Source organism: Pseudoalteromonas sp. T1lg24, from assembly GCF_002964745.1.
In the GTDB taxonomy this organism is placed as follows: domain Bacteria; phylum Pseudomonadota; class Gammaproteobacteria; order Enterobacterales; family Alteromonadaceae; genus Pseudoalteromonas; species Pseudoalteromonas spongiae.
This window is the reverse complement of the sequence record NZ_PQCB01000001.1, coordinates 57672-173014: the sequence shown is the minus strand read 5'-3', so window position 1 is coordinate 173014 and position 115343 is coordinate 57672. Positions and strand designations below refer to the sequence as shown.

Genomic DNA, 115343 nt, shown 5'->3' with positions numbered 1-115343 from the left:
GCATTTCTTTCAACCAATAACCTTGTTGCTATTATTATTTGCGCCTTGATTTTGCTAGCAGAATGCTATTTTTCGCAGCAAAAAAAAGCACAGCGTATGGCGCTATGGCTAAACGTTGTTAGTTTATTGTTATTTCTTGGCCTTTCAGTCGCTTTCTTTACAGATTACTTAAGTGGCGCTTGGCCACCTGTTGCAGTTGTATTTCACTATATTTTTGCCAACCTTGATACTTACTTTAGACGTGAAAAGCGCCTTAGAATTGCCTTGTCTTCGCAATTGCACACCAATGAAGCGCATAACGACAAACAGTTGCTACTTGAGCGCAGCTTATTTCTAAATGGCTATGACAATTGGCAAGTACAGTCGCTTAACCGTGTTTTGGTTTTAATTAAGCTTGAGGGATTGGGTCAAATTAACCGTATGGTGGGCCATGACTTTGGCGATTTATTAATTGCTAAGCTCGGCAAAAAAATTAATGATGAATTAAATGCCGGTGATGTACTGTCGTTATCATTATTTAATGAAGACGTGCAACTTTGTTATTTAGGTGGGGTTGATTTTGCCTTTGCCGTTGATACCAGTAATGAAGCGCACATTCATCAGCGTTTAATTCACCGCATATACGACGTAGTGCACAAACCTACGCAAGTTGACAACATCGATTCAGAGCTCTCTTTACGAGCAGCGATTGTTGAAGACAAAAAACAATTAACGGCACAGAAGTTACTTGCGCAAGCGCATTTAGCTATCGAATTCACGTCAGAAATAGATTGGTTAATTACCTTCCAAAAAGAGATTGCAGAGCGAGCAGATAAACGTAGACAGCTACTATCTGATTTATCAGTACTTGATTTTGATAAAGATTTTCAGCTTTATTTCCACCCGGTTATTGATATTGAAACAAATCAAATTTTGTTTATTGAGTTGCTGTTGCGTTGGCATCATCCAAAGTTTGGTACTTTAGAGGCAAAACACTTTATTGATGAAATTAGTGCCGCGGGATTAACACTACCTATTGCACGTTGGGTGTCAGAGAAAGCGGCGGAATTAGCGTTAGCAATTAAGCTTGAAGAGATTAATGTACCGATAAGCGTTAATTTATTTGGTAAAGAATTGCTGCAAGATGAGTTTATTGATCACCTAGCTGATGTGCTGGTAGAGCACAGGTTAACCGAAGGCGATATTATTATTGAAGCGCCGGTGAATGTGTTTATGGGGTTGCCTGATTTTGGTGAATCGATTTTACGACGCCTTAAAGAAAATAACATTGCAGTGTGCTTAGACGACTTAGGTATTGAGCCATTGCAATTATCTAGGTTGCCTCGTCTTGCGTTAAATTATGTCAAAGTTGATGGTTCAATCGTTAAAGAGCTAACTGAAAATGTAAACACGCGCAGCTTATTAAGCGGCATTATTGATATGAGTAATAGCTTAGGTATTAAGGTAGTATGTGAGGGTATCGAATCTGAAACTCAATATACCTATATCAGTAGTATGAAGTGTCATGCGGCGCAAGGTTATTTATTCTCAAGACCATTACCGAATGTAGGCTTATTAGGATGGTTAAAGCAGTGGCAAAAACGTCTTGCCAACGGTGAGCGCCCTTATTAGGCGCTCATTTTATTTGTAAACCTGTATTGTAAGCTAGTTAAGCTTCGCGACCACTTAAATAGCTGGCAACAAGTGCTGCTAAGATTTGTCCGGCCTCATTCATACCTTGGTTTACACCATTAGCATGCTCGCTTGGTGCAGCCTCACAAAGGTGCAAGTAGCGGGTATATGGGTTTAGTGCTAATTGATAAACAAATTGCTCAGCTTCATACACTGCTAAACCACAATTGGTAAAGGCACTGACAGGCATATAAGAAATGCTATCAACATCGACCTCAATCCCCATAGGTAATTGATAGCCTTGCATTCGTGCAAGTGCGGCCTTATTTGCCTCGTTCAGGCTAAGCTCTTGTCTTACCTTAATCGCTTGGTAAGAATCGTAAGAAAACCCTGCATCATGCATACGGTCAATGATGGCTTGGTTGTTCTTTAACTCGTGCATAGCAATTACGTGATAATCACGTAAGTAGTTTTGCTGATGTGCATAACTAAAGCCGTTGCCACTATGTCTGCCTTCTGTGGCTCTAAAGTCAGCATGAGGGTCTAAGTTTATGGCGCAACAGGCTTGTTGCGTACTTTCACTTAGTGCCTTGATAATAGGGTAGCAATTGTTATGTCCGCCACCTATCACGATTGGCTCTAATCCCGCATCAAAAATCATTTGTAATACTGGACTGGCGATATCATCAATTTCACCGCACAGTGTGCGCAGTGTATCGAGTTCGGCTGGTACTTTGTTACTTAGCCCTTTGCCGCGTTTCATAATATCGGCACAATCGACTTCACCCAGTAACAGTACTTTATTGCTGGCAATAAATTGGTTTGCTTGCAAGTTTAAAAACTTGCTCAGGAAGGCCTGCCAGCCAAGTTCGGCACCACCATTACCTAAATTGGCGCGAGGACCAATATCTTCCGGAATGCCAACAAGAACGTATTTAATACCATAGGCAGATGCATCGGCGAGTGCATTTTCAATTGATTGTTGCTGATTTATAAACGAAATACTTTGCCAAACGCGCTGCTCACCTGCGCGCGCTTGACATAAATCAGCAATGCTTTGCTCGGTATATATCTTTAGCTTATTCATCTTCGTCTAAATCAATCGACAACTCTTCAGCAGAAAGAATGATGCCCGTGCTATCGGCATAGATGTAATCTCCTTCAAAGAAAGACACACCTGCAAAATTAACCGGAGCACCTAACTCGCCATAACCTTCGCTGTCGGCCGCTACTGGAATTGATGCTACCGCTTGAATACCAATATCAAGCTCTTCAAGATCGCTAACATGGCGAACACTGCCGTAAACAACCAATCCTTCCCAGTTGTTATCAAGTGCAAGCTCAGCAAGTTCAATATCAATTAATGCGCGGCGCGTAGAGCCGCCTCCATCGATTAACAGTACTTTGCCTGAACCATCCTGTGACAAAGTCTCTCGGATAAGTTGATTGTTCTCAAAACATTTTATTGTGGTAATTTGACCAGCGAAAGCAGTTGCGCCAGCAAAATTAACAAACAAAGGTTCTAGTACGTCGATGCTATCAGCAAACTGATCACACAGGTCTGATGTATTGATTTCCATATTAGCTCCAAGGGCTTAAATAGTTTTCTCAGTATACCCTGCAGCATGATTAATACAATTGATCTCGTATGGTTTTGTAAATGATTTAGCTATGCTCGTTAGGTTTTATTGTGGGTTGTAACTAATGTTTTAAGTTATTGATGTTTAGGTTTCTGTAAATGGCCCGCCATGAACTAAACTGAAGATAACTTCCGACAAATAACCTCTTTTATTGGCTGTCATAAATGGGTCATCAAATTACCATCTTAATTACGTGAAACTGTCACCTGATTGTTACGTAGCGAATCTAAAGTCAAACTAACTCCTTGCAATCGAGAATTGCTATGCAAACCATTTCACAGTTAGACCGAAAAGCATTTTTTAAATTGTTTAATCACCAAGCGTCTAAACGCAGGTTATACGTCATAAAAGCGGTGTCAAAATTGGGAGATGGCTTTTTGTATTTACTTGTTGGGGCTGCATGCTACTTGATTGATACTGAAACCAGCAAGTTAGCTTTATTTGCTTTAGTTTTAGGGTTTTCAGTAGAGCGACCTGTTTACTTCTTTTTGAAAAATACCTTAAAGCGTGAAAGACCCAGCCAGTCGATTGTCGAAGGTTTTGTGGTGCCAAGTGACCGTTTTAGTTTGCCATCAGGACATAGCTCCGCTGCATGGCTGTTTGCCTGTGTTATTACTTGGTATTTTCCTGAGTTTAGTTACGTATTGTTGTTGGCAGTTGCCATTTCATTGTCTCGCGTAATGCTTGGTGTGCACTATCCATGCGACATTATCGTAGGCGCTATACTGGGTACGGGGTTTGCGTTTGTAGGTATTTTCGGAGCTTCATTATGAAAATTTTATATGGCATTCAAGGTACTGGTAATGGGCATATTACACGTGCTCGGGCAATGGCTAAGTCATTTGCAAAAAGCAGTATTAAAGTGGATTACTTTTTTAGCGGCCGACCTGCAAATAAGTATTTTGATATGTCTGACTTTAATGATTATCAAACACGAGAGGGTTTTACTTTTGCCATCGAAAACGGCTGTGTAAATAAGCTCAAAACCCTTAAAAACATTCGCGTTGGTCAATTTATTCACGACGTTAAAAAATTTGATTTATCGGGCTATGACTTAGTTATTAACGATTTTGAGCCTATCTCAGCGTGGGCAGCAAAACTTGCTAAAGTACCTTGCATTGGCATTAGTCACCAAGCCTCTTTTTTATCAAACAAAGTACCGTCGCAAGGGGCGACATTGTTAACACGTTTGGGTTTAAAGCTGTTTGCACCTGCTGATTGTTATTTGGGCGTTCATTGGTTTCCGTATCATCAAAATATTATTCCGCCATTTATCGAGCCAGTTAAAAGCTGGCAGAAAGATAACTTTATTGAAAATAAGATCTTGGTTTATTTACCTTTTGAGGATCCAAAGAAGATCATTGCGTTATTGCAGCATTTTCCTGAATACGAATTTTATTGCTATCACCCGCAGTTAAGTAATAAAAGCATCAACCACCACATTCATTTACGCTCACCGTGTCGAGTTGGTTTTTTAAATGATTTGGTTTCTGCTTCTGGCACGATAGGTAACGCAGGTTTTGAGTTATCAAGCGAAGCGCTGCGTTATGGTAAAAAGTTACTGCTAAAACCGCTCGATGGCCAATTTGAGCAAGCGTCAAATGCATTTACCTTAGTCAATGCTGGGCTTGCTACTAGTATGTCTTGCTTAAATGCCGATGTAGTGGACGATTGGCTCTCGGTTAATAACAAACAAGCGATTAATTTTCCAAGCGATCCTAGTCCGTTAACCGACTGGATAGCAGCGGGTGCAAGTGATGTAAAAGCCTTATCAGATAACTTATGGCAAAACATTCAGCTTCCTATGTTTGCAAGCTAATCTACTTTTAGCACAATTTTATATAGCATCTATACTTTTATAAGCTTTCTAAAAATTATATGAAACAGAGGTTTATATGGAGCTGCTACAACGCTTAACAATTAAAGCTCGGCTACAGCTAAATGCTTTTTTTGTGGGTGCAGCAATGTTTATATTGCTGCTAGTGATTCTTTATGAAGCGTCAGTGATGCTTAAACTGAATACAGCGATTCAGTTAACAGAAGAACTGGCGATTCATGAAGGTGTTTTACGTAAACATGAAAAGAATTTTTTATTTTATAAAAAGGTCGAATCACTAGAGCTGTTCGATAATGAGTTTAAGTTACTGAAAAATAAATCAAGTAACTTAAATGAATTACTACAAGAGCTTGATATATCAACCAAAACGCTAGCTGAATTAAATGGCATAATCGATCAATACAATGCCGACTTTAACGAGGTAGTAGCTCTGCAACGACGTATTGGTTTGCACCCGAAAGATGCAGCCTACGGTAATTTAAGAGCCGCAGTGCATCAAGTAGAGACCTTACTAAAAAAGCAAAACAGCTACCAGTTGCTCGCCGATATGCTGCAGCTACGTCGCAACGAAAAAGACTTTATGTTGCGCCTCGATAAAAAATACTTAACCCGCTTTAACAACAATATAAACGCTTTTAAAAGTAATATTCAGCAGGCTGATTTCGATTCGAGTTATCGCTCTGAATTACTAACATTACTCGATACTTACCAACGGGAATTCTCAGCGTTAGTATCAGCACAGGAGGCACTAGGCCTAGATTTAGAGTCGGGAGCCTTGGGCAAAATGGCTGCTAGTGTCGCGAAAAGTGATGTCTTGGTTGATCGAATGACCGCTGAAACGAAAGCGGCAATTGAGCAAAGTGCCGATTTCACATCAATGGTTGCGATTGTCATATTTATTTTATCTACAGTGATAGTGATGAGCTTGGTGTATATGACCAGCCGTTCAATTATTTTACCGGTAAACCGAGTATGTGACATTATTCATACAATACGCAGCACTAACGACTTAACGCAGCGTGTGCAAAGTGCGGGTAATGATGAAATTGCACGAATGACCGGTGATTTTGATTCCTTTATTAGTGACTTTAAAAATTTGATTTTTGAGGTTAAACAAGCGCTTGGTATTTTGAATTCAGCAACAGAGAATCTTGCCAATACCACAGCTGAAACCAGTGACGGCATGCGTGAGCAGCTGCATGAAGCGGATATGGTGGCTACAGCCGCAACTGAAATGCAGGCGACCATTCAAGATATTTCACACAATACTGAGGCTGCAGCTAAAAAAGCAGAATCGACCAATGAAAGTGCAATGCAAGGTAAACAAGAGGTTGATTCTACAGTAGCACGTATCTCAGAGCTTACTAACTCACTTACGCACGCATCTGATGTTGTAACTCAACTAGAGCAAGATGCGGTAACTATTGGCTCTGTGCTTGATGTTATTCGTGGTATTGCTGAACAAACTAACTTACTTGCACTTAATGCGGCGATTGAGGCGGCGCGCGCGGGTGAGCAAGGGCGCGGCTTTGCGGTAGTTGCTGATGAAGTACGCTCGCTGGCACAAAGAACGCAAGATTCAACACAAGAAATCGAAAGTATTATCTCGACATTACAACAGCGCACGCAAGAAGTGGTAAGTGTGATGGAGCGCTGCAAAACTCAGGGGAGTTCAAGTTCAGAGCAAGCGGTGCAAGCGGGGACCTTGCTCTATTCAATTAGTGAAGATGTACAAACCATTATGGATATGAGCACGCAAATAGCCACCGCAATTGATGAGCAAAATCAGGTGGCGTCTGAAGTGAATAAAAACGTTATTAAAATTCGTGATATTGCGGAGCAAGCCGCAACACATGCGCAAACTAATGCGCAAACCAGTGAAGAAGTGTCAACTCAGGCTGAAGTACTGCACCGAGCAATTGAAAAATTTAATGTGTAATTTTAATTGGGATCAAGGCGTCGCGAGACGCTTTGTTTTGTTTTAAGTTGGCTAAGTATTTTTGCCATAGCGCATCATGATTTTGAGCTAAGTGAAACAGATAGTCCCAACTGTAAAGCCCGGTATTATGGCCATCATTAAAGATAATACGCACAGCATAATGACCTACTTGCTCTATCGCCTGTATGGCAACGTCTTTTTTGTTGGTTACTAAAATCGGTTTGCCATGGCCTTGCACCTCTGCAGAAGGCGAATGAACGCGCAAAAACTCAGGTGTAAAAGTATGCTGACTTTGCCCGTCAAAATACACATCGAGCAGGTTTGAAACACGATGATAATGTAATTTAGAAACTAACATAAAATACCCAAATAAAAAGGCGCCAATAAGCGCCTTTTCTATTGTTATAAAAGACGAGTCAAATTATAAGATAAAACGACTTAGATCTTCATCTTTAACTAATTCACCCAAGAAACGCTCAACGTAGGCTGCATCTACAATTAGGCTTTCACCTGATTTTTCGCTCGCATCATATGAAATTTCTTCCATTAGTCGTTCCATAACTGTGTGTAATCGACGTGCACCGATGTTTTCGGTTTTTTCGTTTACTTGCCACGCAGCTTCTGCAATCTTAGTGATTGAGTCTTCACGGAACTCAACGTTAACACCTTCAGTGCCCATTAGCGCTTGATATTGCTCTGTAAGTGATGCGTGTGGTTCAGTTAGAATTCGTTCGAAATCAGATGAGGTAAGTGCTTCTAGTTCAACGCGAATAGGTAAACGACCTTGTAGCTCAGGAATTAGATCCGACGGTTTTGCCATTTGGAACGCACCTGATGCAATAAAGAGGATGTGGTCAGTTTTAACCATGCCGTGTTTAGTATTTACTGTTGAACCTTCAACAAGAGGCAGTAAGTCGCGCTGCACACCTTCACGGCTTACGTCTGGACCTGATGATTCACCGCGCTTACAGATTTTGTCTATTTCATCAATAAACACAATACCATTTTGCTCAACGGCATTGATCGCTTGCTCTTTTAGCTCTTCAGGGTTTACTAGCTTTGCAGCTTCTTCTTCAGTAAGTAGCTTAAACGCGTCCTTAATTTTTAGTTTACGCTTAGACTTTTTATCGCCACCCATGTTCTGGAACATGCTTTGAAGCTGATTAGTCATCTCTTCCATGCCTGGAGGTGCCATAATTTCAACGCCAACAGGTGCTTGAGAAACATCAATTTCAATTTCTTTATCGTCTAATTGACCTTCGCGTAATTTCTTGCGAAATGCTTGACGTGTTGTATTATTTTCAGACTCTTGCGCTTGGCCCCATGCATCTTTTGCTGGTGGCAATAAGGCATCTAAAATGCGCTCTTCTGCAGCTTCTTCTGCTCTGAACTTGTACTTTTCGGTTTGTTGTTCACGTGTCATCTTCACTGAAATATCTGCAAGATCGCGAATAATGGTTTCAACTTCTTTACCAACGTAACCTACTTCAGTGAACTTCGTTGCTTCAACTTTAATAAATGGCGCGTTAGCCAGCTTAGCTAAACGACGCGCAATTTCAGTTTTACCTACACCCGTTGGGCCAATCATTAAAATGTTCTTTGGCGTTACTTCACTGCGCAGAGCTTCGTCAAGTTGCATGCGACGCCAGCGGTTACGAAGAGCAATCGCAACGGCTTTTTTAGCTTTGTTTTGACCAATAATGTGCTGGTCTAACTCATGTACAATTTCTCTTGGTGTCATTGCAGACATATTCAATTACCCCAGCTCTTCAATGGTTTGGAAGTTATTAGTGAAAACGCAAATATCGCCTGCAATTTTTAGGCTTTTTTCTACAATTTCGCGTGCACTTAAGTCGGTATTTTCAAGTAATGCAGTTGCTGATGCCTGGGCGAAGTTGCCACCACTGCCAATAGCGATTAGGTCATGCTCAGGCTGCACTACATCGCCATTACCTGTGATAATCAGTGATGCAGTTTCATCTGCGACGGCTAGTAGCGCTTCGAGCTTTCTCAATGCGCGGTCGGTGCGCCAATCTTTGGCCATTTCAACAGCCGCTTTGGTTAAGTGGCCCTGATGCATTTCGAGTTTGGTTTCAAAACGTTCAAACAATGTAAAAGCATCGGCTGTACCGCCCGCAAATCCGGCAAGTACTTTGCCGTTATAAAGACGACGCACTTTTTTTGCATTGCCTTCATTACTGTGTTGCCCAGTGAAACTTGGCCATCACCGCCAATCACTACTTTGCCTTCGCGGCGCACAGAAACTATCGTAGTCATAAATAAACCTTAGGTTTAATCTGTTAATTTCAATTGTTATTGATATGGGGAGTAAACAAAGGATTTCAAGGCTTGGCGGGGGAACTTGGTAGCAAAACAAAGCTACCAAGCTTGAATTTGTGTTAGTTGTGTTACTTAGGCATTAAATAAATGCGACAGCGAGAAATGCGCGCACGTTTAATTTGGTTGTTCGCACTTTCAGCAAGACGCTTGGTGGCAAATGGTTCTATTTTTACGCGATACCATACGCCATTTTTGCCTTCTGTACGGTCTACATCAGCAATGAGGCCGGTCTTAAATGCAATTTGTGCTTTTAGCGCTTCCGCATCATCACGATTACGTAGCGATGCACATTGCATATAGTAGGGGCCTTTTTGCTCTTGTTCTGTAACTTCAACTTCAATGTTGGCATTCTCAATTTCTTCAATGAAATCGGGCTTTTTCGGCTTAGGCTTAGGTGCTTTTGTTTGTTCTTTGGCAACTTTTTGCTGCGATGCTTTTACATCGCTATTAGTGGTAATAAAGTATAAGCCATAAATACCGGCCGACACTAAAACAACCGCGGCTACTAACGCAGCAACAGGAAAAGGGCGTTTGCTTGGGGTCGTTTTTTTAGGGGCACGTTTTTTATTTACGTAATCTCTTTGGGCCATTGTTTACTATTTTCTTATGCCATTGAAACTGGGTCGATATCGATACTCCAGCGGACCTTTGTTGCTAGCTTACTTTGACTTATGTAGCTAACAAGTTGATGTAGGTATAAGTGCAATTTCTTGCGCTCATTACCTTGAATATGGAGCTGGTAGCGGTATTTGCCTGCAATGCGCTCAAGTGCTGCAGGAACAGGTCCGAGCAATTGTATACCAGAAGGCAGTTGTTCTGGAATAAGGTCGTATAAAAAATTATTGATGTCGTTTAGCTTGTGCGATTCGCAACGAATGATTGCAAGACTAGTGTAGGGGGGTAGCAAGGTTTCTTCACGTTCACGCAAAGCATAACGGGAGAAGTCTTGGTAGCCATTATTGATTAAGTCTTGTAATAGCGGATGTTCTGGAAAATGTGTTTGGAGCAATACCGTGCCGGCTTCACCGCTACGCCCTGCGCGACCTGACACTTGGGTAATTAATTGGGCTAGGTGCTCTGTAGCGCGAAAATCGTAAGAATAGAGTCCGCTATCTACGTCCATAATGACGACTAGCGACACCTCACTAAAATGATGTCCTTTAGCAAGCATTTGTGTGCCAATTAAAATGCGCGGTTCGCCTTTGTTTATGTCGTGCAGTGCGCTTTCTAAACTGCCTTTTTTACGGGTTGAATCGCGGTCAACTCGGGTGATTGGGGTGTCGGGAAAGCTCTCAGCTAAAAACTCAGCAACTTGTTCTGTGCCTTGCCCTGCGGGGATAATTTGCGTACTACCGCAACTTGGACATTGTGTAGGCACATGCTCTTGCGCACCGCAATGATGGCAAATTAAATTGCGAATATGTTTGTGATAGGTGGCATTGGCGCTACAGCGTTGGCATTGGCTTAACCAGCCACACTCGTGGCAAATAAGACTAGGCGAAAAACCTCTGCGATTTAAAAACACCATAACTTGCTTACCTTTAGTAAGCTCTTGTTTGATGTAATCAAGCGTTGCAAGTGCAAGACCAGACTGCTGATGCTGCCCTCGCATATCAAGTAGCACATACTGATTATCGCTTTGTGTTTGTGCTCGCTCAGTTAATTTAAGCAGTTGGTACTTATTATTTGTGGCATTATGAATCGTTTCGAGCGACGGCGTTGCACTACCCAAGATTAATGGAATCGCTAGTTTAGCAGCACGAAAGCATGCTAAATCACGGGCGTGGTAGCGCAGTGAGTCTTGCTGTTTAAATGATAAGTCGTGCTCTTCATCAACAATAATCATCGCAAGTTTGGCAAATGGTAAAAACACACTAGAGCGGGTGCCAATTACAATGGCAGCGCTTTGAGTTTGTGCTGCACGCCAAGTTGATAGGCGTTCATTATCCGTCATTGCAGAGTGCCAAAGCATAATAGGCACATTAGGAAAGCGCCTACGAAAGCGGTTAACGGTTTGTGGCGTTAAGCCAATTTCGGGTACCAGTACTAACGCTTGTTTACCTTGTTGCAATGGCTTTTCGAGAGCTTGCAGATAAACTTCTGTTTTTCCGCTGCCAGTTACACCTTCAAGCAAATAGCAGGTATAGCCTGTAGCTTGATTAATTGCTGCAAGTGCAATGGCTTGTTCACGCTTAAGTTTGGGTTTATCGCCGATTGCGAGAGGTTTTGATTGCCAATCACGATTGTATTCAACCGTTTTCTCAATAATCGCTTTTTCCAGCAGTGATTTAACGGTTGCACTACTAAACCCGAGCGCACTCAATTCGGTAACTGGCGTACTGCCCGAATCAACTAAATGCTCGATTAGTTGGCGCTGTTTTTTACCATTCACTGATGCATTTTCATCGATTAGTTTAATGATAGGCACCGCAGACTTATCAAGTGCTTCGCCTTTATTTAACAGAGTCGGTAGTGCAACTTGGTAGCACTCTCCAAGCGGGTTTTGATAATAATGACTCGCAAATTCGATAAGGCTGATCATGTGACGATCAATAATCGCGTTGTTATCAATTAAACGTGAAATAGGTTTTAATTTATCGAGAAATTCACTATTTGATTTTAACGCAACAACAATGCCGACAAGTTGCTGACGACCAAACTGAACTGCAACACGACAACCCACCGCAATATTAGTTTGAAACTGAGGTTCAACGAGGTAATCAAAGTTACGGTAAAGCGGTACATTTAAGGCAATTTCTGCAACAACAGGCGTAGTCATTCTACTTTTATTTTTAGAGCGAATTTGTTGAAATTAAATCATGGCATTGTGTTTGCGGCTAGTGTTAAACAAAATTTATCTGAAGATGGTTAAAGATCTTGCTATTGGCATGTTAGTTGGCTAGAATTCGCGCCCTATATATTTTTGTTTAACAACGTATGGTGCCAGACTTCGGGTTTGGAGAGCGATGCGGCCTAATTAGAGGTTTACTATGAAAGAAGGTATCCACCCTAAGTACGAAGCAATCAATGCTACTTGTTCTTGTGGTAACAAATTCGAAACGCGTTCAACTCTTTGTAAAGACATCCACTTAGATGTTTGTTCAGAGTGTCACCCGTTCTACACTGGTAAGCAAAAAGTGCTTGATACAGGTGGTCGTGTTGATCGCTTCAACAAGCGTTTTGGCGCGCTTTCAAGCAAAAAATAAGAGCTGTTTTAGTTCTTTCAAAAAAGCACCTAAGGGTGCTTTTTTTGTATCTAAAATTTAATATGAATTTTTGTCATGTTATATGGTTTTTCTATGTCTTTTTATTCTAAATAGATGGCTATATACTGGATTATAGATAGCTTCAATATTCATTATTTTTACTATCTGTTGGCAAAATAGTATCTGTCGAGTGTAAAAAAATAGATGGTTGTGAATCTGGTCGGATCTGAATTAACTTCAATCTGGTAATGATTTAGCAGAAAATATCCACAAGCCTATTGTTGTAAATTCAACTATGGTCTTAGGTTAAGATATAACCGCATTTAACTTCTATTTACTCTAAATGCCGTACTATTAAACCAGTATCTCTCACTTTTAACATCGTAGGATAAGGCACGCATGTCTGACATAAGAGAAAAAGCGCTACAATACCATTCTGAACCCGTTCCTGGAAAAATCAGCATCGAATTAACCAAACCAGCAGAGACAGTTAATGATCTTGCATTAGCTTATAGTCCTGGTGTTGCTGAACCGGTTCGTGAGATCGCAGCGGATCCGAACAATGCATATAAATATACTGCAAAGGGTAATATGGTCGCTGTTATCTCAAACGGTACTGCAATTTTAGGTTTAGGTAATTTAGGGCCGCTTGCATCAAAACCTGTTATGGAAGGTAAGGCGTTATTATTTAAGCGTTTTGCTGGTTTAGATTCAATTGATATTGAAGTTAAGCACCGTACTACCGAAGACTTTATTAATACTGTAGAAAATATTGCAGATACTTTTGGTGGTATTAACCTGGAAGATATTAAAGCGCCAGAGTGTTTTGAAATTGAAAAAGCGCTTATTGAACGTTGTAGTGTGCCAGTATTTCATGATGACCAACATGGTACCGCGATTGTAACTGCGGCGGGCATGCTGAATGCGTTAGAGATCCAAGGTAAAAAGTTAAAAGATGCATTAATTGTATGTTTAGGTGCAGGTGCAGCAGCAATTGCATGTATGGAGCTGTTAATTAAATGTGGTGCACAACGTGAGCACATTTATATGCTTGATAGAAAAGGGGTTATTCATACGCGTCGTGATGACCTAAATGAATACAAAATGTTGTTTGCAAACAATACAGATAAGCGCACCTTACAAGATGTTATTGAAGAAGCAGACGTATTTGTAGGTGTTTCAGGTCCTGACTTATTGGCTCCTGAAGATCTAAAATTAATGGCAGATAAGCCTGTGGTATTTGCATGTTCTAACCCTGATCCTGAAATTAAGCCCGAAGTGGCGAATGCTGCGCGCAATGATTTAATTATGGCAACAGGTCGTTCAGATTACCCTAACCAAGTTAACAACGTATTATGCTTCCCATTTATTTTCCGCGGTGCGCTTGATGTGCGCGCAACAGCGATTAATGACGAAATGAAAATTGCGGCGGTAAATGCGATTCGCGAAATTGCTAAAGAGCCAGTACCGCAAGAGGTATTGTCAGCGTCTGGTGAATCAAGCCTTGAATTTGGTAAAGATTACATTATTCCTAAGCCAATGGATCCGCGTTTGCTTCCGCGAGTAGCACGTGCGGTTGCAGAAGCTGCGGTTGAGTCAGGCGTTGCGCAGATTGAAATGCCAGAAAACTACATGCTTTAACTTGGTTAAAAGCAAAAAAAACCTCAGCAATTGCTGAGGTTTTTTTTATTCATCTTCAAGCTCTGGAACCGGTAAGCCGCGTTCAGCAAGAATTTCTTTTACCCTTTGCGGAATATGCTCAGGATTATCTTTTCTCAGATCTTCATCGTCAGGCAATGGCTGACCTGTAAACGCATGCAAAAATGCTTCACACAGTAGTTCGCTATTGGTTGCATGACGTAAGTTATTTACTTGTCTACGAGTGCGCTCGTCTGTCAGTACTTTCAATACGTTAAGTGGGATAGATACGGTAATTTTTTTCACTTGTTCTGATTTTTTACCGTGTTCTGCATATGGGTGAATATATTCACCGTTCCATTCAGTTGCCATAAAGTGTACTAGCCTATATCTGTTACGATTTAATTTTGACGATAGCCTGTATATTAAGAGGCAAAATTTTATCGTTTTAAAATATATAGTCAAATATCATTTATTTGGCTATATAGACGTGTAAAAGTTTTGACTTCCATTGTTTAGTGGTTTAACCTTTTAGACGTCTAAACATCTAAGTGACAGAGTTATGAAGCAGAACAAACAAACAACCCTTGCTGTTCGCAATGGCATTACCGCAGATAAACATCATGGTGCGGTTGTTCCACCATTATATTTATCGACGACTTATTCGTTCGCCGATTTTGATAAAAAGCGTGATTATGATTATGGCCGTAGCGGCAATCCTAATCGCGATATTTTGGCTGATACGCTTGCTAAGCTAGAAGGCGGTGAAAAGGGGATTGTAACTGCAACAGGTATGGCTGCTGTTCACTTATGCACACAAATCTTAACACCAGAAGATACTATTTTAATTCCTCATGATTGCTATGGCGGCAGTTACCGTTTATTCACGAGCCTTGAAAAACGCGGTTTATTAAAAGTAGCGGTTGTCGACTTTACACAAGCGTCTTGCTATGAGCAGATTAAAGCAATTAAACCTAAGCTAGTGTGGATTGAAACGCCAAGTAACCCAGTTTTACGTTTAACTGATATTGCCAAAGTAGTGGAAGTTTCTCACTCGGTAGGGGCGTTAGTGGGAGCTGACAACACGTTTTTATCTCCAGCATTACAAAACCCAATTTCATTTGGTGTAGATATTGTTATCCACTCAACCACAAAATACATTAATGGCCACTCAGATGTTGTTGGTGGCGTGGTTATTACACGCACTGCGGAGTTAGGCGAAGAGCTCGCTTGGTGGGCAAATAATATTGGTATTACAGGTGCGCCATTTGATGCGTATTTAACGCTGCGTGGTATTCGTACTTTAAATGTACGTATTAAACAGCACCAAGAAAACGCATTTGCTATCGCACGCTATTTAGAAATCTGTGAGCATGTAGAGAAAGTTTATTACCCAGGTCTTGAAAGTCATCCACAACATGATTTAGCAAAAGCACAGCAAAAAGGTTTTGGTGGCATGGTGAGCTTTAGTATTAAAGGCACAATTGAAGATACGGCTAAATTTTTAACCAGTGTAGAACAGTTTAGTCTTGCTGAATCACTTGGTGGTGTAGAGAGCTTAATTTGTCACCCAGCTACCATGACACACGCCGGCATGGCGCCTGAAGCACGAATTAAAGCAGGCGTTAACGATACGTTAATTCGTATTTCTGTTGGTATTGAAGATGTTGAAGATTTAATCGCAGATCTTGAACAAGCATTCGCAAAAACAATTAACAAAGATGTCGCTGCTGGTGGAGAAAAAAGCACTCAATGCTGCGCTGCACGACCTGCATTGTGGTGATTATTTAAATGACAAAACAAGTATATAAATTTGGTGGGTCAAGCCTAAGCAGTGCCAAGCGCTACCATGCAGTTGCCAATATTTGTCAGCAACTAGCGTATGGCGATGCCATTGTTGTATCTGCTGCAGGTAAAACGACCGACACGCTTGTGCGCTTGTGGTCGTGTTATCACAATCAAGATCATAAAGGTGTTGGTGAAGTAATTGCGTTACTAAAAGATCACCAATGCGCACTGGTTTCTGAATTATTAGGTGATAAAAGTGAAGTGTATGCTCATTTTATTGACGATATTAATGCAATCTCTCAACGTGCTGGCTGTGCAGAGTTAGAGCAGGCGTGGTTGCTTGCTCACGGTGAGCTGTGGTCTGCCCGATTACTTGCGCATTATTTAAATAAGCAAGGGGTTGCTGCGACTCACTTTGATAGCCGCAAGCTATTTGTTGTTGCACAAAATAATCTTAAGCATCAAGAAAATACTGCACGCTGCCAGGCATTAAAGAGCGACCAACTTAATGTGGTGACGGGATTTATCGCAAGTGACGAAGTGGGTAACACGGTGACGTTAGGCCGAAATGGTAGCGATTACAGTGCGACTTTGCTTGGTAAATATATTAATGCCAGCAGTGTTACAATTTGGACAGATACTCAAGGCGTTTACAGTACCGACCCACGTAAAGTAGAAAAGGCGGTTAAATACAATAAAATTAGCCAGCAGCAAGCGCAACAACTCGCGCGATTAGGTAACCCTGTATTGCACGCTAAAACGCTTACACCATTAAAAGACAGCGATATTAAATTAGTCGTTCGCAGTAGCTACGATAGCCATAGTGATGGTACGCAAGTGGTTGCTAACGAACAAGCGAAAGCAAAACGTTTTTTAACGACACTTGCCAGTGTTGACGTGTTTCAACTTACTCATAACAATAAAGATAGCATTCGAGAGTTAAGCATTATTCTGCAGCATCCGCTTCAGCCGCTTGAGGTAGAGGGAAATACGTTACTGCTTGTACCAAGTCAGTTTGGCGAGCAAGTTGCGTCATATTATTTACAAGATGCGGTGCTTATTGAATCGAATGTTTCTGGTGTGGCAATCGTGAGCGAGGCCGGCAGTGAATCGCAGTTACTTGAAAGTGCAAAAGCATTATTAGAGAAGCAAAGCATGACATTACGTGGTGCGTGGAGTCAAAATGGCTTTGCTATTTTACTTGGTGACCAGTTGCTTGAAAGCGATACGCTGTCATTGTTACATGATGAATTGATCACCGCTAAACAAGAATTAGCTGTGATTGTGGCGGGTATTGGTAATGTTGGTGAAGTCTTTTTATCACAGCTTAATGACCAGTTAGCGCGTTTAAATACCTTGTTACCAGTTAAGTTGGTAGGTTTATTACGCTCAAGTACGAGTTTGTTAAATGGCCAGGGTATAGAGCTGGCAACAGCCAGTGCAAACTTCAAAAATAATGCAAAAGCGTCGTCACCTGAGCAGATCATCGAGTTTATTAAAGAGCTTGATTATGGCCATAAAGTAGTGATTGATATCACGGCAAGTGAATCGTTTAGTAAGTTATACCCTGAATTTGCGTTGCACGATTGTCATATTATTTCAGCAAATAAATATGCGGGCACCGCAGAGTTAAATTGGTATGAAAATTTACGTCGCTTGCAGACTGAGAAAAATTTACTATGGCGTTACAACACAAGTGTAGGAGCCGGTTTACCAATTAATTTTGCTTTAAAAGACCTGCAAAACTCGGGCGATAAAATCACTAAAATTAGTGGTGTGTTCTCGGGCACATTGTCTTGGTTAGGGGCAAATTACTCGCTCGATAAAAAGTTCTCAGATTTAGTTGAGCAAGCACGAGAGTTGGGCTTTACCGAGCCTGATCCGCGTGAAGATCTTTCTGGCCGTGACGTACAAAGAAAGTTACTTATTTTGGCGAGAGAGCTTGGTTTATCACTTGAGCTAGACGACATTGAGTTATCGGCGTGGATGCCAAATGAGCTTGCCGAAGGGTCTTGGCAAGATGCATTAGCAAAACGTGAGTTACTTGATACATTTGTGGAAGAGCTCGCTCTAGATGCACAAAGAGAAGGTAATACGCTTAGGTACGTGGCTGAGCTTGATACCACAACCTCACCTATTACGGCAAAAGTAGGGTTAAAAGCTGTTGCTCCGTCAGCTGCGGTTGCAACACTAACTCCGGGCGATAACATTTTTGTGATCAATAGTGTTTGGTATGCTGACAACGCATTGATTATTCAAGGACCTGGAGCAGGGCGTGAAGTTACCGCTGCGGGAGTGCATTCTGATTTATATTGGCTTTGCCATAAGCTATCAGAGTAATTAACCTTAACTCTGGGTAATTAATATTAAAAAGCCGCTAACAGTGTTAGCGGCTTTTTAAATTTATTTAAACTGATTTATACAAATGAATGGTGCCGTTAAAATAGCTCTTCAGTTGTTTTGCCTGAATCAGTCGTTGTTGTATAAGGGTCAAATAAATTCTGCACTTCTTGCTGAGTATACTGCGTTGGTGCTGTGCCCTTAATAAAATACTCAAATCGTGACGAGTTATCGGTTTTTTTAGTTAGTAACCCTGATTTACGGTCGATTCTTACAGAGACGAGCCCTTCAGGTTGTTCAATAGGTGCGCTAGGCATACCTCTTAGTGCTTCACGCATATAATCAAGCCATGCAGGCTGTGCCGTTCGTGCACCAGATTCACCGCCTGCAAATTGATTGCGACTTAAATTATTGTTGTAACTTACTCTGCCTAAACGCTTGCCGGCATCATCAAAGCCGACCCATACAGTGGTAATTACTTGGCTGTTAAAGCCTGAAAACCAAGTGTCTACAATATCGTTTGTAGTACCGGTTTTACCTGATAAGTCGTTACGTTTTAAATCTTTTGCACGCCAACCAGTGCCAAGCCAGCCTGGTTCTCCATAGATTGCAGTGTTCATCGCGTCGGCAATTAAAAAGGCATTTTGTTCGCTAATTACGCGAGGTGCGTAATGAAAGCTATCACGCACTTCTTCAGCGCTACACTGATTGCAAACTACTAACGGTTGAGATTTATATACGATGTTGCCTTCGGCATCTTCAATACGGTCAATAAAATATGGCTCAATTAAATGTCCGCCATTGGCAAACGTTGCCATACCACGCGCCACTTCTAAAGGCGTTAACGAAGCAGCACCGAGAGAAAGTGCCTCATGTGGTTTAATGTCTTCAGGTGAAAAGCCAAATTTAAGTAAATGGTCAACTGTTTCGCGTGCGCCTATGCCTCGTAACAGGCGAACTGCAACCACGTTTTTAGACTGTGCTAATGCGCGACGCACACGAATTGGGCCATCGTAATTAGCTGGGCTATTTTCTGGGCGCCATGCGATGCGTTGTGCGGAGTTCCAGCTATTTATTGGTGCATCGTTAATTATTGAGCCTAACGAGTAGCCGTGCTCTATTGCAGCTGAATAAAGGAATGGCTTAATGTTTGAACCCACTTGACGCTTTGCTTGGGTTGCGCGGTTGTATTGCGATAACTCGAAGCTATAACCACCAACAAGTGACTCAATTGCACCGGTTTGAGGATTAAGAGACACTATTGCACTACTCACGTCAGGCATTTGAGATAGTTTATATTGACCATCTTGATTTTGCTGTAGCCAAACGAACGCTCCAGGATAGAGTATATCTGAGGTTGTTTCAGGCGGCTTTCCTTGACGTGAATGTGAAATGTATGGACGAGCCCACTTTAATCCGTCCCATGGAATTGTGATTGAATTGCCGTTTTTAAGTACTGCATAAGCATTTTGCTCATCAATTTGCTCTACAACAGCTGCTTTTAAATAACCGATTTCATTTACTGATTCGAGATAAGAGAGGATTTCATTACGTTGCCAAGCCGTATCCGTTTCGGAGTTCCATAAATAAATGTTAACTCCTCTAAAACCATGACGATGGTCATAGTTATGAATATTATCCATTAACGCTTTTTGCGCAGCCGCTTGGTTTTTAGCTGTGATGGTTGCGTAAACTTTATAACCGTTGTTATAAGCACCGTCTAATCCGAAGCGTGCAACCATGTCTGCTCGAATCATTTCTGAAATATAAGGTGAAGAAAACTCGATTTCTGCACCGTGCTTTTTCGCTGTTATTGGCGCTTTACTTGCTTCGTCAAATTGTGCTTGTGAAATGTATCCTTCAACTAACATACGTGAAAGAACGACATTGCGGCGATGTTTTGCACGAGTAGGATTACTAATAGGGTTTAGTGATGAAGGAGCTTTCGGCAAGCCAGCAATCATCGCAAGCTGCGGTAAATTAAGTTGATCTAAATCTTTGCCGTAGTAAACCTGCGCTGCTGCGCCAACACCAAAAGCACGATGACCAAGTTCTATTTTATTGAGATAAAGTGCCAATATTTCATCTTTTGTCATTAGGCTCTCAATGTGCAACGCAATAAAAATTTCTTTTATTTTTCGCATGTATGCTTTTTCGCGCGTTAAAAAGAAGTTACGCGCCGTTTGCATGGTAATAGTACTGGCACCTTGTTTCTTTTCGCCCGTTGTTATTAGTACTATTGCAGAGCGGACAATGCCGATTGGGTCGATGCCGGGGTGATCGTAGAAACGATTATCTTCAGTCGCGAGTATGGCGTTTAAAAAATCTTGCGGAATTTGATCTATCGTAACCGGAATACGTTTTTTTTCGCCAAATTGGTTGATTAATTGGCCATCTTTGGTGAATACTTGCATAGGTGTTTGAAGTTGCACGTCTTTTAAAACGGCAACGCTGGGTAGTTCGGGCTTTACGTAAAAGTAAAGGATAACTACTGCAAAAGTACCAAGAATGGTACATATGATAATAAAACGTAAAAAGTTTTTTATAAAAGCCACAGAAAATTCCCGAGAATGGACTCCCAATTACAAGATAACACTGGTAGTATATCCTGATTAATTTTTGAATAAAATTTTTTCGCTAGATTTTATAAAGTTATTATAATTATAAAAAAAAGGATTAGCGTTAGGTTTATGATAGGTCAACTGTTTAAAAAACCACAGCCTCTGATGGTTGGTATTGATATTGGCTCTCACTCGGTCAAAGCCGTGCTATTAAGCCAGAAAGACACTCATTATCGACTTGAAGCGTTTGCTGTCGAGCCAATGCCTAAAGGGGCAATGGCAGAAAGGACGATCCAAGATATTGAAGCTGTTGGTCGTGTAATCAATAAAATTCGTAAAAAACTCCCCAAAAACATTTCAGAAGCGGCAACTGCAGTATCTGGTCAGGCGGTTATCACGAAAGTTATTTTTATGGATGTAGCCTTAACGGATGCTGAATTAGAATCTCAAATAGAAATTGAAGCGGACAGCTTAATTCCTTATCCACTTGATGAAGTGAGTCTAGATTTTGAAAAGCTTGACGTGAACGATGCTGATCCATCAAAAGTAAACGTATTACTTTCAGCTGCGCGTACTGAAAGTGTTGAAGCGCGTGCTGGAGCCGTTGAGTCAGGTGGTTTTGTGCCTAAAGTTGTTGATGTTGAAGCGTATGCGTTAAGTCGTAACCTTGAATTGTGCTACGACTTCCTGCCAGAAGACGCTGCAAATAAGGTGGTTGCCTTTATTGATGTAGGTGCAACGATGACGCTTATCAGCGTAACGCAGAATGGTGAGACACTTTATACCCGAGATCAGGTTTTTGGTGGTGAACAATATACGCAAAGTATTGTTTCTTACTATAATAAGAGTTTCGATGAAGCGGAACTTGCAAAAACGTCAGGTGACTTACCACCAAACTATACGTTTGAAGTATTAGCACCGTTCCAAACATCATTTCTGCAACAGGTTCGTCGTGCTATTCAAATGTTCTTAACCACAAGTGGCAAAGACCAAGTTGACTATATTGTATTATCTGGTGGTACCTCGTTGATCTCTGGCTTAGATAAGCTACTGATTGATGAGTTAGGTATTCATTCCGTCATTATGAACCCATTTGAGAAGATGGAGCTAGCACCTGGCGTGGACCGTGAATCTTTAGAGAAGAACCAAGCACAGTTAGCAGTAGCGACGGGCTTAGCACTAAGGAGTTTTTCACCATGCCACATATAAACCTCTTGGCGTGGCGTGATGCGTCGCGCAAGGAAGCACAAAAGCAGTTTGTTACGATTCTTGTGCTCGTTGTTATTGTTGCGTTTGGTAGTATGTTTGCACTAAGTATGTTCTATGGTGCATTAAAAGATGGCCAAAATGTTCGTAATAACTTCCTTACTTCAGAAATAGCACTACTGGATCAGCGAATCAAAGATATTAATGAGCTAGATAAGCGAAAAGCTAGTTTGCAACAGCGTATGCGCCTTATCGAAGAGCTACAGAGTAACCGAAACCTTGGTACACAGATTATGGATGAGGTTGCACTGGTAGTTCCGTCAGGCGTTTACTTAACAAGCTTAGAACGTCGCGACCGTGCGCTTCAAATTGTAGGTAAAAGTGAATCTCATAACCGTGTGTCTGCAATGTTACGTAAGCTTGAAGAGTCATATTTATTTGAAGATGCAATTATGCAAGTGATTGAAGCAGGCGACCAAGAACTGCGTTTGCTTAACGATTTCAACTTAAGATTTAGAGTTAAACCGTTCGAAGAAATTAGCGAGGTTCAAAAATGAATATCGATTTAAAATCGCTAAATGAAATCGACTTAGATGAATTAGACCTAGAGAATGTTGGTAGTTGGCCACTTGCTGTTAAAGTGATAGTTTGTTGTATCGCAGCAGGCTTAGTTGCATTTTTTACATATTCAATGTTGGTTTCAAGTGAAATTGAAGCCTATGAAAGAGCGCAACAAAAAGAACAAGAATTGCGAGCTTCTTATCGTCAAAAGTATGATGTAGCTAGTAAGTTAGAAATTTATCGTCAACAAATGGTTGAAATGGAAGAGAAGTTTTCACAGCTTTTGAAACGTCTTCCTACTTCAAGTGAAACACCTGGCTTAATTGAAGATTTATCTTACATTGGAACATCAAGCGGTTTAACGTTCCACAAAGTTGAATGGATGCCAGAGATCGAAAAAGAGTTCTACACTGAGTTACCAATTAAAATTGAAGTGGTAGGTAGTTACCATGATTTTGGTGAGTTTGTAAGTAAAGTAGCTGAGTTACCTCGTATTATCAGCTTACATGACTTCACAATTGAAGGTGGGGAACAACAAGAGCAGTTAGAGTTTAGCGTTGTTGCTAAGACCTACCGCTACGAAGGGGAGCGCGAATGAAAAAATTAGCTATTTTAGCTTTGCCTCTAATTCTTAGTGGCTGCTTTGATGATTTAACGGAACAACAAGAATTTATTAATCAGGTGCGTGCTAATACTAATAATAACGTAGAGCCAATTCCTGAAATTAAGAACTTTAACCACTTTGCTTACACCGCCAGCGAAAAGCGAAGCCCTTTTGTAGCACCAAAACCAGAGGTTATCCAGGATCGATTATTGCAAGTTCAAAACTGCTTGCACCCTGACCCTCGTCGTAGAAAAGAAGCGTTGGAGCGTTTCCCGTTAGAAAATCTACAAATGCGTGGCACAATTGGCTCAGCAACAGAGCTGTTAGCACTTATTACAGCTCCTGATAACTCATTGCATGAAATTGGTGTGGGTGAGCGAATGGGACTATTTAATGGCAAGGTAACTCAGGTACAAAATGGCTTTATTGAGCTGCTAGAATTAATACCTGATGGTGCAGGATGTTGGAAAGAACGCCTGACGAAAGTGGAAATCGTGGAGGCAGGTAGCAATGCGTCAAGTTAATAATAAAGGGTTTAATAATATGCGATTAGCAGTAGGTCTACTTCGTAAAGGCTTTTCAACTTTACTAGCAGCAGGTTTATTGGTGCTTTCATTTGGGGCGTCAGCTGTCCCACTGCTATATGATGTGCGCTATAACCCATTACTCGATGGCGAAACAGAAATCGAATTCGTATTTGATGAAGAAATTTATGTAGAGCCAAAAATTCAGGTGTTCTCAGAACCGGCACGTATCGAATTATTTTTCGATGAAGCTGACTTTGAGGAAAACTTAACAGAAGTTTTGATCAACAAAGCCGGTGTTAAACGTGTTACTCATGCATTTGAGAATGATGGCTTTAAAGTAACTGTATTTTTAGATTATCTTAAAATTTATCAAACACGTGTAGACAAAAATCTTTTCTACTTGCATGTAAGCGATAACCCAACGCAAGATGTAGCGGAAACTTCAGCAGTTGAAGATAGCTCAAGTTATATCAACAAAATTCAAGCAATTGATTTCCGTCGCGGTGAAAGTGGTGAAGCTCGCGTTATGATTTTCTTACAAGAAAACATGGCAGCTATCGATGTAAGCGAAAAAGCGGGTAAAATTGTTGCTGAGTTCCATAATACCGACATTCTTGATGATCTTCTTTATCAGTTAGATGTAATGGATTTTGGTACGGTAGTTAGCACTGTTGAAACATTTAAAGATGGTATTAATAGCCGTATCGTTATTGATACAACAACTGGCTTTGATTATAACTACCAACAATTGGATAACATCTTCACATTAACTGTTGAAAAAGATGAATCAAAGCGCAGCTTCTTAGGTGACGGTAAAGATTACCAAGGTAAGCCGATGTCGCTTAACTTCCAAGATATTTCTATTCGTCAAGTGCTACAAATTATTGCGCAGTATAACAACTTTAACTTAGTAACGAGTGATTCAGTAGAAGGTAACATAACACTGCGTTTAGATGGTGTGCCTTGGGACCAAGCGCTTGATGTAGTGCTTCGTATGAAGGGCCTTGATAAGCGTATGGATGGTTCAATTTTAATGGTTGCACCAACAGAAGAGCTGGCTTCTCGTGAAGCTCGAGAGTTAGAAGTGAAACAGAAAGTTGCTGAGTTAGAGCCGCTGTATAGTGAATATATTCAGTTAAATTACGCAAAGGCAAAAGATTTCTCTGAACTGCTTAAGTTCGAAGGTAACAGTATTTTATCAAGCCGTGGTTCTGTTTCGGTGGATGAGCGTACAAATACACTTTTAATTAAAGATACTGCTACTAGTATCGAAAGTGTTCGCCGTATGATTGAGAATTTAGATATTCCTGTTAAGCAGGTTAAAATTGAATCTCGCATGGTAACCGTACGTGATAATGTACAAGAAGACTTAGGTATTCGCTGGGGCTTTAGTGATCAGCAAAATTCTGATGGCGTTTCAGGTACGCTTGAAGGGGCTAATAGCATCGGTAATGGTATTATTCCAGCTCTAAGTGACCGCTTGAACGTTAACTTACCAATTGCTAACCCAGCAGGTAGTATTGGTATTCATGTAGCTAAGCTTGCAGATGGCACACTAATTGATTTAGAACTATCAGCACTTGAACAAGAAAATAAAGCGGAAATCATTGCAAGCCCAAGTATTACTACGGCAAACCAAAAAGAAGCACGCATTGAACAGGGTACTGAAATTCCTTACGTTCAAGCAGCTTCAAGTGGTGCAACAACGGTTGAGTTCAAAAAAGCTGTATTAAGCTTAGAGGTAACGCCACAAATTACACCTGATGATAAGATTATCTTAGATCTTGTTATCACTCAGGATACGCGTGGTGATACGGTGCAAACACCAACAGGCCCTGCTGTTGCGATTGATACGCAAAAAATCCGTACACAAGTACTTGTTGATAATGGCCAAACCATTGTGTTGGGTGGTATTTATCAACAGCAGATTGTGAGTAATACTAAGAAAGTTCCTCTGTTAGGTGATATTCCTTACCTTGGTTACTTGTTCCAATCAAATAGTGAATTTAACGAGAAGAAAGAGTTGCTTATCTTTGTAACTCCTAAAATTCTTAATGATTCTTTGTAATTAAAAAGGGCTGAATAGCCCTTTTTAATGTATAACACTTGAAAACCTTGCCTGTTTGTTGAGATAATCCCTGCCTTACTTTTGGGGACCAGCTAATAAGCGGGGTTTTTTTCAATTTTAGAGTTCGTTTGTACTAAAAGATATGGCTGAAAAACGTAATATATTTCTAGTGGGCCCAATGGGCGCAGGTAAAAGCACTATTGGTCGTCACCTTGCAGACCAACTTCATTTAGAGTTTTTTGACTCAGACCAAGAGATCGAGCGTCGCACTGGTGCGGATATCGCTTGGGTTTTTGATATTGAAGGTGAAGAAGGGTTTCGTCGCAGAGAAGAATCTGTTATTTCTGACTTAACAGAAAAGCAAGGGATCGTACTAGCAACAGGCGGTGGCTCTATTATTAGTAAAGATGTACGTAATAAGTTATCTGCTCGTGGTATTGTTGTTTACTTAGAGACACCAATTGAGAAGCAACTAGCGCGTACACAACGCGATAAGAAACGTCCGTTGCTTCAAACTGAAGAAGCGCCTAAAGATGTGTTAGTTCGTCTTGCTGATGAGCGTAACCCTCTTTACGTTGAAGTTTCAGATTTTGTTGTTCGTACTGATGAACAAAGTGCAAAAGTAGTTGCTAATCAAATTATCGAAAAGATAAATTTCTAAATATAAAAGGGGATGCGCATGCTTGAATTATCAGTTAATTTGGGTGAGCGCAGCTACCCGATTTATATTGCACAAAACAATCTTACCGACAGTCCAAATTTATCCAATATTTTGGCAGGTCGTAAAGTGGTGATTGTTTCAAATGAAACAATCGCTCCTATCTATCTAGATAAATTTACATCCCAATTACCAAATAATGACTTTCTCTCTTGCATCATTCCAGATGGTGAGCAATTTAAATCTCTAGAATACTTCGAATTCATTAATCGCTTTCTGTTAGAGCATAATTGTGGCCGTGATACGTGTCTTATTGCGCTTGGCGGAGGTGTGATTGGTGATCTTACTGGCTTTGTCGCTGCATGTTACCAGCGTGGAATTGATTTTATCCAAGTACCAACCACACTACTTTCACAGGTGGATTCATCGGTTGGCGGGAAAACAGCGGTTAATCACCCACTCGGTAAAAATATGATTGGTGCATTTTACCAACCAAAAGCTGTTTATATCGATAACAATACACTTAATACGTTACCAAACAGAGAATTTGCTGCAGGTATCGCAGAAGTGATTAAATATGGGTTAATTTACGATGTTGATTTCTTTAAATACATTGAAGATAACGTCGCTGAAATAAAAGTGCATAACTCGGAACAATTAAGCCAAATTATTTATCGCTGCTGTGAAATAAAAGCAGAAATCGTTGCGCAAGATGAAAAAGAAGCAGGTTTACGTGCATTGCTAAACCTTGGTCATACTTTTGGTCACGCAATTGAAGCTGAGATGGGATATGGTAACTGGTTACACGGAGAAGCAGTTGCAACTGGTATGGTTTTAGCATCCCAATTAGCATATCTAAGAGGCAAGCTATCAGAGGCAGAATTGAAACGTATTGTAAACTTGATTGCAGAATTTGAATTGCCAGTTAGCGCACCAGCGTCAATGTCGTGTGATGATTTTGTAAAACATATGGTTAAAGACAAGAAAAATAAGCAAGGCGTTATTCGATTCATTATTCCAAGCAAGTTTGGTGGCTGCGAGTTAGTTGATGATGTAACTCAGCAAGAGCTAGAAGAGTTATTTAAGCTGCATGCAAACTAAAATATTGCCCAGTAGGCAAGCACTTGTTGATCGAATTGAACTGCAGTTTGCCTACGGTAATAATTTTATCAGTCTCATCTCAGAGGTAGGACTTGGAAAAAGCTACCTTGCTGAGACATTCATTTCCGAAAAGTTTACAGAGCATAACAAGGCTTATGTTAAAGCGACGCGCAGTGCGCAAGACCGACATCTAATCGGGCAAATTCTTGAACAAAGCTTTTCAAATCCATTGATTGATTATGATCTGACTATAGTTGAAAACTTTATCGGGTTAACAGGTGAATCGATAGAGCCATTGCTGATTGTTATTGATGATGCTCACTTTATCAGTGATGATTTTGCAAATGAATTGTTCCAACTAACCGAATCTTACCAAGGTCAGATTCGTATTTTATTAACTGCAACACGACAGCTTCCAGTGACTGAAGCGATTAACATGCACATTGAAGCATTAGATCAGGTTGAAAGTTTAACCCTGATGAAAATGTATTTCAGTGATTTACCAAGTGTTGATGAACCTATTTTTAAAGCGTTTATTGATGCTTCTAATGGTAATCCTCAGCTACTCTTGGCTTGGAAAAAAGATAACTCTGAGTTGCAGGTAGCGATGCAAAAACGCAGTAGGCAGTATAAAGTCTACCTTTTGTTAATTTGCATATTAATATTAATTGGACTGTTAACTTCGTTAGCTTGGTACTTTTTTGATAATAAGAATATACAAACTGCTTCAGTTAGCAATCAACCGACAACTGCAATTACTATTGAAGATGTTTCATCATCTAAACCTGTTGACTTAACAGCTAAACCCGACAAAACTTCTGGGCAGCCAGAGCAGCAGCCAGAGCAGCAGCCAGAGCAGCAGCCAGAGCAGCAGCCAGAGCAGCAGCCAGAGCAGCAGCCAGAGCAGCAGCCAAAAAGCTTAACCGGTAACGAGTGGTTTATTGCACAGCCAGCAAATTATTTTACAATTCAGCTTATGGTGGTGCGCGATTTAGAAGTGATATCACAAACAGTTGAAAACCTGAATTTAGATAACACACATATATTTGAAATAAAGAGCAATCAAGCGAGTCTACATGGTTTAACCTATGGTTTATACAGCTCAATGGCAAAAGCACAAAAAGCGAGAGTAGAGCTACCAGCAACGCTTTTAAACCAGGGCGCGTTTGTCAAATCAGTAGGTAAAATTCAACAGCAAATTCAAGCAAATAACTAAAGCCATAGTTTACTAGTGTGAGCTAGTGTAGAATAGCTGCCCTCGACGTGAATTATAAACAATAAATACCAGCTAGCATGAACAAAAAAACACGCGCATTTTTAAAATGGGCAGGCGGCAAATACAGTTTAGTTGAAGAGCTTTCTAAGCGCTTACCAACAGCAGATACGTTAGTTGAGCCTTTTGTTGGTGCTGGTTCTGTTTTCCTCAATACGCAATTTAAGCATTATATTTTGAATGATATTAATGCAGATCTCATCAATCTCTATAATGAATTAAAAGATAATCCTGATGAGTTTATTGCCGATGCGCGGAAATTGTTTGTTGATGTAAATAATGATGCTGATGTTTACTATGAGTATCGTAAACAATTCAATGCGTCATCAGATGCCTATGAGCGTGCGATTCTATTTTTATATATGAATCGTCACGGCTACAACGGTCTTTGCCGTTATAATAAAAAAGGCATATTCAACGTACCATTTGGCAAATATAAACGCCCTTATTTCCCTGAGAATGAATTGTATTTTTTTGCAGAAAAAGCGCAGCAAGCGATCTTTACGTGCTTAAATTACGAAGAAGTATTTCAAGCTATTCCGGAAAATGCGGTTATTTATTGTGATCCTCCTTATGTTCCGTTAAGTAAAACTGCGTCATTTACTAGTTATGCTAAAGGCGGTTTTGATTTAGACGATCAAGCTAACCTTGCTAATCTGGCTGAAAGTCAGGCGTTTAATCAAGGTAATTCCGTTTTAATCTCTAACCACGACACGTTATGGACACGTAAAATTTACGCGCAAGCGAGCCTTGATGTGATCCAAGTAAAGCGCACAATTAGTCCGAAAGGAAATAAGCGTAATAAAGTGGGTGAATTAATGGCGTTATACAAAGCTGACGTGGACTACGAGATTTAACTTACAACCAGCTGAACAACAAACGTAATTGTTAAAACAAAGGCAGCTGTTAGTACAATCCCAAGCACAATTAAGTACCTTACCGATAAGTTTTTGAAGTGATGATGTTGTCGCTTGCTACTCTGTACGCCAAATAATGCAGCTAAAACGGCTTGTAAATACTGCATTATAACGATCCTTATCTTATGTGAGTTGAATAATTCGCTTGTGCTTCTTTTTTGCCTGACTCAAGCAGTTCAAGTAAGTCTAGATAATGAAATTGAGAACTGCGACTTTTTCCAATGAACCAAGAAAACCAGCTTTGATTCGCGGCTCGAGCTTGGCAACTGCCAGTTGGGAAATATTCAGTACTCGCGACTTGGAGTTTTGAAGGGCAGTTACAGCCGTGTGATGTGGTGTTACTTTTTGCAATTAATGAATACGAAGCTGCAGAAAACACCGTAATAGTTGTTGCCAACACAGTGTGTTTTATCCATTTGCTAAACATCATGTTCTGCCTCTTCCTATTAGTAACATGACTAAAGCTTAACCAAGTTTTAGGGACAAAACAACGGTAATTTAACGCAAAATACAACTACTCCATCTCAAATTATGTTATAAATGTTAACCATTTGTAAAGGTGAATTTTAAGAAAAAATAGGTTACAGTATGTGCTGCTTGTAATTGAGCAATTCTCTCTTCCCGTTCAATGTGTTAACAAAAAAATTTGAGGTAGTGTTATGTCGCAGTTTTTAATTGCACCTTCTATTCTGTCAGCTGATTTCGCGCGTCTAGGTGAAGAAGTCGACAATGTTTTAAAAGCTGGTGCTGATGTGGTGCATTTCGATGTGATGGATAATCACTACGTACCCAATTTAACAATTGGACCAATGGTGTGTAAGGCACTACGTGATTATGGAATTGAAGCGCCGATTGATGTGCATTTAATGGTAAAGCCAGTTGATACACTTATTCCAATGTTTGCCGATGCAGGTGCAAGCATAATTACATTCCACCCAGAAGCAAGTGAGCATGTAGACCGTACACTTTCATTAATCAAAGAACATGGTTGCAAAGCAGGCTTAGTACTAAACCCAGCAACACCGCTAAGTTGTCTAGAATATGTTATGGATAAACTAGACGTTATTTTATTAATGTCAGTTAACCCAGGCTTTGGTGGACAAAAATTTATTCCAAATACGCTTGATAAGCTGCGCGCAGTTCGCAAGTTGATCGATCAATCTGGCTACGATATTCGTTTAGAAATTGATGGTGGTGTAAATGTGAATAATATCGCTGAAATTGCAGAGGCGGGCGCAGACATGTTCGTTGCAGGTTCGGCAATTTTCAATCAAGCTGACTACAAGCACGTAATCGAGCAAATGCGTGAACAACTGTCTCACGTAAAATCTTAAAAAATGTGAAATTCAGGTCGACAAATGCTTGCTTCCAATCTTGAAGCATTTAAAATTGTCGACCTTATTTGTAAATTAAATTAGTAAAGGAAAATCATGACAAAGCCTGTAGTGTTAAGTGGCATTCAGCCCACCGGCGGTATGACAATTGGTAATTATATCGGTGCCATTAACCAGTGGCTTAAATTACAAGAAGATCATGATTGTTACTTTATGCTGGTTGATTTGCATGCGCTTACTGTTCGTCAAGAACCTGAAGTGTTAAAGCAACGTGTATTAGATGGTATTGCGCTTTATGCTGCGTGTGGCATTGATCCTGAAAAATCAGCGCTATTTGTCCAATCACAAGTACCAGAGCATGCACAGCTTAGCTGGGTGTTAAACTGTTATGCACAAATGGGTGAGCTTAATCGCATGACGCAGTTTAAAGATAAGTCAGCTAAAAATGCGAATAACATTAATGTTGGCCTATTTAGTTACCCAGTATTACAAGCTGCAGATATTTTGCTGTATCAAGCGGATCAGGTGCCAGTGGGTGAAGATCAAAAGCAGCATTTAGAATTAACGCGCGATATCGCAACACGCTTTAATAATTTATATGGCGACGTATTTAAAATTCCAGAGCCATACATTCCAGAATTTGGCGCGCGAGTGATGAGCCTCCAAGATCCAACTAAGAAAATGTCAAAGTCTGACGACAATCCAAATGGTTACATCATGTTATTAGATGAACCTAAAAAGATTGAAAAGAAGCTTAAGAAAGCCGTTACCGATTCAGACGAGCAAGCACGCATTTATTTTGACCCGCAAGAGAAAGCCGGCGTTTCAAACTTATTAACCTTGCTTTCTGTGGCAACTGGCAAATCGATTGAAGAGCTTGTACCTGCGTACGAAGATAAAATGTACGGCCACCTGAAAAAAGACACAGCTGAAGCTGTGGTTAGTATGATTGAGCCGATTCAAACGCGTTTTAAAGAAATTCGTGAAGACCAAACATTGCTTAACAGCATTATGAAATCTGGTGCTGAAAAAGCGGGTGCGCGTGCAGAAGCAACGCTTAAATCGGTTTACAATGCGTTAGGTATGATCCCACGCCCATAATCTTGGCCACATAATGCCAAGCAAGAGCCAGGTTTAGCCTGGCTTTTCTATACATAGGTGCATCCATGTTGTTAATGATCGATAACTACGATTCGTTTACTTATAACTTAGTGCAGTACTTCCAGCGCCTTGATGTTGATGTGAAAGTGGTGCGCAATGATGAGCTCTCAGTTTCTGAAATAGCCAAGTTAAAACCGCAATATATTGTCATTTCACCTGGCCCATGTTCGCCAAACGAAGCTGGGATTTCTCTTGATGTTGTGCATCAACTAAAAGGCCAGCTGCCAATACTCGGAATTTGCCTTGGTCATCAAACGATCGCGCAAGCGTTAGGTGCGAATGTGGTGCGAGCAAAACAAGTAATGCATGGTAAAACATCAAAAATAATCCATACTAATCAAGGTGTATTCACTAATTTGCCAAACTCATTGGAGGTTTGTCGCTATCACTCCTTAGTCGTTGAAAAGCAAAGTTTACCAACAGATTTAAGTGTTACGGCGTGGAGCGTGGATGCAGATGGACAACAAGACGAAATAATGGGTCTCAAGAATGAGAGCTTGGCATTAGAAGGGGTTCAATTTCACCCTGAAGCCATTTTAACGCAATCTGGATTAGCACTACTAAACAACTTTATAACTACGTATCGGTAATCGTTTTTTACATGAATAAAGCGACAAAGCAAAAATGGCAAGCAGAAATGCTAATTGGTCGATTTCACGACTTATTGTTAGGTCAGCAGTTTGCACAGCAGCAAATTGGTTATATTCATACACTCGATGTTAATTACGGCGAACCCCTACCGGTACGAAAGCTGTTAGAAGTTGAGCAAGTTGCAGCAAAAGCCCGTGAAAAACAAGACTCTCGCAACCATCAATTTATTGCCGATGTAAATGCTGATCTGCACCAGCAAATCGAAGATGAAATTGATAAGTGCATGGATAATGTTGAATACATTTATAAAGAAATTATTCAAATTCAAGACAATATTCCTGCAACCTTAGACATTTTGGCAGTTAAATCAGCCTCGGTTGGTCGCATCGACCCACTTATCACCGATTTACATTGGTTAGGTGAGGAGATCCTTAAGTTTATTAATTTGCCACAATACCGCCCTGAAAAAGATCCAGCTAAGGCAGTAAGAGTCGATAATCCGTCGCTTGCGCTGCGTTATATCGGTCTTGAAAACTTAAAGCTGATTGTACCGACATTCTCATTAAAGCACTGGACACCTCACAGTACTGCGCCATTCCAAATGTTAAAACGCAAGCTATGGGAAACCGGTATGGCTGCGGGAATTGCATCGCGTAGTTTAGCTGAAGAAAAGGGAGAAGATGGTTACAAACCATTCGTACTCGGAATGTTTCATGGTTTAGGAAATATGGCGTTAATTCGTCTCTATCTTCGACTATTTGATGCGCTGTGGGAGAAAAACTCCCGTGAAGCGCGTGAAAATGGTAATAAAGATCGCCATACCGCGCTCTCAGAAATAAAACCTGAAGCCTTATTTTTACGAAACTTGATGGTAGAGAAAGGCGCGCGTTTGTCCTGTAAGCTGATAGAGCATATGAGCTTAAAATACCTTCCTATTGCACAGGCTATGCAAGATATCGCCGAGAATAAGCCATTTGATGAGTGTTTACCGTTAGCGCAAACAGTTTTGAAAGGGCGCGCATACAGTTATTATAAGTTTTTACAAAAACATACCTTAATCGAACCCGACGAAGCAAAAGCGCTGTTTACGCATTATCAATTTAGCGGTAAAGAACTCAAATTACTAGCAAGTACTAGCTTGCAGAATCTGCAATTACGCATTGAGCGATAATTATCCTTACTTTTTCTTAATTTTTTACGCCTATTCATGCAATGTGAATAAATTTCACTAAACAAAGTAATTCACTAGCTTACATAGTGAAGTTTGGTAGAAGATAGGTGTGTTAAACAAAATAGTTATTCATATAACATGAAATATTATCCGAAACCCTTGTATTTAAAGGTGTTAGGGCTATTTTTAAGGAAGACAGTAGGGGAATTTTCTGGAATAATGTCAGTCCGAATTTTGCCCGATTTAGCGGGCTTAGGTAACACAAAAGCGTAATAAAACCTTGTGTACCGAAAAATTAATGAGGAGTTAAAATGACAGTTTCAAGAGCATTATTTGACCAAGTAATGGTACCTAACTATTCACCATCTGCGGTTATTCCGGTTAAAGGTGAAGGTTCACGAGTATGGGATCAACAAGATAACGAGTATGTCGACTTTGCCGGTGGCATCGCGGTTAACTGCTTAGGTCACTGTCATCCAGCGCTTGTTTCAGCATTGAAAGAACAAGGTGAAAAATTATGGCACCTTTCAAATGTATGGGCTAATGAGCCAGCACTTCGCCTAGCTGAAAAGCTAACTAAAGCGACATTTGCAGATAAAGTATATTTTGCAAACTCAGGTGCAGAAGCTAACGAAGCTGCACTAAAACTAGCACGTCGTTGGGCACTTGATAATTTTGGTGCTGAAAAATCACAAATTATTTCATTTAATAAAGGTTTCCACGGTCGCACATTCTTCACCGTAACTGTAGGTGGTCAAGCGGCTTACTCGGATGGCTTTGGTCCTAAACCAGGCGACATCGCGCACGCTGACTACAACGATTTAGCATCATTAGAAGCGCTTATCTCAGATAACACCTGTGCAGTAATGCTTGAGCCACTACAAGGCGAAGGTGGTGTTGTAAGCCCAACTAGCGAATTTATGCAAGGTGTACGTGCGCTATGTGATAAGCACAACGCGTTACTTATTTTTGATGAAGTACAAACTGGTGTAGGCCGTACAGGCGATTTATACGCTTACCAGGGCTTAGGTGTAACACCTGACATTTTATCTACAGCGAAAGCGCTAGGTGGTGGTTTCCCAATTGGTGCTATGCTTACAACAACTGAGATTGCTAAACACTTAAAAGTGGGTACGCATGGTTCGACATACGGCGGTAACCCGCTTGCATGTGCAGTAGCTGAAGCGGCATTTGACACCGTTAACACAAAAGAAGTACTTGAAGGTGTAACGGCTAAAGAAGCACTTTTCAAAGAGCTACTTGCAGAAATTAATGCTGAACACAACGTATTTGCAGAAGTACGTGGTAAAGGCTTGCTACTTGGCTTAGCGTTAACTGACGAATACAAAGGTCGCGCAAAAGAGTTTATGACAGCAGGTGTTGAGCACGGTGTGATGGCGCTTGTTGCCGGTGCAAACGTAATTCGCTTTACACCATCATTGGTAATTCCAGAAGCTGATATCCGCGAGGGTATGGCTCGCTTTGCAAAAGCAGTAGCACAGGTTGTTAAAGGCTAAGAGCAAAGACAGAAAAGCAGCATTTGGCTGCTTTTCTTAATTTTAATATAGGGGCTACTAATGATTATCGTTCGTCCGATTAAAAGCTCGGATTATCCAGCTTTAATGAAGATAGCTGAAGATTCAGGTCATGGCTTCACGTCTTTGCCACAAAATGAAGACCTGCTTAAGCGTAAAATAGCGCGCTCAGAGCAAAGCTTTAGCAAATCGGTTTCTCATCCTGAGGATGAGGGTTATTTGTTTGTAATGGAAGATTTGGCGACTGGCGAAGTTGTCGGTACATCTGCAATTGAAGCGGCAGTTGGCTTAGATGATGCCTTTTACCATTATCACTTAAGTAAAGTGATCCACTCTTCTCGTGAACTGAATGTTTACAAAGCCGTGGATATTCTCACTTTATGTAATGATTATACGGGTGCAACAGAGCTATGCACTTTGTATCTACAAGATCATTACCGTCAAGGTGGAAATGGTAAGTTATTATCAAAAATGCGCTTTATGTTTATGAATGCGCATGCAGAGCGCTTTGCTAGTAAAGTATTAGCTGAAATGCGCGGTGTATCTGATGAAAACGGCGAAAGCCCGTTTTGGCAATGGTTAGAAGAGCACTTCTTCTCAATGGACTTTCCAACAGCAGACTACCTGACAGGTATTGGCCAGAAAGTGTTTATTGCTGAATTAATGCCAAAATACCCAATTTATGTAAATTTACTTAGTAAAGACGCACAAGCGGTAATTGGTCAGGTGCATGATAAAACCCGTCCAGCAATTGAGTTATTAAAAAGCGAAGGCTTCACGTTTAACGGCTATGTAGATATTTTTGATGCAGGGCCAACGGTAGAAGCAGATATTAGTAATATCAAAACAATCCGCGATTGCCAAAACCGCACTGTGGTAATTGGTGATATGGCACAAGGTTCAGAGGCAAGTTTTATGCTGTCAAACCACAAGTTGGTTGACTTTAGAGCGTTACTATCGACAATGACCTTGGATGCAAACAGCGAGACAGTTACTTTGTCTGCTGAACTTGCAAATGCGCTACATGTTTCAGAAGGTGATGTGATCACTATCGCACCACTTTAAATAGTTAGGAGAAATTGAGATGACTCACGCCGCTCAGTTTATAAATGGCCAGTGGTTAGCTGGTGAAGGAGCTGAATTCAGCTCGTTAAACCCTGCAAAAGGGGAAGTAATTTGGTCAGCAACGGCTGCAACAGCAGGTCAAGTTGACGCAGCAATCAACGCAGCACGCGAAGCGTTTTATAGCTGGACAGATTTAACATTTGAACAGCGTTTAGAGATTGTTAAAAAGTTTGCTGAACAGCTTGCTGAAAATAAAGATGCGCTTGCCAAAGCCATTGCACTTGAAACGGGTAAACCGCTTTGGGAAACAGCAACAGAAGTTGGCGCAATGATCGGCAAAATCGGTATTTCTGAAAAAGCGTATTTAGAGCGCACAGGTACTGTTGAAAACCCGATGCCTCAAGGCCGTGCTGTAATTCGTCATAAAGCACACGGTGTTGTTGCGGTATTTGGTCCTTATAATTTCCCTGGTCATTTGCCTAACGGTCACATTGTTCCTGCATTACTTGCTGGTAACACAGTTATCTTTAAGCCATCAGAACTAACCCCTATGGTTGCCGAGTTAACTCTGCAATTGTGGGAAAAGGCGGGTCTACCTAAAGGTGTAATCAACCTAGTTCAAGGTGAAGTTGAAACAGGTAAAGCGCTAGCATCTCATCGTGGTATTGATGGTTTATTCTTTACTGGTTCATCGCGTACTGGTCATTTAATTCACCAGCAATACGGCGGTCAGCCAGGTAAAATTTTAGCGTTAGAGATGGGTGGTAATAACCCACTAATCGTTAAAGATGTAGCAGACACTAAAGCAGTTGTTCACGATATCATTCAATCAGCGTTTGTATCGAGCGGTCAGCGTTGTACATGTGCACGTAAGTTATTCTTACCTGCAGGTGAACAAGGCGATGTGATTCTGTCACAGCTAATTGAAGCAACTAAAGCAATTAAAGTTGGTTTTTACGACGATGAAGATCAACCGTTTATGGGTTCAATGATCTCAGAAGCCGCTGCTAAATCAATGATGGATGCACAAGCTCAGCTTCAATCTCTAGGTGGTGAGTCACTAATTGAAATGACACACACTGCGGGCACAGGTTTTGTTACACCAGCGATTATTGAGTGTTCAAATATTGCTGATTTCCCTGATGATGAGCATTTCGGTCCATTGCTAAAAGTATTCCGTTACACTGATTTCGATGCAGCAATCGATAAAGGTAACGATACAGACTACGGCCTTTCAGCAGGCCTATTAAGTGATAATGCAGCTGATTACGACCATTTCTTACGTCGTATCAGAGCGGGTATTGTTAACTGGAACCGTCCAATTACCGGTGCTTCAAGTGCCGCACCATTTGGTGGTATTGGTGCATCTGGTAACCACAGAGCAAGTGCATACTATGCAGCTGATTACTGTGCATACCCAGTTGCCTCGGTAGAGCTTGAAAAAGTAGCAATGCCAGCAACATTAAGCCCAGGCATAAAAATTTAGTAATAAGTTTTAACTATAAAAGCAGCGCAAGCTGCTTTTTTTATGTCTATAGTTATTGGAAGAAAGGTGATACCTATTTACTTAAATAGCTCACTTTTTTGGGAGTTAGCTGTAGAGCGAGTTGCGCTGAAATTTATTAATGTAGCCTCACTACATTTAAAAGTTTCGCGATGTGAGTATGTGAGTTAATCAGTGTAATAGCTAAAAACATAGTTAGCAGAGTTGGTATTAGAAGTAATAAAAAAGTGCAGGGTAGTATTTATTTAACTAATCTGCTTAAAATAGTCATATCAAATACACGTAGTAGGTAGATAAATAAATGGTAATTGATCAGCAAGGTTATGATGAGCTTATCATGTACTTAACAGAACACTTATCCTTGTTCGAAAAGCCAGGAGAAGTTCGACCAGGCGCGCCTACAGTAATGGCATTGATTGAAGATGATATTGCTGAGCAAATCATTAATTTTTGCATGCAGCATGAAGACTTAAGTGTTGATGACCGCAGTGTGATTATGCGTGAAGTTGACGGTATTGTGTACGATCTACAGGAAGTGCTATCGGGCGTTGTTAATCAACCTGTTACGATTGAACAACATGCCTTTATTGATGAGTTTTCAGGGCTCGTTAAAAACTTATTTGATTCAGCTGTTTCCTAGCTATATTCACACTGTTAGTTAGCGCTTTTTATTGCTATCTTGTGTTGCTTACATACAATCGTTTGTAGATTAATAAACAAGAGTGTAAACAATGCAAGCAAATGTGAAATGGGTCGACGGAGATACCTTCGTTGGGCTTTCTAACTCGGGCCATAATGTGGTGTTTGATACAGGTAGTGATAGCGCTGCGCCAAGCCCTATGGAAATGGTTTTAATGTCAGCAGGCTGCTGCTCTTCTGTTGATGTTGTTAGCATTTTAAATAAAGCAAAACAAAACTTTTCCAACCTTGAAGTAAAGCTCTCTGCACAGCGTGCAGAAACAACTCCACGAGTTTTTACTAAAATTAATCTACACTTTGTAGTTACTGGTAAAGATGTGTCTGAAAAGCATCTTTCACGTGCAATTAGTTTGTCGGCTGAAAAGTACTGTTCAGTAGCACTTATGCTAGATAAAACAGTCGATATTACACACAGTTACGAGATCATTGAAGAATAGCAAAAATAGTACTTTTGCGCGGGGGGATTTTCATATAAAATCCGCCCTCTTCAAAAGCGAAATCGCGATTATTTTATACAATTGAGGGTGGTTTATAGTGCCAAAGCCATTTAAAAAGCTAAAGTTACACGGTTTTAATAACTTAACAAAAAGCCTTAGTTTTAGTATTTATGACGTGTGTTATGCAAAGACACCACAACAACGTAAAGAATACATTGAATACATCGATGAACAGTACAGTGCTGAACGCCTAACCGATATTTTAGGTGAAGTAGTTGATATCATCGGTGCAAATATTCTAAATGTTGCTCGCCAGGACTACGACCCTCAAGGTGCTAGTGTAACTATTCTTATCTCTGAAGAGCCAGTAGCCGATGCGACAGCTCAGCAAGAAGAGCCGGGTCCATTACCAGACTCAGTTGTTGCACACTTAGATAAAAGCCATATTTGTGTACACACGTACCCTGAGGAGCATCCTCATGACGGTATTTGTACTTTCCGAGCGGATATCGAGGTATCAACCTGTGGTGTTATCTCACCACTTAAAGCGTTGAACTTTTTAATTCACTCATTAGAGTCTGATGTTGTGACGATTGATTATCGTGTGCGCGGCTTTACTCGTGACGTAGATGGCAAAAAGCACTACATTGATCATGATATTCATTCAATTCAGAACTTTATGACTGAAGATACGCAGGACGCGTATCAAATGATTGACGTGAATGTATACCAAGAAAACTTGTTCCATACAAAAATGATGCTTAAAGAAACCGATTTAAATGCGTATTTATTCGGTATTACAACAGATGATTTATCTGAAGATGAGCAGCAGGAAATACGTCACAAGCTTTCGCGCGAAATGCATGAAATATTCTATGGTAGAAATTACCCAGCAGATTCTGCATTTTAAAAAAGGCGCTTAAAGCGCCTTTTTTATTCCAATAATCCAGTATTACTCTGGTGGCTTAGTTGGTCTTTGAGGTTTATCTTTTGGATTTGACGCCATAATTTCCGCACCACCAACATCTGAAAGTATTGCGCCTGTATCCATAGCAATGCCACTTGCTTGTAACTGCAGTGTGAAATATAGAATTAAGCTGATCATTCCGCATCCTTATTATAAATTCTGTTCTAAATGTTTGCTGCTACCCAAAAAGAGTACTTAGTTGTTATCTAAGTAAATTTATACTTGCTCATTTTTTGTTCTGCGTCTACATCTTAATCAACTGAAATATAAACAAATGTAAATGAGGTGTTATTTTTGTTACCAGGTTGAGGTGGTTGATAGTCGTAGTTAAGTATTTCTACTAAGCAAATAAAAATGATTGGAAAACACGAATAGCTAGACGATGTACAGCATTAGGGTGCGAATATTTGAGAGTGTTTTTGCGTTTTGGAACAATAATAAAATGGTGGCCCCACCTGGACTCGAACCAGGGACCTAACGATTATGAGTCGTGTGCTCTAACCAACTGAGCTATAGGGCCATTTAAGACGCGTTAGTTATAGTTTTGTAATAACTAAGCGGTGAGAAGTATAAGAACTTTTAATTGCCTTGTCACTAGCCAATAGGGTAAAAAATGTATTTTATTAATCAATTGATTATTAAATGTTCGCAACTGTACAAGTCAAAATTAGAGAAATAAAAAAGCCAGCAACTGCTGGCTTTTTTCTAAGGATTTACAACCCTAATTTCTTCTCTAAATAGTGGATGTTTGTGCCACCATTATGGAAGTTTTCATCAGCAAGAATTTTCTTGTGAAGCGGGGTGTTGGTTTTTATACCATCAATTACAAGCTCGTTCAGTGCGTTTTTAGCACGTGAAATCGCTACGTCACGGTTTTCACCGTAAGTGATAAGCTTACCAATCATTGAATCGTAATGCGGTGGTACTGAGTAGTCAGCGTAAATGTGGCTGTCCCAGCGAATACCTAAGCCGCCAGCAGGATGGAATCGTGTGATTTTACCTGGTGATGGAATAAAGGTTTCAGGATCTTCCGCATTAATACGACATTCAATCGCATGACCACGAATTACAATATCATCTTGAGTAATTGATAATGGTTGGCCAGCTGCAATTTTTAGCTGTTCTTTAATCAGATCGATGCCAGTAACCATTTCTGTTACTGGGTGCTCTACCTGAATACGTGTATTCATTTCAATAAAGTAGAATTCACCATTTTCGTATAAGAACTCAAATGTACCTGCACCGCGGTAGCCAATTTCAACACATGCACGTGTACAGCGTTCACCAATGTTTTTACGCATTTCTGCTGTAATACCTGGTGCTGGCGCTTCTTCTACCACTTTTTGGTGGCGACGTTGCATTGAACAATCACGCTCACCTAAGTGAACCGCATTACCTTGACCGTCAGCAAGAACTTGAATTTCAATGTGACGTGGGTTTTCAAGGAATTTCTCCATGTAAACAACGCCATTATTGAAGAATTGCTTCGCTTCTGTTTGCGTTAATGCAATTGAATCGATTAGCTCTTCTTCGCTACGCACTACACGCATACCACGACCACCGCCACCGCCAGCAGCCTTGATGATTACTGGGTAACCAATGCGTTTTGCGATTTGCTTGTTGCGCTCGCTGTCGTCTAAAAGTGGACCATCAGAACCTGGAACACAAGGAACGCCGGCTTTACGCATAGCGTCGATTGTGAAACCTTGTCACCCATCATGCGAATAGTGTCGCCTTTCGGGCCAATGAAAATAAAACCACTTTGCTCAACTTGGTCTGCAAAGTCGGCATTTTCTGATAGGAAACCGTAACCTGGGTGAATTGCTACAGCGTCAGTTACTTCTGCCGCCGCAATGATACGTGTTGTATCTAAATAGCTTTCAGATGCAGGTGGCTTACCAATACAAATGGTTTCATCTGCAAGTAAAACGTGTTTTAGGTCTTTGTCTGCAGTTGAGTGCACAGCAACAGTTTTTATACCGAGCTCTTTACATGCACGCAGCACACGCAGGGCGATTTCGCCGCGGTTTGCAATTACAACTTTATCTAACATAAGGGTTGCCTTCTGCGTGTATTATTCGATTACAAATAGAGGTTGGTCGAACTCAACAGCATCTTCGTTATCTACTAAGATCGCTTTAACAACACCCGCTTTATCAGATTCAATTTGGTTCATCATCTTCATTGCTTCTACGATACATAAAGTGTCACCCACATTTACTGTGTCGCCAACTTCTACGTATGATGCCGCTTCAGGTGAAGATGCACGGTAGAATGTACCTACCATTGGTGATTTAACTTGGTGGCCTGAAACAACAGCAGGTGCTGCTGATTCTTCAGCTGCAACAGGTGCCGCTGCCGGAGCTGCTACTGGCGCAGCAGCAGGAGCTGCAGCGTAATGAACTGGAGCAGCCATTGGTGCAGAGCTATGACGATTAATACGTACCGACTCTTCACCTTCCGTGATTTCTAATTCAGCAATACCTGATTCTTCAACAAGTTCAATAAGCTTTTTGATTTTGCGAATATCCATTCTAACGACCCGCCTTATAATATTTTATTTAAATGTGTGTTTAGCGATCGGCCAAGATAGCGTCTAATGCCATTTTGTAACCGTTCGCACCAAATCCGCAAAGAACGCCTTTTGCAACATCACTAAAGTAGGAGTGATGGCGAAACGCTTCTCTTTGATAAATATTTGTCAGATGTACCTCAACAAAAGGAATCGCTACACTGAGTAATGCGTCGCGCAGTGCTACGCTGGTATGCGTAAATGCGGCAGGGTTAATAATAATAAAATCAACCTGCTCAAATGCTGAATGAATCGTTGAGATTAATTCGGCTTCGCTATTACTTTGAAAGTGCGTCAGTGCCACGTTGTTTGAATCTGCGTACTGAGTTAAGTGTTGCATTATTTCAGCTAATGTTTGCGCACCGTATATTTCAGGTTCGCGTTTGCCCAACATGTTTAAATTTGGGCCATTTAATACTAAAACTCGTAAACGTGCAGTCATCTTTCGTGAACTTCCTATTAAATCATTGAGGTTTGCTATTTTTTGTAAATTCCACGTTTAACTTAAGGTTTGTCGTGGTAAATAGCAAGTTTTTCTCACGATGGCGTATTATTATAGAGAGTTCGCAGAATATAGCAGCAAAATACTGGTCTAATCAGCAGGGGAGGATGGTTTGCTGATTAGACCGAGGTAGTTAGAATTTATTAGAAAGGGCGCTTAAGTGGGCTGAAAATTCATCAGCATTTTGAAAACCAGTAACGCGATGGTCAGGTAACTCTTTGCCTTGACGGTCAAAGAATAAAATTGTTGGCAAGCCGAATACATCAAAGCGTTCCATAAAGGCGATAGTGGTATCATTAGATTCCGTTAAATCAGCTTGAATTAACACATAGTCTTTAAACGCTGCTTGCACATTAGCATCTGGGAAAGTGTACTTTTCGAACTCTTTACAAGCAACACACCAGTCTGCGTATAAATCAAACATCACAAGCTTTCCTTGTGCTGCTGCTTTACTCACTTCTGCATCTAGCTCTTCTAAATTAGTAACGTGAATAAACTGGCCATGTACATCAGCAGATGTATTTGCTGTTACTTTCGCAGAGTCTGATGGCCAAATTTGTTGGCTAATTGACGTAAGTGCATTAAATACCATGACAAACGATACTAACCAGAGTGCTGTTTTGCCTTTATTGTTAGTCGTAAGAGTATGCCAGTAATAAAGGTAAACACCGGTTACTAATAATAAGCCTGAACCAATCATTACAATAATATGCCAAGGTACGATGCGCTCTAATAAAATCAGCGGTACCATTAGCATAATAAAGCCGAATAAGGTTTTTACTTGCTCCATCCAAGCGCCTGCTTTTGGTAATAACTTACCGCCAGAGGTACCTAATAATAGAAGTGGAATACCCATACCAAGGCTTAGCACATACAGCGTAATGCCACCGACAAAGTAGTCGCCACTTTGTGCAACATATAATAATGCAGCAGATAATGGCGCTGTAGTGCATGGCGAGGCGATTAAACCAGACAATACACCCATCATAAATACGCCTAGGTAGTTGCCCGATTTTTGGTTATTCGATAATTGCGTTAAGCGCGTCATCCAACTTTCTGGCAATTTGAATTCATATAAGCCAAACATCGAAAGTGCTAATAACACAAATAAAATACTAAAGCTAATCAGTACTGCAGGGTGCTGAATATATCCTTGTACTTGACCGCCAAGTGATGCTACCACTAAACCAAGCAGCGCATAGGTAATCGCCATACCTTGCACATAGACAAATGATAAGGTGAACGCGCGTTTAGTTGATAACCCTTGTTGGCCTGCAATTAAGCTTGAAAGAATAGGGAACATTGGGAATACGCACGGTGTAAAGGCCAGTGTTAAACCCAATGCAAAAAAGATGGCTAAATTAGTTAGTAAGCTTTGCTGGTTTAACTTGTCTGTAAGTGATAACTCACTGTTAGATTCATTTGAAGGCGTTACAGGTGCTTCTGAAATACTATCGTTTGTAGTTTTGTCAGCTGATGAGCTTTGGAAAGCCGTTAGTGGAATTTCCACAATGACAGGTTGATAACACAGCCCCGCTTTTGCACAGCCTTGGTAGCGCACTTTTACGTAAGCACCCTCTACTACATTATCGAGTTTAGAGACTGTAGTGAGCTCATTAAAATACACTTGCGTTTTACCAAAGTACTCATCTTCGTGGTCAGTACCTTTAGGTAATTTTGGCAGTGTTAACTCAGCACCTTTGGCAACAAATTCTAGCTTTTCTTTATAAAGGTAATAACCATCAGCAATATCCCAGCCTATAAATAAGGTTGAGCCTTGCTGATCAAAATCGATTTTAAATGCTTCATCGACCTTTAAAAACTGAGGTTGACTGGTTTTTATAAGATCATTAAAGGTGGTATTGGCGTTTGCCGGTTGACCTAAAAAGGCAAAAAGCGTGTTTAGTAACAACACACAGCCAAAAGTTATAAAGCGCATTACGCGAGTACCTCATCTATCCAACTAAAATATTCGTCATTGCCATCAGTGATATTAATCACTTGAATTTCAGGCACATCATACGGGTGGATCTGTTTTAATGTGTCGATTAATACGTGAGTTTTGGCTGCTTGGGTTTTTATAAACAGCTTAATTTCCATATCGTGTGCCATTTTACCTTGCCACATGTAAAAAGACTCAACTTGTGGTAAGACATTTACACAGGCAGCAAGTTTCTTTGTGAGCAGTGTTTTTGCAATGGCATGTGCGTCATCTTTTGTTGCACACGTTGTTAGTACTAATTGATAATTAGCCATACTGAACCTTCAGAAAATGTGTAAGTCTCACATTTTATACATTAAATATCATGAATGATCATTAAAACAGGGTGATTAGATAACAGCGAAAAGGTTGATTCTTTAAGCTGTATTTTTCCTAAGCTTGAATTAAGACCTGAAAACCCCAATATTCATTTCATCTATTTTTAAGGAAGCGCTATGTTTAAAGCCTTATTTTTTCTTTTTATTGTTGTCCCGATTGTTGAAATAGCTCTGCTTATTCAGGTAAGCGAAGTGATTGGTGGTTGGAGTACCATTGCGCTTGTTATTGTAACGGCTTTTGTCGGTGCTAAATTAGTAAAGCAACAGGGAACAGATGCGCTGAAAAACGTGCAAGGTCAAATGGCGCAAGGGCAAATGCCGGCAGAAGAGTTGTTTGCGGGCTTATGCGTGATTATTGCCGGTGTGTTGCTATTAACCCCAGGTATTATGACCGACGTCATTGGCTTTTTGTTACTAACCCCAGTTGTGCGTAAGCGTCTTGCCGCTAATTTAATGTCGCAAGCTAAGGTGAAAATGACCAATCCGCAGCAAGGAGGTGGCTTTTATTATTCATCTTTCACACACACTCAGTCACCTGAGCGTGAGCAATTTACTGAAACACATATTCAATCAAATAAACCGTCTAATACATTAGAGGGTGAGTTTGAGCGAAAAGACTAAAAAATTTGCAATAAACCCCTTGGGATCTATTTTTTAATCCCCATAAATTGCATAACTAACTTTTTTGGGCCTTTAGGCCTTATTTCTGAGATAGAAAATTAAATCAGGAGAAAAACCAATAATGAACATTCGTCCATTACATGATCGCGTTATCGTAAAGCGTCTTGAAGAAGAAACTAAATCAGCAGGCGGTATCGTACTTACAGGTTCGGCTGCCGAAAAATCTTCACGTGGTGAAGTTGTTGCAGCGGGCAATGGCCGCGTGTTAGAGAACGGCGAAGTGCGTGCACTAGAAGTTAAGGCTGGTGACACAGTGCTTTTCGGCTCTTACGTAGAAAAAACTGAAAAAATCGACGGTCAAGAGTACTTGATCATGCGTGAAGACAATATCTTAGGTATTGTTGGTTAATTTTTCGTTTTTAAATTATCGGTTTTAACAGAATTTTAAGGAATTAAATCATGGCAGCAAAAGACGTACGTTTTGCAGGTGATGCTCGCGCTAAAATGCTTGCGGGTGTAAATGTATTAGCAGATGCAGTTAAAGTTACTCTTGGTCCTAAAGGCCGCAACGTTGTTTTAGACAAGTCATTCGGCTCTCCTGTAATCACTAAAGATGGTGTATCAGTTGCAAAAGAAATCGAACTTGAAGACAAGTTCGAAAACATGGGTGCACAAATGGTTAAAGAAGTTGCATCTAAAGCAAACGATGCAGCGGGTGACGGTACAACGACAGCAACTGTACTTGCACAATCAATCGTAAACGAAGGTCTTAAATCAGTAGCTGCGGGTATGAACCCAATGGATCTTAAGCGCGGTATTGATAAAGCAGTTGCAGCAGCGGTAGAAGAGCTTAAAGCACTATCTGTTCCATGCGCAGACACAAAAGCAATTGCACAAGTTGGTACTATTTCAGCTAACTCAGACACTGAAATCGGCGACATCATTGCTAATGCAATGGAGCGCGTTGGTCGTGAGTCAGGTGTTATCACTGTTGAAGACGGTCAAGCACTTGAAAACGAACTAGACGTTGTTGAAGGTATGCAGTTTGATCGCGGTTACTTATCGCCTTACTTCATCAACAATGCTGAGAAAGGTGTAGTTGAACTAGATAGCCCATTTATTCTACTTGTAGACAAAAAAGTATCTAATATTCGTGAGCTTCTACCAACACTTGAAGCTGTTGCAAAAGCAAGCAAGCCGCTACTTATTATTGCTGAAGACCTTGAAGGCGAAGCACTAGCAACATTAGTTGTTAACAACATGCGCGGTATCGTGAAAGTTGCAGCGGTTAAAGCACCTGGTTTTGGCGACCGTCGTAAAGCAATGTTACAAGACATCGCAATTCTAACTGGCGGTACAGTAATCTCTGAAGAAGTGGGTCTTGACCTAGAAAAAGCTCAGCTTGAAGATTTAGGTTCAGCGAAGCGTGTAGTTATCACTAAAGATGATACAACAATTATTGATGGTGTTGGTGAGCAAGGCGCAATTGACGCACGTGTTAACCAAATCAAAGCACAAATCGAAGAAGCAACGTCAGATTACGACAAAGAAAAGCTACAAGAGCGCCAAGCTAAACTAGCTGGTGGTGTTGCAGTAATCAAAGTAGGTGCTGCTACTGAAGTTGAAATGAAAGAGAAGAAAGACCGCGTTGAAGATGCATTACATGCAACTCGCGCAGCGGTTGAAGAAGGTGTTGTACCAGGTGGTGGTGTTGCTCTAGTACGTGTTGCTAGCAAAATCGAAAGCCTAACAGGTGACAACGAAGACCAAAACCACGGTATTAAAGTTGCACTTCGTGCAATGGAAGCACCACTTCGTCAAATCGTTTCTAATGCAGGTGATGAAGCATCTGTAGTTGTTAACGCAGTAAAAGCAGGTGAAGGTAACTACGGTTATAACGCTGCAACTGGTGAATACAACGATATGATTGAAATGGGTATTCTTGACCCAACAAAAGTAACGCGTTCAGCACTACAATTTGCTGCATCAATTGCTGGTCTTATGATCACAACTGAAGCTATGGTTGCTGAAGTACCACAAGATGCGCCAGCTGCACCAGATATGGGTGGCATGGGCGGTATGGGTGGCATGGGTGGAATGATGTAGTCGTCCCTCAAGTTACCTACTTGTCAAAAAAGCCAGCGCAATGCGCTGGCTTTTTTATTGCGTTAAAAAATTGATTTAATTTATAAAGTTACCAATACTTATTAGTCGAACTTCCTAGTAAACGGAACTTTAGGATAAGCGCAATGACCAAGTCTGCTAAAATTAATCTCATTCTGCTGTTTTCAATACTTTGTAATATTCTTGTATTTAGCACCACTTTTTACGACGCTCATAAATTAAAGCAAGAGCAGGCAACCTTATCGCAAATAATTACAGACAACACTGAGTTGCTAATTAAGTTGCATGAACTAGAGCGCACAGTTGGTTACTCAGGCTATATCCATCATTTCAAAAACTATGTTATTCGCAGAGATCATCAATACTTTCATGATGCAAAGGAAAGCTATGCAAAAGCACAACGACTAATGCGTGAAATTCGTGAAATGTCCAACGAATCCGATGTTGTACAAAATTTAGCGTTGCTAGAAGCCACATTAAATGAATATAACTTTAACTTAGAAACACATTTTTCATTACCTGGGCAGCTAACCGTTGACGAATTAGATCGACTAGTGAAAGTGGATGACACACTAGCTGCGAATGCAGTTAATAATATTGTTGAAAAAGTCTTACCAAAAATACGTCAGTCAAATAGCACTTTTTTAAATCGAATTGAAACTCAGCTTTTTTATAGCTATTTAACCTCCGCAATGATTTGTTTGGTGATTATTATATTTACCGGATTAGTTATTTGGCATATCAACAAATTAAATCAATCGGTTGGAAAATTTGGAAAACTGTTTGATGCATCACCAGATGGCATTATTCATGCTGATAATAGTGGCAAGGTGCTTGCCGCTAATCATGCAGCGCAGACGCTATTTGGTTATTCATCAAGTGAGTTTTCAAATAAATTTATTGAAGACTTAATGGCCCGAGAGTTAAAAGAAACGCATCAGGGGTATCGCCAAGAGTTTACAAAAAAAACGCAGTCTAAAAATATGCTGGATAGACGCAATGTTTACGGAATTGATAAGCAGAAGCAACGGATCCCACTGCAAATAGCCATTGGCAGCTTCTTAGAAAACGATGAGTACCAAAGTGTCAGTATCCTAAGAGATATGCGAGAGATTGCGGGGTTAAATCAAGAGCTAAAATTCCTGAGCTCCATCATCAATGGCTTGTCATCATATGTTGTGATTATTAATGAGCAAGGCGAGGTGATTACCGCCAATTATGATTTGCAAAATGATATGAATGAGCAGAGTGTTGAGCTTGCCAATACCCAAGCCTGGCAACGTGATCCAACTACCAAAAAACAATTGCAAAGCGCCATAGAAAAAGTGAAAAGTACAGGCATAGAACAGCGTTTTGATAGCCAAATTTGGGTTGATGAACAGTTTTTTAAAGTTGATGTTGTGGTTGCTAATCTTGATACTCAGTCAGAAACGGCTTCCAATATTATTTGCTCTGCACATGATATTAGCGAGCGTAAGTATTTTGAGCAGCAGTTGCTTGAGAATGAAGAGCGCTTCAAACTGGTTGTAAACCATGTATCTGAGGGGATTATTTTACTCAATAAGCAAGGGCGAATTGAATGGTTGAATGCCAAAGCCATTGCGATGTTGTCGCCGTTTACACAGGGATTAAGCCCCTGTAATTTTATTGATGTATTTACCGAGAAAGATCAGCGAGAAATTACCACTATAATAAATGATCTAACCACTCAAAACCCAACAAGCGAACCGTTTCAGGCGCTACTTGCATTAGATAATGAATCGTTACCCGTTGAGGTATGTATTACGCGTTATGCAGATAATATGGAAATCAACTATTTGGCAACCGTGTCGGATGTTTCTGAGTTATTGGCTGCGAATGACAGGCTAAGCAAAATGCTTGAAGAGAAAAGTATTCTGCTCAATGAAATTCATCACCGCGTAAAAAATAACTTACAAGTAATAACCAGTTTATTGAAGCTGCAACAGCAGCATGTGCCAGAAAGTGCAGCAAACGAGTTACTAGCCTGTCAGCAACGAATACGTTCAGTTGCGTTGGTACATCAATTACTTTACGAGCAAGAGAATAGCTCTAAAATTAACTTTGTAGAGTACACTGCTAAGTTGGCACAATTAATCTTATTAGATGGTATAAACCATGCCCCTTACAAGGTAGAACTTAAGCTACCGAGCCAAGCGATTTATTTGCCAATTAGCATTATGGTGCCGATTGGCTTTGTTATAAATGAAGTACTAACGAATATTCAAAAGCATGCTTTTCCTGAAGGTGCAGAAAAAGGCTTGATCACTATTTTTGCTGAAGAAGTGGAAGAAGGACTGGATTTATCAATCAAAGATAACGGAACCGGCTTTGATATCGAGCAGTTCAATCGCGCCAGTTCGCTTGGTCATACGCTTATAGGGTTATTTACCAAACAGGCAAACGGCACAATTAAGGTTGAAAGTGAACTTGGAAAATACTCTCACTTTCAGTTCCATTTTGATCTATCGTATGCGAAGTAAATTACTGGATTACTGTTCATCTACTGCAAAGTGTTGTTCAGGTGCGCTATGCGATTGACCACCTAGCAGTGACAAAAACAGTGATACTGGCATTGGCTTAGAATGATAAAACCCTTGCTGATGAATCGCTGGGTCTTGTGCGAAGTACTCGCTTTGTTTTGCCGATTCAATGCCTTCTACGACAACTTTATAGCCTAACGACTTACTCAAGTTCACCATGTGTTCGCATACTTTTCGTGCTTTACTATCATCAGGGATCCCTTCAATAAACACTCTATCAATTTTTAATATATCAAGATCAAATTGTTGCAGTAGTTCTAATGATGAGTAGCCGCGGCCAAAGTCATCTAGTGCGATGGAAAATCCAATCTCTCGTAACCGTTCAATATTTTTAATTGCAGGTGTATCAGTTAATGCCGTTTCGGTGATTTCTAATGTTATGTTGTTAGGTGAAACTTGCTTACTGCTAATAATCTCTTCGAATTTTGCCGGCAGAGACGGATGTGAAAGCTGTTTAGCAGATAGATTTAAGCCTAGCTTTATATCAGTAAAGCCGGCGTTACTTAAATGCTCAATCGCATCGCATACTTTTTTCAGCATCAGCTCACCAAGTGGAAAAATAAGCCAGCTTGATTCTGCGATTGGAATAAAGTCATTGGGTGAAATAAACCCCGTTGCTTTATCACGCCAGCGGCAAAGCCCTTCAGCACTTGATATTTCGCCTTTATTATCAAAAATGGGCTGTAACCAAAGTTCTAGCAGTTCATTTTCAATGGCAAGCTTTAAACCTTGCTCTAAAAACAATTGGTACTGAGCTGAGCTTCCCATATCTTCTTGGTAAAAACGAAAATCATTTTTACCGCCATTTTTCGCCGCGTACATGGCGATGTCAGCTCGTTTCATCAGATCAGATGTATCGCTAATAGTATCGTCCCACTGCGCAATACCAATTGAGCATGTGAGAGAAATCGAGACATCTTTGCATTTGAAGGGTTCTGAAATTGCTTTGTTTATTGAGTTAGCAATTTTACTAATATCGTTGGCTGTGAGCTGACCATCTAACATCAATACAAACTCATCACCACCATGACGTATCATAATGTCAGAGGAGCGGAAGATATGTTTAAGTCGCCATGCAAATTCGGCCAAAATTACATCACCGTATGAATGTCCGTAGGTGTCGTTGATCAGTTTAAAAGAATCAAGGTCAATAAACATAAGTGTAAATTTACCTGAATCAAAGAACTCTTGAGGGTTAGCGAATGCACGGTTCATGTAAGTGCGATTATACATACCTGTTAGTTCATCGCGGTAGGCTTGGTATTGTAGCTTACGCTCAGCCATTTTTAATTCAGATATATCGGTAACTATCATTACCAACTCATCACTTTGGTCTTGATGTGATATTAATTTGCCATTAACCAGTGCGTAAAATAATTCGCCAGATTCAGTTTTAAAAGTTTCTTCTCGCCGTGAACAAAGGTCCTCCCACGGCTGTTGGTTAATATCTTCAGCGCGCTCTCGTTTTACAATGGCGTGGTAGTTTTTATTAATCAATTGAGATAGCGGGTACCCAATTAATTTGCAAAAAGCAGGGTTTGCTTTGGTAATTTCACAGTCTTTATTGAGTACTAAAATGCCATCTGCAATATGGCTGAATACAGATTTGGATACTTTTAACTCACGAATATAGGTTTCAGTTTCGGTAACGTCTTTCATTGCCCCAATTGGGGTATCGCCACCTTGTAGCTTGATATCGCTGGTATAGACTTCGAACCAATATTGTTCATCGCTAAGTGGCGATTTAATTCGGATTTTTTGATTGGATTTTTGCCCTTCTTTTAACAGCGATTCAACTTTCCATTTGTCTTGCTCATGTACCATGCTCATAAATTCATTAAATGGTAGCGGACTTAAATGACCGAAGTATTTTTGCAGCATTTCAGTACCAGTAAATACTAAATGTTCTGCTTCAGGGTTGTATTCCCATACATTAAGGTTGGCAGCTTCAATTGCGAGTTTAAGGCGCGCTTCCGATGAGGTTATTTCATCTTCATAACGAAAGCGATTAAGTGCTGTTTCAATAACGGCTCTTACTTCTCTAAGGTTGTAGGGTTTTACTATATAACCAATAGGATTAGCTGAATTTGCAGACTCGATAATGTCATCATTGGCATATGCAGTAACATAAATAATAGGAATATTTTTTATGGCATTGATTTTTTTGGCAGCATTAATACCGCTGCCGCCCGACTCAAGATTGATATCCATTAAAACAAGGTCAGGGTTTTTCTCTGTGAACAGGGCAAGTGCCTCATCTTCACTATTGGCAATACCCACGACCTCATAACCTAGTGACTCAAGCTCGATCTTAAGGCTTAATGCAACAATCTGTTCGTCTTCAACAATTAATAACGAACTCATAACTCTATCCTTTTAATTAACTTACACCTGTCGCTACTATGTCTAATTAAGCGAATTAATTATCGACATCTTTTTAAAGTTTAGTTGGTTTAAATTGATTCTCAAATTTATGCCACTAAAACTGATTTAAAACATACCTTTGTCGATTAAGTCTAGTGCTAATCTAGGGTTAATTTTTTACAATAATTATGAAAATATTATGTGTTAAGCGTATATTAAGTGTCAGGATAGATAATAAATATAAATTGACATAGCGAGTGACCCTTTACACTTGCCAGTTCTCTAGGAGCATACTAATGAAATTAGCGAAGGTACTATTATTAAGTGTTGTAACAATTTCACCGTTCTCAGTATTTGCAGGTGAGGCAAGTGTAACGTATGGGAAATTTAACGATTTCACCGACGTACGTGCAGCAAACGAAACACGTGGTGGCTATCACAAACGAATCGAAAAGCAATTTACCAAGCATTTTCAAGAGTTAGCTGAGAAGTTGCCTGAAGGCTATAAGCTGGGTGTGACAATTAACGATATCGATCTTGCTGGCGATGTACGTTTTGGCGGTGGCAGAGAAATGCGCATTGTTAAACCAATTCATTTTCCAAAGCTTAAATTTAGTTATGCGTTAACTGATGCCAATGGCAAGCTGGTGGATAAAGGTGATGCTGAATTAAAAGACATGAGCTTTATGGACAAAATTCGTCGTGGTCGAGACGAAGAGTTTATGCACGAAAAGCGTCTTATTACAGATTGGTTTGAAGACCAATTAGTGTCAAAAATTGATGCCAACTAATCGTAAACCAATTAAGAAAAAATAGCGGCACTATAATAGTGCCGCTATTTCTTTGTAGAGTTTACTTGCTTGGGTTTCACTTAAGTTGCCAGCCGCTTTCGACTGGCCAATCGAACTGGTTACACGAATAACATCAGTTTGAATTTGTTTTATTTCCTGCTCTGCCGTTAACTGAGATTGCTGTTGCTTTTCTCTCGCGAGCTTTGAAATATTGACAATATCCTGATTGAACTCATTTAAATCAGTACTGATGTTAGTGTTATTACTGTCAGGCGTAACCTTTCTTGTCGTAGAAACGGCAATTTCACTTCCTGCAGTAACGGGAGATACGGCAGACATGACAACCTCTACAAAAACATTACTTATTAAATTATAGGCTACTTACTTAAAGCTTGCTAATAACTGATGCAAGTGTTGCATTTTTATCACTACATTTTTTAGTAATGCTTGATCTACGCTTTCTTGATTTGAAAGTGTTTCAACTTCACTTGCAACCTCAAGCACATATGGTTTAAATCGTTTTGCCTCGATAGCAAAACCACTGTCTTTATTAAATAGCGTAGAAAATTTACCTTTGCCCTGTTGCTGTAAGGAGTCTAATTTGCCATCTGCATCAATAGCTTGGCGATATAATACTTTAAGATTGTTGTTTAGCTCAGAAATAATCGAATTCATGATAAAAAATTACTAAAGTCTCACTATACTTAGCCGATATAGTAACACAGTTTAATTTACAGGTGAGGTCATGATGAATATATCAGGTGCAAGTTTGCCTACGATGAATAGCAGTGAAAGTGCTGAAGTACTTAGCGCGTCACTCGCAAAGCGTCAGCAACAGGCAGATGGTAAAGCAGCTATTGCTTTAATTGAAGCTGCAACGCAAACAATGCAGTCGCTGCCAAGCCCAAGTAAACCAACTGCAAGCTTAGGTAATAATATTGATGTTTACGTTTAGTCCTGGTGCAAACGTAAGAGGTTTATTATTAAACTAAGAGTTATTTTCTAAGCTCCCGAAGTAAAGCCCCAGTATTTTTTGGGGGTTTACTTTTATCCTCTCGCGTTAACATTCTATCTAAAAATCATAAAGTCCTAAATCTAATGGCGTTTTACTTTTTTCTCCGCCAACTTCACGTACTAGTTTAGGTACTAAAAAGCCAGGTAACTCAGTTAATAATTCACGATGTAATGCAATCGCCTGGGCATCGGTAATTGCAAAGTGGTGGGCGCCTTGTACTTTGTCTAACACGTGCAAATAATACGGTAATACATCCGCTTCAAATAAACGTTCAGAAAGCGAAATTTGTGCTGCCACTGTGTCATTAATGCTTTTTAATAATACCGCTTGATTTAATAAGGTATATCCCGCGCGTTTTACAGCGATAAGCTGCTTTTTTAATGCGTCGTCAATTTCATTCGCATGATTAATATGCGTTACTAAAATCAATTTGAGTCGAGTGTGAGTGGGAATTGCTAAGAATGCTTCCGTAATACGTGCAGGGATCACCACCGGCAATCGTGAATGAATGCGCATGCGTGTGACATGGTTAATTGCTTCTAGCTTCTCAATAAACCACATTAGTGCTTCATCATTAGCCATCAGCGGGTCGCCACCACTTAAAATCACTTCGTTTATTTCGGGATGCTTTGCTATGTAATCAAGAGCACTCAGTAAGCTTTGTTTATTTTGGTGATTATCTTGATAGGGGAAGTGTCTGCGAAAGCAATAACGGCAGTTTACAGCGCAACCACCACGAAAAATAAGCAATACTCTCGATTTATATTTGTGCAGCAGGCCCGGAGTTTGGTTATTTTGCTCTTCTAATGGATCGCTTGTGTAACCTGGGTGTGTTTCAAACTCATCCGCAAGTGGTAAAACTTGTTTAAGTAATGGATCGTTTAGATTGCCTTTTTCCATTCGTGATACAAATGGAAGTGGTACTCTCATAGCAAATAGCTTTCTCGCGGCAATGTCGTCTGATAAATTTTTTGAGTCAATTTCCAGTAACTTAAGCAGTATTTTTGGGTCGGAAATGGCATTTGCTAATTCTTTTTGCCAGTTAGTATGCAAATTTGCTTCAATTCTTTGTATCATTAGCCGATCAATTATGTAAAAAATTTTGCGATAGAGGAAACGATGGCGAATTATAGCACCAATGAGTTCAAGGGCGGCCTAAAATTTATGTTAGATGGCGAGCCGTGTTCAATTCTTGAAAACGAAGTTGTAAAACCGGGTAAAGGCCAGGCATTTAACCGTGTAAAGGTACGTAAACTTATCTCTGGTAAAGTGTTAGAAAAAACATTTAAATCAGGTGAAAGTGTAGAAGCTGCAGACGTTATGGATATCGAGCTAGATTATCTATACACAGATGGTGAGTTCTGGCATTTCATGAATAACGAAACGTTTGAACAGGTTGCTGCTGACGAAAAAGCAGTTGGCGATAGCGTTAAATGGTTAGTTGAAAACAACACTTGTACCATTACTCTTTGGAACGGTAACCCAATCTCAATTACGCCACCAAACTTTGTTGAGCTAGAGATCACAGATACAGATCCTGGTCTTAAAGGTGATACTGCTGGTACCGGTGGTAAGCCTGCTACTTTAACAACAGGTGCGGTTGTACGTGTTCCTCTGTTTGTTCAAATTGGTGAAGTAATCAAAGTAGACACGCGCTCTGGCGAATACGTTGGTCGTGCGCAAAAATAAATTTTGATTTTATTTCAAAAAAAATCCCAGCGCTAGCTGGGATTTTTGTTTACGCCATAATTAAGAGTAACCATCATGACAGTCCATTGGCAGCCAAGTGCATCAATCGAAAACTTAAACGCGCGGGCAAAAATCATTAAAGCAATTCGTGAATTTTTCTACCAAAGAAATGTAATGGAGGTAGAAACGCCCAGTTTATCGCAGGCAAGCGTTACCGATATTCACTTAGCAAGTTTTAGTACTCATTTTGTCGGCCCTGGATTTGCTAAAGGCCTACCACTTTATCTGCAAACATCGCCGGAATTTGCTATGAAGCGATTGCTTGCCGCCGGCTCTGGCGCTATTTTTCAGTTGGCAAAAGCGTTTCGTAACGAAGAAGCGGGCCGTCATCATAATCCAGAATTTACAATGCTAGAATGGTATCGACCTCACTTTAATGCAGCGCAATTAATGGATGAAATTAATGACTTAATGATGAGTTTGTTAGGGTGTGGAGCAGCAGAGCGTATCACTTATCAAGACGCTTTTTTAACGCATTTAAGCTGTGATCCACTCTCCGCATCTATCGAAGAGCTTTCTGCGCTTGCCGCAGAGCAAGGGTTTGAGCATATTGCTGCACAAGAAAACGATAAAGATACTTTGTTACAGCTATTATTTTGCATGTGTATTGAACCCAAAATAGGTCAGCAAAAACCTTGTTTTGTTTATCATTTCCCTGCATCACAAGCGGCACTCGCTAAACTAAATGGCGCAGATCCTCGCGTTGCTGAGCGTTTTGAACTGTACTTTAAAGGTATGGAGTTAGCTAATGGCTTCGATGAGCTTACTGAGGGTTCTGAGCAGCGACAGCGCTTTGTTGATGATAATCAAAAGCGAGCATCGCAAGGTTTACCAGAGGTTGCTATTGATGAGCGATTTTTAGCGGCGCTTGATTATGGTTTGCCACAGTGCTCAGGTGTAGCGTTAGGAGTGGATAGGCTAATTATGTTGGCACTTGGCGCCGAGCGTATATCAGAGGTATTAGCTTTTGATGTTGAGAGGGCTTAACCCTCTCTTATCAGTGCTAGTTTTGAAAGTATCAAAAATTTCGCTGGCTTGGTAATCCATCGCTTAGGCTAAATAAACTGTTCGAGATCTTTTTTAGTATCAGATGTTTGACACTGTAGCTCTCTACTATTTTCATTGGCGTTGGTAATATTATCTTTCGCCATATGGCCTAGCTCGACAATTTGTTGTACCGAGGAATGGGTTTGTTGTTGCGTATGTTCCAGCTGATGCACGGCCGCAACAATTTCTTGTAACTGAGATTGGTTACTTTCTAGTTCTTTAGTCATTTGGCTAAACACATCATTAGTATTTGCTATCGAACTTTCAGCACTACTCGATTGCTCAATTAATTGCTCTGTTTCGCGGTTTGTTTCACCAACAAGCGTATTCATTTGATTAATAAAATCATTAATTTGGCGAGTTGCATCGTTAACTTTTACTGACAGTGAACGCACTTCATCTGCTACCACAGCAAAGCCACGACCGGCTTCACCTGCGCGTGCTGCCTCAATTGCGGCATTAAGCGCTAGTAGGTTGGTTTGGTCTGAAAACTCTTCAACCATAGTGAGGATTTTTCGAATGTTGTCTGAGTTTTCTTTTAAGCCACCCACGGTTGTGGCGAAGCTGCCTAGTAATTCGGTCATGCGCTGAATTTTAGTTACTAGATTTCCAATTTCATTGGCAGAGGTATGAACTTTACTCAGGTTTTCAACATTCGCATCAAAGGTCATTTGGGTATTTTGTGAAATTTGATTTAGGCTTTGGCTAACTTCTTCACTGGCGGTAAAAATTGTATTACTAAGTGCTAGCTGCTCTTCACCAATACGATTGGTTTCAGTCATCGACTTAGTCACGTTTTGATTGGTCATTTCAGCAAGTTCAGCTTTTTCATACACCTGTTTTAATAATGCTTCTAAACGCGAAACAAAGGTATTGTATTGTTCGCTGAGTTCACGAAACTCATCAAAGGTAAACTGGGGTAAATGGGTTGCTAAATCAGCGCCTTTCTCATTGATATCTGTCAGTGTTTTCTTTAGTGCATTGATCGGGCGTACAATTAAAAAGTGCATGTAAAAGCAGGTAAAGAAGAAACTGCCAATACTGATTAACGCGATAAACCAATAGCTCATATCAATATGGCCATTATCAGTCAGCTCTTGGTACAGCCAAATTAACGTAATAACTTGAAAGGCAAATAGAAAGCTCAAATTGCCAAAAATTTTGCGTGTTAGTGTAAAGAAAAAGGTTTTTTCAATTTTTTCGTATAATTGCATATATAAAGAACTCATTTTGCATGCCTTAAATGACCTTTACCCTTTAAAAAAGCTCAACATCGTCATCGTCCTGTTGTTGTTCTAATTGACGATGTAATTCAAGCGCTTGCTGTTTGGTTTTACCATCCATAATTGCTTGAAAAATTTGATGTTCAGATTCCATTGAATAACTATTTTTTAATTGGGTGCGCAATCCTTGCCATTTATCTTCATCGGCTAAGTTATCATTATCTTGAATCAAATGGCTCAATTGATCCATCGTTTGCTGAATATGTGACAATTGTTGTGTCAGTCTATCGTAAAACTGAAATGCCATAACCCCATTGTTTACACTGTGCTGTATTTGTTGGTGTAATTCATCTAATTTCGACGAAGTGCTTTTTTCATTTTCAAGTTTGCTGCAAATGTTCGCAAGGTTTTGAAAAACTTGGCTTAACTCTAATATATCTTGATCGCTTTGATTCAGGCTTAGCGTTAATTGCGTATTGCATAAAAGGAGTAGGCGGGATGCTTCACTGCGAAAGCAAAATAAATCTTGCTGTTGTTGGTCCATTAAATGCCCCTAGGTAACTAAGCTATATGCTTATAGTTAGGATTATTTTTGCAACAGAAAGCTTTGTGCTTTAGAGGGGTAATTAGTAAAAATGCCATCTACACCAAGCGCAAGCATATCGTCAATGTCTTCCTGTTTATCTACAGTATAGGCAAAAACCTTTAAGTTTCTTGTTTTTGCATCGGCAACGTACTCGCAGTTGATAAAATTTTTATCCACATGCACGCTGTAGGCATTTAATCGTTCAGCAAATTCACAATACCCCAGCGGAATAGAGCCGGTTAATGCACCTATTTTTACCCAAGGCAATTGTTGTTTAAGCCATTTTAGCTGGTGATGGTCAAAAGAGGAGATTAAAAGGTTTTCACGTGTTAGCAGCCCTGATTGAACTTGTTGTTCGATTAGTTTGACTAGCTTATCGAGTGCGAAGGTATGTTTGAGCTCTAGGTTTAATAACGTTTGATTATTAACCCATTGAAATACTTCTTCAATGCTTGGTACGGTTTGTCCGTTACCGGCATCATATTGTTGCACTTCGGCAAGTGTAAGTTTGTTAACTTTTCCTCGCCCATTGGTTGTTCTGTCAAGCCAGGTATCGTGAATAACGGCAAAACCATCGAGCGTACTTTGTAAGTCAATTTCAATGCCATCAACACCCAATTCTAACGCCGCTAATATCGCTGAGCGTGTGTTTTCAGGATACAAACCACTGGCGCCTCGGTGGGCAAAAACTTTCATGTACTAACCCTTCTTGCTCTTAGTCAAAAGTTTATCTCGCACTCAACTTACCACAGCTTAACGGTTAAATTGCACAATTACTTTGAAATCAATCAAGATTTTCAACATCTGTTCAAAGCTAAATCGTAATTCACCTTATTAGCTAATCATGCTAGATAGATTGCTTGCTAGTAACGTGCCTGTTTACCTGTACTAAGCAATAGCTATAATTCAGCTTTGCAGGGCGCTGATTGATTTTTGCTCACAGGCTTAACAGAACTAGTATTTTATTATTTTGCTGCCTTAGCTTGTTTGTTAACTAGATAAGTTTCAAAAAATGCGCCACTAATCACCAACGAACCACCAATTAATGTCGTCAGTGTTATTTTTTCGTGTAACAGTAAAAAGGCGAAAAAACTAGCATACAAAGGCTGCAAGCATGATATTAAGCCTGCGGTTTTAGCACTTAAATGAGCAAGGCTTGCGGCAAATAAAGCATGTGGGGTTGCGGTAAACACTACACCAACAAGTAAAAGTAAATAGAGGTCGTGTTGCGAAACTAGGTTAAGAGGTACTTCAACAAATGCGCATAACATTATGCTTGCAACAAGGGTTTGATAAAGCATCGTTTGCGGCCCCGAGTAACCCATAAAAAAGCGCTTGTGCAGAATATTGCGCAGAGCAAATAAAAATCCCGAGAACATGCCTGTTACTATGCCAAGGGTAACTTGATTACCAAGGTTTGCTTCCGGTACAAGCAAGTAAACCCCAAGTAACACCATCATGGCAATAAACACATCTTGCATATGAGGTAGGCGCTTTGAAAACAGTGGCTCCATAAAGACGGTCATCACAGGGTAGGTAAAAAATGCGATGATGCCTATGGTGATGCCGGCCATTTGCATACCAGCAAAATAAGTTACCCAATGTAGGCCTACAACCACGCCAAGGATCAAGGCTACACCGTAATCTTTGGTTTGTTTTAATAAAATAGCTTGGCGTGTAAAAAACAAAAAAGCACACAAAGCAATTGCTGCGACGGCAGTACGATAAACGGTTATATCTAGCGCATTAAGACCGATTAGCTTGGCAAACAGTGCAGTGCCACCAAATAATAAAACGGCAGAGTGTAAAAAGGTTAAGCTTTGCTTTTCAGGGGACATAATAAGCAGAAAAAAGAATAATTTGCTGCATTATATCAAGATTAATTTAGCGAGAGATTTTTATTTGAAATACTTGGTATTGAATTTAAAAATAAGAGAGGTTGGAAAGTGGTGGAGCTAAGCAGGATCGAACTGCTGACCTCCTGCGTGCAAGGCAGGCGCTCTCCCAGCTGAGCTATAGCCCCACATTCCAAAAAAGGACATTCAAACCGTGTTGCGTTTGAACGGGCAGAACTTTAATTTTTTTTCTGTCACTGGTCAAGTATTTTTTGTAGCATAAAAGATAATTTTCGCTTGTTTGCACATTAATTGTGCGAGAGAGACCAATGGATATTAAAAACTATAACAATCATGCATGGAATAAACAGGTTGAAGCAAATAATGAGTGGACTCAACCTGTCACGACTGAACAAGTAGACGCGGCACGAAAAGGTGGGTGGTCAATTGTTTTAACACCACATAAAAGTGTGCCTCATAACTGGTTTGGCGATCTTAAAGGCAAAAAAGTGCTTTGTCTTGCTTCTGGTGGTGGTCAGCAAGGACCTATCTTAGCGGCTGCGGGTGCTAATGTAACCGTATTTGACTTATCTGAAAATCAACTTGCGCAAGATGCGCAGGTTGCCAAGCGCGATGGCCTAACGTTAACAACCGTTAAAGGTGATATGACAGACTTGAGCTGTTTTGAAAATGAAAGCTTTGATTTAATTTTCCACCCTTGTTCTAATAATTTTGTGCCTGATATCTCTGGCCTTTGGGCAGAAGCTGCTCGTGTATTAAAAGTAAACGGGCGTTTACTAAGTGGCTTTATCAATCCTGCAGCGTATATATTTGATTGGTTTGAGGCTGAAAAAGGCGTTACTAAAGTAAGGCACAAGTTACCCTTTAGTGACATTAATAACTTAACCCAAGCAGAACTGGCATTGCTAAAAGAGCAAGATGAGCCACTGGTGTTTAGTCATTCATTTGAAGAGCAAATTAAAGGTCAGCTAGATAACGGTTTAGTGTTGGTAGATATGTTTGAAGATGATTGGCAGTCAATGGCGTTTTCTGAATATTTTCCGCCAACCATGGCGTGTTTAACAATTAAGTTGCCACAAGCAGTATGGAATCCTTAATGAAACAAATAATTATAACGGTGCTGGGCGCAACAGTATTAATTGGCTGTGCGAAGTCGGCACCAGAGCCTGAAGATTTTGAGATAGTTAATCAACAGCTAAGAACGATAACAGACAATGACGGCGCTAAGTTATTTTCATATTTAGTTACGGTCAAAGCGGGTTCACAAAAGCTCATAAATAAAAAGCGTCAGCTGACAAAGTCAGAGATTAAAAAATTATTAAAACAAGAGAATTTTGTCGACTCATCATCACTTAAGCTCGATCTTGAAGATAAAGCGGCACTGCAACTTGATGCTGAATTAAAAAAGAAAAACTACTGCCAAGATAGTTATCAAATAGAAGAAGTTAAATGGCGCGATTACAGCGTAAGATTAAGCGGGCGCTGCGATGAGTGATATTGCGTTTCTTGAAAAGGTATTCAGCGAGCTGGCAATTGACTGTGAAAAAATATCACATCCGCCGCTACATACCGCAGTAGAGGCAGATCGTCTGTTGTTGGAACGCCCCGGAACACGCTTAAAAAATTTATTCTTACGCGATAATTACGGCAAGCGACATTTTTTGCTCATTACGTCACCTAATAAGCAGGTCGATTTAAAAGCTTTATCAAAATCACAAGGATTGTCACGTTTGGGCTTTGCCTCAAATGAACGCTTGGCGAAATATTTAGCGGTAAAACCGGGGTGTGTTTCCATGTTAGCGCTTTTAAATGATGCGGAAAATGCGGTGCAACTATGGGTGGACGATGCGATATGGCAATCTGATTTGTTTCACTGCCATCCATTTGATAATACCCAAACTTGGTTAATGCGGAAAAACGACTTACTTAAAGTATTTGAATATTCCAATCACAGTGTTGAGTTAGTGAGTTTGTAAGCGTTTAAATTTAGCCACCAGTAAGCCTGAAGCAACACACATCAGTAGCAAGGTCATTAAAAACGCACTTTTGCCAGCGTGCTGATAAATAAGCCCTGGCAAAAATGACCCCAGCGTACCGCCACAATAATAAAAAGATACATACAGCCCATTAGTCAGCGAGCTGGGCGCATAGCTGATTTGGTTAAGCAATGCAGAGGCGCTGGCATGAATAATAAACATCGCCCCACAAAACACCGTAAAACCAATAAAAAAGAGCGGAAACGTGGTTGAAAATAAGCTTGTAATACTGAGCGCATAAACCACAAAGCTAATCACTAGTAAGTTAACTTTACCTTGTGTGAGGTTTTGCAAACGGGTGCTTAATAATGAGAAACAAGCACCTAATAGATAGCCTGAATACACCAAACCAATATCTTTTGAGCTGGTAAACTGATAATCGTTTTGCAAAATAAAAGGTAAGTAATTTAATAGCGCAGTAAAGCAGAAAAACATGCCAAATACGGCGCAATAAAGGTACAAAGTGCTGCCTTTAGTTACCTTGTGTAGATTCTCTTTGAGTGATGCCGGTACGTTTCTTTGACCGACATAATCACGTACTTTTTTATTGGCAAGACTAAGTGATAACAGTACTAATACAATTGCGAGCAAATAAAAATAAACCTGCCAATGGGTGTATTCGCTTATTGAAGCGCTGACAACGCGTCCTAAAAATCCACCTGCAATTGTGCTTAAAATATAACTTGTGACTGCTTTACTCAAAAAGCTGTAGCGATAATGTTCGCCAATATACGAGGTCATTGCGGTGAGCGCTGCCGGCAGTAGTAAACCTTGAAGAAATCGAATAATAAGTAATTGCTGAAACGTTTGCGATAAAGGTAATAACGCACAGCTAATACCCAATAAAAACAATGCTATTTTTAATAATGAGAGTGAGTTTATACGAAGTAGTAGGTAGCCATAAACTAATGGTGCAACCGCCAATGGCAGCATAGTTACGGTCATTAGCAAGCCCGCCTGCGCAGACGTCAAATGGTATGACTTTGCCAGTAAAGGCAAAATTGGCTGTGGTCCATATAATACAAAAAACGTAAAGACCGAGCACAAAAGTAAATGTATAAACTTCATGGTGAGAGAGGGTTGTTTATAACGGCCAAATTGTACCGTATTTTTAATTGCTTAACCTTAGTTTAAGCTAACTTTTCCTTGATTTAAGTTATGCTGGCTTCACATCTGGTGAATGGCTGTTATAAAATAACGCTAATACTTTTATAAGAGAATTAATCATGGGTTCATTACAAGATCAGTTGCTAAAAGCAGGCCTTACTACTGAGCATAATATGAAGGTTGCTAAATCAGAAAAGCGTAAACAAAACAAAAAGAAGAAGAAAAAAGGCGCAACCAGTAACCCAACCGATTTGCAAAAGCATATTGAGCAAACTAAAGCTGAGCAAGCTAAAAAAGCAGCTGAAGTAAATGCGCAGAAGCAGGCCGAACTAAAAGAAAAAGAGCAGGTAGCTCGCGTTAAACAAATTCTAGAGCATCACAACCAAGACGAAATTAGTGGTGATGTTACCTTTAACTTTACCTTTGAAAGCAAAATCAAAGAACTTGAAGTTAATGAGATTACTCACAAACAACTGGTAAAAGGTTTGTTGGCTATTTGCTATTTAGAGGGCAAGTTCTATGTACTACCTGATGAACCTGCACGCAAAATTGCTGAGGTAGACGAAAAGTATATTGTACTGCATGCCGAGCCGGAAAAAGATCAAAAGGATGAAGATGATCCTTACGCAGACTTTGAAATACCAGATGACATCATGTGGTAATCCACTGTGTAAAAAATGCCTCATTTATTGAGGCATTTTTGTTTGTGGTTAAGTAAATAAATTTGATCAAACGCAAGATAACGTTCGCTTAGCGACTCAATCTTGCATGCTTGTTTGTTTTTTATACGGTTTTATCTTTACAAAACAGTATGAAAGTGGTCTACAATAGGTTAGTGCGAGTTTAACTTGTTGATTCAACAGTATATTGCAATTGAGAATTATTTACCGTCGAGATGGAATTATAATATGAATAAACTTTCAAAAACGCTCAGTGTAGCGGCTTTAACACTTGTGGGCATGGCGTCAGGCAATGCAATCGCAGCGGATGGTGCAGCACTTTATACAGCTAAAATGTGCCAAACGTGTCATGGGGCTGAAGGTAAAGCGCCAATTATGCCACTTTATCCTAAACTTGCAGGTCAAAACAAAGAGTACGCTCTTGCTCAAATGAAAGACATTAAATCAGGCAAGCGCAACAATGGCATGGCTTCTGCGATGAAAGCAATGGTTGCTAATGTGACTGATGAAGAGCTAGAAGCAATTGCTGATTATTTATCTAAAGTAAAATAATCACTTTATTGACTCAAAAAGCCGCATCTGCGGCTTTTTTTGTTTATAATGCGCGGCCAAAATAGCGAAGCGGGTAATAAAAATGGTTCAGGTTGATGTATTGGTTATAGGGGCGGGTGCCGCTGGTTTAATGTGCGCCGCACAAGCCGGTTATCGTGGACGCTCTGTAACCGTGATTGATATGGGTAAAAAACCGGGCCGTAAAATCCTGATTAGTGGCGGCGGCCGTTGTAATTTTACCAACGAAAATGCCTCACCAGAAAATTATCTGTGTACCAATCCCCACTTTGTTAAATCGTGTTTAAGCCGCTATACCCAACATGACTTTATTGAGCTCGTTGATCGCCATGGTCTTGCCTACCACCACAAAACACTCGGTCAGCTATTTTGCGATAACTCAGCGCAAGATATTGTCGATATTTTATTAACCGAATGCGAATGGGCAGGGGTGACAATCCAACTTCGCCAAGAAGTACTGAGCGTGGAAAAAACCGAAAGTGGTTTTACCGTAACAACCAGTGAAGCAAGCTATAGTTGTGAATCGCTGGTGGTTGCTTCTGGTGGTTTAACTATGCCAAAACTAGGCGCTACACCAATCGGTTATAAAATTGCAGAGCAGTTCGACTTAGAGGTATTGCCAACAATGGCTGCTTTAGTGCCTTTTACGCTACATCAACACGATAAGGTACGTTTTGAAGCTTTATCGGGCATTAGTGTACCAAGTGTTGTTACCGCTGAAGACGGCACACAGTTTAAAGAAAATATCTTGTTTACCCACCGAGGCTTATCGGGGCCAGCAATACTGCAAATCTCATCATTTTGGCGCGCGGGTCAGGCGGTTTCAATTAACCTGTTACCAGAGATAGAGCTTGCGGGTGAAATTCATACACAACGTCAATTTAATGGTCAAAAATCACTTAAAAATGTGCTTGGAAGTGTATTGCCAAAGCGTTTTATTGAAATTTTAGTAACTGGTGGTGATATTCCAGATAAAGCGATTAATCAGTTATCTCACACTGAAATTGAGCAGTTATCTGATTTTATTCATAACTGGAAAATAAAACCTAATGGAACAGAAGGTTATAGAACTGCTGAAGTTACTTTAGGTGGTGTAAATAGCGCTGAATTAAGCTCTAAAACATTTGAGGCGAATAAAGTTAAAGGGCTTTATTTTATTGGTGAAGTAACCGAAGTAACCGGTTGGCTTGGGGGCTACAACTTTCAATTCGCATGGAGCTCCGGCTGGGCCTGCGGTCAAGCCTGTTAATTATGATTTGAGTTAATTTAAATGAAGACTATTGAAACTGCATAGAAGACAACCACCTTGTCACTTATGTACTGAAAACTCTTAATTTATTTGAATATTAAGAATTAAAATTTGTCTTCGTTGTTATGAAGCTTAAGTGTTTATAACTTTGCCTCACTACTTAAACCCTTAAGCAATAAATCAAACATCAATCTCGTAAAGACTTCTACGATTGATCTTCTCCAAACACTGTAGGCATCTTTTATTTAAAAATTTACTAAGAGATGTCTAGCAAATTAGTGTCGGCTCAATCTGCATAGCAAAGATTCACTAGATGCTTAGGGGTTATAAGCATCAAATAAGAGCTAGTTCAAAAAACTAGCCCTTTTTAGGCTCAATAGGTTTGTTTCATTAACTAACAAACGCTGGAATAACGACATCTGAAATTTGATTCATGATGGTATCTTCCCTGTCATGACCGGTAATAGCGATAACTAAGCCAAGCTCTTCAACTACGATTACTCGGTTTCCACCACCGCCCCACGCGACATTAAGCTCATATGTTTTACCTTCAACCACTACAGGCATACTGTACCAGAAGTAACCATAACGGTATTCATCAGGCATCCAGTCTTCTACTGGCTTGATAATATTACTTGTTGCTTTGCTTAAGTAAGTTGGCGAAATAAACTGTTCTCCTTGCCATTTACCTTTATTGACAACAACATTACCAAGTTTAATCATGTCCCGTGACGTTAAACTAACCATCCATCCTGCTTGTGGTAAGCCACTTGCGTGTGTGTCCCATTTGTAATTAGAGATGTTTAGTTTGTCTAGTATCTCTGTCTTGATAAATACTTCCGCACCACCAGGAACCACCGCATCGATTACAGTCATGACAAGCATTGGGTTGAAATTACCGTATTTGTACGATTGCGTTTCGTCAGTGATTGCTGCGCTTTCTTGTAAAAGCCATTGCACTAGTTTTTGGCCTTTTAACTGTTCTGGTGCTTTTTCAATTTCTTGCCATTTATCACGATCAATTGTTAAACCACCTTGCATCGTTAGTGCTTTATGTAGCGTAATCTTATCGGCGCCAGCCACTAGTTTGCTCGTGTCTAATTCTTTTAAGAAGCTGATTAGCGGTTTATGTAAGTCGGCCATGGATAAATAGCCTAACTGGATTGCACGGCCAACGATCAAGCTAGTATATCCTTTCGTTGCTGAAGCTTGTCCATGAGCTAACCCAAAGCGGCCTCTTTGGTGGTAGCTTTCAAAAACCAGTTTATTGTTCTTAGCAATTAACAAACTGTCGTATTTTCCATGTTTACCTTCGCCAATTTCTTTTGCTAGGTTAGTAATCGCTGATGCCTTATCTTTTGAAAGAGGTAGCTTCCCTGTAACTAGGCTGCTATCTGTCGATACTGGCTTGATATTAGTAAATGCTTTTGTCAGTACAGGGATATCCCAAAGAGAACCCGAAGCTTGCTCCGCTGTTGGCAATGGACCTAGTTTGGCTAGATATTTTTTAATGTGAGCTGGTTTTAGGTCTTCAATGACTGTTGCATCTACCCAATAGGTATCTACACTGCGGTCGTCGCCATTACGGTTAAAGAATAGGTATTTGCCATCAGGTGATAATTGAGCGGCGAACTCATTTTCAGGGGTGTTGACGTTATCACCAAATTTAATCGCTTCTCCCCAAGATCCATCTAGTTCTTTGAAACTAATAAATAGATCTGAATTACGGGTGTCTTTACCCCTTTGCCCGTCCCATATTACATAGCTTTCATCAGGTGCGATAAAAGGATGAGCATTCCACATACCTGTATTAATTTCTTTTGGGAATGGCTTTGGTGTGCTTAGCTTGCCGTGCTCCATAGTTGAATAACGCAAAATCCCATTACCGTTATTGCCAGCTTCATCAAATGCTATCGTACCGTTTAGAGAAGAGGTTACACGCATGATGCGATAAGGTTCAAAATCTGGGCCTAGTCTTTTCATTTCTGACCAACCATCTTTTGTGCGCTCTTTATAACCTCTACCAAAAAACATGATTTTGTTATTCGGAGATAACGTCGGCGTACCAACGCGTTTAGAGATGACACGAACGGTCCAGTTTTCACCGTCTTTTTCATATACGACAAATTGTTGCTCTGGTTTTGTGTCAGCATTTACTTCTCGAACCATGTACATTTCTTTCATGTTTGGTGCGAAAACAACGCCATATTCCCAGCCTTTTGTTGAGATAATGTTTGGTGCAAATACTTCAGCTGTTAATCCCGGCGCTTTTTGCCCTAGATAAGGCCCCGTTAATTTAGTTTCAGCAGAAGCCATACTGCTTAAACTAGTCAAAAAGGCTATTGTTATTATGTTTTTGCTAGGTAAATTCATTGTCTTTCTCTCTTTCCTTAGTGATAGTAAATAACTATTGCTCCAACTTGCCTGTATGCGACCTGACGCACATGAAAAAAACCTGACGTTTAGCTGATTTCTTTATTTTTTCTTTATTTTGAGGCAAAGAGCGAGGTAAGATTTGGCGCACAACGAATAAGGACTGTCGTCTCTTTTATGACCAAAGCGTTTTGGGTAAATAACTACTTTATAGATGTTTCTCGTAATCAAATAGAGCATCAACAACAGGCTACGCCTATTCCACCAAAAGCACTTAAGGTGTTAGAAGTTTTGGCTTCACGCGCTGGCGAAGTAGTGAGTCATGATGAGCTTATGGATATCGTTTGGGAAAACAGCGTTGTTGGCCCTAATACGCTACAAAGAGCGATTGCTCAATTGAGAAAGGCATTTGGTGACGATAGTAAAAAACAAGCGTTTATCAAAACCCACGCAAAAAAAGGGTATAGTTTAGAAGCCAATGTTCGTTGGGAAAATATTGAAACTAAGCAAACCCCGCAGTTAATACCTGAACAATCTAAGTTGAGAAAAAACGGGTTGTTATTTGCTGTTATTGCTATCGCTATTTTATCGCTTATTATTCTATGGCCATCTAAACCCGTTATTTATGATCAAGTAACACCGCTTACCGCCAGTGATGAACAAGAATACAATGCAGCTTATTCTCCTGATGGTAAATACTTAGTTTTTAATCGATTTGTCGGTCAGTGTGAAAGTCATTTATGGGCAAAAGATCTGAACAATAATCAAGAGCAGCGATTAAGTACCGAGCCTGGTCACTATAGTCAATTGAGCTGGTCTTCTGATGGCTCACAATTAGCATTTGTGCTGCAATCAGATTGCTCTGATACACCAACAGAAGTCAAACAGTGTTGGCAATTACAAACCTTGGATTTTGCTCATGCGTGGAACGGAAACGCAAACAATAAGTTGCGTTATGACTGTGCAGAAATAAAAACGACTCACCCAACATGGTTAAATGACGGACGTATCGCTTTACTTCAATACCCAGAGCCAGAGAGCAATCAACCAAAGCTGGTTATCTACGATGCTGTTTCCAATCAAATATCGCAGGTACCACATGATCATGCCGGGCGCATCTACTCGTTAGATTATTCGCGCAAATCAGGCCTTTTGGCGACGGTTACTTTAGGCCGCGAAAATTCGAATGTTGTGAGAACTTTAACACTATTAGGTGAAGTCAAAAGTGAGGCAGAAATTAAACGTCATGCCAGCCACTCAGTGTATGAGCGGTTTTTCATTAAATTTGCTCCAGACGGTAGCCATTTCATTACTGATATAGAAGGCAAGATCTATCGATTGAGTTTAGATGGTCAGTTAGATCTCATGCATCCAGTTAGTCATACCGGATTATGGACACCGAGTTACCATCCTGATCAAACAAAGTTTGCTGTCACTTATGGAACTAAAGACTTTGATATTGGCTACTTAACCTTAGATGGTGAGCAAACTGAGTTTGATATTATTTCACGCTCCACTGTCCCCGATCTTAATGCTAAGTTTCAACCTGACGGTAATTTAATTGCTTTTGTTTCTTCTCGTTCAGGAGAGCGTCAACTGTGGATAAAAGATAATAATAAAACCTACCAATTAACTAAGTTCGAACAAGGCCTCAAAAGCACGCGATACGATTGGGCGCCGGATGGGAATAGTTTAGTGGTGAACGTTAATAATCACATCGCTATAGTTAATTTGGATGGCAGTTATCAAATGGTTGAGTCACCTGTTGCTGTGCGTTTGGTGTTACCGTGGACCATTGCACATAAATTGCTGGTTATAGACAATCAATCAGACCAACAGCAATTATTTGATGTTGACCTTAACACAGGTGAGACAACCGACCTCAATATTCAAAACGTTTCGTGGGCAACGTACATCAAGGGCAATCAAATTGTTTACGTAGATCAGCAAGGAAATTTCTGGCTTCAAGCAAATAATGGAGCGCAGGCACTTACAATGCTTAATCAAAAACTAGAAGGTAATTATGCGTTAACTATCGGTGATAACATCTACGGTCTTGATCTAAAAGCTAATTTCTGGCGTTACAATTTAACTAATCATAAACTAGAAACAGTGGCTACATTAGACAAAGACACCTCTTATATCAGCGATATTAAAGGTGACAAGATACTAGCGACTAAGTTTATCGGGGGGCGTAGAGAGCTTGTTGAATATAGTCAGCGTTGATTAAAATTTGATTTCTCATAATTAAACCGACTTCAGTTTCAACCCTTCTTTTTATATTGAGCAAATTTGATTTAACCCATGTTTGCTCATTAAAAACACGCCTTTCATAATTTAAATAGTTTATTTTTCACGCTTTTTTGCTAGCTTAAAGACTCGCCTTTATTTTTGATAGGGAGTTCAGGCAGATGAAAGCGTGGCTTAATATTTTCGTGTTTATTTTATTAGCTGGGTGCAGTGATGAGCAGAGTGTTGCTCTTGGCACGTTAGAGCGTGATCGCATTACCCATTCGGCAACAGTCAACGAGGTATTAATTGCGCTGCCAATAGAACGTGGCAGCATGGTTAAACAAGGGGATGTGCTAGCGCAATTAGATAATACTAAGCAATTAGCCCGTGTTGCCAAAGTGAAAGCCGATTTAGAGTCTGCGAATGCACATTTTATTAAACTTAAAAACGGTGCCCGCGAAGAAGAGGTGGCAAGAGCGCAAGCCACGCTTGCTGCTAATAAGGCTAACTTGGTAGAGGCGCAGCAGAACTACCACCGTGCGGTTGAAATTGTAGCAAAAGATCTCGCACCAAAAATCAGCCTAGACAGTGCAAAAGCCAATTTAGATGCAGCAACCGCTAATGTTGAAGCGGCAAAGCAGCAATTAACCGAGCTTACTAACGGCACGCGAGTTGAAGATTTACAAGTCGCCGCAGCAAATGTTAAAGCCCAGCAAGCGTTACTTAGTGCAGAAGAAAAATTACTTAGCGAGCTTAATATCACCGCAACCCGTGATGGCCTTTTGGATAACTTACCTTGGAACTTAGGAGAGCGAGTTACCTTAGGTAGCCCTGTTGCGATTGTGCTGGCGGGCGAAGCGCCTTTCGCGCGCATTTATTTGCCACAACAAGCGCGGGCAAAATTAAAGGTGGGCGACAGCCTAACGCTTACTATTGCCGAGCAATCAGAGCAAATAAATGGCACTGTGCGTTGGCTTTCCCATGAAGCTGCTTTTACTCCGTATTATGGTCTTAATCAGTATGACCGCACCCGTTTAATGTATCTTGCTGAAGTCCAATTACCAGCAAAATACAAAGATTTACCTTCTGGTTTGCCAGTTGAGGCAACGCTACCATGAGTGACGCGGTTATAAATGCTAACGGATTAACCAAACAGTTTGGTGAAGTAATCGCTGTTAATCAGCTTGATTTAACCATAAATAAAGGCGAAGTTTACGGCTTTTTAGGGCCCAATGGTTGCGGTAAAACCACCGCCATTCGTATGCTAACCGGGCTGTTAATGCCCACTAGTGGCGATGTATCAGTACTTGGTTTATCACTGCCGAAACAAGCTAACTTACTGCGTTATAAAATTGGCTATATGACGCAAAAATTCTCACTTTATGATGATTTAACGGTAGCAGAAAACCTTGCGTTTTTAGCGGATGCTTACAGTTTAAAAGGGCAGTATAAACGCAGTCGTATTGATGAGTTGTTAGCAATTTATGATTTAGCAGCAAGAGCAAATCAGCTTGCAGGCAGCATGAGTGGCGGGCAAAAACAGCGCTTAGCCTTAGCGGGCGCCACTATTCACAAACCTGAGTTACTTTTTTTAGATGAACCAACCTCTGCTGTAGACCCTGAAAACCGCCGCGATTTTTGGGAGAAGTTATTTGATTTAAGTGAGTTGGGCACGAGTATTTTGGTCTCAACCCATTATATGGATGAAGCTGAGCGCTGCCATAAATTGGCAATTTTAGAAAAAGGCATTAAACGTGCCGATGATTCGCCAGAACAGTTAATGGCTAATTTAAATTGCCAAGTTGTTGAAGTAGAGGTGAACAATTCACGCAGCACTAAACGCAGCTTAGAATCACATCAGTATATTCATTCTGCGACTCAGCTTGGCGCAAGGCTTAGGGTGCTTGTTGATAATTCAGTTAATGATGCTGAAACATGGCTTTTACAATTTGATGATGTAGTTGCCGCTAAAGCGGTGCGTCCGAACCTTGAAGATGTGTTTGTTAGCGTAACGGGTGAGCGCAATCGGGAGCAAACGATATGAATCTATCTCGTATTTTTTCGATTGTTAAAAAAGAGTTGCTTCAGCTCAAGCGCGACAAAACCACCTTTGCTATGGTGGTGATGATCCCCTTAGTGCAGTTGTTATTATTTGGTTTTGCGATTAATACGCAAATTCGTGATATTCCCGTTGCGGTAGTAGATCAAAGTAATTCGGCGCTTGGTCGTGTACTCACACAAACGGTTGAAGCCAGTCAAACGGTTAAAGTGGTTGCCAAATATCCCAGTGTTATTTTGGCGGAAAAAGCCATGGCGCAAGCGAAAGTAAGAGCTGTTTTAGTTATTCCGCGCGACGTTGCTGAGCGTCTTTCTCGCCATCAAGCACTAGGCAGCGCAACGCCAAATTCAAGTAATTACCAGCTGGTTAGGCCGATTGGACAATGGCTGGTGGATGGCTCCGACACTATGATTACAGGAGCAATTAAAGGGCTTGCCAATATGCCGCTCGGTGAACTAATGAAGCAGCCTGTTAATCGGCAAGTCACCACCTTCGCGGTAACGCCATATTACAATCCTGCCCAGCGCAGTGTGGTGAATATTGTACCGGGGTTAGTTGGCGTAATTTTGACTATGACCATGGTGATGTTCACCTCCGCGGCAATTGTGCGCGAGCGAGAGCGGGGCAATTTAGAAATGCTAATTAATACGCCAATCAGCTCGTTTGAGTTAATGCTTGCGAAGATTATTCCGTTTATTTTTATAGGCGCATTGCAAGTCACTATTATTTTATCGCTGGGTTATTTAGTATTTGATGTCAAAGTAGTCGGGTCGCTATTACAGCTTGCGCTGATGACCTTGTTGTTTATTTCAGCCAGCTTAGATTAGGGTTAATTATTTCGACTATTGCAAAATCGCAACTGCAAGCCATGCAATTAACTGTGTTTGTGTTGTTACCGTCTATTTTACTCTCAGGCTTTATGTTCCCGTATGAAGGCATGCCGGAAGTCGCGCAGTATATTGCCGAAGGCTTACCTGCAACCCATTACATTAGAGCCATGCGGGCAATTGTACTGCGCGATGTGGAAGTGAGTGAGATGACCTATGATGCCATTTGGTTAATGGGCTTTACCCTGCTTGGTTTGATCATTGCGTCACTGCGTTTTAAAAAGCGGTTAGATTAAAAACGATTTTTAACTTTAATTACCCATTGTACTGTATCTATTTCGTCGTCTTTATCGAGCGGGAAGGCAAGGTCGATATGAATGACGGTTTTTGCAGTTGCACGGCTTGGCGCAAGACGTAAGCCAATGCCAGCGTCTTTTAAAAATTGGCCATTTTCGCCGTTGTTTTTATCGGGGAACCAAGCGCGACCCACATCAAAAAATACAGCCCCACCTACTTTAAACAGTTGCAGTAAGTGATACTCCCAGTAATAGCGCTTTTCAAGATTGAGCAACACAGAGCGGTCGCCCATTTGGTAATGAAGTGGGTAACCTCTAAGGCCTGTATCACCGCCTAGAGTCAGCTGTTGATCGGCTGTTAAGTTGCCACCATAGCGCAGTGAAAGATTAGCAAACCATGCGCGATAGCTACTGCTATTGTAGAGAAAATTAGTATCTAAGTAAGCGTGTAAGTTTTCGCTTTTTTGTTGCTCTGTGTTCCAATAGCCATGCACTCCGGTGTACAAGCGCCACAGCATACTATCATTTAAATGAAACGCTTTTGCTGCGCTGGCTTCAAGCACAACACGGCTATCGTCATCAGCAAGGCTTTCATCTGAATAGCCAAGTCGGGCAAATACATTCCAACCTAAATTTAAATCTTCGGTGCGGCCAATTGAGTCGAAGTTACTCAAGGTAATGTATCTATCTTCAATTAGCTGATAGCCAAGCCAAGGGTAATTAAGAGAACGATCTTTGGCTAACGGTAAAGTGGTTGCAGCGATTTGTTCAAACTTAAAATCTTCTTGTTGCCAGCCTACAAGCCAACGGTTAGTCCAGCTGCCCAGCTTACTGCCTTGGCCATAGAATACTTGGTTAATTTGATTCTCTTGTTTGAATTCCGATACCACATCACCGCGATAATAAAGTGGCAACTCTTTTGTATCATCTAAGGTAACAGCACCATAACTTTGCTGTGAGGCGAGTGAATAAAAGGGGAGTTTAAAGTCTAAATAGACTCGTTCACCATCGTCATTGTCGCTAAATTCAAAACGACTACGATAGCGGCTGCCCCATATATTTGGGTCATCATAGATAAAAGTATAACCAGTGCGGTCGGCATCGCTACGCCAGGAAAGCGAAACGCGTTTACCTAAACCAAGCAAGTTTGTATCGCGAAAACCAAGTTGCGTTTTATCCTCACCGCCGCTGCGGCTATAGCTTATTTCTGGGGTGAGGGTCCACAACTCTTTGGTGGTGATAGTAACCACAATATTGTCATCACAATCACGTTCAGCTTCAATTTTAGCATCGTATAAATAGCGTGCATCACGCAAAATACGCTCTGATTCGCGTAGCAGTTGTTGGTCGTATTTATCACCTTGTTGAAACAGCAATTGCTGCAAAATAACGTGTTCTTTGGTGACGATATTAAGTGTATTTAAACCACGAAATAAAAAGTTATCTTCTTTAGGGTTGTTAGTATCAAAAATATTATGTCGAACGAGTCGAATATCACTAATAATCGCATTGGGGGCATCGGGTAGTTTGGAGTTATCAATGCTTTCAATATCAAAGTTACTTTTACGATCTTTTGGCTGATCAGCAAGCCATTGGCATTGGCTTAACGAAAAAATATCCGACTTAGAAGTGGCGTCTGCTTGCGCTGCGCAATAGCCATAAAATGGCACGAAAACAAGGCAAAAAAGTGCGCTAAAACGGCTAAATTTTAATACTGACATAACGCTCCTTTTTACTTGGGTTTATTTTAATTCTATACCATTAATTTTAGTCTTGCAGAAATTAAAGCAAATAAAAAGCAGCCAATGGCTGCTTATAACTAATTAAAATATAATAATTTATTACTTAACTACTTGGCCTGAACGCATCACGAAAGTGACGTCCATTAACTGCCGTATATCCTGTAATGGCGAGGCTTTAGTGGCGATAATGTCGGCAAATTTACCGCTTTCGATAGTGCCTAGCTGATTTTCCATACCAAGTAACTTTGCACTGTTTATGGTGGCCGATTTAAGCACTTGTTTTGTTGGCATTCCGGCCTCAACCATCAGCATAGCTTCACGCGCGTTGGTACCATGTTTTGATACCCCACTGTCGGTGCCGTAAGCAATGTTTACACCGGCTTTATAGGCATTAAAGAAATTACCTTTCATATCGTTGCCAACACGGATCGCTTTGGCTTTTATCGCATCACTCATAAAGTTTGAGTTATTAGCCATTTCAACAACGGTTTCACCAGCAAGCAAAGTAGGCACCAAATATGCGCCGGTTTTCTTGAACAGTTTATAGGCCTTTTTGCCAGCGTAAGAGCCGTGCTCGATACTCGCAACACCGGATTCAAGAGCGGCAATAATGCCATCTTCTTGGTGAGCGTGCGCAGCTACTTTTCTGCCCATGGTGCTTGCAGCCTTAACCACTTGGTTAAGTTCATCGTCTTCCATTTGTTGGCCTGTACCGGTTGCACGGTCTGTTAACACACCGCCTGTAGCGGCGACTTTAATCCAATCAGCACCATATTTTATAGCGTGACGCGTCGCTCGGCGACAATCATAAGGGCCATCGCAGGTGGTTTTTTTAGCAAATTTATCCAACATTTCATGGTGCACGCCACTACTATCAAGGTGACCACCTGTAATCGCAACGCCACCCGCAGCAATAATACGCGGCCCTTCAAGCCAGCCTTTGTTTATGGCATCACGCAGGGCATACATATATTGTGGGTCGGAACCAAGATCGCGCACTGTAGTAAAACCAGCTTCTAACGTTTTTTTGGCGTAATGGGCACTGCGCATACCGACTAGTTCGGGTGATACTTTGGCAATTTCTGCGTCGTTGTTTGGTCCTAACTCAAACTGCAAATGTACGTGCATATCCATTAAGCCTGGCATGACAAAGCTGTCAGATAAGTCGATCAGTGTTTGCTCATTACTGGCTTGTTGAAAACCGGCTTGAATACTGACGATTTTGTCGTCTTCAATAATAATAGTTTGCTTTGAAAGCGGTGTTTTATCGGCGTGAACCAGCAGTTCGCCTGCATGAATGAGAGTTTGTGCTGCAAAGCAGTTTGGAACAGCGAATAGGGCGAGCGTGAGTAATGATTTTTTAAACATGGCTATTGTTCTTATTGTTTTGTTTTACCTCACGCTAGCATGGTGAAAAGTAATGTCAAAACTAAAGCGATGAATAGAGCTCGGGTAATAATTCAAGGTCTTGCTGACTGTCGCTATTAATCCAAATGCTTTGACTATAGTGTTCAAAATTTAAATTAAATGAGGTGTTTTTAAATTTGAAGCGCATTAAGTGGCGGTCGGCACCTTGCTCAAACTCTAACGATGAAATTGCATCATTGTGAAGATAAATACTTGCCCACAGCTCAAACTCTTCATCATCTGGCAGTTCAACTGGGGTAATTAAAATATGGTCTGAGAAAAGGGCTTTGCTAGTCATTATATGCTCCAATAATTAGCTGGTTAAATGCATATGAATGGCATTCATAAAGTAGGCGCCATATTTATTGAGTTTGGTAAATCCAACACCTGATACTTTCAGGAATTCGGCATCGCTGGTTGGCATCTTTTGCGCCATTTCAGCAAGCGTAGCATCACTGAATACCACATAAGGTGGTACATCTTCCGCGTCAGCTAGCTCTTTACGTAAGCCGCGAAGTTTGGCGAATAGCTTTTTATCGTAGTTAAAGCGTGCAAGTTTGTCTTTGTAAACGTGTTTCACTTCAAGTCGCGGTTCGGCTAGTTGCAGGGCAAAATCACCTTTTAATACTGGGCGAGCTGCTTCGGTTAAGCGTAAGCTAGATGATTGCGTGATATCTTGGTGCAATAATCCGTGGTGAATAAGCTGACGCAAAATACTCAGCCAATATTCAACCGATTTGTCTTTGCCAAGGCCAAACGTTGAAAGTTGGTCGTGTTGGTTTTCGCGAATACGAATGGTATTGGCGCCGCGTAATACTTCAATCACATAACCCATACCAAACTTTTGCTCAACGCGATAAACGCAGCTTAATGCTTTTTGAGCCAGTTCAGTTCCATCAAATTGTTTTGGCGGATTTAAGCAAATATCACAGTTACCGCAAGGCTTGCCTTGATACTCAGAAAAATAGTTAAGCAGTATTTGGCGACGACAAGTTTGCGCTTCAGCAAAACTGGCCATGGCGTTAAAGCGCTGCTCTTCTACCTTACGACGTTGCTCATCGGGAATATCATCAAAAAAGCGTTTTACGCGCGGTACATCGGCAGGGTCAAAATACATAATGGCTTCGGCTGATAGGCCATCACGGCCCGCGCGACCGGTTTCTTGATAGTATGACTCGATGTTTTTAGGAATATCGTAATGAATAACAAAACGCACATTCGGTTTATTAATTCCCATGCCAAAGGCAACGGTCGCCACGACGATATGAATATCGTCGCGCGCAAAGGCGTTTTGCACAAATGAGCGCTGTTCATTTTCAAGCCCGGCATGGTAAGAGGCTGCGTTATAGCCTGCATCAACGAGCTTTTCAGCTATGTCGTCAACGCGCTTTCGGCTTGAGCAATAAATAATACCGCTTTGTCCTTTTTGCTCTTTTAAAAAGCGCATTAACTGACTAAGCGGTTTGAATTTTTCTTCAATAGTGTAACGGATGTTGGGGCGGTCAAAACTGCCCGTATAAATATGGGCGTTAGTAAGACCCAGTTGCATCACGATATCGTTACGCGTGGCAATATCTGCCGTTGCAGTGAGTGCCATAATAGGAATATGGCTAAAGCGTTGTTTAAGTTGCCCTAAGCGATAGTAATGAGGTCTAAAATCATGGCCCCAGTGAGAAACGCAGTGCGCTTCATCTATGGCAAATAAACCAATATTTAAATGCTGTAAGCGGGTACTAAAATCGTCAGTAAGCAGTCGCTCAGGTGCTACATATAAAATTTTAATTTGGCCTTGGTGCAGGCCTTGGTAAATTAATTGCTGCTCTTCGCGCGATTGGCTGTTGTTAATGTATGCCGCTGCAACACCTTGGGCTTTTAGCTGTGCGACTTGATCTTGCATCAGGGAAATAAGCGGCGACACCACAATGGTAATACCGGGTAACAGTAATGCAGGTACTTGGTAGCATAATGATTTACCACCACCTGTTGGCATCAAAACTAAACAATCTTGACCTGCAAGCACGGCATCAATGACTTGCTCTTGCCCAGCACGAAATTGCTTATAGCCAAATACTGAACTTAATACGCTGTGAGGCGTTTGTTGCTGCATTACTGGTTGGGTCGCTTGTTGATTTTCCATTACATTAAGGTGTATTCGATTGGCATTATGTTATCTGCATTGACTTACAAAGCATGCAATTTTAGCGAGCGCTAATTCTAAAGTCTTTTTATCGCGCTGTCTTTACTTAAATTGAGCAGATCCCTAAACTGGCGCTCCCTGAGTTGTTGAGTGATTGATATGCAAAGTCAAAAGCAAGGCGTTATTTTTGCCATCGCTGCATTTTTAATGTGGGGGCTCGCCCCAATTTATTTTAAGGCAATAGATCATGTTGCCGCGATGGAAATATTACTACATCGTGTGGTGTGGTCAGTTTTATTCTTATTAGTGATTCTTACGGTAGTTAAAAAATGGCGTTTGGTTAAAAGTGCGTTGTTTAATGTTAAAACAGCAGGCTGGTTATTGCTGAGTGCCGCGTTACTTGGTTTTAACTGGGGGTTGTTTATTTGGTCAGTAAATAACAACCATATGTTGGATGCCAGCTTAGGTTACTACATCAACCCGTTGTTAAATGTGTTGCTGGGTGTGCTGTTTTTATCAGAACGTTTACGTAGGTTACAGCTTGTTGCGGTTGTACTGGCGGTAACGGGCGTGGTAATTCAACTTGTTAGCTTTGGTTCGTTTCCGATTATTGCGTTTAGCTTAGCAAGCTCGTTTGCGCTTTATGGGCTAATTCGTAAGAAATTACCAGTAGATACCTTGCCAGGTTTGTTGATTGAATCGTTATTTATGTTGCCGGTAGCGCTAATTTATTGGTGGGGATTAGATACACCAACCAGTGATTTAACCAGTAATAGCATGTCGCTGAATTTATTATTAATTAGTGCAGGTATTGTGACTACACTGCCACTACTGTGTTTCACAGCGGCTGCGCGTCGTATTCAGTACTCAACGTTAGGCTTTTTCCAGTACATTGGACCAAGTTTAATGTTTATTTTGGCGGTGCTGTTTTATGGTGAAACCTTTAGTGCTGACCGCATGGTAACGTTTGGTTTTATTTGGTCTGCACTTGCCCTATTTAGTTTTGACTCTTACCGTAACGCAAAGCGCGTAGCGGTTAACCCACAATAACGCGGTTTCTGCCTTGCTCTTTTGCTTGATACAGGCATAAATCAGCAAGCTTTAACACTTCGTCTGTGCTCTGTGTATCTTTTACGGTAACCCCAATCGAAATGGTTACACAGAGTGTTTGACCGGCACAATCAATTTGCAGCTGGCTTACGGTTTCTCTAAATTGCTCAAGTAGTGCTTGATTGTCTTCGTGATTTTCATCTTTAAACAACACGGCAAACTCTTCACCACCTAGGCGAGCAACTAAGTGATCTTTGCCAAACATGGTATCAAATAAACGTGATACTTCTTTTAGCACGATATCGCCAGCATCGTGGCCATAGTTATCGTTTACTGCTTTAAAATGGTCGATGTCGAGCATTGCTACTTGGTGAGCAAATTTTTGTCTTTTCAATAAGCTATTTGCTTGCTCAAAGAAGTATCGACGATTTGGCAGGCCTGTTAAATAATCCGAATTAGCCTGACGACGAATAGTGGCAATGTTTTCTTGCATATCCAAGTTTTGGCTTACGCGGCAATAAAATTCTTCTGGGTAAAAAGGTTTGCGCAGGTAATCGTCGGCACCATTTTTAAGAAAATTAGCCGATATGCGATTATCATCGGTACCCGAAATACCAATAATTACTTTATCTTCAGAATTGAATTTTTCGCGAATTTTACTGGTTAAGGTAACGCCATTCATATTTGGCATTTCGTTGTCAGTAATAATGACTTTGATATCGTCAAATTGCTCAAGCTGTTCGAGTGCTGATACACCATCAACGGCTTCGGCAATTAAATATTTGTGTCTTAGCAAATAGCTTTTAATTAGTTTGCGCGTGTTTCTTGAGTCATCAACAATAAGCACACGCACATTTTCGTTACGTGGCAAGCGTTTAAGCTGTGTTTCTAGGTAGGTATATGCTTGGCGACTTTCTTTGGTGATGTAATCAACAACTGGGTACTGCATAACAGTATCACGGGTTTTGTCGTCTAATTTTCCAGTCATTACTATCGTCGGGATTGATGCGCCAATCGTTAATGGAATGGCTTCACCATTTGATGCGTCGGGTAGCACATAATCCACAACAGCACAGAAGTAATCATTTACTTCAATTAAATCAATCGCGGATGCCAAGCTATCGGCAATATCGACTTGATAGCCAATTCTAAGTGCAACATGACGTTGTATTTTAGAAATTGAGGGATTGTCTTCAATTAACAATAGTTTAGGCAGCACTGTACTTCGTTATAGTTGTTTAAATTATAATTTTTAGTTTAGTGGCATAAACAAACTCTGTGAAGATATTTTGTTAATTTATTGTTCCTATACATAAACATGACAGCTAAATGTCACTTTTCTTAATGTGATTATTCTCGTTCAGATGTTGTATTTATTGGTAAGTGACAATTTGAATACAGAAAAATGAAAAAAAAGTTTCAAGTGTAATATTTCTGTCACGTATTGATGACACACTGCGCCTCGTTCAAATTGATTACAAATATATTTCACTCATTTAGAGGTTTTCACATGAAAAATGTTAAGGCTCCCCTTGCTTTATCTTTACTAGCTGCACTTTCAGCACCTGCAATGGCTGATGTAAACGTTTACGGTAAAGCGAATGTTACAGTACAAAATAGCGATGAAGGCGAAGGCTCTTTTACTGAAATTAAAAGCAACGCGTCTCGTTTTGGTGTAAAAGGCAGTGAGACACTTAGTGAAGAGTCAGGCTTAAAAGTTGTTTATAAGCTTGAGTGGCAAGTTGATATGTCAGATGCTTCAAACAGCAGTGATGACCATCTTAAGTCACGTAACCAATACGTTGGTTTACAAGGCGGTTTTGGTGAAGTATTAATCGGTCGTAACGACACAGCATTAAAGCAATCACAAGGTAAACTAGACCTATTCAACGACCTTGAAGGCGATATCAAAAACGTATTCAAAGGTGAAAACCGTATGGGTGATTCAATCACTTATAAAACACCTAAGTTTAACGGTTTCCAAGTTATTGGCTCTGTAATTGCTGAAGATTCAGCTGACGCTGACAATGGTTACTCAGCAGCAGTAACCTATGGTGATAAAGGCCTTAAAAAATCTGCGATTTACGCATCTGTTGCGGTAGATAGCGAAGTGAAAGGTTATGATGTTGTTCGTGGTTCAATTCACGGTAAAGTAGCGGGCGTTAAGCTAGGTGCAATGTACCAAACACAAGAAAAAATCGACGGCTCTGAGTCTGCAGATGGTTTCTTAGTTAATGCAGCATACAAAATTAACGACTACACATTAAAAGCACAATACCAAGTGCTTGAGTTTGATGCGGATGTTGATGACAAAGTAGCAACGTCTGTTGGTGTTGATTACAAGCTTAACAAAAACGCTAAGCTATTCGCTTTCTACACTAAGCAAGAGAAAGACGAAACTACAGATAACGATTACCTAGCAATTGGTATGGAATACAAGTTCTAATCGAGCTTATATTGCTAACAATAATTTAGGTAAAGAAAAACCCAGCTAGTGCTGGGTTTTTTTGTTGTTTAAACTGCGGAAAATTATAAATGCTGTTTTATGATTTCATAAAAGGCAGCAATATGATCATCGCGGTCATTTAATGCTGGAATATAACGGTAGTGTTCGCCGCCAGCATGTTCAAAAATTTCACGATTTTCTTCTTCTAATTCTTCCAATGTTTCCAAGCAGTCAGAGCTAAAAGCTGGGCTGGCAATGGCAATGTTCTTAATGCCATCTTCTTTGGCTAATTTTTCGAGTGTTTCATCAGTGTAGGGTTTTAACCATTCCGCTTTACCAAAACGACTTTGGAAGGTGGTGATTACGTCGTCTTTGTTAAGTCCTAACTTTTCTACCACTAAACGGGTGGTCATTTGGCAAAAACAATAATACGGATCGCCTTTTTCTAGGAAAAACTTAGGTGTGCCATGGTAGCTAAGTACCAATTTTTCAGGCATACCATGTTTGTCTAAATCTTCTTTGATACTTGCTGCAAGCGCATCAATATAATGCGGGTTGTCTTGATAACCATTGATAAAGTGTAGTTCAGGTACCCAACGCCAGTTAACAAGCTCACGACTAATGGCATCGTAAGTTGAGCCAGTAGTTGAACCGCTGTACTGAGGATATAAAGGCAAGACGACAATTTTTTGATAGCCTTTTTCACGAATTTCTTCGAGCACTGATTTGATTGATGGGTTACCGTAGCGCATCGCTAAGAATACTTCGGCGTGATCTAGGCCTTTGTCTTTAAGTAAAGTTGCTAGCTTCGCTTGCTGTTTTTTACTGTAAACCAATAATGGTGAACCGTGTTCAGTCCAAATACCGGCGTAAAGTTTTGCCGAACGTTTTGGGCGAATACGTAAAATAATGCCGTGCAAAATAATTTTCCAAAGCACGCGCGGAATTTCAACGATGCGCGGATCAGATAAAAACTCTGCCAAATAGGTTCTTAGAGCCTTTGCGGTGGGTGCATCTGGGCTGCCTAAGTTAGTGAGTAAAACGGCTGTTTTTTTATGAAATCGTTTATGCGGTTCTTCAGTGACGGCAGTGAATCGAGACACGGTGACCCTTACTTAATTTGCTAAATTAAAAAGATTGTATCAAATCTTTTTGGAAAATTGCCCACATTACGTTGTGTTAGCTATTTAAGATCAATTTTTGATAAATAACTCGCGCTTACGTTAAATAAATATGGCTGAGGACAAATAGCCTAGACTTTTGTAATCCAACAAGTTTAGATGGGGTAAATTACTATACAAGCAAAGCAAATGAAAAAAATAGCTGTTTTACTTCTCGTTGTTTTAAGTGCTTTAAGTACGCCAGTGTTTGCCAAAGAGCAAACCGTTGTTTTGATTTCCCTTGATGGTTTTCGCTGGGATTATATTGAAAAACACCAAGCAAAGAATTTAGCAAAAATCGCTAAAGCAGGCGTTCGCGCAGAGCGCATGATTCCGGTTTACCCAACGAAAACATTTCCTAATCATATTTCAATTATTACCGGCTTACAGCCCGCTAATCACGGCATAATTGATAATAAGTTTTGTGATAGAAATCGTAAAGAATGCTACAGCATGGGCAAAGGACGTAACGACAGTACCTGGCTAAACGGAACGCCACTTTGGAACCTTGCTGAAATGCAAGGTGTTAAAGCAGCAACTTACTTCTGGCCAGAATCAGACGCGCGCTTTAATGGTCGTACGCCAAGTTACTTTTATCACTACTCACAACATAGCGATTATCAGCGCCGCGTAGACCAAATTGTAGACTGGCTTAGCTTGCCAAAGTCACAGCGTCCACGTTTTATTGCCGCCTATTTTTCAGTGGTTGATTCAATGGGCCATGATTTTGGACCTATTGCACAGCAAACGTTCGATGCCGTGCAAAAAATGGATGCGTTAATTGCCCAGTTGGATGCGCGCTTAGCTGAGCTGAAAGATCTTAATATTAATTTAGTTTTAGTATCCGATCACGGCATGTCGCAAGTTGATCCAAAACAGACCATTGAAATTAATTCGTTGGGCTTGTCTGAAGATGATTTTCTGATTAAGAATTCAGGTACTCGTGTGCAGCTTTATAAAAAGCCAGAATCCCAAATCGCTATTTTAGAGGCTAAAAAACACCTAGCAGAACAAGCGAAAGGGCGTTATAGCGTACTTGATAAAAATACACTAGCGAGTCGCGGTATTAAGTTTGGTGCTCGAGATGCAGATATTATTATTGAAACCACCGCACCAAAAACGTTCTCATTTGAAGGTGAATCAGATTATTTAGGAACACATGGTTATGCATACACTCAAGAAATGGGGGCATTATTTATAGCAAAAGGACCTGCGTTTAAACAAAATACGTCTATTGCTGAGTTTCCTAATCTAGATGTTTATCCAACAATTGCGAAAGTACTTGGCTTAAAAATACTTTCACCGGTAGATGGTGATGGCAAAAGCTTGGAAAGTGCACTTGCTCAATAAAGCCAGTAATAGCTATTTCGCTTAAGTATATAAGCAGCTTTAGCCGACTTAAATAATACGTTATTTGAGTAAACAGGTATTAAGCGCAGAAGTTAGGTTAAATGCTTTATTTTTTAGCAATAACTTTCCAGAAAATTAATTTAATTAGTATGAATTAAGCAAAGGTTAAGTTTAAAAAGGCTAAAGTAAGCTTAAGTTCCAATCTCCCTTGGACTTTATTTCCCTTGTTGTTTTTATACAAGCTTTGCCCGCTAACTTTAGCGGGCTTTTTTATGCCTGTTAGCAAGTTTGTTTAGTTAAAAATGCAGGAGTTGACAGAGTTAAGCTAAGGTTAAGTTAGTAAACTTATACTAAAAACCAGTTCCCAATCTCCAAAAGTACTGAGTTTAACTTGGTAACAAAAAGCCCGCATATTGTAGCGGGCTTTTTATTGACATAAGGTGAGGTTATTGTTCCCAGTAAGCTTGTTGCAAACTGTCTTCTCGTTCAGGTAAGCCGCGCGTTAAACGTGGCGAATGTTGCACTAATACTTCATAACTTACACGGTTAGCATATTTACTGATTTGTGAAAGCGACGAATAGGTAAGCGCATTGATTTTATGCTTACTTGAGGTAGGAACATTTAACTGGTGATATACATTAGCGCTAATATCGTGAAGTACTGCTGCTAGTGCGCCATCACCTGCGCCATTGGTATTTTTAATGCTGTCAGGCCCGCCCATGTAAGGTGCAGTGTGAGTGTAAATTTTTACTGGATTCTTACAGTCTTTACGACGCATTGCGCGTGAAAATTCAAACTTATTAAAATCAGGAATGCTGCCTGGCATTAATTGGTGCTCTGTTGGGCGTTTCCAACAGTCATCAATGTAACTGGCTAAGAACATGCCTTGGGCTCCAGCAGTACAAATTACCATATCAACCCAATCAAGCGCTTTATCGGCAGCTAATAGCGGGTCTTCAAAGCCTGTAATAGCAAGGCCTTCCTCTTCGTTCATGGCTAATATGTCAACGTGGTCGTTAACGAAGTTTTGCCACCACTCTGGGTCTTGCTCAATTAAGAATTTGGTGCCTAAGCTCAGTACAACAGGCACATTTGCGGCGTTTGCGTATTCAACGGCTTTTAGCGCCGCTTCGGTCATGGTGTCTTCACCTGTGGTACGCATTAAATAGGCCGAAATAACTAAAGCAGACGAGTTAGCAATAAGCTCTTGGGAAATGGATTCAGGACGTAGGCGGTTCATTAAGCCTGGACTGATAGCGAAAGTACGTTCGCCACTTTCATCAATAAGGGTAAAACAACGACCAATTGGGCCATCGACCGGTTGTAGATGTTCTAAATCTACGCGGGTTGAGGTTTTACTAACGAAACGATAGGCATAACTACCAATTTTGATATTTTCGCACATTACACCAAGCAGTACCGAGCGGTCATCTGATAGCACTGAGTAATTGTGCATGGTGTTACCAATAGTGCCGCCAGCAAATTCGTAGTCGATCATGTCATGATCTTTTAACCGTGCATAGAGAGCGTTGGTGGTGTCATCATCCATTACTTGCGACATACCGCGGTGCAGGCCAAACTCATTGAGAAAGGCTTGATCAACTTTGGCTTCTATATCAACCACAATTTGGTCAATACCCACTATGTAATTACGTGCAAGCTTGCTGTCTTGTGTGATCACGTTCGTTAACGGATCTTTATCTTCCACTGGAAAGTAGTGTTTTTGTCTGCGTCGTCCAGGAAATTTCATCTTGTTTCTACATTGCTTTGGCGTCGTGCAAAATGGCGGCGGATTATAGCCTAAAAAATAATTGAATAACTATGACATTAGCCCTTTATTTTAAAAAATTCTAAGAAAAAGAGATAACAATGCATGAATCTTTTTAACTTGGTAAAATATTTAAGGTGTTTATAAATCAACCTGAGTAACTATGTACCCTGAATTTAGCGATGAATATTGGATGATTGAGGCGCTTAAACGTGCTGATATTGCCGAGCAACATGGAGAAATACCGGTTGGTGCCATTGTTGTAATAGACAATCAGATTATTGCTGAGGGATATAATTTATCAATTACACAGCATGATCCATCGGCCCATGCTGAGATGATGGCAATTCGCCAAGCTGGCAAGCACATTGAAAATTACCGTATGCTCGATTGTACGTTATACGTCACACTTGAACCTTGCTCTATGTGTGCAGGGCTGTTGGTGCATAGCCGTATAAAGCGTTTGGTATTTGGCGCACATGATGAAAAAACAGGTTCAGCGGGCAGTATTATGGACTTAACCCGTCACGAAAAGCTCAATCATCAAATAGATGTAACTAGCGGGGTTTTAGCGGAAGTGTGCAGTGAAAAGCTGTCGGCATTTTTTAAAAAACGTCGCGCAGAAATAAAAGCCGCTAAAAAAGCGGCAAAAGGTGAAAGCTAGCTCGCTTCAGCTTCCACCAATAAATTAAATGCTCTGCGACGCTCAAGAACTTTACGATGGGTGTTGCGTCTTGCAATGCGGCGACGAATAGCACAAGTGTTAACCGTACTGCGTTTTACTTTGAATTTTCTACGCGTTCTTAGCATAGGTTCTCCTTAAAAAGGTGAGAGTGGAGAAGGGTAATTGGCTAAAGCCCTTATCTCTCGATAAGTTTATTAATAAATCATGACACTTATATGACATTCACAGTGGTGAATTCAACTATTGTGTTACTGATCTTGGTTTTCATCAAGCCAAACGAGCGTGTCGTAATAGCGGCGAATATTATCGACATATTTAACGGCGACATCGCCACGGGCGAACCCGTATCTTGTTTGGCGATAGTAGCGCTTTTTAATCAGTAACGGTAAATGTTTTTTCACATCTGCCCATTTGTCGGCATCGCCACCTGCTTTTTCAGTTAGCACGCGAGCATCTTCCATATGACCAAAGCCCACATTGTAAGCCGCAAGCGCAAGCCAAGTACGGTCTGGTTCTTTTATGCGTTCGGGCACGCGATTAATCAGTTTTTCTAAATAGATGCCGCCACCACGAATATTTTGTTCTGGTTCAAGGCGGTTTTTAACACCCACCGATTTAGCAGTGGGCAAGGTCAACATCATAATACCGCGTACGCCAGTGGGCGATTTGGCACGTGGGTCCCACATCGATTCTTGATAACTTACCGCTGCCAGTAAGCGCCAATCAAGGCTGCGTGAATATTGCTTAAACCAATCTCGGTATTTAGGTAATACATCACGAACTGCTTCTATATAAGCGAGGGTATTGATGTAGTTAAACTGACGAACGTGGCCAAAATATTTTTCTTCTAGGTTTTGTAATAGGCCTGTTGAGCGTGCATAACCAAAAAACTCAATCGCCATTGCATATAAACTGTCGTCATCATTTTGTTGTAGCATCCAAGCGACTGGTTCTTCACGGGTCACTGAAAAGGCAATACTAAGTTCTGGGTGATAGCGGCGAAATAGCGCCAAAGTGTGCGAGTCAGCAATGGTGTAATCGAATTTGCCATCAATAATGCCTTGTAATAATTCGGCTTCATCAAACTCTTCGGTTTCAACCCATTGTAAGTTCTCAAAATTGGCTTTTGCTTTTAATAAACTGGCAGCATGAGCGCTTTTGGCTATAACGGTAACAGGGGCATCTAGCTGTGAAAAATTACGCGGTCTTTTGCGCCCTTGTTTATAAACTAGTTTTTGACTGATTGAGCGATATTGCGGGGCAAAACGGTATGTATTTAAACGCGATTTGTTTAGGGTAAGGCCTGAGGCGAGAATATCGATTTGTCCTTTTTCTAGCTTGTTAAGCATGTCTTTAATTGAGAAAAAAGGAATGATTTCGAGTTCTGCGTCAATAAAGTTTGCGAATGCTTTGGCGAGCTCATATTCAAAACCTAGCTCACCATTGGCACTAATATAGTAGGTACTTTCGCCGGCAAGCGTGCCGATACGAACTTTATCTTTTTGTTTAATTTGGCCGAGGTGTGTTTCTGCGACAGGCTCTGAGCATGCTGCCAGCAAAAAAATAACCAGTGTAATTACAACGCGTTTTAGCACTCAAATCCTAAAATAACTAACCCCTACAAGCTTGTTATAACAGATAAAGTCCCGATCGTCACGAGGACTAATGTCCTATACATAAAATTCGAATTTGCCTATTTTTGTCTATTTTTTGATTTTTATTTAAATCTCATGTCATTTTCCACTATAATGTGCGCCCATAAATCTTCGTTCAATCCTTAACCCCGGATGAAAATACCTATGTTGATCCTACGTGGTGCACCTGCACTTTCTGATTTTAAAGTTCAAAAGATCCTTAAAACCTGCGCTGACGCCAATTTACCAGTGACTGGTGTTTACGCTGAGTTTATGCATTTTGCTGATTTAACAGCAGAACTTTCAGAGTCTGAGTTAGACAAACTAAATAAGCTATTAAAGTATGGCCCGACCATTACTGAACATACGCCTGAAGGTGCGCTCATTTTAGTGACGCCGCGCATTGGTACCATTTCTCCATGGGCATCAAAGGCAACTGATATTGCTAACAACTGTGGTTTAGACAAAGTACACCGTGTTGAACGTGGTATTGCTTACTATGTTGAAGGCGACCTAAACGCTGAGCAGTTAAATGACGTTGCTAAGCTAGTTCATGACCGTATGACAGAGTCTGTGCACAACAGCCTTGAAGATGCAGGTCAGTTATTCCGCGTAGAAGAGCCGCGCCCAATGTCATCTGTAGACATTCTTGGTGGTGGCCGTGAAGCGCTTGTGACTGCAAACGTAGAGCAAGGTTTCGCATTAGCGGATGACGAAATTGATTACCTAGTAGAAAACTTCACAAAACTAGGTCGTAACCCGAACGACATCGAGTTATTCATGTTCGCACAGGCGAACTCAGAGCACTGTCGTCACAAGATTTTCAACGCTGATTGGACAATCGACGGCGTAGAGCAGCCTAAGTCGCTGTTCAAAATGATCAAGAATACTTACGAAACGCACCCAGAAAACGTACTGTCTGCTTATAAAGATAACGCAGCGGTAATGAAGGGTTCTAAAGCGGGTCGCTTCTTCCCAAATAAAGAAGGGGAGTACAGCTACAATCAAGAGAACATTGAAATCTTGATGAAGGTTGAAACGCACAACCACCCAACGGCAATTGCGCCATTCTCTGGCGCATCAACTGGTTCTGGTGGTGAAATTCGTGACGAAGGCGCAACAGGTCGTGGTTCTAAGCCAAAAGCAGGTCTAGTTGGTTTTACTGTATCTAACCTTCGTATTCCTGGCTTCGAGCAGCCGTGGGAAACTAACTTCGGCAAGCCAGGCCGCATCGTTGATGCACTAGATATCATGATTGACGGCCCGCTAGGTGGCGCGGCGTTCAACAACGAATTTGGTCGTCCTAACCTACTTGGTTACTTCCGTACTTACGAAGAAAAAGTTAACAGCCATAATGGTGAAGAGGTGCGTGGTTACCACAAGCCAATTATGCTTGCAGGTGGCCTTGGTAACATCCGTACTGAGCATGTTCAAAAAGGTGAGATCCCAGTTGGCGCCAAGCTAATCGCGCTAGGTGGTCCTGCGATGAACATTGGTCTTGGTGGTGGTGCTGCGTCATCAATGGCATCTGGTCAGTCAAACGAAGACTTAGACTTTGCTTCTGTACAGCGTGAAAACCCAGAGATGGAACGTCGTTGTCAGGAAGTTATCGACAAATGTTGGCAGCTAGGTGACGAAAACCCAATCGCGTTTATCCATGATGTGGGCGCGGGCGGTCTTTCAAACGCATTCCCTGAGCTTGTAGACGACGGTGGCCGTGGTGGTAAATTCCAACTACGTAACATCCCGAATGATGAGCCGGGCATGGCACCGCACGAAATCTGGTGTAACGAATCACAAGAACGTTACGTATTGGCAGTAGCGGCAGAAGACTTCGCACGATTTGAAGAAATCTGTAAGCGTGAGCGCGCACAGTACGCTGTAATCGGTGAAGCGACAGAAGAGCGTCACTTAACAGTTGCAGATAGTCACTTTGATAACAACCCAGTAGACCTTCCACTTGAAGTACTACTTGGTAAAGCACCTAAGATGCACCGTGACGTTGAGTCAAAAAAGGTATCTGGTGAAGCACTTAACACAAATAGCATTGATGTAGAGGAAGCGGCTAAGCGTTTACTTCGTCTACCAACGATTGCTGAAAAAACATTCCTTATCACCATTGGTGACCGTACGGTTACAGGTCTTGTGGCACGTGACCAAATGGTTGGCCCTTGGCAGGTACCAGTGGCAAACTGTGCGGTAACAGCTGCAGCGTTTGACACTTACCACGGTGAAGCTATGTCAATGGGTGAGCGTACACCTGCAGCACTTCTAAACTATGGTGCATCAGCACGTTTAGCTGTAGCAGAAGCGTTAACGAACATTGCCGGCGCAAACATTGGCGGTCTTGAGAACATCAAGCTATCTGCAAACTGGATGGCAGCAGCAGGTCACCCAGGTGAAGATGCGGGTCTTTACGAAGCAGTAAAAGCTGTAGGTGAAGAGTTATGTCCAGCACTTGGTCTAACGATCCCTGTTGGTAAAGACTCAATGTCGATGAAGACAACATGGCAAGACGACGGTGAAGACAAAGCGGTTACAGCACCTCTTTCTCTAGTGATCACTGCATTTGGCCGTGTAGAAGACATTCGTAAAACAGTTACGCCTCAGCTTCGCACTGATAAAGGTGACTCAAGCCTAATCCTAGTTGATTTAGGTGCCGGTCAAAACCGTATGGGTGCATCAAGCCTTGCACAGGTTTACAAGCAGCTTGGTGATAAGACGCCTGACGTTGATAGCCCAGAGCTATTAAAAGGCTTCTATGAAGCGATGCAAGCACTTGTAGCTGACGAGAAGTTACTTGCTTACCACGACCGTTCAGACGGTGGTTTATTCACAACGGTTGCTGAAATGGCATTCGCCGGTCGCACAGGTGTAACTGTAAACCTTGATAGCCTAACAGGCTCAAACATCGAAGCACTTTATAACGAAGAGCTAGGTGCGGTAATTCAGGTTCGCAACTCTGACCTTGCAGCAGTTGAAGCTGTGTTAGCAGATAACGGCCTTGCGGCAATCAGCCATACTATCGGTGCACTAAATACTGAAGACAAAGTAATCTTCAACCGTGGTGGCGAAGTTGTACTTGCAAATACACGTACTGAGCTACGTACTATTTGGGCTGAGACAACTTACAAGATGCAAGCACTTCGTGATAACCCAGAGTGCGCTAAGCAAGAATTTGATGCGAAATTTGACGAAAAAGATCCTGGTCTTAACGTTAAGCTAAGCTTCGACCTAAACGAAGACGTAGCAGCACCTTATATCGCAACAGGAGCTAAGCCTAAGATGGCTATCCTACGTGAGCAAGGTGTTAACTCACACGTTGAAATGGCAGCCGCGTTTAACCGTGCAGGTTTTGCAGCAGTAGACGTACACATGAGTGACATCCTTGAAGGTCGCCTAACGCTAGAAGAGTTCAAAGGCCTTGTAGCATGTGGTGGTTTCTCTTACGGTGACGTACTAGGTGCGGGTGAAGGTTGGGCTAAATCAATCCTATTCAATGACATGGCACGCGATCAGTTCCAAACATTCTTTGAGCGTCAAGACACGTTTAGCTTAGGTGTGTGTAACGGTTGTCAGATGCTTTCAACACTGAAAGAGCTTATCCCAGGTACTGAGCACTGGCCACGTTTTGTAACTAACAAGTCAGAGCGTTTTGAAGCACGTTTCAGCCTTGTTGAAGTACAAGAAAGCCCGTCAGTATTCTTCCAGGGTATGGCTGGTTCTCGTATGCCAATCGCAGTATCTCACGGTGAAGGTCACGCTGAGTTTGCAAACGACGCAGCAGTGAAAGCAGCACTTGAGTCTGGCACAGTAGCTGTTCAATACGTTGATAACTTTGGTAACCCAACTACGCAATACCCGAACAACCCGAATGGTTCACCAGAAGGTATCACAGGTATTACATCACTTGATGGTCGTGCAACAGTAATGATGCCACACCCAGAGCGTGTATTCCGTGCAGTTGCTAACTCTTGGCACCCAGATGAGTGGAAAGAAGATAGCCCGTGGATGCGTATGTTCCGCAATGCTAGAAAGAATATCGGCTAATACTTAGCTGAAAAGAAAAGGTCGCGATAGCGGCCTTTTTTGTATATGAAAATTAAGACCGACAAAAATATCGGGAACATTTTTGAACAGCGCAGCTGGCCCGAAGGGCGAAAGGCAGGATGCCTGAAGTCATCGAAGTTTCGCAGCGTGTTTTACGCGAGTCATGGATGACGATTACTGCGTAACGCACCGGGCCGCATCTTCAGGACGAATTAGTCTGCACTGCCTCAACTTGATTTAATTGAAAGGTCACTTCGGTGGCCTTTTTTATTATCTAAAATAAATATTTAAGTTAAATAAGATTAGTAACTTTTACAGGGTTTTAATTTAATTAATAAATTAATTTTTATTTATATAAAGTTTAGATAAATATTCAAATTGCATTGAGCTTTGTTGTAGAAAAGCGCATACTGGCGGCAAATATTTAACTGCGAATAAGTATCATGACGATTTGTGATGTTCCCGTAAAGCAACAGGCGACAATAGCGCGCTTGTGTCCAAGTTTAGATTCCGCCGTCGCTCAACGACTAGAGGAAATGGGGTTCGCTGAAAATGCGTTAATAACCTGCATACGTCGCACACCGTTCAATGGTCCCATTGTTTATCAAGTGGGGGATTGTGTTTACTCACTCGAACCTGCAATAGCTAAACGTATTTACATCGCGTAAACCGTAAGAACCCTCATGAAACGAATTTTATTAGTTGGTAAGCCCAACTGTGGTAAAAGTTTGCTTTTTAATCAGTTAACAGGCTTAAAGCAAAAAGTTGCTAACTTTCCAGGTGTCACAGTCGAGCTTAAAAGTGGTCAATTTAATGACTTTGAAGTAGTTGATTTTCCAGGTACCTATTCGCTAAATACGCTTTCAAAAGATGAGCAGATCGCAGTCGAAAAGCTAAATGAGGCGATTAATCAAGACGACACCGAAGTGATTGTAAATGTACTAGACGCAACGCGATTAGAGCGCAGTTTGGTATTTGCATTGCAAGTGCAACATTTAGCACAGCAACATAATAAAAAGGTCGTGTTTGCACTTAACTTAATTGATGAATTACAGCGCTTTAATCATCAAATAGATGTCGCACAACTCGCTAAAGATTTGAATGCTCCAGTATTTGCTTTGTCAGCAAAAACGCTTACAGGTGTAACTGAGTTTCAAAAAGGCTTAGTTGAAATTGCTAAAGCACCTTTTCAGCAAAATCTTCATTCAGATCCTAGTAAAAACGTGCAAAGTGCTAAAGCGCTTGCAAAAAAATATGCAATTGCCAGCGATATTGTGCTTAAGAAGCAAAATGTTATCGATAACTTTTTGTTAAATAGCGTGTTTGGCGCTGTGGCATTTTTTACAATTATGTTTTTATTGTTTCAGAGCATTTTCACATGGGCTGCGCCGTTAATGGATGGCGTAGAAATGCTTATTGGTGATACCGCCGCGCTTGTTACAGGCTTATTGCCAAGTGGCATGATGCAAGACTTTACAGCAGATGCCTTGTTTGGTGGTGTGGGTTCTTTTTTAGTATTTGTGCCGCAAATTATGGTGCTGACGTTTATCATAGGTCTGCTCGAAGACAGTGGTTATTTGGCACGAGCTGCTTTGATATGCCATAAGCCTTTGAGCTTCTTTGGTTTGTCTGGTCGTAGCTTTATTCCTTACCTATCTGCACATGCCTGTGCGATACCTGCCATTATGGCCGCCAGGACCATAGAGTCACCGCGTAAACGCCTGATCACTATGATGACCATTCCCTTGATGTCATGCTCTGCGAGATTGCCGGTTTATGCCTTGTTAGTTGCGGTATTTATTCCGGCAGATCACACAGTACTTGGGGTCTTTAACTTACAAGGTACCGCATTTTTTGCCCTGTATTTATTTGGCATTGTGATGGCGCTGATTGTAAGTGCATTATTGAGTAAGTCTAAAATGACAGAGCAGAGCCAGTCTGAAATGCCATTTATTTTAGAACTGCCAACCTACCGGATGCCCCATTGGAAACCACTAATGCACCGTGTTTTGAACAGTGGCATTTATTTTATTAAACGCGCCGCACCGGTTATTTTTATTGTGTCTGTGGTGATTTGGGTACTGGGTTATTTTCCGCAAAATGCTGATTTAGAGCATTCGTTACTTGGTCAATTTGGTCAGTTTATCGCACCAGTGTTTGAACCACTTGGTGTAGATTGGCGCTATGGTGTGGCAATCATGATGTCGTTTTTGGCGCGAGAAGTCTTTGTCGGTGCGTTAGGCACACTGTATGGCATGGAAGGCGCTGATGAAAACATTGCAGGATTAGCATCACAAATTATGGCTGATGGCTTACCACTTGGTACTGGCATTGGTTTAATGCTGTTTTATGTAGTGGCATTACAATGTGTAGCAACCGTGGCAACGATAAAAGCGGAAATGGGTAACGCTAAACTCGCATGGGCTTTATTTGTGGTGTATGGATTAGTTGCTTATTGCTTAGCTGCACTTGCTCATTACTTTATATAAACATATTACGTTATGCATTAGGGGCTATTTTCATGGCTCCTTTTCAGCCATTAGGTGCGTTAACGAGTCGATGTTGTGATTCAGTGTTAGGTTGAAGTACCTGAGCGAATTAAATTAATGACTTTTTAATCCCTTAGTTGTTAGTATTGCTCTGTACCTAAATCGGTTAACCCCTTATTGGAAGTAAGTAATGAAAAAATTAACTTTAGTTGTAATGGTAACGGGCGCGTTTTACGCTAATTCTGTGAGTGCGGTTGATTTAAAAAGCACGTTAAATACCGCTGTAGCAAACCAAACAGCAGAAAAAACAACATCAAATGCCTTAGTAAAATATGCATCTGAACAATTGGGGTTATCTGAAGATATCATTGGTTCAGGTATGGGCGCGTTGCTCAAAGTAGCAAAAGATCATGTTAGCCCTGAAAACTTTGCCTTGATTAGTCAAGCATTACCAAATACTAACGGGCTGATCAGTGAAGCGCCTAAATCGTCAATGTCTTCACTAAGTTCAATGCTAGGCAAAGGCGGCGATAAAACTAAACAAGCAGCAAGTCTAGGTTATTTGGATAGTGCGTTTGAAAGCATTGGTATTCCAAAAGAGCAAGTTCCTTTGCTAGTAAACTCATTAGTTGGCTACATGGCGAATAATGGATACAGCAAAGAAGCTAACTTGTTAAAGCAAGGTTTAAGCTTTTTATAAATTTAAAACCACAATAAAAAAGGCCACAATGGCCTTTTTTATTTAAGTTGGGTTTGTATGTAACCGCTTTTCTCGCCATATTTTTAGGTAAAATAACCCGAGAGTCAGCTCGGTGATTATTGCCAAAAAGATCCCCACACCTGCATTATTTAGCGTAAATTCAATACTCCCCAGTATTGCCAAGCCAAACATAATCACCATAAAACTCAAGCTAACAGCTAGCTGTATGGTTTTGTCTGATATTTTGCGTATTTGCCAAGATACCAATGCAAGCCCAAGAAACAGAATGCTTGCTCTACGCCCCATAAAATAGGTTGCATCGCTGGCTTCAATATTAAATAGATAAAAAAGCAGCTCAGGCACTCCCATTAGGGCGACTGAAAGTAACGCAGCGATTAACGCCGTGATAGCTGATAATTTATAAAAACTCATAATTCATCTCCTTTGAAAGTAAACACTGAGAGTGCGAGTTATTAGCTTGATAAATTACCGAAACACAAATACTTAATTTCAAGGTAATCATCCAGGCCAACTTTCGATCCTTCGCGGCCGTAACCGGACTGTTTTACGCCACCAAATGGGGCGGCGGCGTTTGAAATAATGCCTTCATTAATGCCAAGCATGCCAAACTTTAACTGATTGGCTGCGCGCATAATGCGATTAATGTTTTGGCTGTAAAAATAAGCGGCAAGGCCATACTCTGTATCGTTAGCGAGATTGATAGCAGTTTGCTCATCATCAAAGCTAAAAATAGTGGCTACTGGGCCAAAAATCTCGTTTTGTGCAATCTCCATAGTGTTGTTACAGTTGGTTAAAATAGTTGCTGGGTAGCCTGTTGCACTTGCTTCACCTTGGTAGTGAATATGTGCGCCTTCACTTAGCGCTGTATCAACTAATTGTGTGACTTTATCGATTGCGGCTTGATTAATAAGCGGACCAAGTTGCACATCGTTAAGGCCATTGCCTTGTGTTAACTGCTTTAATTTTTCTGTGAAGATGGCTAAAAACGGCTGTTTAATGGATTCGGCAAGATAAATACGATTGGCGCACACACAGGTTTGCCCTGCGTTTCTAAATTTTGCTGCAATTAACCCCGTAGCTGCAGCTTCTAAATCAGCATCGTCAAAAACAATAAACGGTGCATTACCGCCAAGCTCCATCGAAACTCGTTTTACCGTTGATGCGGCTTGTTGGGTGAGTAATTTACCCACAGCTGTGGAACCGGTAAAACTAAACTTGGCAATATCTGGATGGGTTGTTAACACCTCGCCAATGGCTTTAGCATTAGTACCTACAACCACATTAAAAACCCCCTTTGGTATGCCCGCCTGTAGGCTTAATTCAGCCATTGCCAGCGCACTTAAAGGTGTTAACTCTGATGGTTTCACAATAAAACAACAGCCTGCAGCAAGTGCAGCTGCGGCTTTTCGGGTGATCATCGCATTAGGGAAGTTCCAAGGTGTAATCGCCGCAACAACACCAACAGGGGGTTTTGTTACAATCACTTGCTGAGAGCTACTTAGTGCAGGAATAGTATCGCCGTAAACTCGTTTGGCTTCTTCGCAAAACCAATCAATATAACTAATGCCATATTTAATTTCACCGCGCGCTTCCGCCAGTGGTTTGCCTTGCTCTAAGGTGAGTAATAGCGATAAATCGTCAAGATTTTCTGTTAATAGCTCGCCCCATTTTTTAAGTTGAGCTGCTCGTTCGTAGGCTGTGGTACTTTGCCATGCTTGTTGAGCGTTTTTGGCGGCAGAAACCGCATCTTCAACTTGCGTTATCTCAATATCATCAACCTGCAGTAGTGACTCATTGTTAAAAGGATTAACAACATCAAATGAGCTGTTTGATGATAACCACGAGCCGTTAACGAAACTACTTTGTTTAATCAGTGATTGGTTTTTTAACTGCGATAAATTAGGTGTTGTCACGTACTAACTCCTGTGGTTTTAAAATAGTCTCGTCATATACGTAAAAGTGCTCGCTTGAGGCTTGCTGCCACCAGATACTCCAATTGCCAAGTGGCCTATCTTCCAGTATCTCACCTTTGCGTAACGGTTTTATTAAGCTGCCAACCGACATTAGCAAGCCGTAGGGCGTTCTGCGTTTTACCATTTGCGGCAATAGTTTATCGGGGTCGTCTAACCCCATGCTACCGAGTAATTCATAAAAGGCGTGTAGGGTATTTTTATGAAAGTTTTTAACTCGCTCACTTTTACTTTCAACATCGATTGCTTTTGCGCGCGCAGGATCTTGTGTGGCAATGCCTGTTGGGCAGTCGTTAGTATTACAACTGCGAGATTGAATACAGCCTAATGCCATCATCATAGTTCGCGCTGCGTTCACAGCGTCTGCGCCAATTGCAAGTTTTGCTAATAGATCGAATGCCGATGCGGTTTTACCAGAGGCAATAATGCTAATTCTATCGCGAATACCAACGCCAATTAATGCGTTATGAATAAGGTAAACACTTTCAAGGCAGGTCATGCCTAAGCGGTTTGAAAATTCAACGGGCGCAGCACCTGTGCCACCCTCAGCGCCATCAACTGTAATAAAGTCGGGGTAAATATCCAGTTCTAACATGGCTTTACAGATTGCTAAAAATTCGGCAGGGTTGCCTAAACAAAGTTTAAAGCCAACAGGTTTGCCTTGGCTAAGCTCGCGTAATTCAGCAACAAAGTTAAGTAATTCTTTTGGCGTTTTGCACTTGGGATGCGCCGCTGGCGATATACAGTCTTTATCTTGGTCCACTAATCGAATACGTGCTATTTCGTCGGTAATTTTTGCTTTAGGCAATACACCACCATGGCCTGGTTTTGCACCTTGCGATAGCTTTATTTCAATCATTTTAACTTGCGGTAATGCGCTTTTAGTGCGAAATACTTCACGGTCAAAGTCGCCATCTTGTGTACGACACGAAAATAACCCCGAACCGATTTGCCAAACAATGTCGCCACCGTGTTTTAGGTGATAAGGGCTGAGCCCGCCTTCACCAGTATTGTGGTAAAAACTACCTTTATGGGCGCCTAAGTTAAGCGCTTCGATGGCGTTTTTACTTAACGAACCAAAACTCATTGCAGAAATATTTAAGCGAGATGCCGAATAGGGTTGTTTGCAATCCGGACCACCAATTAGCGTGCGCTTATATTCTTCTTTTACGTCACACGGCGCGAGCGAGTGCCATAAACTTAAATAATTTTCTTCCAGTAAATCGCGCTGCGTACCAAAGGCAATAGTATCGCGCACCGATTTTGAACGTTGGTAAACAAGCGAACGTTGCTCGCGGTTAAAGGGTTTTTCTTCGGTGTCGTTGGCAATAAAATATTGCTGTATTTCAACGCGAAATGACTCTAAAAAATAGCGAATGTAAGCAACAACTGGGTACAACCGGTTTAAATTACGCTTTGAGAAAAAGATATCGAAAAAGCCAATCGCACTGTAAAGAAGGGTAAAAATAAACAGTGATAGTGTTAGGTCATCAGGATGCTGTTGCCATAGAAAAAATGTAGTAGCGTTTCCTAAGGTGAGTATTAACCAATAGGTTTTTTGCATAATAGTCATGTAGTTTACTCTTATTTTGCTGACGGATGCGTATAAGAGATAAAGGATTGACGCGAAACGACTAATTTGGGCAACCCTTGCACTCGCCTCTAATTTTGCATAATAACGTGGTCTTTGTCACTGAAAGAAAAAGGAAACCGCATTGGTTTCCTTTTATTCAGAAAGGGTTGGGTTCTGAATGTTTGACTGGTTTTAAAAATTAGCGAGCAAGTTTACGCCAAACTTCGGTTTCTTCTGTGCCATTCACCAACCCTTTGTGGTGCCAGTAAATCACCTCAATACCGTGCTCTTGTTTAGTTTCAAGCCAGCCTTTAAAGGTAAACACTTTACCTTGGTGCTCATTTGAAGTGCCTTTTTCAATATGCTCGCTGTAGCTATCGCCGTCTATGGTAAATTTGCCGGCTAAATACCCTAAGAACTCACCTTGCTGCATATTGTTTAAAGCAAATTTATCGCCTTTCACGGTTTTGATTGCCACAAGTGTTGCGTTATCTGCTTTTAGTACTTCACCTGACGGCGTTTTGTATTCACCTTTAATAAATTGCCAATCACCTTCATATTGGTGGGCAATGGCATTTGATACAAAAAGTGCGAGTGTTAGGCATAGTCCTTTAATTAAATTCATTGGTATTTCCTGTTATTAATGTTTGGTAACAGTTAATACTAAAGGCCTTTTAAAAAGTAGTGTTAGAATCACAAATCAGAAAAAAATAAGAAAAATTCAGCCCATAAATCACATTAATTACCGCTCAGGAGTATAAAAAATGCAGCCATCATCTTCACGCCTTAATTATTCATTTATCACTGAAAAAGATATCGATGATTTATATCAACTCGACCAAGACCCTGCGGTAATGAAATATTTAAATGGTGGCAAGCCAACCACGATGGAAGAAAAGCACACAGTGTTTTTACCGCGTATGGCAAAGTATGCCAATAAAGAAAAAGGTTGGGGTCTTTGGAAAGTTAACATTAAAGAGTCGGGTGAATTTATTGGTTGGATTTTAGTACGGCCAATGCATTTCTTTAATGATGAAACCGACACCCAGTGGCATAACCTTGAACTAGGTTGGCGTTTTAAGCAAAGCTCATGGGGTAAAGGCTATGCAACTGAAGCTGCTAATGCCCTAGTTGAGCAAATTGCGTTAATGCCTGAGTACACGCATATTAGTGCAATTGCGTTAAAAGAAAATGCGGGCTCCATTGGTGTAATGGAAAAACTCGGCATGACGTTTGTGAAAGAGTATATGCATAATGATCCGCTAGGGGATATTCCAGCGGTTTATTATGAAAGGAAGTTATGATTGTCGTATTTATTTTAAGAGCGAAATTTACTTGAGAGCTTATTCTTAACAGTTTTTTATACTTGAAAGTATATTTGTCGCACTGGCGATAGTAGCGTCCGTGCTTTATATCTAGCGCCATCCATGGCGCTCTCTTGTTCATTTTTGTTACACGACAAAAACGAACCAAAAAACGTGCCCCAAAATCAAACTGATTCTTCAAACATAATTTAAATGTGAACATAAACGCCATGAATCGGCATCCATGCCTCAGCATGGCTTGCTCGACCGCTTCGCTCCCTGTCTCGCATTATTCATTTAAATAATGTTTTAAGGTTTGATTTAATGGGTGAGGGTGTAAACTTTGAAGCTGTACAAAAGGTTTAGGCAGTGTGGTGCAAGATGCATGACTTGACCCCAAATGTTTCTCTAAAACCAACGCATAGTAAAAATGCCATGCGTTGCGAATCACTCTTAAACAGTTTGTTTTATGTATTTTTTGAGCAGCTTTGCTTTTAGAGTTTCAGGTTTCATTGCTGGCTTAGTGCGATGAAGCATACGGTGACAATTTGAACAAACCACACAAACGTCATTTAATGTACTGATGTAGTTCTCATCTTTTTCGTGTAGAGGGTTCTTATGATGGCACTCGATAAAATCAGCGCCTAATTCTTTTCCGTACACTGACTCGAAATCAAAATCACAAACCTGGCATATAAAACCAAACTCAGCTTTTGCGTCTTTTACTAACTTAGAGTTACGCTTGAAATACGAAGCTTCACGTACCTGCCTTTCGCCCTCAGCATACTCCTGTTCTGGTGAGTTCTCTCGAATTTCATAGTCACCAAAATCATCGATTTGTAAAAGATGACTGACATAGCCTTCTGAGCCACCAAAATGTTCAAGTCGATCGCTTTTCACACGATAAACATTTCCTGACGGTCGAAAGTTAGGCATATATTGAACATCTTTCTTGAACTGGGTCCAAGTCAGTTCGATATGCTGAGTTTTGAAAAAGAACACGTAGGGGAAATGACTACTTCCCCACAAAAAGTTTGAAAGGTCTAAAAGCTGCTCTTTCCAAAAGCCTTTTACATGACAAAGAGCTGGCATTTCACCATCACCACCAGTGGTCTTAATTAAAAGCATGACATCGTCAACTTTAAGTTGACGAATAACGCTCTTGGCGCCATCAGGAACTCCCCAGACGTTACACCAGCCATCGGGGAACTCAGCTAGAAGCTTATCTTCTATTTCTGCTTTTAGATGAGGTGGACAATGTTCGACGATGTCGGAAACAGCGACTTCACCAAAAACAGTTTTGGGAAAATCTGCATTAGCTCCTTTTAAGCCAACATCATGGAAAAATAACTGCATAACACTTCCTCTGAACTAATACGTATAAAGCCTAACTAAGGGGCTGATAACTGTTGGCTAAAATGTGAAACGAAGTGGAACTGAGACAACTGTTATCAGTCCCGACTTAGTTACTTGTTTGCAGTACTTTCCACTGTTTCTATTGGTTGAGGTTTTAGTTTGTCGTAGATTTCATTTTTTAGATCTTCAGGGACATGAGAAACACTACTTTCGCTACTTGAATCCTTAACCCAACTATTAGCCTCAAGAACACAGTTAAAGCAGAACCAATATACTGCAACAAATAACCAATCAGCATTTAATATTGATGATAACCCAGAGAAAAATATGAATATTAATAAAGCCTTAATTAGCCAACGACTTGCATGAAGTAATGCAATTGAAGAGCCAAAAGTTGAAAATTGCATGTTGTTGCTATTTATATATTCTTTATGCAGAGTATGTTTGACCACATCTATTTTCGAGTACTCTTTAAAGAATATTTTTCCGCTACTTTTAGCTTTATTAAATATGGTTCGAAATAACCAAGAAGAAAATAAAAATACAGCTGAACCAATTAAGCTTTGCTCAAATGGTGTATAGCTATTTATGATTTCTAAAATTGAACTCAAACTGAACTCCTTTTCTTGTACTGCTAACAATTTAATATCGACCCAATGGGTCGTTTTTCTACGAGCCACGGGTCATTTTTATCATTGGACTAGTTCTAACATACTAACTAACTTGTTGCTACAGTTATACTTTTATTCATTATAGAAATTATGAAAAGGATAAAAGCGACCAAATGGGTCGTTTTCTTGAATATAGGAGAAACTCATAGCAACTGGAGATAAAATCAGTATTGAAAAATAATTTTCTAATGACAGTAATTCGCTCACTGTTGACCTTGAAGGCCGCCGCTGAGAAAAACTACCCCCTTTAATCAAACCCGAAAACAAAATTTAAATGAATAATGCGAGACAGGGAGCGAAGCGGTCGAGCAAGCCTTGCTGAGGCATGGATGCCGATTCATGGCGTTTATGTTCACATTTAAATTATGTTTGAAGAATCAGTTTGATTTCTGGGGCGGCTTTTTCTTGGTTCGTTCTTTTTGGTCGTTTAAAAAGAATGAACGAGCGCATCATGGATGATGTGCGATAAATCTCAGGGACGAATGTATTTACATCATTAATTTTCAAAAATCTATCTACTAATTCCATCCCCAATCAATCTCCTCTACAATTTAACTAATACCCCCAAACCCATAGGCTCATAATTTGAAAATTCACTTTTTAGGCACTTCGTCAGCGTGCCCGTCACTTAATCGTAATGTTAGTGCTACTGCGGTGAGTTTTGACTCGACTAAGTCGTGGTTGCTGGTGGATTGTGGTGAGGGGACACAGCATCAAATTTTAAAAAGTGAACTGGCGAGCTACCACTTATCAGTAATTTTAATTACCCATTTACATGGTGATCACTGTTATGGCTTACCGGGGTTAATTGCCTCTATTTCGTTGGCGGGGCGAAAAGAGCCTGTGCATTTAGTAGCACCTAAAGCGGTGATTGATTTTGTGTTAAGCGCACTTAAATTTACTCAAATGGAAACGGGCTTTGAGTTAATTTGCCGTGAAATTGAAGCGATAGATCACGGCCTTGATTTTAGTTTTTGTCAGGTGTCTATTCATCCATTAAAGCACCGCGTACCAAGTGTTGCCTTTAAAATAACGGAGCGAAATATTCCGCGTAAACTGCATCTTGATAAGTTGGCCAATGACGGTGTTGCAACGGGTAGCCATTATAACTTGCTGCAAAAAGGGCGGAATGTTGAATTCCAAGGTAAGTTGTTACGTGCCGAAGAATATACTTTTCCGAGCTGGCAGCCACGCAAGGTGATTATTTGTGGCGATAACGAAAAGCCTAAATTATTGGCCGATGTTGTTGAAGATATCGATTTACTGGTGCACGAAGCCACGTTTACTCATAGCGATTTACATAAAGTAGGGATGCATACCGGGCATAGTGATGCCAAGCGCATTGCTGAATTTGCCGAGTTATACCATATTCCGCGCCTTGCGCTGTTTCATTTTTCAAGCCGCTACCATGGCGAAGGCATGTTAGAACCGCTAGAAAACGAGGCAAAAAGCCACTACTTTGGTGAGTTAGTGTTGGCATTTGATGGCTTAGTCGTTGAAATTGACAAACAAAAGCGCGTGCAAAGCGACTTGTCATAGAAATGACCTGTCACCAAGTGGCTAAATGGTTTAAAATAAAAGCACTTTCATAGATAGTGCGAATTCATGCCGAAAAAAGATCCTTATTTAGACCGCGAACAACAAAAATACGACAATCCAGTGCCGAGCCGAGAGTTTATTCTTGAGCATATCAGCAACCGAACTAAACCTGCCAATTTTGCCGATTTATGTGGCGAACTAAACGTGTTTGAAGAAGAGCGTCAAATCGCTTTAAAACGCCGTTTACGCGCAATGGAGCGCGATGGTCAGCTGCTATTCAATAAATCAAAATGTTACTGCATTCCTGATAAAGTCGGTTTGGTAAAAGGTAAAGTGATTGGACATCGCGAAGGATTTGGCTTTTTAGAGCTGGATGAAGGCGGTAAAGATTGGTTTATTCCAAAACACCAAATGGAGCAAGTGCTACACGGCGACCGTGTATTAGCAAAGCCAGCTAGTTTTGGTAAAAACGGTAAATGCGATGCACGAATTGTACGTGTGCTTGAAGGTGAAAGAGCACCGATTATTGGTCGTTTTTTCCGTGAGCACGGTATGGCAGTTGTGGTGGCGGAAGATCCGCGCATTAGCCAAGATATTATGATTTTACCGGGCTTTGAAGGTGATGCTAAGCACAATCAAATGGTGCAAATTGAAATCACTCAGCGCCCAAGCAAGCGCATGAACGCACTTGGTAAAGTAATTGATGTACTTGGTGAGCATATGGCGCCGGGTATGGAAATTGAAGTTGCGCTGCGTAATCACGATATTCCAAATCAATGGCCAAAAGATCTTGAGCAGCAAATCGCTGGTCTAACTGATGAAGTACTGGAAAAAGACAAAGAAGGCCGTATTGATTTACGTCATTTACCACTGGTAACGATAGACGGCGAAGACGCGCGCGACTTTGATGATGCAGTATTCTGTGAAGCGAAAAAGTCAGGTGGCTGGCGTTTATGGGTCGCGATTGCCGATGTATCGCACTATGTTAGCAAAAACAGCCCATTAGACCGTGAAGCAATTCAACGTGGTAACTCGGTGTACTTCCCATCAGAAGTGATTCCAATGCTGCCAAAAGTGCTTTCTAACGGGTTATGTAGTTTAAATCCGAAAGTAGACCGCCTGTGTATGGTGGCCGAAATGACAGTATCGCAAACAGGAAAACTGTCGGGTTATCGTTTTTACCAAGCAGTGATGAATTCGCATGCGCGCTTAACTTACACCAAAGTAGGTGAGTTACTGGGCGGCGATGAAAATGCCTTAGGTGAAGAAAATGCAGCACTGGTGCCGCATATTCGTGAATTGCACTTAATGTACAAAACGCTGAAAGCAGCACGTTTAGAGCGCGGTGCTATTGAGTTTGAAACCAAAGAACCGAAATTTATTTTTAACGCGCAGCGTAAAATCGATCAATTGTGGCACTTAGCCGTAACGATGCACATAAACTGATTGAAGAGTGCATGATTTTAGCGAACGTTGCCGCAGCCAAGTTGTTAGAAAAACACGAAGCGCCAGCGCTTTACCGTGTACACGACGAGCCTGATCCTGAAAAGCTAATGAACTTTAGCCAGTTTTTAGGTGAACTGGGTATTGAAGTTACGATGCCTCAAGAGCCAACGCCAAAAGAAGTTGGCGAGTTGTTTGACCGTTTAGAAAAGCGCCCTGAAATTGAGCTTATTCAAACCATGTTGTTGCGCTCAATGAAGCAAGCGGTGTATCAGGCAGATAATATTGGTCACTTTGGTTTGGCATTAAAAGCGTATGCGCATTTTACCTCGCCAATTCGCCGTTACCCTGATTTAGTTGTGCATCGCGCAATTAAAGCCGTTATTAAAGAGCAGGGGCAAAAAACATCAGGTGAATATGCCTATATTCAAGATGAGGTCGATCAGTTAGGTGAGCAATGTTCAATGACTGAGCGCCGCGCTGACGATGCCACCCGCGAAGTGGCCGATTGGCTGAAGTGCGAATTTATGCAAGACCGCGTAGGTGAAGTGTTTAGCGGTGTGATTTCATCGGTAACCAATTTTGGCTTATTTGTGCGCTTAAACGACTTATATATCGACGGTATGGTGCATGTTACGTCACTTGGCAACGACTATTATCATTTCGACGGTAAAAAGCATTGTTTAATAGGCGAAAATAGCCGCAAAGTTTTCCGTATGGGTGACCCAATTGATGTGCAAGTAGCCTCTGTTAGCCTTGATGATCGCCGCATTAATTTAACGCTAGGTGAAGAAGTAGGGCAAGACCGCTATTCACGTCGTCGTGCCCAAAAAGCCGTAAATGAAGCGAGCAGTGTGCGTGACCAACTGCGTGCAGGTGCGATTCCTGAAAAAGGCAAAGGTAAGGGTAAACCAAAACCTGCGGGTAAATCATCAGGTAAGCCGACCAAGAAAAGCAAAGCAGGTAAAAAGTCTGCTAGCAAAACCAAATCAAAAGCTTCGGCTGCTAAAAAGCGTCCGGGTAAAAATGCAAGAAAACGTGCTAAGAGCTAATTAAATGAGTAACGAATTAATTTTTGGCTTTCACTCAGTGGAAGCAATTTTAAATAAAGAACCAGAGCGCTTTATCGAAATTTATGCGCTAAAAGGCCGCGAAGATAAACGTCTTAATCCAATTATTAACCTAGCGCGTCAATTCGGTGTATCAATTCAATTTATGCAGCGTAAAGCACTCGATGATAAAGCCAAAGGTGAACAGCATCAGGGGATTATTGCCCGCGTAAAAGAGGGTAAAAAGTACAACGAGAAAGACCTCGACCAGATCATTGCCAATAGCGATACGCCATTTTTATTAGTACTTGATGGCGTAACTGACCCGCATAACTTAGGTGCGTGTTTACGTAATGCTGATGCCGCAGGCGTCGATGCGATTATTGTACCGAAAGATAAATCAGCCAAACTGAATGGTACCGCGCGTAAAGTTGCCTGTGGTGCGGCAGAAACGGTTCCTTTAGTGCAGGTAACAAACCTTGCTCGCACCCTGCGTGATATTAAAGAAATGGGTGTATGGGTTGTTGGCACTGCAGGTGAAACAGATGTTGAAGTATTTGATGCAAAACTAACAGGCCCAATGGCAATTGTAATGGGCGCAGAAGGCTCAGGTATGCGTCGCTTAACCCGAGAGCACTGCGATGAGCTGGTTAAAATTCCAATGGTAGGTACAGTTTCAAGCTTAAATGTATCAGTGGCAACGGGTATTTGTTTGTTTGAAGTACTGCGCCAACGACGCGCGTAAATATAGTTTACTCGCTTGGTAAAAAGGTCGCTTAGCGGCCTTTTTTTGTTATTAAACAGTGACCTTTTTAAGATAACAGTCTATATATTTTAAAGTTGAACTTTAAGCCATGGAACTGTTTATGTCACTGCACCAATTAATTTATCAAAGTAGAGAAACACGCGCGCTTTCAAATCAGGATTTTGCCGATATTTTAGAGGTAGCTCGCACGTTTAATGAAAGCCAAGGCATTACTGGGTGCCTTTTTTATAACGGCGGTTGGTTGCTGCAGGTGCTAGAAGGTGAGCAAAGTACAATAGATTCGCTATATCAAAAAATAGCGCGCGACGAGCGTCATAAAGACTGTAATTTGATGTATTTTGAACCCGTTGAAAAACGTGTTTTTTCCAAGTGGACAATGGGTATGATCAATTTAGAAACAGAAAAAAATAGCAAATACAGTGAGCTAAAATCTGCGATGGATGAGTTTAAAACTGGTAAGGTTGCGGTGCCATTGGCGATTAAGTTGTTTCGGATTTTTACCCACGACTTCACACCAAAATCTGTTTAGTTAATAAGGTAGAGCGCAAAGATCAAGACGCTCTAGTTTGCTGACTTTAAAATATAAAAAAGCCGCTTTAATGCGGCTTTTTAAGTTTTAGATTTAGCTAATAAACTAATCTTCTAGGTAAACAATTTCACCTAAGTTAAGTGATTCAAGTTCCGCTTTAATTTTTGCCACATCACCCACAATAACCCATGTCATTTGGTCTTGTTTGATAAGGCTCTTAGCTTGTTGTTTCACGTCATTAAGTGTGGTGTTTTTTACTTTTGAACCATATTGCTCAAGGTCAGATACATCTTTGCCTCGTTTATATGCGCTTGATAGCGAGCCAAGTAACGACCACTTTTTCTCGTAACGACCTGGTAGTTTAGCAACCTTGTTACTGACAACTTTATTTAGCTCTTCGTCAGTGGCTGGTTTTTTACCAGTGTAGTTTTCAAGCTCTTTTAAGATTTCTTGAATCGACTCTTTGGTTTTGTCGGTTTGCACTGGCGCATAAACAAAGAACGGAGACTGCCCTTTATAGTCAAGTAATGCAGAGCGAGCTCCGTATGACCAACCTTTATCTTCACGTAGATTCATATTAATACGTGACGTAAATGAACCGCCAATAATGGTGTTCATAATATCCAGCTTAATATCTTGATCAGTGGCTAAACTATTGCGATCTGGGCCAAGTAAACCGGCAACAATCAGTGATTGTGGTGTATCTGGCTTGTCGATTACATATACTTTAGCTGTTTGTGCCGGTGTTACCTGCGTTAAGCTTACCGCTGGTTTTGCAGTGTTTGGCGCCTGCCAGTCAGCCAACGTAGTATTTAGTGTTGTGGTTAGCTCATCCATTGAAATATCGCCAACCACAACTAAGCGTGCGTTATCAGGGCGTAACCAAGTGTTTTTGTAATTAACTAGGTCGTCACGAGTGAAACTGTTAACGGTTGCTGCGTAACCCGAGCCAGTTAAAGGTTGCGAATATGCGTGATTTTCGCCGTATAAACGTGGTGGCAGTTCACGCAATGCATTGCTCATTGGTGTTGATTTTTCTTTTTTGATGCCGTCAACAGTGAGTTTACGAATACGCTCAATATCTTGCTCGTTAAATGCAGGATTAAGTATCGCTTGTGAAAATAACTCAGCACTGCGCTGCCAATTCACTTTTAATGCACTTAAACTAACATCAGCGTTATCTAAACTTGCACCTGAATAAAGTGACGCGCCAATTTTTTCAAGTTCTGCAGCCAGCTCTAAGCTTGATAATTCATTGGTGCCTTCGCGCAGCATTTTCATTGTAAACAGTGCAAGGCCAGCTTTATCGTCGGTAGTTGATGAGAAGCCACCGTCAAAATTAAGTTCCATATTGATACTTGGCGTATCAGAACGCTGTGCCAATACAACTTCTAAACCATTGTTTAAGCGCGCAGTTTGTACTTCAGGTAGCTTTAATTCAGGTAATGAATCAACGCTTGGTACTTTACTTCTATCTGCGCCTGTTTGGTTGTGTGAAAGCTTTTCAAACGGCTCGATTGTTAGTACAAAATCACCATCAGTTAACCATTTTTTACCTGCTTGTTGAATATCAGCAGGGGTTGCGGCGTTTTGAATCGCCTGCTGCTTTTTATAGAAAACAGGGTCGCCGTGGTACACCATGCCTGATGCTAGAATGTCTGACTTGCCACCAAAACCACCAACGCCTTCAACATTTTTTACCCAGCTTGCCGCATTTGAGAATTTAATACGGTTTAGTTCTTCGCTTGTTGGGCCTTCATTCAGTAGTTTCGCAAGTTCTTCATCAATAATCGCTTCTACTTCGTTTAAGTTTGCACCCGGTAGCGTATCAACACCAATCATAATTTGACCCGCCATAGTGCGAGTGTAGTTAAAGGCAAATGCCATTGATGCTTTTTGCTCTTGATAGACTAGGCGCTTATAAAGGCGGCTGTTTTTTCCACCGGCAAGCACATCTGCAAGCAGTGATAAATACTCGCTATCAGCGGTACCTTTTTCAGCGGTATTCCATACTTTAACAATACGAGGACTCGGCACGCGGTCTTGCATTGTCATACGTTTAGTACCAGTGCGCTTAGCCACCCATGCATCAATTTGTGCAACTGGCTTACCCGGTTTGATGTCGCCAAAGTACTTGTTTGCTTTTTCTTTCGCGGTTGCCACGTCAATGTCACCAGCAAGTACTAGTACAGCATTGTTAGGGCCATAATAATCTTTAAACCACTGGTGCACATCATCAAGTGACGCCGCATTTAAATCTTCCATTGAGCCGATAACAGACCACGAGTAAGGGTGACCTTTCGGGAATGTATTTTCCGCTACTGCTCCCCACATTTTGCCATAAGGACGTGCTTCACCTTGGCGTTTTTCATTTTGTACAACACCGCGTTGTTCATCGAGTTTTTCTTGGGTAATGGCGCCAAGTAAGTGACCCATGCGATCAGATTCCATCCAAAGCGCCATATCTAATGCCGTTGTTGGTACGTTTTGGAAGTAGTTTGTACGGTCGTTGTTTGTAGTACCGTTTTGTTCAGTCGCACCGGCTTTTTCGAATGGACCAAAATACTCATCGTTATAATTTTCAGTACCGTTAAACATTAAGTGCTCGAATAAATGGGCAAAACCAGTTTTGCCTAACTTTTCATGCTTTGAACCAACGTTATACCAAACGTTTACAGCGACAATCGGTGCTTTTCGGTCTGTGTGAACAATGACTTTTAAGCCATTATCCAGCGTAAAAGAGTCATAACTTACGTCAACACTCGGTAAGTTAATTGCAGCGCTTGTTGATTGCGCTTGAGTCGATGATGAGCTTGTACTGTTACAGCCTGAAAGTGCTAAAGACACAGCGACGGTAAGCGCCGTTAAAGTGAGTTTTTGCATTAATACTATCCTTAGAAAATTAGAGTACGTTGCACTGAACTGCGTGGAATTATTTTACTTTTGATGCTGCGGACTCTAATGGCAAACGCCAAGCGCTGTTAGTTGTTAAGAAAACTAATTGCCACGCCTTGATTTATTCCATTAAAGACAACGGCACTACGCTACAGTAACAACTTAGGTCAATATGCCTTTAGCTATAAAACACTAAGCGAAATTGAATTGCAAGGCTATGATTTAACAGATGTAAACAGCTTGGAAACGAAACAGAACGCATAGCAGATATAACTAGCGTGCTTAAACTAAACTTTCAACAAGGGACTGAGTCTTGGTATAATAGTAAATTCACTGTCGCTTTGAGAATGATGTATGTTCAAGTTTATTGTTAAATTACACCCAGAAATATCGATTAAAAGTAAATCGGTTCGCAAACGTTTTACCAAGCTTTTAGCATCGAATGTTAAAAACATGGTTATTCGCGTTCATGAAGATGCGAAAGTAATTCAAAACTGGGACAACATCGTAGTGATGTGTAAAAGCCAAGATGAAGAAGTTCGCCTTGGTTTAATCGATACCCTAAAGCGCGTGCCGGGTATTGTGCAATTTATTGAAGTACAAGAAACCACATTTGAATCATTAGATGATATTTACCAAGTTGCACTTGAGCTTAATAAAGAGCGTTTAAAAGGCAAAACCTTCTGCGTACGTTGTAAACGTCAAGGTAAGCATGACTTCACCTCAAGTGACGTAGAGCGTTACGTTGGTGGTGGTTTAAATCAGAATGTTGAAGGTGCACAGGTAAAACTGCAAAAACCTGAAATTACAGTAAAAGTAGAAGTTAAAAACGAATTTGCTTACATCATTAAAGAAACGCACTTTGGTTTAGGAGGCTTTCCGCTTCCGACTCAAGAAGATGTATTAAGCTTAATGTCGGGCGGTTTTGATTCGGGCGTGGCAAGCTACTTAATGATGCGTAAAGGCGCGCGTACTCACTTCTTATTCTTTAATCTTGGTGGTGCAACACACGAAATTGGCGTTAAGCAAGCAAGTTACTATTTGTGGAAACAATTTAGCTCAACGCACCGTGTAAAGTTTATTAAAGTAGACTTTGAACCTGTTGTTGCTGAAATTCTAGAAAACATCGAAAACAGCCAAATGGGTGTGGTACTTAAACGTATGATGATGCGTGCTGGTAGTGCAATTGCACAAAAGCTGGGCATTGATGCGTTAGTAACCGGTGAAAGCTTAGGTCAGGTATCGAGCCAAACTTTAGCAAACTTAAATGTGATTGATCGCGTAACAGAAACGCTAATTTTACGCCCGCTTATTCAACACGATAAGCAAGAAATTATCGATATTGCTCGTAGCATAGGTACTTCTGAAATGGCCGAAGCTATGCCTGAGTTCTGTGGCGTTATTTCTAAAAAGCCAACGGTAAAAGCTAAGCTTGATAAGATCATTGCAGAAGAAGAAAACTTCGATTTTGATGTGCTTGATACGGTTGTAAATAATGCGCGTATTATGTGCATTAAAGAGATTGAAGCGGAAACCAAAGAAGAAGTTAAAGAAGCGGAATCGGCAGCTGAATTACCAAAAGGCGCGATCGTGATTGATATTCGTTCGCCGGAAGAAGAAGACAACGATCCGTTAGATCTTGATGGTATTGAAGTTAAACACTTACCGTTTTATAAGTTAGCAACACAATTTGGTGATTTGCCAAAAGGTGAAGACTATTACCTCTATTGTAAAAAGGGCGTAATGAGCCAATTACAAGCGCTGATCTTACATGAAGAAGGCTACACTAACGTTAAGGTGTACCGTCCTGAATAAGCGCTAAAAAGCGAGAGTTAAATGGGGTTGAATAGCAATATTCAGCCCCTTTTTTATGGATGTAACCACAGATACTGTCGATTTCGCTTTGCTGCTGTTTAAATACGTCGCGATTCATTGAAGAGTAGTTTTGCGACGTTGCGCGCATTACCCGGTAGGCACTGTCAAGCGCGCTACTAAGTGATATTTCCACGCCTTCTTTACTTGCAATAAACACCGCTTCGTTTACCAGCCCAAAAATATCACTAGCAAAGTGCGGCGAAACAAGCGCGCCGTTTTTAACTTGATGTACTGCAGTTAGCGGGTTTATCGCAATATTAATAATCAGTTTTTGCCACAGTAATGCGTTAATGTTTTGCTCTATGGTGATATTTGGTATGGCTGTTAAAAGATGCTCGATTGTTGGTGTTTTTTCGGTGTTAGCGTTTAATGCGCCAATAAAACTAGCGCCAAAGCCGGTGTGTGCTATCGCAAAATCTGCATGCTTAAATGCAGCCATGCTGGTGGTTAAGAAAAACAGATTTTGTGTCGCGAGCGCTTGGTTAATTGCCGTCAAGTTAGGCATGCCATTATGGCTCAATATCACGGTGGCGTTGCTGCTTATTTTATTTCGCAGTTGAGCTACTACGTTTGCGGCTTGGTAAGACTTGGTTGGAATAAAGAGGTTATCAATAGAGTCTATTTCATCAATCGTTACGGTTTTGAGCGAAAATGTTTCAACCGACTGGTCAAGCGCTGTAACCGTTATGTGCGCT

At 40.9% G+C, this 115343-nt stretch carries 99 protein-coding genes, 2 tRNA genes and 4 pseudogenes (2 of these 105 cut by a window edge); 59 read left to right on the top strand and 46 right to left on the bottom strand.

The genetic code is table 11. From position 1 onward, the window contains the following. Positions 1–1611 carry the 3' portion of a GGDEF domain-containing phosphodiesterase gene (locus tag C2M30_RS00740; RefSeq protein WP_105170316.1) on the top strand. 192 nt of this gene lie to the left of the window's left edge, so only the last 1611 of its 1803 coding nucleotides appear in the window; its start codon lies off the left edge, out of view; it ends in the stop codon at positions 1609–1611. A gap of 37 nt (positions 1612–1648) precedes the next feature. Here the strand turns inward: C2M30_RS00740 and C2M30_RS00735 are convergent, their stop codons facing one another. Both C2M30_RS00735 and rraA read right to left on the bottom strand, forming a co-directional pair. Next, entirely contained in the window at positions 1649–2698 is a 1050-nt protein-coding gene (locus tag C2M30_RS00735) for a formimidoylglutamase (RefSeq protein WP_105170315.1), read from the bottom strand. Further along, positions 2691–3191, bottom strand: coding sequence for a ribonuclease E activity regulator RraA (gene rraA, locus C2M30_RS00730; RefSeq protein ID WP_010562157.1), 501 nt, complete (start codon positions 3189–3191; stop codon positions 2691–2693). The genes C2M30_RS00735 and rraA overlap by 8 nt, the downstream gene beginning before the upstream one ends. Before the next feature lie 323 nt (positions 3192–3514). Here rraA and C2M30_RS00725 point away from each other — a divergent pair, with 323 nt between their 5' ends. From C2M30_RS00725 to C2M30_RS00715, 3 genes are all read left to right on the top strand, one after another. After that, positions 3515–4024: a phosphatase PAP2 family protein gene (locus C2M30_RS00725; protein ID WP_105170314.1), complete on the top strand. Its 510-nt coding sequence runs from the start codon at positions 3515–3517 to the stop codon at positions 4022–4024. Further along, on the top strand, positions 4021–5070 hold the full coding sequence (locus C2M30_RS00720) for an MJ1255/VC2487 family glycosyltransferase (RefSeq protein WP_105170313.1): 1050 nt from the start codon (positions 4021–4023) through the stop codon (positions 5068–5070). The genes C2M30_RS00725 and C2M30_RS00720 overlap by 4 nt, the downstream gene beginning before the upstream one ends. Before the next feature lie 76 nt (positions 5071–5146). Continuing rightward, positions 5147–7027, top strand: coding sequence for a methyl-accepting chemotaxis protein (locus C2M30_RS00715; protein WP_105170312.1), 1881 nt, complete (start codon positions 5147–5149; stop codon positions 7025–7027). Here C2M30_RS00715 and C2M30_RS00710 read toward each other — a convergent pair. From C2M30_RS00710 to priA, 5 genes and pseudogenes are all read right to left on the bottom strand, one after another. Next, entirely contained in the window at positions 7017–7385 is a 369-nt protein-coding gene (locus C2M30_RS00710) for a gamma-butyrobetaine hydroxylase-like domain-containing protein (RefSeq protein WP_105170311.1), read from the bottom strand. The genes C2M30_RS00715 and C2M30_RS00710 overlap by 11 nt on opposite strands. 63 nt (positions 7386–7448) lie before the next feature. Then, positions 7449–8777, bottom strand: coding sequence for an HslU--HslV peptidase ATPase subunit (gene hslU, locus C2M30_RS00705; protein ID WP_105170310.1), 1329 nt, complete (start codon positions 8775–8777; stop codon positions 7449–7451). Between the two features lie 6 nt (positions 8778–8783). Further along, positions 8784–9304: pseudogene (gene hslV, locus C2M30_RS00700) on the bottom strand (ATP-dependent protease subunit HslV). A 131-nt stretch (positions 9305–9435) separates the two neighbouring features. Then, a complete protein-coding gene (locus tag C2M30_RS00695; protein WP_100914210.1) occupies positions 9436–9957 on the bottom strand; it encodes an SPOR domain-containing protein in 522 nt (173 codons plus the stop codon). A 14-nt stretch (positions 9958–9971) separates the two neighbouring features. Next, positions 9972–12146 carry a primosomal protein N' gene (gene priA, locus C2M30_RS00690; protein WP_105170309.1) on the bottom strand — a complete coding sequence of 725 codons (2175 nt, stop codon included), beginning with the start codon at positions 12144–12146 and terminating at the stop codon, positions 9972–9974. 211 nt (positions 12147–12357) lie between these two features. Here priA and rpmE point away from each other — a divergent pair, with 211 nt between their 5' ends. Further along, on the top strand, positions 12358–12573 hold the full coding sequence (gene rpmE / locus C2M30_RS00685; protein WP_010562148.1) for a 50S ribosomal protein L31: 216 nt from the start codon (positions 12358–12360) through the stop codon (positions 12571–12573). Positions 12574–12972: 399 nt separating this feature from the next. After that, a complete protein-coding gene (locus C2M30_RS00680) occupies positions 12973–14214 on the top strand; it encodes a malic enzyme-like NAD(P)-binding protein (RefSeq protein ID WP_100914208.1) in 1242 nt (413 codons plus the stop codon). Positions 14215–14259: 45 nt separating this feature from the next. On the opposite strand, the gene metJ is transcribed toward C2M30_RS00680, so the two are convergent. After that, on the bottom strand, positions 14260–14583 hold the full coding sequence (gene metJ / locus C2M30_RS00675; protein ID WP_010562146.1) for a met regulon transcriptional regulator MetJ: 324 nt from the start codon (positions 14581–14583) through the stop codon (positions 14260–14262). Between the two features lie 190 nt (positions 14584–14773). Here metJ and metB point away from each other — a divergent pair, with 190 nt between their 5' ends. Together metB and metL are read left to right on the top strand one after the other, a co-directional pair. Next, entirely contained in the window at positions 14774–15994 is a 1221-nt protein-coding gene (gene metB, locus C2M30_RS00670; protein ID WP_105170308.1) for a cystathionine gamma-synthase, read from the top strand. 8 nt (positions 15995–16002) lie between these two features. Further along, complete coding sequence (gene metL, locus C2M30_RS00665) at positions 16003–18339, top strand: bifunctional aspartate kinase/homoserine dehydrogenase II (protein ID WP_105170307.1); 2337 nt, start codon at positions 16003–16005, stop codon at positions 18337–18339. Positions 18340–18437: 98 nt separating this feature from the next. On the opposite strand, the gene C2M30_RS00660 is transcribed toward metL, so the two are convergent. Continuing rightward, a complete protein-coding gene (locus C2M30_RS00660) occupies positions 18438–20894 on the bottom strand; it encodes a penicillin-binding protein 1A (RefSeq protein ID WP_105170306.1) in 2457 nt (818 codons plus the stop codon). A gap of 135 nt (positions 20895–21029) precedes the next feature. Here C2M30_RS00660 and C2M30_RS00655 point away from each other — a divergent pair, with 135 nt between their 5' ends. The 9 genes from C2M30_RS00655 (at position 21030) to C2M30_RS00615 (ending at position 29755) form a co-directional block, all read left to right on the top strand. Next, positions 21030–22109 (top strand): pilus assembly protein PilM, encoded by a 1080-nt coding sequence (locus C2M30_RS00655; protein ID WP_100914204.1) that lies wholly within the window; start codon positions 21030–21032, stop codon positions 22107–22109. Continuing rightward, positions 22097–22663: a PilN domain-containing protein gene (locus tag C2M30_RS00650; RefSeq protein WP_054981144.1), complete on the top strand. Its 567-nt coding sequence runs from the start codon at positions 22097–22099 to the stop codon at positions 22661–22663. Before C2M30_RS00655 ends, C2M30_RS00650 begins: the two co-directional genes overlap by 13 nt. Then, positions 22660–23265 (top strand): type 4a pilus biogenesis protein PilO, encoded by a 606-nt coding sequence (locus C2M30_RS00645; protein ID WP_010562140.1) that lies wholly within the window; start codon positions 22660–22662, stop codon positions 23263–23265. The genes C2M30_RS00650 and C2M30_RS00645 overlap by 4 nt, the downstream gene beginning before the upstream one ends. Continuing rightward, entirely contained in the window at positions 23262–23795 is a 534-nt protein-coding gene (locus C2M30_RS00640) for a pilus assembly protein PilP (protein WP_010562139.1), read from the top strand. Before C2M30_RS00645 ends, C2M30_RS00640 begins: the two co-directional genes overlap by 4 nt. Next, positions 23782–25866 (top strand): type IV pilus secretin PilQ, encoded by a 2085-nt coding sequence (locus tag C2M30_RS00635; RefSeq protein WP_171043634.1) that lies wholly within the window; start codon positions 23782–23784, stop codon positions 25864–25866. The genes C2M30_RS00640 and C2M30_RS00635 overlap by 14 nt, the downstream gene beginning before the upstream one ends. 142 nt (positions 25867–26008) lie before the next feature. Continuing rightward, positions 26009–26527 carry a shikimate kinase AroK gene (gene aroK, locus C2M30_RS00630; protein WP_010562137.1) on the top strand — a complete coding sequence of 173 codons (519 nt, stop codon included), beginning with the start codon at positions 26009–26011 and terminating at the stop codon, positions 26525–26527. An 18-nt stretch (positions 26528–26545) separates the two neighbouring features. Further along, positions 26546–27625: a 3-dehydroquinate synthase gene (gene aroB, locus C2M30_RS00625; protein ID WP_105170305.1), complete on the top strand. Its 1080-nt coding sequence runs from the start codon at positions 26546–26548 to the stop codon at positions 27623–27625. Beyond that, the gene (locus C2M30_RS00620; RefSeq protein WP_105170304.1) at positions 27615–28841 is read left to right on the top strand and encodes an AAA family ATPase; all 1227 of its coding nucleotides are present in this window, start codon (positions 27615–27617) and stop codon (positions 28839–28841) included. The genes aroB and C2M30_RS00620 overlap by 11 nt, the downstream gene beginning before the upstream one ends. A 77-nt stretch (positions 28842–28918) precedes the next feature. Then, positions 28919–29755 carry a Dam family site-specific DNA-(adenine-N6)-methyltransferase gene (locus C2M30_RS00615; protein WP_105170303.1) on the top strand — a complete coding sequence of 279 codons (837 nt, stop codon included), beginning with the start codon at positions 28919–28921 and terminating at the stop codon, positions 29753–29755. On the opposite strand, the gene C2M30_RS00610 is transcribed toward C2M30_RS00615, so the two are convergent. Together C2M30_RS00610 and C2M30_RS00605 are read right to left on the bottom strand one after the other, a co-directional pair. Further along, positions 29752–29922 carry a DUF2970 domain-containing protein gene (locus C2M30_RS00610; protein ID WP_105170302.1) on the bottom strand — a complete coding sequence of 57 codons (171 nt, stop codon included), beginning with the start codon at positions 29920–29922 and terminating at the stop codon, positions 29752–29754. The two genes, C2M30_RS00615 and C2M30_RS00610, sit on opposite strands and share 4 nt — an antisense overlap. Before the next feature lie 11 nt (positions 29923–29933). Further along, on the bottom strand, positions 29934–30245 hold the full coding sequence (locus tag C2M30_RS00605) for a hypothetical protein (protein WP_138629905.1): 312 nt from the start codon (positions 30243–30245) through the stop codon (positions 29934–29936). Positions 30246–30474: 229 nt separating this feature from the next. Between C2M30_RS00605 and rpe the strand changes: the two genes are divergently transcribed. The 10 genes from rpe (at position 30475) to speD (ending at position 40222) form a co-directional block, all read left to right on the top strand. Then, the gene (gene rpe, locus C2M30_RS00600) at positions 30475–31149 is read left to right on the top strand and encodes a ribulose-phosphate 3-epimerase (protein ID WP_105170300.1); all 675 of its coding nucleotides are present in this window, start codon (positions 30475–30477) and stop codon (positions 31147–31149) included. A 96-nt stretch (positions 31150–31245) separates the two neighbouring features. After that, positions 31246–32250: a tryptophan--tRNA ligase gene (gene trpS / locus C2M30_RS00595; RefSeq protein WP_010562130.1), complete on the top strand. Its 1005-nt coding sequence runs from the start codon at positions 31246–31248 to the stop codon at positions 32248–32250. A gap of 65 nt (positions 32251–32315) precedes the next feature. Next, positions 32316–32900: an anthranilate synthase component II gene (locus C2M30_RS00590; protein ID WP_105170299.1), complete on the top strand. Its 585-nt coding sequence runs from the start codon at positions 32316–32318 to the stop codon at positions 32898–32900. An 11-nt stretch (positions 32901–32911) separates the two neighbouring features. Then, the gene (locus tag C2M30_RS00585) at positions 32912–34072 is read left to right on the top strand and encodes an HDOD domain-containing protein (RefSeq protein ID WP_105170298.1); all 1161 of its coding nucleotides are present in this window, start codon (positions 32912–32914) and stop codon (positions 34070–34072) included. Between the two features lie 311 nt (positions 34073–34383). Continuing rightward, positions 34384–35589: an aspartate aminotransferase family protein gene (locus C2M30_RS00580; RefSeq protein ID WP_105170297.1), complete on the top strand. Its 1206-nt coding sequence runs from the start codon at positions 34384–34386 to the stop codon at positions 35587–35589. A gap of 60 nt (positions 35590–35649) precedes the next feature. Next, positions 35650–36672, top strand: a complete 1023-nt coding sequence (gene astA, locus C2M30_RS00575) for an arginine N-succinyltransferase (RefSeq protein ID WP_010562126.1) — start codon at positions 35650–35652, stop codon at positions 36670–36672. 19 nt (positions 36673–36691) lie between these two features. Further along, entirely contained in the window at positions 36692–38158 is a 1467-nt protein-coding gene (gene astD, locus C2M30_RS00570; RefSeq protein ID WP_100914194.1) for a succinylglutamate-semialdehyde dehydrogenase, read from the top strand. A 319-nt stretch (positions 38159–38477) separates the two neighbouring features. Next, a complete protein-coding gene (locus C2M30_RS00565; protein ID WP_010562124.1) occupies positions 38478–38816 on the top strand; it encodes a DUF3802 family protein in 339 nt (112 codons plus the stop codon). A gap of 91 nt (positions 38817–38907) precedes the next feature. Further along, complete coding sequence (locus C2M30_RS00560; RefSeq protein ID WP_100914193.1) at positions 38908–39312, top strand: OsmC family protein; 405 nt, start codon at positions 38908–38910, stop codon at positions 39310–39312. Positions 39313–39409: 97 nt separating this feature from the next. Then, positions 39410–40222 carry an adenosylmethionine decarboxylase gene (gene speD / locus C2M30_RS00555; protein ID WP_100914192.1) on the top strand — a complete coding sequence of 271 codons (813 nt, stop codon included), beginning with the start codon at positions 39410–39412 and terminating at the stop codon, positions 40220–40222. Positions 40223–40264: 42 nt separating this feature from the next. Here speD and C2M30_RS21435 read toward each other — a convergent pair whose 3' ends face one another. From C2M30_RS21435 to cutA, 7 genes and pseudogenes are all read right to left on the bottom strand, one after another. Beyond that, complete coding sequence (locus C2M30_RS21435) at positions 40265–40417, bottom strand: hypothetical protein (RefSeq protein WP_157813512.1); 153 nt, start codon at positions 40415–40417, stop codon at positions 40265–40267. A gap of 305 nt (positions 40418–40722) precedes the next feature. Beyond that, positions 40723–40799 (bottom strand) — tRNA-Ile (locus tag C2M30_RS00550). Between the two features lie 193 nt (positions 40800–40992). After that, positions 40993–42332 (bottom strand): annotated as a pseudogene (gene accC / locus C2M30_RS00545) (acetyl-CoA carboxylase biotin carboxylase subunit). A 21-nt stretch (positions 42333–42353) separates the two neighbouring features. Then, positions 42354–42812 carry an acetyl-CoA carboxylase biotin carboxyl carrier protein gene (gene accB, locus C2M30_RS00540; RefSeq protein WP_105170296.1) on the bottom strand — a complete coding sequence of 153 codons (459 nt, stop codon included), beginning with the start codon at positions 42810–42812 and terminating at the stop codon, positions 42354–42356. Between the two features lie 40 nt (positions 42813–42852). Continuing rightward, a complete protein-coding gene (gene aroQ, locus C2M30_RS00535; protein ID WP_100914190.1) occupies positions 42853–43293 on the bottom strand; it encodes a type II 3-dehydroquinate dehydratase in 441 nt (146 codons plus the stop codon). 193 nt (positions 43294–43486) lie between these two features. Continuing rightward, a complete protein-coding gene (locus tag C2M30_RS00530; RefSeq protein WP_105170295.1) occupies positions 43487–45292 on the bottom strand; it encodes a protein-disulfide reductase DsbD in 1806 nt (601 codons plus the stop codon). Then, a complete protein-coding gene (cutA, locus tag C2M30_RS00525) occupies positions 45292–45609 on the bottom strand; it encodes a divalent-cation tolerance protein CutA (RefSeq protein ID WP_105170294.1) in 318 nt (105 codons plus the stop codon). The genes C2M30_RS00530 and cutA overlap by 1 nt, the downstream gene beginning before the upstream one ends. Before the next feature lie 180 nt (positions 45610–45789). Here cutA and C2M30_RS00520 point away from each other — a divergent pair, with 180 nt between their 5' ends. The 4 genes from C2M30_RS00520 to C2M30_RS00505 all read left to right on the top strand — a co-directional run bounded on the left by C2M30_RS00520 (position 45790) and on the right by C2M30_RS00505 (position 50918). Continuing rightward, positions 45790–46293 (top strand): FxsA family protein, encoded by a 504-nt coding sequence (locus tag C2M30_RS00520; protein WP_105170293.1) that lies wholly within the window; start codon positions 45790–45792, stop codon positions 46291–46293. A 121-nt stretch (positions 46294–46414) separates the two neighbouring features. Then, entirely contained in the window at positions 46415–46702 is a 288-nt protein-coding gene (locus tag C2M30_RS00515) for a co-chaperone GroES (RefSeq protein WP_010562115.1), read from the top strand. A gap of 50 nt (positions 46703–46752) precedes the next feature. Then, complete coding sequence (gene groL, locus C2M30_RS00510) at positions 46753–48399, top strand: chaperonin GroEL (RefSeq protein WP_105170292.1); 1647 nt, start codon at positions 46753–46755, stop codon at positions 48397–48399. Positions 48400–48542: 143 nt separating this feature from the next. After that, a complete protein-coding gene (locus tag C2M30_RS00505) occupies positions 48543–50918 on the top strand; it encodes a PAS domain-containing sensor histidine kinase (protein ID WP_105170291.1) in 2376 nt (791 codons plus the stop codon). 9 nt (positions 50919–50927) lie between these two features. Here C2M30_RS00505 and C2M30_RS00500 read toward each other — a convergent pair whose 3' ends face one another. After that, positions 50928–53342 (bottom strand): EAL domain-containing protein, encoded by a 2415-nt coding sequence (locus tag C2M30_RS00500; RefSeq protein WP_105170290.1) that lies wholly within the window; start codon positions 53340–53342, stop codon positions 50928–50930. A 296-nt stretch (positions 53343–53638) separates the two neighbouring features. Between C2M30_RS00500 and C2M30_RS00495 the strand changes: the two genes are divergently transcribed. Then, positions 53639–54133: a DUF3016 domain-containing protein gene (locus tag C2M30_RS00495; protein WP_105170289.1), complete on the top strand. Its 495-nt coding sequence runs from the start codon at positions 53639–53641 to the stop codon at positions 54131–54133. A 30-nt stretch (positions 54134–54163) separates the two neighbouring features. Here the strand turns inward: C2M30_RS00495 and C2M30_RS00490 are convergent, their stop codons facing one another. Next, complete coding sequence (locus C2M30_RS00490; protein ID WP_100914182.1) at positions 54164–54472, bottom strand: hypothetical protein; 309 nt, start codon at positions 54470–54472, stop codon at positions 54164–54166. A 42-nt stretch (positions 54473–54514) separates the two neighbouring features. Next, entirely contained in the window at positions 54515–54808 is a 294-nt protein-coding gene (locus C2M30_RS00485) for a prephenate dehydrogenase (RefSeq protein ID WP_100914181.1), read from the bottom strand. Between the two features lie 73 nt (positions 54809–54881). Here C2M30_RS00485 and C2M30_RS00480 point away from each other — a divergent pair, with 73 nt between their 5' ends. Continuing rightward, a complete protein-coding gene (locus tag C2M30_RS00480; protein WP_038642861.1) occupies positions 54882–55088 on the top strand; it encodes a hypothetical protein in 207 nt (68 codons plus the stop codon). Between the two features lie 117 nt (positions 55089–55205). Here the strand turns inward: C2M30_RS00480 and epmB are convergent, their stop codons facing one another. Further along, positions 55206–56225, bottom strand: coding sequence for an EF-P beta-lysylation protein EpmB (gene epmB / locus C2M30_RS00475; RefSeq protein WP_100914179.1), 1020 nt, complete (start codon positions 56223–56225; stop codon positions 55206–55208). Between the two features lie 42 nt (positions 56226–56267). On the opposite strand from epmB, the gene efp reads away from it, so the two are divergent. Together efp and epmA are read left to right on the top strand one after the other, a co-directional pair. Next, the gene (gene efp / locus C2M30_RS00470) at positions 56268–56837 is read left to right on the top strand and encodes an elongation factor P (RefSeq protein ID WP_010562106.1); all 570 of its coding nucleotides are present in this window, start codon (positions 56268–56270) and stop codon (positions 56835–56837) included. A gap of 75 nt (positions 56838–56912) precedes the next feature. Beyond that, positions 56913–57884, top strand: coding sequence for an elongation factor P--(R)-beta-lysine ligase (epmA, locus tag C2M30_RS00465; protein ID WP_105170288.1), 972 nt, complete (start codon positions 56913–56915; stop codon positions 57882–57884). A 68-nt stretch (positions 57885–57952) separates the two neighbouring features. On the opposite strand, the gene C2M30_RS00460 is transcribed toward epmA, so the two are convergent. The 5 genes from C2M30_RS00460 to C2M30_RS00440 all read right to left on the bottom strand — a co-directional run bounded on the left by C2M30_RS00460 (position 57953) and on the right by C2M30_RS00440 (position 61776). After that, positions 57953–59173, bottom strand: coding sequence for a methyl-accepting chemotaxis protein (locus C2M30_RS00460; protein WP_105170287.1), 1221 nt, complete (start codon positions 59171–59173; stop codon positions 57953–57955). A 28-nt stretch (positions 59174–59201) separates the two neighbouring features. Beyond that, the gene (locus C2M30_RS00455; RefSeq protein ID WP_105170286.1) at positions 59202–59711 is read right to left on the bottom strand and encodes a hypothetical protein; all 510 of its coding nucleotides are present in this window, start codon (positions 59709–59711) and stop codon (positions 59202–59204) included. 42 nt (positions 59712–59753) lie between these two features. Further along, complete coding sequence (locus C2M30_RS00450; RefSeq protein ID WP_105170285.1) at positions 59754–60449, bottom strand: glycerophosphodiester phosphodiesterase; 696 nt, start codon at positions 60447–60449, stop codon at positions 59754–59756. 269 nt (positions 60450–60718) lie between these two features. Next, positions 60719–61591 carry a DMT family transporter gene (locus C2M30_RS00445; protein ID WP_105170284.1) on the bottom strand — a complete coding sequence of 291 codons (873 nt, stop codon included), beginning with the start codon at positions 61589–61591 and terminating at the stop codon, positions 60719–60721. A gap of 109 nt (positions 61592–61700) precedes the next feature. Then, positions 61701–61776 (bottom strand) — tRNA-Ala (locus C2M30_RS00440). A gap of 141 nt (positions 61777–61917) precedes the next feature. Between C2M30_RS00440 and C2M30_RS00435 the strand changes: the two genes are divergently transcribed. Genes C2M30_RS00435 through C2M30_RS00425 form a run of 3 tightly spaced genes read left to right on the top strand, consistent with a single transcriptional unit; the run spans position 61918 to position 63585 of the window. Next, positions 61918–62706 carry a class I SAM-dependent methyltransferase gene (locus C2M30_RS00435; protein ID WP_105170283.1) on the top strand — a complete coding sequence of 263 codons (789 nt, stop codon included), beginning with the start codon at positions 61918–61920 and terminating at the stop codon, positions 62704–62706. Further along, entirely contained in the window at positions 62706–63104 is a 399-nt protein-coding gene (locus C2M30_RS00430) for a hypothetical protein (RefSeq protein WP_105170282.1), read from the top strand. Before C2M30_RS00435 ends, C2M30_RS00430 begins: the two co-directional genes overlap by 1 nt. Then, on the top strand, positions 63097–63585 hold the full coding sequence (locus C2M30_RS00425; protein WP_105170281.1) for a prolyl-tRNA synthetase associated domain-containing protein: 489 nt from the start codon (positions 63097–63099) through the stop codon (positions 63583–63585). The genes C2M30_RS00430 and C2M30_RS00425 overlap by 8 nt, the downstream gene beginning before the upstream one ends. Here C2M30_RS00425 and C2M30_RS00420 read toward each other — a convergent pair. Next, positions 63571–64713 carry an MFS transporter gene (locus C2M30_RS00420; RefSeq protein ID WP_105170280.1) on the bottom strand — a complete coding sequence of 381 codons (1143 nt, stop codon included), beginning with the start codon at positions 64711–64713 and terminating at the stop codon, positions 63571–63573. The genes C2M30_RS00425 and C2M30_RS00420 overlap by 15 nt on opposite strands. 158 nt (positions 64714–64871) lie before the next feature. Here C2M30_RS00420 and C2M30_RS00415 point away from each other — a divergent pair, with 158 nt between their 5' ends. From C2M30_RS00415 to C2M30_RS00405, 3 genes are all read left to right on the top strand, one after another. Then, positions 64872–65414: a DUF2058 domain-containing protein gene (locus C2M30_RS00415; RefSeq protein WP_010562096.1), complete on the top strand. Its 543-nt coding sequence runs from the start codon at positions 64872–64874 to the stop codon at positions 65412–65414. 297 nt (positions 65415–65711) lie between these two features. After that, on the top strand, positions 65712–65984 hold the full coding sequence (locus tag C2M30_RS00410; protein ID WP_394228488.1) for a c-type cytochrome: 273 nt from the start codon (positions 65712–65714) through the stop codon (positions 65982–65984). An 82-nt stretch (positions 65985–66066) separates the two neighbouring features. Continuing rightward, positions 66067–67251 carry an NAD(P)/FAD-dependent oxidoreductase gene (locus tag C2M30_RS00405; RefSeq protein ID WP_105170279.1) on the top strand — a complete coding sequence of 395 codons (1185 nt, stop codon included), beginning with the start codon at positions 66067–66069 and terminating at the stop codon, positions 67249–67251. Between the two features lie 390 nt (positions 67252–67641). Here C2M30_RS00405 and C2M30_RS21430 read toward each other — a convergent pair whose 3' ends face one another. After that, entirely contained in the window at positions 67642–69567 is a 1926-nt protein-coding gene (locus tag C2M30_RS21430) for a serine hydrolase (RefSeq protein ID WP_199775857.1), read from the bottom strand. 234 nt (positions 69568–69801) lie between these two features. On the opposite strand from C2M30_RS21430, the gene C2M30_RS00395 reads away from it, so the two are divergent. From C2M30_RS00395 to C2M30_RS00380, 4 genes and pseudogenes are all read left to right on the top strand, one after another. Further along, positions 69802–71850: a winged helix-turn-helix domain-containing protein gene (locus tag C2M30_RS00395; protein WP_105170277.1), complete on the top strand. Its 2049-nt coding sequence runs from the start codon at positions 69802–69804 to the stop codon at positions 71848–71850. A 185-nt stretch (positions 71851–72035) separates the two neighbouring features. Next, positions 72036–72974, top strand: a complete 939-nt coding sequence (locus C2M30_RS00390) for an HlyD family secretion protein (RefSeq protein ID WP_105170276.1) — start codon at positions 72036–72038, stop codon at positions 72972–72974. Continuing rightward, a complete protein-coding gene (locus C2M30_RS00385) occupies positions 72971–73900 on the top strand; it encodes an ABC transporter ATP-binding protein (RefSeq protein ID WP_105170275.1) in 930 nt (309 codons plus the stop codon). Before C2M30_RS00390 ends, C2M30_RS00385 begins: the two co-directional genes overlap by 4 nt. Continuing rightward, a pseudogene (locus C2M30_RS00380) lies at positions 73897–75038 on the top strand (ABC transporter permease). Before C2M30_RS00385 ends, C2M30_RS00380 begins: the two are co-directional and overlap by 4 nt. Here the strand turns inward: C2M30_RS00380 and C2M30_RS00375 are convergent. The 4 genes from C2M30_RS00375 to recQ form a co-directional block, all read right to left on the bottom strand. Beyond that, positions 75035–76759: a BamA/TamA family outer membrane protein gene (locus tag C2M30_RS00375; RefSeq protein ID WP_105170274.1), complete on the bottom strand. Its 1725-nt coding sequence runs from the start codon at positions 76757–76759 to the stop codon at positions 75035–75037. The pseudogene C2M30_RS00380 and the gene C2M30_RS00375 overlap by 4 nt on opposite strands. Before the next feature lie 120 nt (positions 76760–76879). Beyond that, complete coding sequence (locus tag C2M30_RS00370) at positions 76880–78148, bottom strand: metal-dependent hydrolase family protein (RefSeq protein ID WP_105170273.1); 1269 nt, start codon at positions 78146–78148, stop codon at positions 76880–76882. Positions 78149–78209: 61 nt separating this feature from the next. Beyond that, entirely contained in the window at positions 78210–78485 is a 276-nt protein-coding gene (locus C2M30_RS00365; RefSeq protein WP_105170272.1) for a DUF3630 family protein, read from the bottom strand. A gap of 15 nt (positions 78486–78500) precedes the next feature. After that, positions 78501–80324 (bottom strand): DNA helicase RecQ, encoded by a 1824-nt coding sequence (recQ, locus tag C2M30_RS00360; protein WP_199775856.1) that lies wholly within the window; start codon positions 80322–80324, stop codon positions 78501–78503. A gap of 159 nt (positions 80325–80483) precedes the next feature. Here recQ and rarD point away from each other — a divergent pair, with 159 nt between their 5' ends. Next, positions 80484–81374 (top strand): EamA family transporter RarD, encoded by an 891-nt coding sequence (gene rarD, locus C2M30_RS00355; RefSeq protein ID WP_105170324.1) that lies wholly within the window; start codon positions 80484–80486, stop codon positions 81372–81374. On the opposite strand, the gene C2M30_RS00350 is transcribed toward rarD, so the two are convergent. Then, positions 81361–82593: a GGDEF domain-containing response regulator gene (locus C2M30_RS00350; RefSeq protein WP_105170271.1), complete on the bottom strand. Its 1233-nt coding sequence runs from the start codon at positions 82591–82593 to the stop codon at positions 81361–81363. The genes rarD and C2M30_RS00350 overlap by 14 nt on opposite strands. Positions 82594–82884: 291 nt before the next feature. Between C2M30_RS00350 and C2M30_RS00345 the strand changes: the two genes are divergently transcribed. Next, positions 82885–83820 (top strand): porin, encoded by a 936-nt coding sequence (locus C2M30_RS00345; protein ID WP_100914157.1) that lies wholly within the window; start codon positions 82885–82887, stop codon positions 83818–83820. Positions 83821–83903: 83 nt separating this feature from the next. Here C2M30_RS00345 and hemH read toward each other — a convergent pair whose 3' ends face one another. After that, on the bottom strand, positions 83904–84923 hold the full coding sequence (hemH, locus tag C2M30_RS00340; protein ID WP_105170270.1) for a ferrochelatase: 1020 nt from the start codon (positions 84921–84923) through the stop codon (positions 83904–83906). A 207-nt stretch (positions 84924–85130) separates the two neighbouring features. Between hemH and C2M30_RS00335 the strand changes: the two genes are divergently transcribed. Then, on the top strand, positions 85131–86330 hold the full coding sequence (locus C2M30_RS00335; protein WP_105170269.1) for an alkaline phosphatase family protein: 1200 nt from the start codon (positions 85131–85133) through the stop codon (positions 86328–86330). Positions 86331–86776: 446 nt separating this feature from the next. Here C2M30_RS00335 and C2M30_RS00330 read toward each other — a convergent pair whose 3' ends face one another. Further along, positions 86777–88081, bottom strand: a complete 1305-nt coding sequence (locus C2M30_RS00330; protein WP_010562081.1) for an inosine/guanosine kinase — start codon at positions 88079–88081, stop codon at positions 86777–86779. A 181-nt stretch (positions 88082–88262) separates the two neighbouring features. On the opposite strand from C2M30_RS00330, the gene tadA reads away from it, so the two are divergent. Beyond that, the gene (gene tadA, locus C2M30_RS00325; RefSeq protein ID WP_105170268.1) at positions 88263–88763 is read left to right on the top strand and encodes a tRNA adenosine(34) deaminase TadA; all 501 of its coding nucleotides are present in this window, start codon (positions 88263–88265) and stop codon (positions 88761–88763) included. Here tadA and C2M30_RS21425 read toward each other — a convergent pair. Both C2M30_RS21425 and mltF read right to left on the bottom strand, forming a co-directional pair. Then, the gene (locus C2M30_RS21425) at positions 88760–88909 is read right to left on the bottom strand and encodes a hypothetical protein (protein WP_157813511.1); all 150 of its coding nucleotides are present in this window, start codon (positions 88907–88909) and stop codon (positions 88760–88762) included. The two genes, tadA and C2M30_RS21425, sit on opposite strands and share 4 nt — an antisense overlap. 123 nt (positions 88910–89032) lie before the next feature. Then, a complete protein-coding gene (mltF, locus tag C2M30_RS00320) occupies positions 89033–90379 on the bottom strand; it encodes a membrane-bound lytic murein transglycosylase MltF (protein WP_105170267.1) in 1347 nt (448 codons plus the stop codon). A 204-nt stretch (positions 90380–90583) separates the two neighbouring features. Here mltF and purL point away from each other — a divergent pair, with 204 nt between their 5' ends. From purL to C2M30_RS00300, 4 genes are all read left to right on the top strand, one after another. Then, entirely contained in the window at positions 90584–94468 is a 3885-nt protein-coding gene (gene purL / locus C2M30_RS00315) for a phosphoribosylformylglycinamidine synthase (protein ID WP_105170323.1), read from the top strand. Between the two features lie 443 nt (positions 94469–94911). Beyond that, the gene (locus C2M30_RS00310) at positions 94912–95136 is read left to right on the top strand and encodes a FeoA family protein (protein ID WP_010562077.1); all 225 of its coding nucleotides are present in this window, start codon (positions 94912–94914) and stop codon (positions 95134–95136) included. Between the two features lie 15 nt (positions 95137–95151). Beyond that, positions 95152–96957 carry a ferrous iron transporter B gene (feoB, locus tag C2M30_RS00305; protein WP_105170266.1) on the top strand — a complete coding sequence of 602 codons (1806 nt, stop codon included), beginning with the start codon at positions 95152–95154 and terminating at the stop codon, positions 96955–96957. 190 nt (positions 96958–97147) lie between these two features. After that, positions 97148–97657: a DUF2780 domain-containing protein gene (locus C2M30_RS00300; protein ID WP_105170265.1), complete on the top strand. Its 510-nt coding sequence runs from the start codon at positions 97148–97150 to the stop codon at positions 97655–97657. A gap of 42 nt (positions 97658–97699) precedes the next feature. Here C2M30_RS00300 and C2M30_RS00295 read toward each other — a convergent pair whose 3' ends face one another. The 4 genes from C2M30_RS00295 to C2M30_RS00280 all read right to left on the bottom strand — a co-directional run bounded on the left by C2M30_RS00295 (position 97700) and on the right by C2M30_RS00280 (position 101846). Further along, the gene (locus C2M30_RS00295) at positions 97700–98089 is read right to left on the bottom strand and encodes a hypothetical protein (protein ID WP_105170264.1); all 390 of its coding nucleotides are present in this window, start codon (positions 98087–98089) and stop codon (positions 97700–97702) included. A 41-nt stretch (positions 98090–98130) separates the two neighbouring features. Continuing rightward, on the bottom strand, positions 98131–99591 hold the full coding sequence (locus tag C2M30_RS00290; protein WP_105170263.1) for an NAD-dependent succinate-semialdehyde dehydrogenase: 1461 nt from the start codon (positions 99589–99591) through the stop codon (positions 98131–98133). Then, positions 99578–101221 (bottom strand): FMN-binding glutamate synthase family protein, encoded by a 1644-nt coding sequence (locus tag C2M30_RS00285; protein WP_105170262.1) that lies wholly within the window; start codon positions 101219–101221, stop codon positions 99578–99580. Before C2M30_RS00285 ends, C2M30_RS00290 begins: the two co-directional genes overlap by 14 nt. 199 nt (positions 101222–101420) lie before the next feature. Further along, positions 101421–101846, bottom strand: coding sequence for a hypothetical protein (locus tag C2M30_RS00280; RefSeq protein WP_105170261.1), 426 nt, complete (start codon positions 101844–101846; stop codon positions 101421–101423). A gap of 139 nt (positions 101847–101985) precedes the next feature. On the opposite strand from C2M30_RS00280, the gene C2M30_RS00275 reads away from it, so the two are divergent. Continuing rightward, the gene (locus C2M30_RS00275) at positions 101986–102525 is read left to right on the top strand and encodes a GNAT family N-acetyltransferase (RefSeq protein WP_105170260.1); all 540 of its coding nucleotides are present in this window, start codon (positions 101986–101988) and stop codon (positions 102523–102525) included. A 453-nt stretch (positions 102526–102978) separates the two neighbouring features. Here C2M30_RS00275 and C2M30_RS00265 read toward each other — a convergent pair whose 3' ends face one another. Then, complete coding sequence (locus tag C2M30_RS00265; protein ID WP_105170259.1) at positions 102979–103881, bottom strand: HNH endonuclease; 903 nt, start codon at positions 103879–103881, stop codon at positions 102979–102981. 110 nt (positions 103882–103991) lie between these two features. Next, positions 103992–104492, bottom strand: a complete 501-nt coding sequence (locus C2M30_RS00260) for a V3/V1b-type arginine vasotocin receptor (RefSeq protein ID WP_105170258.1) — start codon at positions 104490–104492, stop codon at positions 103992–103994. Positions 104493–105137: 645 nt separating this feature from the next. Between C2M30_RS00260 and C2M30_RS00255 the strand changes: the two genes are divergently transcribed. The 4 genes and pseudogenes from C2M30_RS00255 (at position 105138) to C2M30_RS00240 (ending at position 109878) form a co-directional block, all read left to right on the top strand. After that, on the top strand, positions 105138–106091 hold the full coding sequence (locus C2M30_RS00255; protein WP_105170257.1) for a ribonuclease Z: 954 nt from the start codon (positions 105138–105140) through the stop codon (positions 106089–106091). A 66-nt stretch (positions 106092–106157) separates the two neighbouring features. Then, a pseudogene (gene rnr, locus C2M30_RS00250) lies at positions 106158–108586 on the top strand (ribonuclease R). A gap of 4 nt (positions 108587–108590) precedes the next feature. Then, a complete protein-coding gene (rlmB, locus tag C2M30_RS00245) occupies positions 108591–109328 on the top strand; it encodes a 23S rRNA (guanosine(2251)-2'-O)-methyltransferase RlmB (RefSeq protein WP_010562064.1) in 738 nt (245 codons plus the stop codon). A 121-nt stretch (positions 109329–109449) separates the two neighbouring features. Beyond that, the gene (locus C2M30_RS00240; RefSeq protein WP_105170256.1) at positions 109450–109878 is read left to right on the top strand and encodes a BLUF domain-containing protein; all 429 of its coding nucleotides are present in this window, start codon (positions 109450–109452) and stop codon (positions 109876–109878) included. A gap of 105 nt (positions 109879–109983) precedes the next feature. On the opposite strand, the gene C2M30_RS00235 is transcribed toward C2M30_RS00240, so the two are convergent. Next, positions 109984–112761, bottom strand: coding sequence for a M16 family metallopeptidase (locus C2M30_RS00235; RefSeq protein WP_105170255.1), 2778 nt, complete (start codon positions 112759–112761; stop codon positions 109984–109986). Positions 112762–113127: 366 nt separating this feature from the next. Here C2M30_RS00235 and thiI point away from each other — a divergent pair, with 366 nt between their 5' ends. Continuing rightward, positions 113128–114588 carry a tRNA uracil 4-sulfurtransferase ThiI gene (gene thiI / locus C2M30_RS00230; protein ID WP_105170254.1) on the top strand — a complete coding sequence of 487 codons (1461 nt, stop codon included), beginning with the start codon at positions 113128–113130 and terminating at the stop codon, positions 114586–114588. On the opposite strand, the gene C2M30_RS00225 is transcribed toward thiI, so the two are convergent. Further along, a protein-coding gene (locus tag C2M30_RS00225; RefSeq protein ID WP_105170253.1) for a ketopantoate reductase family protein crosses the window boundary here: on the bottom strand, positions 114566–115343 show its 3' portion. 134 nt of this gene lie beyond the right edge of the window; the window shows 778 of its 912 coding nt (coding positions 135–912); the start codon falls outside the window, past its right edge — the gene reads right to left on this strand; its stop codon occupies positions 114566–114568. The genes thiI and C2M30_RS00225 overlap by 23 nt on opposite strands.

What these genes read in the sequence shown, in the direction of transcription:
- C2M30_RS00735 (WP_105170315.1), bottom strand. Translation starts at nt 2,698, where the DNA reads ATGAATAAGCTAAAGATATATACCGAGCAAAGCATTGCTGATTTATGT.
- rraA (WP_010562157.1), bottom strand. Translation starts at nt 3,191, where the DNA reads ATGGAAATCAATACATCAGACCTGTGTGATCAGTTTGCTGATAGCATC.
- C2M30_RS00725 (WP_105170314.1), top strand. Translation starts at nt 3,515, where the DNA reads ATGCAAACCATTTCACAGTTAGACCGAAAAGCATTTTTTAAATTGTTT.
- C2M30_RS00720 (WP_105170313.1), top strand. Translation starts at nt 4,021, where the DNA reads ATGAAAATTTTATATGGCATTCAAGGTACTGGTAATGGGCATATTACA.
- C2M30_RS00715 (WP_105170312.1), top strand. Translation starts at nt 5,147, where the DNA reads ATGGAGCTGCTACAACGCTTAACAATTAAAGCTCGGCTACAGCTAAAT.
- C2M30_RS00710 (WP_105170311.1), bottom strand. Translation starts at nt 7,385, where the DNA reads ATGTTAGTTTCTAAATTACATTATCATCGTGTTTCAAACCTGCTCGAT.
- hslU (WP_105170310.1), bottom strand. Translation starts at nt 8,777, where the DNA reads ATGTCTGCAATGACACCAAGAGAAATTGTACATGAGTTAGACCAGCAC.
- C2M30_RS00695 (WP_100914210.1), bottom strand. Translation starts at nt 9,957, where the DNA reads ATGGCCCAAAGAGATTACGTAAATAAAAAACGTGCCCCTAAAAAAACG.
- priA (WP_105170309.1), bottom strand. Translation starts at nt 12,146, where the DNA reads ATGACTACGCCTGTTGTTGCAGAAATTGCCTTAAATGTACCGCTTTAC.
- rpmE (WP_010562148.1), top strand. Translation starts at nt 12,358, where the DNA reads ATGAAAGAAGGTATCCACCCTAAGTACGAAGCAATCAATGCTACTTGT.
- C2M30_RS00680 (WP_100914208.1), top strand. Translation starts at nt 12,973, where the DNA reads ATGTCTGACATAAGAGAAAAAGCGCTACAATACCATTCTGAACCCGTT.
- metJ (WP_010562146.1), bottom strand. Translation starts at nt 14,583, where the DNA reads ATGGCAACTGAATGGAACGGTGAATATATTCACCCATATGCAGAACAC.
- metB (WP_105170308.1), top strand. Translation starts at nt 14,774, where the DNA reads ATGAAGCAGAACAAACAAACAACCCTTGCTGTTCGCAATGGCATTACC.
- metL (WP_105170307.1), top strand. Translation starts at nt 16,003, where the DNA reads ATGACAAAACAAGTATATAAATTTGGTGGGTCAAGCCTAAGCAGTGCC.
- C2M30_RS00655 (WP_100914204.1), top strand. Translation starts at nt 21,030, where the DNA reads ATGATAGGTCAACTGTTTAAAAAACCACAGCCTCTGATGGTTGGTATT.
- C2M30_RS00650 (WP_054981144.1), top strand. Translation starts at nt 22,097, where the DNA reads ATGCCACATATAAACCTCTTGGCGTGGCGTGATGCGTCGCGCAAGGAA.
- C2M30_RS00645 (WP_010562140.1), top strand. Translation starts at nt 22,660, where the DNA reads ATGAATATCGATTTAAAATCGCTAAATGAAATCGACTTAGATGAATTA.
- C2M30_RS00640 (WP_010562139.1), top strand. Translation starts at nt 23,262, where the DNA reads ATGAAAAAATTAGCTATTTTAGCTTTGCCTCTAATTCTTAGTGGCTGC.
- C2M30_RS00635 (WP_171043634.1), top strand. Translation starts at nt 23,782, where the DNA reads ATGCGTCAAGTTAATAATAAAGGGTTTAATAATATGCGATTAGCAGTA.
- aroK (WP_010562137.1), top strand. Translation starts at nt 26,009, where the DNA reads ATGGCTGAAAAACGTAATATATTTCTAGTGGGCCCAATGGGCGCAGGT.
- aroB (WP_105170305.1), top strand. Translation starts at nt 26,546, where the DNA reads ATGCTTGAATTATCAGTTAATTTGGGTGAGCGCAGCTACCCGATTTAT.
- C2M30_RS00620 (WP_105170304.1), top strand. Translation starts at nt 27,615, where the DNA reads ATGCAAACTAAAATATTGCCCAGTAGGCAAGCACTTGTTGATCGAATT.
- C2M30_RS00615 (WP_105170303.1), top strand. Translation starts at nt 28,919, where the DNA reads ATGAACAAAAAAACACGCGCATTTTTAAAATGGGCAGGCGGCAAATAC.
- C2M30_RS00610 (WP_105170302.1), bottom strand. Translation starts at nt 29,922, where the DNA reads ATGCAGTATTTACAAGCCGTTTTAGCTGCATTATTTGGCGTACAGAGT.
- C2M30_RS00605 (WP_138629905.1), bottom strand. Translation starts at nt 30,245, where the DNA reads ATGATGTTTAGCAAATGGATAAAACACACTGTGTTGGCAACAACTATT.
- rpe (WP_105170300.1), top strand. Translation starts at nt 30,475, where the DNA reads ATGTCGCAGTTTTTAATTGCACCTTCTATTCTGTCAGCTGATTTCGCG.
- trpS (WP_010562130.1), top strand. Translation starts at nt 31,246, where the DNA reads ATGACAAAGCCTGTAGTGTTAAGTGGCATTCAGCCCACCGGCGGTATG.
- C2M30_RS00590 (WP_105170299.1), top strand. Translation starts at nt 32,316, where the DNA reads ATGTTGTTAATGATCGATAACTACGATTCGTTTACTTATAACTTAGTG.
- C2M30_RS00585 (WP_105170298.1), top strand. Translation starts at nt 32,912, where the DNA reads ATGAATAAAGCGACAAAGCAAAAATGGCAAGCAGAAATGCTAATTGGT.
- C2M30_RS00580 (WP_105170297.1), top strand. Translation starts at nt 34,384, where the DNA reads ATGACAGTTTCAAGAGCATTATTTGACCAAGTAATGGTACCTAACTAT.
- astA (WP_010562126.1), top strand. Translation starts at nt 35,650, where the DNA reads ATGATTATCGTTCGTCCGATTAAAAGCTCGGATTATCCAGCTTTAATG.
- astD (WP_100914194.1), top strand. Translation starts at nt 36,692, where the DNA reads ATGACTCACGCCGCTCAGTTTATAAATGGCCAGTGGTTAGCTGGTGAA.
- C2M30_RS00565 (WP_010562124.1), top strand. Translation starts at nt 38,478, where the DNA reads ATGGTAATTGATCAGCAAGGTTATGATGAGCTTATCATGTACTTAACA.
- C2M30_RS00560 (WP_100914193.1), top strand. Translation starts at nt 38,908, where the DNA reads ATGCAAGCAAATGTGAAATGGGTCGACGGAGATACCTTCGTTGGGCTT.
- C2M30_RS21435 (WP_157813512.1), bottom strand. Translation starts at nt 40,417, where the DNA reads ATGATCAGCTTAATTCTATATTTCACACTGCAGTTACAAGCAAGTGGC.
- accB (WP_105170296.1), bottom strand. Translation starts at nt 42,812, where the DNA reads ATGGATATTCGCAAAATCAAAAAGCTTATTGAACTTGTTGAAGAATCA.
- aroQ (WP_100914190.1), bottom strand. Translation starts at nt 43,293, where the DNA reads ATGACTGCACGTTTACGAGTTTTAGTATTAAATGGCCCAAATTTAAAC.
- C2M30_RS00530 (WP_105170295.1), bottom strand. Translation starts at nt 45,292, where the DNA reads ATGCGCTTTATAACTTTTGGCTGTGTGTTGTTACTAAACACGCTTTTT.
- cutA (WP_105170294.1), bottom strand. Translation starts at nt 45,609, where the DNA reads ATGGCTAATTATCAATTAGTACTAACAACGTGTGCAACAAAAGATGAC.
- C2M30_RS00520 (WP_105170293.1), top strand. Translation starts at nt 45,790, where the DNA reads ATGTTTAAAGCCTTATTTTTTCTTTTTATTGTTGTCCCGATTGTTGAA.
- C2M30_RS00515 (WP_010562115.1), top strand. Translation starts at nt 46,415, where the DNA reads ATGAACATTCGTCCATTACATGATCGCGTTATCGTAAAGCGTCTTGAA.
- groL (WP_105170292.1), top strand. Translation starts at nt 46,753, where the DNA reads ATGGCAGCAAAAGACGTACGTTTTGCAGGTGATGCTCGCGCTAAAATG.
- C2M30_RS00505 (WP_105170291.1), top strand. Translation starts at nt 48,543, where the DNA reads ATGACCAAGTCTGCTAAAATTAATCTCATTCTGCTGTTTTCAATACTT.
- C2M30_RS00500 (WP_105170290.1), bottom strand. Translation starts at nt 53,342, where the DNA reads ATGAGTTCGTTATTAATTGTTGAAGACGAACAGATTGTTGCATTAAGC.
- C2M30_RS00495 (WP_105170289.1), top strand. Translation starts at nt 53,639, where the DNA reads ATGAAATTAGCGAAGGTACTATTATTAAGTGTTGTAACAATTTCACCG.
- C2M30_RS00490 (WP_100914182.1), bottom strand. Translation starts at nt 54,472, where the DNA reads ATGTCTGCCGTATCTCCCGTTACTGCAGGAAGTGAAATTGCCGTTTCT.
- C2M30_RS00485 (WP_100914181.1), bottom strand. Translation starts at nt 54,808, where the DNA reads ATGAATTCGATTATTTCTGAGCTAAACAACAATCTTAAAGTATTATAT.
- C2M30_RS00480 (WP_038642861.1), top strand. Translation starts at nt 54,882, where the DNA reads ATGAATATATCAGGTGCAAGTTTGCCTACGATGAATAGCAGTGAAAGT.
- epmB (WP_100914179.1), bottom strand. Translation starts at nt 56,225, where the DNA reads ATGATACAAAGAATTGAAGCAAATTTGCATACTAACTGGCAAAAAGAA.
- efp (WP_010562106.1), top strand. Translation starts at nt 56,268, where the DNA reads ATGGCGAATTATAGCACCAATGAGTTCAAGGGCGGCCTAAAATTTATG.
- epmA (WP_105170288.1), top strand. Translation starts at nt 56,913, where the DNA reads ATGACAGTCCATTGGCAGCCAAGTGCATCAATCGAAAACTTAAACGCG.
- C2M30_RS00460 (WP_105170287.1), bottom strand. Translation starts at nt 59,173, where the DNA reads ATGAGTTCTTTATATATGCAATTATACGAAAAAATTGAAAAAACCTTT.
- C2M30_RS00455 (WP_105170286.1), bottom strand. Translation starts at nt 59,711, where the DNA reads ATGGACCAACAACAGCAAGATTTATTTTGCTTTCGCAGTGAAGCATCC.
- C2M30_RS00450 (WP_105170285.1), bottom strand. Translation starts at nt 60,449, where the DNA reads ATGAAAGTTTTTGCCCACCGAGGCGCCAGTGGTTTGTATCCTGAAAAC.
- C2M30_RS00445 (WP_105170284.1), bottom strand. Translation starts at nt 61,591, where the DNA reads ATGTCCCCTGAAAAGCAAAGCTTAACCTTTTTACACTCTGCCGTTTTA.
- C2M30_RS00435 (WP_105170283.1), top strand. Translation starts at nt 61,918, where the DNA reads ATGGATATTAAAAACTATAACAATCATGCATGGAATAAACAGGTTGAA.
- C2M30_RS00430 (WP_105170282.1), top strand. Translation starts at nt 62,706, where the DNA reads ATGAAACAAATAATTATAACGGTGCTGGGCGCAACAGTATTAATTGGC.
- C2M30_RS00425 (WP_105170281.1), top strand. Translation starts at nt 63,097, where the DNA reads ATGAGTGATATTGCGTTTCTTGAAAAGGTATTCAGCGAGCTGGCAATT.
- C2M30_RS00420 (WP_105170280.1), bottom strand. Translation starts at nt 64,713, where the DNA reads ATGAAGTTTATACATTTACTTTTGTGCTCGGTCTTTACGTTTTTTGTA.
- C2M30_RS00415 (WP_010562096.1), top strand. Translation starts at nt 64,872, where the DNA reads ATGGGTTCATTACAAGATCAGTTGCTAAAAGCAGGCCTTACTACTGAG.
- C2M30_RS00410 (WP_394228488.1), top strand. Translation starts at nt 65,712, where the DNA reads ATGGCGTCAGGCAATGCAATCGCAGCGGATGGTGCAGCACTTTATACA.
- C2M30_RS00405 (WP_105170279.1), top strand. Translation starts at nt 66,067, where the DNA reads ATGGTTCAGGTTGATGTATTGGTTATAGGGGCGGGTGCCGCTGGTTTA.
- C2M30_RS21430 (WP_199775857.1), bottom strand. Translation starts at nt 69,567, where the DNA reads ATGGCTTCTGCTGAAACTAAATTAACGGGGCCTTATCTAGGGCAAAAA.
- C2M30_RS00395 (WP_105170277.1), top strand. Translation starts at nt 69,802, where the DNA reads ATGACCAAAGCGTTTTGGGTAAATAACTACTTTATAGATGTTTCTCGT.
- C2M30_RS00390 (WP_105170276.1), top strand. Translation starts at nt 72,036, where the DNA reads ATGAAAGCGTGGCTTAATATTTTCGTGTTTATTTTATTAGCTGGGTGC.
- C2M30_RS00385 (WP_105170275.1), top strand. Translation starts at nt 72,971, where the DNA reads ATGAGTGACGCGGTTATAAATGCTAACGGATTAACCAAACAGTTTGGT.
- C2M30_RS00375 (WP_105170274.1), bottom strand. Translation starts at nt 76,759, where the DNA reads ATGTCAGTATTAAAATTTAGCCGTTTTAGCGCACTTTTTTGCCTTGTT.
- C2M30_RS00370 (WP_105170273.1), bottom strand. Translation starts at nt 78,148, where the DNA reads ATGTTTAAAAAATCATTACTCACGCTCGCCCTATTCGCTGTTCCAAAC.
- C2M30_RS00365 (WP_105170272.1), bottom strand. Translation starts at nt 78,485, where the DNA reads ATGACTAGCAAAGCCCTTTTCTCAGACCATATTTTAATTACCCCAGTT.
- recQ (WP_199775856.1), bottom strand. Translation starts at nt 80,324, where the DNA reads ATGGAAAATCAACAAGCGACCCAACCAGTAATGCAGCAACAAACGCCT.
- rarD (WP_105170324.1), top strand. Translation starts at nt 80,484, where the DNA reads ATGCAAAGTCAAAAGCAAGGCGTTATTTTTGCCATCGCTGCATTTTTA.
- C2M30_RS00345 (WP_100914157.1), top strand. Translation starts at nt 82,885, where the DNA reads ATGAAAAATGTTAAGGCTCCCCTTGCTTTATCTTTACTAGCTGCACTT.
- C2M30_RS00335 (WP_105170269.1), top strand. Translation starts at nt 85,131, where the DNA reads ATGAAAAAAATAGCTGTTTTACTTCTCGTTGTTTTAAGTGCTTTAAGT.
- C2M30_RS00330 (WP_010562081.1), bottom strand. Translation starts at nt 88,081, where the DNA reads ATGAAATTTCCTGGACGACGCAGACAAAAACACTACTTTCCAGTGGAA.
- tadA (WP_105170268.1), top strand. Translation starts at nt 88,263, where the DNA reads ATGTACCCTGAATTTAGCGATGAATATTGGATGATTGAGGCGCTTAAA.
- C2M30_RS21425 (WP_157813511.1), bottom strand. Translation starts at nt 88,909, where the DNA reads ATGCTAAGAACGCGTAGAAAATTCAAAGTAAAACGCAGTACGGTTAAC.
- purL (WP_105170323.1), top strand. Translation starts at nt 90,584, where the DNA reads ATGTTGATCCTACGTGGTGCACCTGCACTTTCTGATTTTAAAGTTCAA.
- C2M30_RS00310 (WP_010562077.1), top strand. Translation starts at nt 94,912, where the DNA reads ATGACGATTTGTGATGTTCCCGTAAAGCAACAGGCGACAATAGCGCGC.
- feoB (WP_105170266.1), top strand. Translation starts at nt 95,152, where the DNA reads ATGAAACGAATTTTATTAGTTGGTAAGCCCAACTGTGGTAAAAGTTTG.
- C2M30_RS00300 (WP_105170265.1), top strand. Translation starts at nt 97,148, where the DNA reads ATGAAAAAATTAACTTTAGTTGTAATGGTAACGGGCGCGTTTTACGCT.
- C2M30_RS00295 (WP_105170264.1), bottom strand. Translation starts at nt 98,089, where the DNA reads ATGAGTTTTTATAAATTATCAGCTATCACGGCGTTAATCGCTGCGTTA.
- C2M30_RS00285 (WP_105170262.1), bottom strand. Translation starts at nt 101,221, where the DNA reads ATGACTATTATGCAAAAAACCTATTGGTTAATACTCACCTTAGGAAAC.
- C2M30_RS00280 (WP_105170261.1), bottom strand. Translation starts at nt 101,846, where the DNA reads ATGAATTTAATTAAAGGACTATGCCTAACACTCGCACTTTTTGTATCA.
- C2M30_RS00275 (WP_105170260.1), top strand. Translation starts at nt 101,986, where the DNA reads ATGCAGCCATCATCTTCACGCCTTAATTATTCATTTATCACTGAAAAA.
- C2M30_RS00265 (WP_105170259.1), bottom strand. Translation starts at nt 103,881, where the DNA reads ATGCAGTTATTTTTCCATGATGTTGGCTTAAAAGGAGCTAATGCAGAT.
- rlmB (WP_010562064.1), top strand. Translation starts at nt 108,591, where the DNA reads ATGAGTAACGAATTAATTTTTGGCTTTCACTCAGTGGAAGCAATTTTA.
- C2M30_RS00240 (WP_105170256.1), top strand. Translation starts at nt 109,450, where the DNA reads ATGTCACTGCACCAATTAATTTATCAAAGTAGAGAAACACGCGCGCTT.
- C2M30_RS00235 (WP_105170255.1), bottom strand. Translation starts at nt 112,761, where the DNA reads ATGCAAAAACTCACTTTAACGGCGCTTACCGTCGCTGTGTCTTTAGCA.
- thiI (WP_105170254.1), top strand. Translation starts at nt 113,128, where the DNA reads ATGTTCAAGTTTATTGTTAAATTACACCCAGAAATATCGATTAAAAGT.